The sequence below is a fragment of the Sphingobacterium sp. HSC-15S19 genome, assembly GCF_050433745.1.
GTDB classification, from domain to species: domain Bacteria; phylum Bacteroidota; class Bacteroidia; order Sphingobacteriales; family Sphingobacteriaceae; genus Sphingobacterium; species Sphingobacterium siyangense.
The window spans coordinates 1-115,343 of record NZ_JBNPWQ010000007.1; the positions used below are offsets into that span (position 1 = coordinate 1).

Genomic DNA, 115,343 nt, shown 5'->3' on the forward strand with positions numbered 1-115,343 from the left:
CTGCATTCCTTATTGCCAAAAATGCTGCACCGTTAGTGCCATTTTTGCTGCACTCTAAATTGCCAAAAGTTGTGTATTCTGATTTACCGATTACATTCTCGGTCGTTCCAAGCATCACTACATACCCATTTTGTCCAGATTTTGATATAGTATTCAAAACAAGTGGTGAGTCAATTCCTATAATAGTTTCAAAATCTGTTCGGTAGGCCTTTGCACTGAACCCAATATTTTTTGCAATTTTTGAAAGTTCTAGTAATGTCATCCCTGATTCGGACATTCTAGAGGTATGTTTTAACTCATCAATCGAACATAAATATCCATAATATTTGGCAACGGTTTGAATACATGCAATCCCACATTCTACAGGATTATTGGTTCTAACTAATAGATCATATAATAGTTTCAGGTTTTTCATTTTGCCATTATCTTGCTCTGAAATTGTTTATTTGGTGGGAGATATAAATTAAATATCATTTTCTTATAATATGTCCTTAAATTATTGGCAATGTTTTTGATTTTCAAAGTTTACCACAATATGGGGTTCCATCCCTTTTTTTCAATCCAATATTTAAAAATGGCTTCGCGTTCAGTGATAAAGTCTGTCTTTTTCCAACTAGCAAATTGGTCGAAGCCATAATATTTCTTCATATTTCCTGATGTACTAGAACTAACTTGTCTCGGCACCAGAGTTCTGATTCCCCCAAATATTAGACAAGAAACAGACAGATGGACATCTTCTCCTGTCGTTGTTGTAAATGGCTTAACTCCCCAAAAATAGCTCAGCCAATCGGTTTTAAGGAACCAACTATTACACCCAAAATCAACATATGTGTCTGAATAGCAGTGATTTTCAAGAATTCTACTATTGTTGTCTCCTACAAAATATTTGTTAATAAATTCTTCTTTCAAACCTTTAGGCTGCTCAGGAGTAAAATCCATAGTTGGGATAATTCGCCCTGTTGGTGATATAATACAATTTTTAGAAATACATAAATCCAAACATCTTTGTAGCCAATTTTCGGAAGGAATTACATCATCGTCTAAAATATATACGTATGGAGTTTTTGCATGTAATGCCAAGCTAAACCTTCCGAAATACCCAAGGTCATCTGTATTTACCTGATAATCAACCAATGGGTACTTATGTGTTAAATCGAGGTCGGGATCTAAGTTAAATTTACAATGATATATAAAAATCTTCGTTGGCAGAAGAGTTTGACGAAGAAGTGCCTGAATCTGTTCTTCCACGTTGTTCCGTTTCCAAACAGTAATAATTACCGTGATCATCTATTTAGTTTCATTTATAATTTTGAATTAACAGATTAAGATATTTTGAGAGACCAAAAAAGTACAATAATAATCCTAATTAGATTTTAAGTACACATTTTTAAATTGAGAATATTTAACAATGGATTTTCTTAAGATCTCGTAAATTTCGATTCTGTTAGAAATTTTTTGTTTTATTTAGGTATCTATCTTTAGTACGGATTAGTTTAATATATTGAATATTTCAAGAATTTACCATGATTGTCGGTTTCTATCCCGGTTTTAAAAGAAGAACCATTTACTCTTTCTAACCTGTGGCTCCAAGAGTAGATGACGAATTTTTGCCTCCATTCTTTATAAAAAAAATCTAGAAAAGCTGTGCTATTAAAGGGGACAAAAAAAGCACTTCCCTCAAAGATTACTTTTCGAAATTTCTGTTCTAATGCATTTTGAAAATAAAGACCGTTATGGAAGACAACGTGATTTTCTTTTCTTCGATACAACCAAAGATCAATGAAAGGAAATTTATATGAGTAATTTTCAATCGGCTCTCCTTCTTCGCTCCAGATCTTGAAAAATTCTGTTCCTGTTCTTTCTTCTATTTTGCTTTCGATTTGCAATCTTTTGTCCTCTTTAATAAAATTTTTAAATTTATTAAAATCATTTTCATCTATACCCAGATCTATATCATCATCCCATGGAATGATGCTCCCGTGCTGCACATAGCCAAGTAGTGTTCCACCATGTAATAATAGTTCTATATTTAATTTGGTCGCAATTTCAGATAAAATAGACAATATGTTTTGAGCTAATTGCTTCTGATCAATTGTCCAAGCGTTGTATTTATCGACTTTCAGACTAATCTCCCTCAATCTTCCCGTGTGAACATAGGAGCGATCAAAATCTATATCAAACCATTTTTTATCTTCAAAAAATAAATTAATTTCTTCTTTTAATCCCCGTTCGATTAATTCATCATCTACAGGTTGCTTTATAATATAATCAGGCAAAAGTTTTTTTGCACCTTCTTTACTCAAAAAGTATACGCAACTTCCCCAATAATACCCCAGTATATACTCTTTATCTTTTGGGGTACTATTACTCTTATCAAATGGAAAGAAAACATCCCAATTTTCAGAGAAAGAGTTGACAGCTTTTTCTATGAATTCAAAATCTTGTTTGAGTGAAACGTTATCTTCCATTACGAGACAAAAATCTTCTTCTGACTTGAAGAATTCACTCCAGATGTGTTTGTGTACGTTATGAATGTTTATTTCTTCTTTAGACAGTTGAAACCCATACTTTTTACTCATATAAACATTATCCAATAGCGAATTGCAATTGTCCAATGCTTCTACTATAATAATCTTAAAATTATCATCTGATAACTTTGTTTTTTCTTTAAAAAGATTAAGGGCATTAGGTGTTTCCTTTGGAATTATTCTATAAACTATCATATTTGAAAATATAAACAAAAGTAATTCTCTTATGTTACCAAAATGTTTCCATTGAATTAATATTGCAATTTTATTCAGTTTTTATTCCACGAGCTAGAATAATGTTGTATTTTATCGAAACATCTATTTGCTATTTATTTAATTACAAAAAATTTAGTGTTGGAAAAGAAAAAGTTTCTTATACAAGAAAATATGTGTTCGAAATTTTAGAGCAAGCAGAAGTTGGGCAGAGCCCTACTTTTCTTGCCCCATGCCCTGCAAATGGGGTTTAGAGTATCCTCCGGGGATACTCTATAGCCTCTACAATATCGTAAAGCTCATTTTTGGTATACTGAGTAGTATACTTTAAATCATATTCGATTCCTTAACAATAGGCCAGATAACTATATAAAAATATGAGGAGTTAATAAGGGGACTGCATAAAAAACTCCTGCCTGTCATTGGGAGACTAAAGCAGGAGTTTCATTATAAAACCTAAATATGAAAAAATTCATTAAAGAAGATGAAACGCCTTGGCGTCCTTTCTCTCTTTAATATACAAAAAAGTTGAAAACCTCAGACAGATTTGCCGAATATAACTTCTTACACTAAACAGGCCATATCCATCTTTTTATTAAGAAAATATTTTTTCGCTAAATTAGAGTTATGGCATTATATTACTTTAAACCCAGAAGAGCTTTCGATTTCGATCCACATCCATTTAAACTGGGAACTATCATGGGACTTAAAAGGGGCTATGAAGACAATCATTTCCCACTGAAGATATACGGTATGAAAGAGAAATCTTTTGATGATTACTATAGGTACCATCTAAAATATTATCTATCGGCTGGAGACCGAACAGAGAAGGAGTTCTTTTCCCACCTTTGGTACATCGTTTCTACCAGGATAGATTACTTCAATCACCAGAACCCATTTTCCAAGAAACATCCACTTTACGTTTCCAATATCAAAAAGCTGAGCGGATTTCTGGATTTCCTATCACCAAAGGACAGGTGGAATGTTCGCCCAAATGATATTCTTCTCAAGGAAAAAGATGAACTGATCGCAAAACTACAGGAGGAGAATAAAAAGCTATCCGATTTCACGATAATGCGCAAGATCGAAATATACGATGATTATCATACCACAGTGATCGACCTATTTCAACAGATGCAAAAATTAAAGCTTCCTAACGGCGCCCCCTTGTTACGAAAGGATATGCTCAGTCCCTATTATAAAATTGTGTCCAATTATTTTAGCAATAACAAAAAGAAGATCAGTATAGATACTGCTAAAAATTATTTTGTAGGTAAAGATAATTCACAGAAGGAAGTAAAAATTCCAGAAGATCGGCAACTATTCGTCATCGTTCCTAAAAAGAAGGATTGATCCCATCCTGTTTGATCCCTGAACATGACCATCGCGCCGAGTTGGTCATCCAAACTTCATCGCCAGATCCCAACTTTGTAGCAGTGGCCCCGCGTATAACCGGGGTACATATTGTTCACAAAATTGGTATACCATGCTATTAGACATCCTGACAAAAGAAGACCTGTCGCAGTTCAAGAAAGAACTGCTCGAAGAAATCAGACAGATCCTAACAAACGAAAAAACTGACGCCGAAAGGGAATGCTTCCGCAGCCGTGAGGTAAGAAAGAAACTGAAAATATCTCCGGGTACGCTACAAAACCTGCGGATCACAGGCACGCTCCCATTCAAGAAAATCGGCGGTAGCATTTATTATCGCGCCAGCGATGTGGATAAGATGATGGAAGGAGGAGAAGGTAATGGATAACAATACACAAGACCATGACTTTGAAGTTTACTTTGAGCACATCGCAAAAGATAATAGACTGCTGCCATCACATATCGAACTGGTTATGGCACTTTTTTATTTTCATAAGCAACCCGGCTTTCATGATTTTTTCTATACCAGCCGCAGGAAACTGATGCATTTTTCGCGGATCCGTTCAATCGCTACCTATCATAAATGCCTTTCCGAACTCGTCTTATATGGCTATCTGGAGTACATCCCCTCCTGGCACCCTACCAGGGCCAGCAGATTTAGGTTTATCGCTAACAATAATTCTGACAGCAATGGCTAGATCTAATGAAAACACAAGACGCGTCCGCTTCTCTATGGAAGTGAATCGCAGACTTAAACATCTTTCCCCTAAACTCGGCAGGACAAAACTTCTATTCCTGATAAAGATGTTTAATTATTTCAATAGAATCAAAAAGGATACTGCCGATCTGAATGACGGGGTGCTGAAAAATGAACTTTACAGTGGCGTATACTTTCCTTTCTCCAAAAGCAGGAATCCGGTCTCCCTGAGTTCCTATGTACCCCTTGATAGGAGAGCTAACCGCTCCATAATTAAAATAATTTGTAAAACAGACGGGTTTATCCGGAAAAATTTGTAGACCAAAGCTTTTTTGAAGAGTTTAGTAGGAAATTTTTGAAAAAAGTAATTATAGCTTTCCAATACAAATCTGAAAAATCTGTATTTTTACTTAAATTAGTTTGAAAAATTCGCATAAATACACTTTGTTAGTTTGAAAAATTTGTTCTGACATGTTGATTACTATAATTAATCTCAAAAGTTTGTAAAGATCATGGACAAGGATATCCCATTACACCTACAGGAGATACTGTTTTCTTCCAGCGATTCCAACATAAGCAGAGCCATTGGCAAGCTTGTCAAAGAAGGAAAACTGAAGAAGATTGCACCGAAGATATATACCCCAAATTTGGAGGAAGCTCCGGAGGCTATCGTGCTTCGGAATAGGTTCAAGATCATCGGGCATCTATATCCAGGTGTTTTGCTCAGTCACCGCTCCGCCCTTGAATTTAAACCTACTGATACTGGTGATATCTTTCTAACTTATTCCTATGATAGAAAGGTCAAACTCCCGGGCCTTACGTTGAACTTAATGCAGGGACAAGGGCCACTCCCAGGAGATTTACTTTTTTCCGATGGACTCTATGTCTCAGGACAGGACCGTGCATTATTGGAGAATCTTCAGGAATCCCGTAAAGTTGGAGGGGAGTCCAAAACATGGACAATTCCTCAGATAGAAGAAAAATTGGATCAGATCGTACGGGTTAAAGGCGAACAGGGACTAAATGAATTGCGGGACCGTGCAAGTGAAATCAGTACCAGGCTGGGTATGGATAGGGAGTTCGATAAGCTGAACCGGATGGTCGGCGCAATGCTGTCGACTAAGCCCTCGGGTATCCTGAAATCCCCGGTGGCCATTGCCCGGGCATTTGGGCATCCGTATGATCCGGCACGGTTGGACCTCTTCGAAAAGCTCTTTGTGGAATTGCAGCAGCGTGAGTTTGCGGATATATATGACGCAAACCAAACAACTAGGGCCTTCCGCAATTTTGCCTTCTACGAAGCCTACTTCTCTAACTTTATCGAGGGTACCCGTTTTGAGGTAGAAGAGGCTCTGAAGATCATTGATAGCGGAAAACCCTTGCCCGCAAGGGGAGAAGATTCTCACGATATACTGGGAACTTACCAAATGGTCAGTAATCGTGAGGAAATGCAGGTTGTCCCCAAGAATTCTGATGAGCTCATTCATATCCTTCGCTATCGGCATAAGACCATGCTAACTGCCAGACCTGACAAAAATCCGGGCGAGTTCAAGGACCGCAACAACCGGGCTGGTGATACTGAATTTGTCGACCATGAGCTTGTTGGAGGTACATTGGTACAGGGGTTTGATTTCTACAGAGCATTAAGGCACCCTTTTGCCAAAGCTGCATTCATGATGTTTATGATCAGCGAGGTACATCCCTTTTTGGATGGAAATGGGAGATTGGCGAGAGTGATGATGAATGCTGAGCTGACCAGCCAGGGACAGACCAAGATCATTATACCAACCGTTTTCCGGGACGATTACCTTGGCGCACTCAGACAATTGACACGCAGGCAGGAACCTGATACCTTTATCCGAATGTTGCAAAGAGCACAGTTGTTCAGCGAAACGATTAAGGGAGAAGATCTCTCCGCTATGCACCATGTGCTTGAAGCGAGTAACGCTTTCAAAGAAGACGACGGGTATATTCTTCGAATTGCTACCCCAGACCGAAAGCCATGGGAACAGGATGACGATGGACAGGACAGGGGTAGTAGTCTCAGACGTTAATTTCTCAAATAAGTCTTGAGAAAATTAGTTGAATAGGTGATACAAAATACCACATTTTAGCATTTTGCAAATCCTATTTTGCGCTATCCCCAGATTTGGAAAGAAAGACCGAGTTGCGAAGGTTGTTCTCCCTTTACCCTGCAATGCCCCAATTGAGGCATTGCAGAGTAAAGGCAAGATGGTTTTCGGGGTCCCCGAAAACACAACTTGCGCGTATTAAAACACTTCATTTTTTTGTACTCAGAACGAATCTCAGTTCCAAACAGCGTGATTCGATAGCAGGAGGGCAAGCCTAATAGCATAAAAGCAATATTGCCCAATAGCTTATCTTCCTAGTACCCTATTCGAAAGTTTGTTTATTATGTTCCTTGTTAAGATTCTTTAACTGTTGCTGGCATATCAGATGGGTCTAGAACATCGCTCAGCTGAACAGCATGGATAGCTTCCGTATAGTAATCCACTCGGATAGGGCCCGTCAATTTTCTGGCTGGTAGTGATAATACCTCCTGTAGGATTGATCAGGCTTATCCGGTACTAGGTACAGGCATGTCGGTTCATTGAGCAATTGGCGATAAATAAACTATTATATCTAAATTTCTAAATTCTTACTACAAATATGTAATATGAAAGCGATGTATGAAAACATCACTTTCTTCCTGAATTAAGCAATATTTCTTCGACTATGATTTGCCTTTATTAGAGTAAGCACCTTAGGTGGCCCATAGCGCTGCGATTTTAGCATGACCTGTTGGCGCAGTTTTATTCTCGATCGTTCTTTCCAGTTTTTCCATGTCTATTGCGACCCTATTGTCCAATAACTTCGCATAATGCTGCGTAGTCTTAATGTCCGTATGTCCAAGCATCTTGGAAACAGTTTCGATAGGTACACTATTTGCCAATGTAACAGAAGTGGCGAACGTATGACGTGATTTGTGAAAAGTGAGTTCTTTTGTTATCTCACACACATCCGCTATTTCTTTAAGATAGCTGTTCATTTTCTGATTGCTGAGAACTGGAAGAACCATATCCTTGGCTATGCACGGCGGATAATCACGATACCTTTCAATGATTTCAAGAGCTTTGGGAAGTAGTGGAATATTTGACGACGTTTCGGTTTTTTCTCTGCTGGTGAAGATCCAGAGTTTTCCGTCCACTCCTTCAGAAATATCAATCCATTTTAGTTTCTTTACATCTGCATAGGAAAGTCCAGTGTAACAACAAAAGACAAAGATATCGCGGACATGTGCAAGTCTTGGTATTTTGAAGTTCTTTTCTTCTATCCTCCGAAGTTCCGCATCTGTCAGAAATTCCTTCTCTTTAGCTTTGACCTTGATCTTATAAAAGGCAAATGGATCGTCCGTTATCCATCTGTGCGCGATACATACCTTGATGATCTTGCGAAGGTGCTTCATGTATTTTGCTGCCGACACGGCTGAACAGCCTATCGTGGCACGAAGAAAGAATTCGTAGCCTGTGACAAAAGCATGGTCAATCTTTCTTGTGTCGATATCTGCTAGTCTAAATTCTTTCTCAAGGTATTCACAAACATGCAATAAAGAGGTTTTATATCCTTTGAGTGTATTGGGCTTGAATCCATTGCCGAGCAATGCTTCCATCTGCATATTATGCTCCCTGAAGACATCTAAGAAATTTTTACATTTAGTATCCTTTCCCTGATACTTAAGTTTGATCGATTCCGCTGTGATTTCCTCTGCGGCAGCCGTCATAGCGGTATGGATCGTACTTATTTTAGTTACGAGGGTATCAAGATAGCTGTTCAGGGTCTTGACAGCTTCTGTTGTGCCTTTCACACGGTTGGCTTTAGAATTCCATTTGGACGGATAGCATTCTCGTCCAGTGGAAACTTCTTTTGGGATACCATCTACGGTAATCCGCATGTAGATCGACTTGGGGCCGCTAACATAATTTTTTGGTTTCTTCAGATAGAAAAGCAAGGAATAATTTGTACTCATGACAACATCATTTAAGTGAAACAAAATTAGCCTTGCAACTAAAACAGATCAAGATGTTTGATTTTTAAACATCTTGATTATAAGAATGTTATTGTCATTTCAGTGAGTGAGTAAATGAGCGAAAATGACTCACTGAATGACTCACTTTTTTCTTTGGATTTATTATAGGTTTTGTAGATACTGAAAAACAAAAAAGCCTGCAAATTAAACATTTGCAGGCTTTTGTACGTTTTGACTTTTAGATCTGTAGCCCGTAGGGGAATCGAACCCCTGTTTCAAGAATGAAAATCTTGCGTCCTAACCCCTAGACGAACGGGCCATATCGTTTTCGATGATGCAAATATAGAAGCTTTTTCAAAAAGCACAAAAAAAAAGTGCTGTCTGTGTGCTAATTCATTGAAATTGAGAAAAATTATTTTTTTAAAGGACCTATTCTACAGCGTAAGCGAGCATATATTCATTGAACTTCTCGTAATGTACATCATAAATATGCTTATTTTGATCGCTGTCGAGTTCAAGTTTTAATATACCTTGCGTTTGGTATTCGAATGGTTGTATGGTCATGTTGTTCAAGAAGGAAACCCCTGCATTGCCTTGAAGTTTATAAATTGCTTCTTTGGCGCACCAACAAGCATAAAGCTGCTCATAGCGGCTATCATCCTGCGCGATGAATGCAAGCTCCGCAGGTTTTAAAAACTTATGTTGGATGCGCTCTACTTTTGTTTTGATGATTTCCATGTCGATACCAACCTCTCCTTTTGTACTGATCATAGCTGCTGCATAATCAAATGAGTGCGAAAGTGATATTTTTTGGGGAAAATTGGCGAGATAAGGCTTGCCATTTGCATCCGAAGGACATTCGATATAGCGGGATGTGTTTAATAAGGTTCGCAGGAGAACACGTGTGGCAAGCCAATGTAACCGTCTTTTCCCTTTATTGAAGGACCCCAATTTTGCTTTTTCACGTTCATCCAATTGAAGTTTCGACAGTAAATCGTCGTCCGATTCCTCAATTCGCCAAATTGCAAATTTGGTTTGATTATCAATTTCACGTAGATACACTAGACTCATACCCAAATTTAAAAAACAAATCGCAGATTTTTGTTTTGAAAAATGAAGTAAAATTAGTGGGAGAACTGTATTTTTGAATTTGTATAGCATTGCCTGACGCTTTTGCTATTTTGATACACATGATTTTATCTGATAAAAGAATTCTCGAAGAGATTGAAAATGGCAGTATTGTCATTCAACCATTTGATCGTAAATGTTTGGGAACAAATTCCTACGATGTGCATTTGGGGAAATATTTGGCAACATATGCAGACCGTGTACTTGATGCCAAGAAACACAATGAAATTCAGCATTTTGAAATCCCGGAAGAAGGTTTTGTATTGGAACCCAATACCCTTTATTTAGGCGTTACGCAAGAATACACCGAGACGCATAAGCATGTTCCTTTTTTAGAGGGCAAATCGAGTACTGGTCGCTTAGGGATAGATATCCATGCAACTGCAGGAAAGGGTGACGTCGGTTTCTGTAATACCTGGACCTTGGAAATTTCGGTTGCCCAACCTGTTCGGGTTTACGCGGGAATGCCTATTGGACAATTGATCTATTTTGCCGTAGAAGGCGATATCGAAACATTTTATAATACCAAAGGTAACGCAAAATACAATGGCAAAACCATCCGTCCGGTGGAATCCATGATGTGGAAGAATAATTTCTGATGCGGAATATGGGATGGATTATTTTAGGGGCTCTATTGATTGTTCTTATCAGTGGAGTACTCTATTATTTTGTTCATCCAATGTTTGGTGGAAGTTTCAAAGGAGCTCGACTGGAGCGGATGAAACAGTCACCAAATTTTAAAAATGGTATTTTTCATAATCTCGAAGTAACGCCGTCGTTGAAAAGCGATGTCAATATGGCCTCTTTGCTGTGGGATTTCCTTTTCAACAAAAATCCCCACTTGAAACCGATCAACGTATTGCCTGCTATGGAATGCGATTTAGCACATCTTCCCGCAGATGACGTTCTGATTTGGTTTGGTCACTCCTCCTACCTGATGAAGTTAGATGGGAAATTAATATTGGTTGATCCGGTGTTCAGCCAAAATGCTTCTCCTATCCCAGGTAGCAATAAAGCATTTAAGATGTCTGTCGACTATGCGACGATGGTTTTTCCGAAAATTGACTATTTGTTTATCTCTCATGATCATTACGATCATCTGGACTATGAGACTGTTGTGAAATTGAGGGATAAAGTCGGTCAGGTGATTTGTGGTCTTGGCGTGGGGTCGCATTTTGAGTCTTGGGGATATAAGGCCGATCAGATCATCGAGGGTGATTGGTACGACCAGATAAAACTGGCGCCCGATTTTCAGGTAACCTTCACACCCGCAAGGCACTTTTCTGGGCGAAGATTTACACGGAATAATACCTTGTGGACATCCTTTGTGTTAAAAACTTCCCAGTACACTATTTTCTTGGGTGGAGACAGCGGATATGGTAAGCACTTCAAAAAGATAGGTGACCAATTCGGTCCATTTGATTTAGCAATTTTGGAAAATGGCCAATATAACGATGCCTGGCATTATATCCATTCCTTACCTGACGAATGGGCTGCTGAAACGAAGGATCTGAAAGCTCAAGCTATTTTGCCCGTTCATTCTTCTAAGTTCGCGTTGGCTATGCACGACTGGAAAGAGCCAATGGAGAAATTTTACGAGACAGCGAACAAAGAACAGATCACTCTCCTTACGCCAAAAATAGGGGAAATGATCCATTTTAATAGATTAGATACAGTATACGCGCCTTGGTGGCGTGAAGTCAACTAAAATCTATTTATTCTTTTCCTCAATCCATAAAGACATATATTTTGTGCTTTGCATCGTGTGGTGCAACAATATCTGACTAATAAAGTTTTGTTGGCGGTGCCTGTCAATCTGCGCTTTTAACAAAGATAGATTCGTCATAAAGTCGGCCTGATACTTTCGTTTTTCATAACGCTCGTTGATAATACGGATACCATGTTCTTGGGCCGTTTTCCAAAGATCCTCGTTTTCGTAAAGCTCGACAGTCTTTCGGCAGAAAGTTTCGGGATCGTCTTCGATAAAACCATTCCAGTCCAAATTACCCTTCATGGCTTCTGCTCCAACTGTCGTGGTGACAGATGGTGTGCCGGTTTGCATGGCGTCGATAAACTTTCCTTTTACGCCGGCACCAAATTGAATTGGAGCGACCAGTACTCGGTAGTTTTCCATGGTAAGACGAGCAGATTCCGCCCGTCCCTTGATCAGGAAATTCTCTTTAGAGTTGTTTAACTGGAGTACTTTTTGGGTTGCGTAGGCACCATAAATGTGCAATTCTACTTTGGGAAGCATCTTCCGTAATTGGGGCCAGATTTGTGTTTTTAGATATTGAACCGTATGCCAGTTCGGCTCATGGATAAAATTTCCGATGAATAGTAAGTTCTTACGCTCTTCAAAGGGCTTCCATTGAGTAATTTCAGTAGAACTGATCTCGTGTTCAAGGAAAGGGAGGTAATAGAGGATGTCGGGTGAAATTCGAAATTCTTCGATAAGAATCTTCATTTCGGATTCGGAGATAATCAAAGAGAGGTCACTTCGCAGAATAGAGGCAATTTCCCGTTTAGCGGTGTCTGTAAATAACTCTTGAAAGGAGAAATCACCTTTATTTTTGACGGATGCCTGTCTCGCCTGGCGTAAAAAATGCAAGTCTTCCGTGTCGAGTATGCGGAGTGCATCGGGACAATGCTGTGCGACACGCCAACCATATTGTTCTTCTACCATAAAACGATCAAAAACAACAATATCGGGCTGTAGTTGAGTAATAAAATCGTCGAAGCTATTGCTATTGAGTACGATTGCTTGTTCATGTATCCCGAGAGACTGCAAAGGGGCACTATAAGGTGACTTCGCAGCAGCCGAAGCAAATGTAATGTGATAAGAGCGGGTAGTGAACGTTTCAATTAATTGCATCATGCGAAAACCCGCCGCTGAAGATGTTGGCTCTGGCCACACAAGTCCGATGAACAAAACCTTTTTCTCTTTCATGCAGGAAAATTACTGATTAATGTGAAAAGAATTGACGAAAAATTAACAATTAGTCATTTTCAAACGATTAGCTTTATTTTAGTGTTTATAATATATTTAAAGGTTATTCATCATTAAACGATCATATGGCCAAAACTATTGCTCAACGGATTCGACATTTTTCGCCAAAGACCTATTGGAAGGAATTAATAGCTGTTTTGGTTATCTTATTGGCCTTCGTTTTTTTTAGAAATGAGCGGAAAGAGCTTGCGGCAATTATTCCGCAGTTGCGCGCAGCCAACCTAACCTGGGTTTCAGTTGGAGTTGGAATTACCATCGTCTATATTGTGCTTCAGGGATTGATGTATGTGCAGAGTTTTAAAGCGATCGGTCTTTCTATTAATCTGAGAATCGCCATTGATCTTTTCCTGAAGAGAAATTTACTCAGTGTGTTTCTTCCTGCGGGTGGAATTAGTTCTTTGGCATATACAACAACGGAGTTGCGGAAAAGAAATTTGAATACGACGCAAATTCACCAAGCAGGGGCGCTGTATGGCTATGTCGGACTACTGACGGTCTTTATGATTGGTGTACCTGTTATATTGTATACGATCTGGCATAATAAAAATTTTGGTGATGCCTGGATCTCATTGGTGGTTTTGGGACTGCTCCTGGCTGTTGTATTTTGGCTCGTTTGGTCTTTTCGGACACACAAAGGCATTTATCGCTGGGTCGAATTAAAGTTTCCTGCTGTAGCCTCTAACATCGATGAAATATTTTCGGGAGAAGTCAAGCTAAAATATTTGTTGGGTACCATGTTGGCGTCCATGGTCGTCGAATGTTGCGGTATTGCCCATGCTTTTGTAAGTATGTATGCTCTTGGTTTGGACCACTCCTTCGAGGCTGCGGCTATTGCCTATACTGTTTCGGTCGTATTGATGATTGTGTCTCCTTTTCTACGTGGCCTTGGGGCTGTAGAGCTGACCATGCTGTATATTTTTAAAGCGTACGGCTACTCGCAGGCAGAAGGATTGGGCATTACAATTCTCTATCGGGCATTCGAATTTTGGCTTCCATTACTCTTGGGAATCCTTGTCTTTGCGTGGCGTGGTAAGCAATTGCTGGCACGCATTGGACCGGCGTTGCTTATATTTTTCTTAGGTGTGGTAAATCTTGTTTCCGTATTGACACCACCTTTGGCTGATCGTATGAAACTTGATCGTTTTTATTTACCGCTAGAAGCAATTCATGCTTCTAAATTTATGGTATTGGTTTTGGGCTTAGGACTATTGGTAACTTCGGCATACCTGATTAAAGGTTTCCGTATTGCGTTCTGGATCGCCGTGGTGTTTAGTGCTTTGTCGCTGTTTGGACATGTGTTTAAGGCACTGGACTATGAAGAGGCATCGGTTGCTTTGTTGACGTTGATTTTATTGGCAATGAGCTATAAACAATATCGCATCAAGAGTAATATTCGTTGGGTAAGAATTGGGTTTATCACATTTTTTGTCGCTCTGATAGCGATATGCCTGTTTGATGTGTTGAGTTTTTACTTCATTGATAAGCAACATTTCGGGCTAGACTTTACATGGGGACAATCAATATATCATACGGCACGGAGTTTTCTGTTGTTTGCAGATGATGAATTGATGCCACAAACAGCTTTTGGTCAAGAATTTTTGCGCATCACTCAAGTTTTGGGACTATTTTGTTGGTTCTTATTGATCTACGCACTTGCACGTCCTCGGCTGATTGATGACGAAGATTCGAGTAGCTCCGAAATGGAGCATGCAGAACAATTACTAATTGAGTTTGGACAGTCTCCGATGGACTTCTTTAAATTGGGAAAAGATAAGAGTCTGTTCTTCTCAGAAGTCTCGGAGGGATTTACCGCTTATCGCTTGGCGAATGAATTTGCTATCGTATTGGATGAACCTGTCTGTGAGCAGGGGGATAAGGAAGAGCTGGTTCAAGAATTTGATCAATATTGTTATGCGAATGGTTTAAAGGCCATTTATTACCGTGTTGATGAAAATAGCTTGGTTCATTTTTCATCTCTTCGTAAGCAAAAAATCACCATTGGACAGGAGGCTGTATTAGAATTGGAAACATTCAAGCTAGAAGGAAAAGACCGTAAGTCATTACGTAATGGACTTAATGCAATTCAAAAAAAGGGTTTTACAACGGAGGTGTTGAAAGCTCCGCAGGAAAAAGCAATTATAGACGAGCTAAGATTGATTTCCAATGAATGGTTGAAAGAATTTGATAAAAAGGAAATGGTTTTTTCGCAAGGAATGTTTGATGAAAATGAGCTTATTATGCAAGATATTATTGTATTGAAAAATGAGCAAAATAATATTGTCGCCTTTCTGAATATTATTCCCGATTATGCTAAAGATGAGTGCACTTATGATATGATCCGAAAATCGCTTGACGCACCAGGTGGGAGTATGGATGCATTGATTGTTGAGCTTATTGCATATGCTAAAGCCAAAAAGTATGTCTATCTAAATTTGGGCATGGTGCCAATGACGGGCTTGGGAGCGACAGATAGTCCCGCTGAAAAGATTATGAAGTTTGCCTCAACACGATTGGGAAACTTTAAACATTACCATAGTCTGCGTGATTTTAAAGAGAAGTATGCGACATTTTGGGAAAATAAATACCTTATATTTGATAACGATTTTGATCTCTTACAACTTCCTATAGCACTGGTCAAAGTGATGAAACCGAATGAATAGCTTCATGTAAATCTCATACAGATGAAAAAATTAGCCACTTTATTTATAATTGGTAGCATAGCATTTCATGCTTTTGCTCAACAACGTTTGATTGACATGAAATATTGGAATAATAAAGCTGTACTACCCCTGGTTCTCTATCTGAGTGGAGATGGAGGATTCAATTCGTTCTCAAATAAGCTCTGTGAGCTAATTGCTGGAGCAGGATATACTGTTGCAGCTCTTGATTCAAAAAATTATTTCTGGAAGAAGAAAAGCCCGAAAGAGATAGCAGAAGATATTTCTAATACCTTGAGGACTTTGCTATCCTCACGGCAGAATATGCGTCTTTTCGTCGTTGGATATTCATTTGGAGCAGATGCGGTCCCTTTTATTGTTAATCGTTTGGACCCTGTCGTTAAGAAGAACGTAAAGAGCGTTGTTCTTTTAGAGCCCTCTGTATCTACAGATCTGGAGATCCATATAGCCGATATTCTAGGACGAAGTAATATAAAGCGAAGCCTTGATGTTGTCTCCGAAATAAATCGCATGGATGGAGTCAAAACGGGCATCATTCTCGGTGACGATGAGGCCGATTTTCCTGTACAAAAAATAACACTTAAGAATTTTACAAAAAAATACCTCTCCGGAGGCCATCATTTTAGTGGGAATGCAGACCAGGTAGCGAAGAGTACGGTCGCTCTCTTTTAACTGAGCGGTGTTATTGTCTGCTAGCTTTCTTTTAAGCTGGTTTACAGTAGCGATAGGCCTTTTACCTTGTCAAAATCGGTGAAAGCGCTGAAGCTATTCGGATTTCTTGTCCTACATCAATTTAATTAAATGAAGAAGGTCTTAATTTTGATTTAGAATTTAAATAGACAATTATGGAATTAGGAATAGGAATGTTTGGTGACTCGAGGATAGATCCTGTTACAGGTCAAATCCAGGCAGCGCAAGATAGAATGAAAGAAATTATTGAGGAGATCAAGCTTATGGATCAAGTAGGATTGGATTTCTTTGGAATCGGGGAACATCACAGGGCAGATTATGCGGTTGCAGCACCCGAAATTGTCTTGGCTGCGGCTTCTACAGTTACCAAAAATATTAAATTGGGCAGTGCAGTTTCGGTATTGAGTTCTGCGGATCCTGTTAAATTATTTCAGGATTTCGCGGCAGTCGATCTTTTATCCGATGGACGTGCTGAGCTGATGGCTGGAAGAGGATCCTTCATTGAATCCTTCCCTTTATTTGGTTATGATCTGAAAGATTATTCCGAATTATTTGAAGAGAAACTTGAGCTTTTGTTACGATTGAACAAGCAAAATCCAATTACTTGGCGAGGAAATTTTAGAGCGCCACTAATCAATCAAGAAGTATTCCCACGGCCTAAAAATGGATCACTGCCGATCTGGGTTGCTGTAGGTGGTACAACATCTTCTGTTATCCGTGCAGGAAAACTTGGTTTACCGGTTATGTTTGCTATCATCGGCGGCATGTATGAAAGCTTCGATCATTTATTTGAAATGTATCGTCAAGCATATGAGGATAATGGACATGATATGGCTAATTTCCAGGTTGGGGTGCACATGCATGCGTTCTTTGGCGACAACAACACTCAGGTAGCGGATTATTACTATCCGATTTATTCGGCACAGATGGACCGTATTGGAGCAAGTCGGGGTTGGCCACCATACCAACGTACACAATATGACTTTGGAAGATCTTCAAGGGGGCACCTCATTGTTGGAGATGCTGCTTATGCCGTAGATAAAATTTTGCAAATACAGGAAAAATTCGGATTGACACGTTTCTCTGCACACATGGATGTGGGCGCTCCTGGGCATAAAGAGATGCTGCGTTCTATAGAGATTTTTGGCGAAAAAATAGCGCCTGAAATTCGAAAGGCTCTTCATAAAGATGCCTAAAGAGCGATTATCATTTTTTTAACGCTGAGATATTCGCTACCTTTGTGGCGTAAATCATTTTAGAGAGTAAGATGCTTGGATTAAAGTTGTTGACAGATCCGCGATGGGCAAACATCGCAGAAGGAAATTTAGAAGAAATTTTGACTGATCATGCCTGGTGTGAGCAAAAGGCTGCTTCAAATGCAATATCATTAATCACAAACAACTCAGAATACGAAGATTTAGTGCATGAACTGACAGCAATTGCTATCGAAGAAATGGAGCATTTTAAGATGGTTATTGATATCATCAAAGAACGTGGCTATACCTTGGGACGTGAAAGAAAAGATGATTATGTTGGCCAATTGATGAAATTCTCTAAAAAAGATGGTAGTAGAAATATGGCTTTTATTGACCGTTTATTATTCGCGGCAATGATTGAAGCCCGAAGCTGCGAACGTTTTAGAGTGCTCTCGCAAAATATTCAAGATAAAGATCTTGCGAAGTTTTACCATGATTTAATGGTGTCTGAGGCAAATCATTATACAACATTTTTGAATTTTGCACGCAAATATACCGTAGACGTCGATGTAGAAAAGCGTTGGAAGGAGTGGTTGGAATTTGAAGGGAAGCTGATTCAGTCGTACGGAAATAAAGAAGCCATTCATGGCTAATCGGACCGCGCTCCTACCTATTTTAAAACACATACATAACAGTTGTCCCGTTCTATTTCTTAGAACGGGATTTTTTGTCACTTATTTATTCTTATCTTTGTACCGTGATTGAAAAAAGTAAAATAATAGATATCAGGAGTTTGTCTTTGGATCAGATCAAAGATCAACTTACAGCGTTGGGGGAGCAGGGCTTTCGTGCGAAGCAGATTTATGAATGGCTTTGGGTAAAATCTTGTGTAGATTTTGATCAGATGAGTAATTTGAGTAAGTCCCTTCGTGAGAAGCTGAAAGCGAATTTTACGATCAATGCAGTAACAGTTAAAGAATCTCAGATCAGCTCGGATAAAACAATTAAAAGTAGTTTTTGGCTGTATGATAACAATATCATTGAAGGGGTGTTGATACCCGCTCCGGAACGAATGACAGCCTGTGTCAGCTCACAGGTGGGCTGTAGCTTGACCTGTAAGTTCTGTGCAACAGGCTATATGGACCGTAAGAGGAACCTCAATGCCGATGAGATTTATGATCAAGTCGTTCTGATCAGCAAGCAAGCCGAAGAGAACTACGGGCAGCCACTGACAAATATCGTTTATATGGGGATGGGTGAGCCTTTGTTGAACTATGCCAATATGATGAAGTCGGTTGAACGCATTACGGCCCCCGACGGATTAAATATGGCTGCTAAGCGGATCACTGTTTCCACTGCGGGTATCGCAAAAATGATTAAAAAATTGGGTGATGACCAGGTACGTTTTAATCTAGCACTTTCTTTGCACGCCGCAAATGATAAAAAGCGAAATGAAATTATGCCGATCAATGAGCAGAACTCACTAAAAGCTCTGGCAGAAGCCCTCAAATATTTTTATGCGAAGACAAAAAGTCCAATTACATTTGAATATATTGTCTTTAACAATTTCAATGACGAATTGGAGGATGCAAAAGAACTTGCTAAGTTCTGTAAACACGTTCCTTGTAAGGTCAACCTGATTGAGTATAATCCTATAGCACTGGCCGATTTCTTAAATGCTGAAGCGGATAAAATCGAGGTATTTGCAAATTATCTAAAAAGTCAAGGTATCATCACGAATGTGAGACGTAGCCGTGGTAAAGATATCGATGCCGCCTGTGGACAATTAGCAATCAAGGACGAGAAAAAGGAGGAAGCCGAGGCATAATCTGAAGGATAGTTCCTATCTTTAATAGGGGAATTTACCAGATGAAATCCGAATTAAATAAGCTTTTTAGCGATTTTGTATCCATCTTTTTTCCAAGAGAATGTGGCTGTTGCGGCTGTGTGCTAAAATATCAGGAAAAGTTTATTTGTGTAGCATGCGATTTCCATTTGCCTTATACTAATTTTCACGAATATTCAGATAATGATACCGCAAGACAGCTTTGGGGGAAAGCTCCAGTGGAAGAGGCCTGTTCTTTTTTGTTCATGCAAAAGGATAGCCGTGTAGAGCACCTCATTTATCAGATTAAATACAATAATCAACCTTTTCTTGCGGAATATTTTGGTTATCTATACGGCTTAAAATTAATAGAAGCAAAGGCCTATCAGAATATCGATTGTATTGTTCCTGTGCCATTACACAAGAGTAAACTCCGAAAAAGAGGCTATAATCAATCCACTTACTTTGGAAGAGGTTTGTCCAGAGCGATGGAAATCCCATTGCGTGAAGATATTTTGGTAAGAAAGAAAGCGACAATTAGCCAAACAGGTAAGGGGCGACTCGACCGTTACGAAAATGTAAGTGATATTTTCGATTGTCAGGCCACTGGGGTGCCGGCCAATGTACACATTCTATTGGTGGACGATGTGTTAACAACAGGCGCTACGATTGTTTCCGCGGCATTAGCACTCTTAGATGCTACAGACTGTCGGGTATCTATTGCGACTTTAGCAAGGGCCTAGGCCCAATCTAACCCATAGCGTATGGGCTCATTTAAAAATAATAAAATTCGCAACCCGGAAGAACGCGTTCCGATAATTTGATGCGAGTTCCTATAATTTAAGCTAATATATAGACCCCAAATATAGGTTTGGTAACGCACTCAAAAATGACGAAACCGTCAAAACTAAATCAACCCGGTATTTACGACCTTCGGTTGACATAGTTTAGTAGATAGGCAAACCCGGCCATCCCTATTCCGATGCTGTCGGCAAATAAATCCCACCAATCACCGCTCCGATAAGTAAAAACATAAAGCTGAAGTAATTCTGTCAGTCCAGCGAATAAAAATCCGAGGATAGATACGATAAAAATCGGAAGCCAGCGGGTTGGTTTACCGCTGAATTGCTGGATAATACCATTGTAAAGCAACGTACAGAAAACAAAAAACATCCCGCAATGGACTAATTTGTCCATACCTGGATAGGCGGGAACTGCGTCAAAATTGTTCCCCGGGAGTGTGCATAAAATAATAACTATTATGGCCCAAATAAAACACCATTTATAGTCTAATAAGATTTTAATCATGGCGTTAAATATCCAAAAATTTCCTGATAGAAATAAAAATATTATGAATTTAAAAATTATTATCCTGTAAATCAGTGTTTTAATAAATTTATTTTGTTTCGTATGGTACTATGTATTGCATGGTACCATAAAATACATATATCTTTGTATTGTTATGATAGCTGAAAATACACAAATCCAAATGAGGAAGGGGATACTTGAATATTGTATCCTATCCATAATTTCTCGAGGAGAAATTTATGCCTCCGATATTATCAGCGAACTGAAGAAAGCTCAATTATTGGTTGTGGAAGGAACCTTATATCCGCTTTTAACACGTCTAAAAAACAACGGCCTGTTAAGCTATATATGGAAGGAGTCAACTTCAGGTCCGCCTAGAAAATATTATGAAATTACCCAAGAAGGGTTAGAAGTCCTTTCGCGACTAGATGTTACCTGGAATGAGCTCGTGTTTGCTGTAAACACGTCATTGGTGGGTAGAAACAATGATTCAACTAAACCAGTTAAAGATAATAACGATGAATAAGACAATAATTATCAACATAAATAGTATCGTCTTCCATATTGAAGAGGATGCTTATGAGGTGCTTCGCTCCTACATGATTGATATAAAGAAGCACTTTGGACAATCGGAAGATAGTCGGGAGATTTTAGAGGACATCGAAAATCGTATTTCTGAGATGTTTACCGAAAAGATTCAGGCGGGCAGTAAAGAAGTTCTGAATATGGACGATGTTAATGCTGTGATAGAGCAAATGGGGAGTGTAAGTGATTTTGAATCTGAGGATCAGGATGGTTATGCATCTTTTCAGCGCCAGCCAAATGCAGACGGCTTTAAAGTAGGGAAGAAGCTGATGCGCGACCCTGATGACAAAGTTTTCAGTGGAGTATGTAGTGGACTGGGACATTTTTTTGGCATTGAGGCTAAATGGGTACGTTTACTCTTTGCTTTATTTGTTGTGATCGGTGGATCGGGCGTATTAGTCTATGTCATCCTATGGATCGTCATGCCGCTCGCTGTAACTCGTGCAGATAAGATGGAAATGCGTGGGGAGGCACCGAATATTCAGAACTTCAAACGTTCTTTCGATGAAGAAATGAGCGGGGTGAGGGATTCGTTTTCGAGGGGAATGGACCGTACGGGCGATAGTGTTGCTAAATTATTGCAGGTCTTTGTGAAAGTCATCGGCGTATTCTTTGTTATTATTGTTGGGTTGACGCTCATCGGGTTGATTATTGGACTTATCTTCTTTGCGCTGGCTATTGTGAACGTTATCCCTGACGTCATGGACGATTCTGGTCCTTTTTATCTCATGAATCCAAGCGATGTACCTTTTGCTTTGATAGCGGGTTTCTTGGCCATTTTTATCCCTTTTGCTGGATTGTTCTATTTGCTTCTCCGCGTTCTCTTCGAGAAAAAACCAATGAACAATTATTTGACAACCACTTTATTTTTAGTCTGGTTGGCATCGATAGGCGGTATCATCTACTACGCTACATCGGTAGCAAAGGAATTCAAAGAGTCTAGTACGATTGTTGAAGAGAAGCCACTGCAAAAACAGGCTGTTTATTACTTAAATGAAAATGATATTCGGGTAATCCGCTTAAAAAATGGTGTGAGAAGTGGTATCGGTATTAAAAATGAAAACGTTTCAACCTATTTGAGGCGTAATATCCGTATTCGAATTGAGCGTATTGACTCTTTGCAAGAACCATATGTACGTTATGAATATTCGGCTAAAGGAAATTCCTATAAAGTCGCAACAGACAGAGCAGGTAAAATTAACTATGCGTTGAGGCAAGATAGTACATCATTAACATTTGACAATGCGTTCCAGTTGAATGAAGGTGAACTCTATCGGGATCAAGAAGTCAATATTACCTTGTTTCTCCCAGTAGGCACCAAGTTGATCATTAATGATAATTTGGAAGATAAATTAAGAGATATTTCATTTTACGAATGTCGTGACCGTTATAGTGAAGACCTAAGGGATGTAAAAGACGTCGAGTTTGTAGTCACGTCACTCGGGTTGAAATGTGCATTGCCACCAAAACAGTTAGATGACAGTGACGAAACAGATGCTGAAGGCAATGAAGTAATCGCAAATGATACGTCTGTTGTTATCCGTAGAGATACCATTATCAATGTCAAAAAAGATGGTGTTACCATAGAGACAAAAAAGAAATAACATAAACCAAGTCTTCCGCCTTTAGGCGGAAGACAAATTATTGAAGCTGTAACCTCGAAAATCACTACTGAACCTCGTGTGATAAGCCTATTTAGTAACATCAAAAGTAAATGCTATTATACCTATTTATAAACGAATGAAAAGATATTTTTACCTCTTACTCTTAAATTTTTTAATTGCTTCCTTTGCCTATGCGCAAGTGAAAGTTACAGGCAAAGTACTGGTGGAAAATAATGTGCCTTTGGCTTCTGCAACTGCTTATCTGATGAAGGCAAAGACAACAGTTATTTTGAAAGCAGTTGTTACAGATGAAAATGGAGAGTACCAATTTTCGGATATACAAGCTGGAAGTTATTATGTCGACGTCAAAATGGTTGGGTATACGGCCAATAAGAGCAACGTTTTTGACATCAGTAAATCAGATTACAAAATCCCAACGATCCTGCTGAACACGGACACACGAAAATTGCAGGAGGTCGCCGTAGAGGGTAAGCGGCCGATGGTTGAAAGCAAGCCTGGTAAACTGGTTTTAAATGTCGAAAACTCTCCCTTGGCCGCAGGGAATAATGCCTTAGATATTGTACAGCGCGCCCCTGGAGTGAGTTTAGATAACAATAATAACCTACAGTTGATGGGTCAATCTGGTGTATCAGTGACCATCGATGGTCGGCAGACCTATATGTCGGGTGAGCAGTTGGTGAATTTTTTGAAGAGTACGGATGGCAACCAGATTAAGTCCGTCGAAGTTATCACTACCCGGGCAGCAAAAGATGACGCTGAGGGGGCTGTGGGGACTATAAATATTGTGCTCAAGAAAAATCGGATGGAAGGATTTAACGGAACCTTTAACATGACGGCAGGGCGGGGAGAAAAATTCAGAGGGAATAGCTCCTTATCCTTAAATTATAAAAAGAATAATACGACAGTATTTGGATCGTATGCCTATTCGAATGAGAAAAGTCACCGGAAGCTCCTGCTTGATCGTGTTATTCAGAATAAAGGGGAAAAGACCTATTTTAAACAAAGGTCGGTATTGGATGAAAAAGAACAGAATCATTCCTATCGCTTCGGTGTTGAGCAAAGGACGTCAGCCAGAAATACGTTAACCGTGCAGTTTAATGGTTCGAATAATATCGAATACAATGATAACGATAGTAAGACCAATGTAGGAAAGTCTTTTACAACATTGGATTCGCTTTTGATTTCGACATCGCAATTCAAAGAGCTATTTGATCGGTACTCTGCTAATTTAAACAATGAGTTTAGAATTGATTCTAACGGCAGAAAACTTACCCTTGATCTGGATTGGAGTAAATTCAAAAGCAGTAAAGGCGTGGGGTATAATAACCAATATTTTGATGGTCAGATGGATGCGATTACTCCCGAGGAGATCCAACGGAGTAGAATGCCCATCGGAATCGATATCTATGTCGCCAAACTGGATTATGAACAACCGCTATCTAAGGTCTCCAAGCTTGAGATGGGAGCTAAATATTCTAATGTTACGTCGGATAATGACTTAACCTTTGAAGATTTTTTGAACAATTCCTGGATCAATAATGAAAAGCGGACGAATCATTTTGTGTATAAGGAGCAGATCGCCGCTGGATATATAGACTATAATAATACGATAGGAAAATGGGGGCTGAAGGTCGGTGCGAGAGGAGAATATACATTTTCTGATGGAAACTCATTGACCTTAAATAAGCAGGTGAAGCGGAACTACTTTAAACTTTTTCCGAATGCAAATCTGACATATACCCTCGATGAGAATCATATTCTTTCCTTAGGTTATGCAAGGAAAATCACCCGTCCCAATTACCGACAGTTGAATCCTTTTGATTATTTCATTGATAAATTAACCTTCGAACGTGGTAACCCCTATCTGAATCCGCAATTTTCCAATGAATTCACACTAAACTATACGTTGATGCAACGTTACAATGTGACATTGGGTATTAACGATGTGCGGGATGCGATTGTAGAGAGTATGGGGCAAGATTCAGTGTTGAAACAAACTTGGGTTATACGTGAAAATTTAGGAAAGAATTTGACTGCTTACCTGAATCTGAACATACCGATAACAGTATCCAAGATCTGGAGCATGAATAACAATATTACGGGCATCCATTTTAACTTTGATGGCATGGTGAGTGGTCATCCGCTGAAAAGAAAGTCATTTCTTTTGCAGGCTACATCGATGCACAATTTAAAGTTGGCGAAAAGTCTGTCGGCTAATGTCAATTTGCGATATTTCTCTCCTTTCAAATATAATGTATACGATATGAAGGCCCGATGGGATATGGAAATTGGAGCGACAAAGACATTTAAAGATCAACGTAGTTCTTTGAAACTGGCGGTGAGCGACTTGTTTAATACAGGGAATCAGAATCTGAAAACTAATTTCGGCGATTTTGACTCCAGTATCAGGCAATACCAAGATCGTCGTGTGGTTCGATTGACCTATTCGTATAAATTCGGAAATTTAAAAAATAACTATCGTAAGAAAGATACAAGTAACGAGGAGAAGGAAAGAGCGCAATAGGACTCGATTGTTTTTCTAATATATAACCGTAGGAATGTCATATTCTTACGGTTTTTTGGCATTGTCTGTTTCATATATTTAAGTTATTCGGAGTATTTCATATAGCTTATGAATCAGAAAGCATCTTTTTCTGTGTAGCTGTTGTTATTTAAGAAATGCACCAAGTTATAATTAGTCATTTTTGACCAATTCAGTAGGCAATACAAGGGTTTCAAATTCCGTAATGGGATATTTTGCTTCTATTAACTTAATAAGCAATTCTGTGGCAATTTTTCCCATTTCGAATGCAGGTTGGCGAATTGCGGTCAATTTGGCGGAAAATAGGTCCACAACGTTTGAATTTGTGAATCCTGCAATGGCGATACCTTGTGCAGGCCCGAAAGGCCTTTTTTTTATGACATGAAGATATCCTGTGGTTAATTTATCGCCGGAAATGAAGATAGCATCGAAACCAATGCGGAGAAGTTCCTCGACAGCCGTCTCAATTTCCTCTACATGTAGTCCACCATGTTGACAATATTTTACCAAATTGGGGTCAAAATCGATGTGATTTGCCATAAGGGCCTTTTTATAGCCAACTAATCGATCTTTCGTGATGGACAGTGATTTAGAGTTTGTTAGGTGCGCGATTTTCTTCTTTCCGAGTGTTATGAGGTGCTGAGTTGCGTCATAGGCTCCTTGTTGATTGTTTACGACAACTTTGTAGGTGTCGAACTGCTGTGGGATCCGATCAAAAAAGACTATTGGAAATCCTCTTTCTTTCAATTGATGTAGATAGGAGATGTCTTCAGTTTCTGAAGACAATGCAATCAGTAGTCCATCTATAGACCTAGAAGTTAGGTATTCGACATTCAGTCGTTCCCGTTCGGAAGATTCATGTGTTTGTGAAATAATGATCTGAAAGTTCTTATCATAGGCAATTGATTCTACACCGCTTATGACTTGGGAGAAGAAATTATTAGCTATTTCGCTAACGATAATACCGATTGAGTGACTTCGCCGCTCTTTTAAACTCCTAGCAATAGGATTGGCACGATAGTTTATTTTTTTCGCGTATTCTAATACAACCTTTTTTGTTTCGGGACTTATTTCATAACTATCTCTCAAAGCTCTTGAGATCGTAGAAGTAGATAAATTGAGCGCTTTAGCAATATCTTTGATTGTATAGTTTTCGAATTTCATAATTGGCAAAATAGACTATAATATTAATCAAAAAAAATTACAAAACCTAATTCACGGGCATATGCAAACGTTGCCGGCAACGTTTGCATAACTTTTTAATGATACTTGCATGAACAAGTGAAATATAACTTGTAAACTTGATTGTATGATAACCAGTTAAATTTCGATGCAGTTCCTGCAAGAGTGATTTAATCATTGTAATTTAAAAACCTAAAAATATGAGTAAGGCCTTAGTAATATCTACTGCTATTTGCGCTTCGTTATTCACATTAAATGCACACGCTCAAGCCCGAAAAGTCCAAGGAACGGTCGTTGGTACGGATCAAAAAGGATTGGTTGGTGTGAGTGTAACGGTGCCAGGAACAAGAATTGTTGCTGTGACGGACAAAAGTGGAAAGTTTAGTATCGAAATAGCCGGTAACAATCAAGAACTTCAATTTACCTATGTTGGATTTCAGACAAAAAAAGTAACAGTTCTTGAGAATCAGAAGACACTTAACATTGTTTTGGAAGAACAGTCTAATGCATTGGAAGAGGTAACTGTAAACATCGGTTACGGGACGGTCAAAAAGAAAGATCTGACAGGAGCTGTAACTTCGGTAGGTGCAGAAACCATTTCTAAAGCTCCAGTATCTTCAGCTCTTGAGGCGATTGCGGGAAGAATGGCTGGGATTCAAATTTCTTCTACAGAAGGATCCCCAGATGCAGAAATGAAGGTCCGCGTCCGTGGCGGAGGCTCCGTTACAGGAGATAATGCGCCTTTATATATCGTGGATGGTTTTCCGATGTCTTCGATATCAGATATCGCGCCAGCAGATATTGAATCCATTGATGTGTTAAAAGATGCATCTTCGGCAGCCATATATGGCTCTCGGGGAGCAAATGGGGTTGTTATCGTAACCACCAAAAGTGCAAAGTCAGGAAAAACATCAATTAGTTATAGCGCTTTTGGCGGAATTCGAAATTTGGCAAAAAAGCTCGATGTATTGTCTCCCTACGATTATGTAACCTGGCAGTACGAACAGGCATTGTTGCAAAATAAACTGGATACTTATGTCAAATACTTTGGTAATTTTCAAGATATTGACCTCTATAAAGACGTGCCTTCAAATGATTGGCAAGAGCTTATATTTGGAAGGACCGGTAATACTTTTAACCAAAATTTCAATTTGTCAGGGGGGAGTGATAAGACGAAATATTCAATTTCTCATTCCTTTGTGAGAGATAAAGCGATTATGGAAATGTCTGGCTTTCGGAGACAAAATGTCAATTTTAAACTAAACCATAAACCATCAAAGAATACTTCCATAGATTTGGGTGCGCGATTTTCGGATGTTCGCATTTCAGGTGGAGGCATGAATGAACAGAATGAAGCCTCTTCATCAGATTCCCGTTTAAAATTCGCCATGATTTATCCTCCCTTTCCTGTTGGGGGCCTAACAAATAGTGATGAAACCGATGATGAATTCAATCTGTATAATCCGTTAGAGTCTTTGGTCGATAATGATCAATTGCAACGAAGGAGAACGTATAACCTAAATGCTGCATTTAGCTGGGATATTGTTAAAAACCTACGGTTCAGGACAGAATTTGGCTTTGATGATTATCACAACTATAATGATCGGTTTTATGGTCCAACGACGTATTATGTGCGTAATATTCCCGCTGCTTTAGATCAAAATAAGCCTGCTCTTATCTCATTGAATACGTCGACTCAGGGGATACGCTCCACAAATACATTAAACTATAACTTTCAAGATTTCCTTCCTAAAGGACATAGTTTAAGTGTGCTGGTTGGCCAGGAATATTTGTTTACACAAAAAACATTAAATACCAATACGACACACGGTTTTCCGAACAGCTTTAAACTGGATGATACCCGAAAATTAACGCCGCAAGGTGCATCGAGTACGATAAACAATTACATGTTTGCTGACGAAAAATTACTTTCATTTTTTGGCCGGGTAAATTATGACTTTGACTCGAAGTATTTATTTAATGCAACTTTCCGGGCAGATGGTTCCTCCAAGTTCTCGGCAGACAATTATTGGGGGTATTTCCCATCCATGGCAGCTGCTTGGCGGATCTCATCAGAGCGATTTATGGACAAGACGCAATCTTGGCTTGATGACTTAAAACTTAGAGCAAGCTTGGGTACCTCGGGAAATAATAATATTCCATTAGAGCAGATATATCCAATATTTTCAGTTAAGAACACAGAATGGGTCAATGGGTATAATAATTATTGGGCTACGTCAAAAACGATGTCTAATCCGGATTTGAAATGGGAAACGACCATTTCAAAGAATATAGGTTTGGACTTTACTTTATTCAAGAAAAAGCTATCGGGAACGGTCGATGTGTATAAAAATAAAACAAAAGATCTCTTGATTCTTTTCCCAATTGCCGGATCAGGTTATGATGATCAATATCGAAATTTAGGTGAAACCCAAAATAAAGGGATAGAGCTTACACTAAACTGGTCTGCAATAAATAAGAAGAACTTTGATCTCAATTTTAGTGGCAATATTAGTTTCAATCAAACGAAAGTTAATTCTTTGGGAACCTTGACCTCGATTCCAATGGCTTCGGGTTGGGCTTCAACGGAAATTGGAACGGATTACGTTGTAGAGACTGGTGGGCGGGTTGGAAAAATGTATGGTTACGTGAGTGACGGGCGATATGAAGTTTCTGATTTTACAGGCTATGATGCAGCATCAAAAAAATGGATTTTAAAAGATGGCGTAGCTGATGCCTCTACTGTCGTTGGCACCATAAGACCGGGAACAATGAAATTAAAAGATCTAGTTGGTGATGATCATAAAATCGATGCAAGTGATCAGACGATTATTGGAGATGCAAATCCACTACATACCGGTGGATTTTCAATCAATACACGTATCTATAACTTTGATATGACAGCATTATTTAACTGGAGCTATGGAAACGATATCTACAATGCCAATAAGATTGAATATACATCTACGAGCAAGTATAATAACCGCAATATGCTCACGGTAATGGAAGAAGGGCAACGTTGGACGAACTTACTGCCCGATGGAACGATCAGTAATGACCCTAACCAATTGGCCGATATGAATAAAAATACGAGTCTCTGGTCTCCGCTTACAAGTAAATTTGTATTCAGCGATTGGGCTGTGGAGGATGGCTCCTTTTTGCGCTTGGGAACTGTTACAATAGGTTATACGCTGCCTAAAGCGTTTACTGATAGGTTGAAAATCCGGAACTTTAGAGTATATATTTCCGGATATAATCTCGCGGTTTGGACCAATTATAGTGGCTTTGATCCTGAGGTATCTACACGGAGAAAGACCAACCTCACGCCGGGGGTGGATTATTCGGCTTATCCGAAAAGCAGAACTTTCGTAGCAGGTCTTAATTTAAACTTCTAGTCTTATGAAAAAAACACTATTGCATATAACCTTGGCTTTATTATTTGCAGGAACCGTATCATCTTGTAATAAAATATTGGAAGCACCGTCGAAATCTGCATTGGATGAGTCGGTTATATTTTCTAACCAAGATCTCGCGGAAGGGGCTGTTGCAGGAATTATTCAATCTTTTGGTGAAACAAACTCCTATCGGGGTAGATATTTGGTCTTCTATGGTATCAACACAGATGCAGAGGTCAATAATAGTCTGAAGAATCCTGGCGATGAAAAATCACGATTGTCAAATTATAATACTAACGTGAATAATACCCAAATGAATACCGATAACAATGCCTGGGCTAAATTTTATGAAGGTATTGAGCGGGCTAACTTAGCGATTAGGGGCCTGCGTAGTTATGGGAATATTGAGCAGCGCCCGGAGATGGCTTATATTCTAGGCGAAATCCTGACTTTGAGGGCTGTGGTATATAATGATCTGGTTAAAGCATGGGGCGATGTACCAGCTCGCTTCGAACCATTGAGTACAGCGTCAATCTATATCGAGCGTAGCGATCGTGATGTAATTTACAAGCAGTTGCTGGCCGATCTGGAGGAAGCTCAAAACTATCTGCCTTGGCCGAACCAAAGTGCAAAGACATCCAATGTTGAACATATCAATAAAGCGTTTGCTAAGGGCTTGCGTGCTCGTTTGGCGTTGTCTGCCGGAGGTTATTCTCAACGGGCAGATGGGGTTCGTAAAAGTAATGATCCTGAATTGGAGTCGAAAAAGATGTATGAGCTGGCAAAAAAAGAATGTTTGGATATCATCAATAGTGGCGCCGCAAAGCTTCTCGGTTTTGAAGAAGTTTTTAAGACACTATGCCAAGAGAAAGGACAGGCTGGATTAGAATCACTATGGGAGATCCCTTTTAGTGAAGGCCGTGGCCGTGTCATATTTGACCTCGGTGTCAAACATACCACAACAGATAAGTATACTGGCCAAAATAAGGGCGGGACAAATGGCCCGAATCCCATTATGTTTTACGAATACGAGAAAGAAGACGTGCGCCGTGACGTAAGCTGTGTCCCGTATGAATGGACGGGTGGTGTACAGGTACCAACAAATCTCGGTAAGTGGTATTTTGGGAAATATCGCTATGAGTGGATGTCGAGGGTGGTTACTTCGACCAATGATGATGGTTTGAATTGGATGTATATGCGCTATGCTGATGTTCTTTTAATGGCAGCAGAGGCAATAAATGAATTGGATGGCCCAAATGCTGCGGCACCTTATTTTAAAATGATCCGTGAACGGGCTTATCCAAACAATCCGGAGAAAGTAACGGCTTATATGCAGCAAATCACCACAAGTAAGGATGTTTTCTTTCATGCCCTCGTCAACGAACGTGCATTGGAGTTTACGGGAGAAATGTTGCGTAAGGGTGATTTGATCCGCTGGAATCTTCTAGGGGTCAAGTTGGCTGAAGCTAAACAAAAGTTACAGCAGCTGGAGAATAGACAGGGTAAATATGCGGCATTGCCTGCCAATATCTACTACAAGACAGCAGCTGATGGTGAAAAAGTGGAAATATATGGCTTAAATTTTGGCGACACAGATGCAGTGGGCGCTGCGGCAGGATATACTTCCTCAAAAAAATGGACGATGGCAGCAAGTAGTGATCAGGCAACCTTCTGGGATGCTTTATACCTCCGCGATCCCAATACACAGCAATTTTGGCCTATTTGGCAGTATTTTTTGGATAATAGCAACGGTAAGTTGAATAATAATGGTTTTAGTTTTCAATAGAAAATAAGCATAAGAATGAAAAGAATCAATATATTGCTATATCTCGGTCTTGGGCTTATATTCGCAAATATAAGCTGTTCTGATGATCGTGTAAAAGAACTAACAGAACTGACGACAGACCGTTATTTTTCTCCTACAGGAGTGAGCGCACGAATCGTTAATCAAACAGGAGTTCAATTGACCTGGAAGAAAAATGCCGAAGCGAAAGGTTATACAATAGAACTGTTTGCTAATGGCGAACTCAATTTTGAAGGGAGTCCTGTCAGGATAATTGAAGAGATCACAAATGATCAGATTCCCTATACGATTATTGGATTGGATGGAGCAACAAACTATTCTGCCCGTATCAAGGCTGTAGGAACTGAGGTGGCTGATTCCAAATGGAGTACCATTACCTTTAAGACCAACGAAGAACAGATTATGAAACCTGTTAGCCCGGAGGGAATCCAGGCAACTTCTGTTCTGCTAAATTGGACCGCAGGTGAAGAGGCGACAGCCATCGCGATTAACCCAGGGAATATTATCCATCCCGTGACACCGCAAGAGATTGCTGCAGGGGAAGCAACAGTCACAGGTCTGGTAGGAGAAACAACCTACACCGCGACACTATTGAAAGGAAACAAGATCCGCGGATCAGCGACATTCACGACATTGATTGACTTGGGGGATGCAGTTGTTGTGCAGCCCACAGATGATCTCGTTGCTGTAATCGGAACTGCCAAAGCAGGGGATGTACTCGCATTAATGCCAGGAACCTATTCGCTCACTGCTGATGTACTGATCGATAAAGCGATAGCTATCAAAGGTGCGAAACCCGCCGATCGCCCGTTTGTAAAATCTGCTTATTTTAATTTGGATAAGGGCGCATCACTATCATTAAAAGATCTTATACTTGATGGAGAAAATAAGTCGGGGGGAAACTGTGTCATTACATTGCAGGCAGGTGCTTTCGGAAGTATTCGCCTAGAAGATAGTAAGCTGATGAACTACCCGAAAGGGATTATTTATGGCAGTTTCGATGCTTCGGTAGAGAGCGTAAGCATGAGTAATAATATTTTTGACAATATCGTCGGTAATGGAAATGAGTTTATTGATTTTAGAAAAGCTATTGCGAGGATTTTTGAATTTACAAATAATACAGTTTCCAATGCTGTCTTGAACCGGGAATTTATCCGGATGGACGCAGGTGGATCCGCAGCTTATCCGGCTATTACAAGCATCATCAAAGTGAATAATAATACCTTTTACAATGTCATACAAGATGCTACTAAACGTTTCTTCTATGTGCGTTTAGCGAAGAATGAAATTACATTCGCTAAAAATTTAATTGTGAAGTCACTGGCAATGACCGCTAATCAGTCTGCAACTAATCTGGTCGAACTCAAAAGTAACAATTACTTTGATGCGGTAAACTTCTATAACAGTTCTGCCTCTGGAGTAAAAAATGATGTTAGTGCTAATGGCTATACACTATTGGATCCTGGATTCAAGGATGCCCCCAAAGGAGACTTTACACTAACAAACCAAACATTAAAGGATAATGGTATTGGTGATCCAAGATGGGGTCAATAGTATGTTTTATGTTATTACCGCACGCCTTCTGCTTAATTAAGAAGGCGTGTGTCTTTCTTATAAGTTCAATGAAAAAAATTAGTATACTTGTTTCAGGCTTTGTGATGGTAATTTTCCTTCTTGCTTTACAGCAAGAACAAACCCTCACAATTTATATAATTGGCGATTCAACAGCTGCAAATAAGGACAAACGCACCTTTCCAGAAACTGGTTGGGGAATGGCTTTTGCTAAGCTGTTTGACCAGCAGGTGAAGGTCGATAATCGCGCATTAAATGGGCGGAGTACCAAATCCTTTAAACAAGATATAGGCAAAGACGGGAGCATTGTTAATCATTGGGAACCTATTTTTGAAAACCTCCGTCGCGGAGATTATGTTTTCATCCAGTTTGGACATAATGACGAAAAAGTCGATAAGCCCAATGTAGGCACTTCTTTGGAAGAGTTTGAGCAGAATTTGATCTTTTATATCAAGCAAACGCGAGAAAAGGGAGGAATTCCGATTCTTTTGACACCTATCGCACGACGTAAATTTGAAAATGGCCTGCTCATTAAAACACATGGCGAATATCCGGCTATTATCCGTAAGGTGGCTGCAGATACGCAAACAGCTTATATTGATATGGAGGATAAGACGACAAAACTTGTACAGTCTTATGGCGACGAAGGAAGTAAAAAATTGTTTTTGCATGTAGAAAGCGGAGATCGGAACTATCCGCAGGGAAAGAAAGATGATACACATCTGAATACTTTCGGGGCAAGTGAAGTGGCAAAGCTTGTTGCCGAGGGCATTCGCGAGTTGCAGTTAACTATTCAGAATAATCTGGTGCTGAAGTAACTTTAAGACGGTATAAAATCAGAAAGAATTGTAAACTCAAATCAATTTGATTGACTGGGGAAGGGATTTTCATAGAAAGCCTTCATGATTTCGCCGATACCAACCGCAATGAAAGCGAACTGAAGGTTCTTTCTAGCCAATACAATCAGACACTTTCAGAAAAAAAGCGACATCGATTATTTCGATGTCGCTTTTTGATATCAGCCGTATACTAGAAAATATATTTCGTACTTAAGAAATTTGATTCATTTTCACTCACGATTTCATTTAACAATTTCTTGTTTTCCTCTGTGAATTTTGTAGCCACTAGAGAACGTATAGAGAATGACCGTAAAGCATCAACTACTGACAAGGTTCCTTCAGCACTGTCCTTTCTACCTGTGAAAGGGAAAGTATCTGGGCCGCGTTGGCATTGACAATTGATGTTTACGCGGCTCACTTGATTGACCAGTGGATCAATAAGTGATGAAACAACCGCTGCATTATTACTAAAAATACTTACTTGTTGTCCGTGCGAAGATCCGATTAAGTACTCGATAGGTTCTTCAAGGTCGTCAAAAGGAACAACAGGGATAACTGGACCAAATTGTTCCTCTCTATAAAGTTTCATCTGTGAATTGACAGGGTAAACAATTGCCGGATAGAAGAACGATTCTGCAACTTGACCACCATTCTCATTGACGACTTTTGCACCATATGCTTTTGCATCTTCAATGCATTCAGTTAAATAAGCTGGTTTATTGACTTCTGGAAGTGGCGTCAAAGACACCCCTTTTTCCCAAGGCATTCCATATTTCAATTTGGCGACTTCGGCAGAGAGGCGTTTCAGGAACTCTTGTGCCAAGCTGCGGTGTACATAGATAATTTTTAATGCTGTACAACGTTGACCATTGAAAGAAAGTGATCCCAATACAGTTTCAGAAACTGCGAGGTTCAAATCTGCGTCTTTTGTTATAATTGCTGCATTTTTTGCGTCCAAGCCAAGAATAGCGCGAAGACGATTCACTTTTGGATGCAATTTTTTAAGTTCATCAGCAACGCGGCTTGAACCAATTAACGTCAAGACATTGATCTTTCCCGATTGCATTAGGCTAGGAACAATCTTATTGCCACGACCATAGATTGTATTGACAACACCCTTAGGGAAGCTGGTCCTAAAAGCTTCTAATAAAGGATAATGCAATAAAGTACCATGTTTAGGTGGTTTGAATAACATGGTATTTCCCATGATCAATGCCGGAATCAATGTCGTGAATGTCTCATTCAATGGATAGTTGAATGGACCCATACAAAGAACGACGCCTAATGGAGATCTTCTGATCTGGGCGACGATACCTTGCTCGATCTGAAAACGTGAAGAATCGCGGTCTATATCTTTCAATGCATCGATCGTTGCATAGATGTATTCTACAGTACGATCAAACTCTTTTACCGAGTCTGCATAGGATTTGCCAATTTCCCACATAATAAGCTTGACAACAATGTCCTTTTTGGCAATCATCTTCTGTGTGAAATTTTCAACACAAGTAATACGATCGGCAACGCTCATTGTCGGCCATTCTCCACGGCCATTGTCGTATGCTTTTACAGCAGCTTCCAAGGCTTCCATGGACTCTTTTTCAGTACAAACAGGGAAACTACCGATGCGCTTACGTTTCAAGCCATCCTTAGTCTTCACACAGATTGGTGAAAAAACCTCGTTTACTTGACCCGTCCAAGAAATCATTTCTCCATTGGAAAGGAACTCTCTTTGATCGACCTGTTCGTCTAGTGTAAATTCTGCGGGAATGTCTTTCTCCTCATAGAAAATACTTTCTAAGTTTAAGCTCATTGTTTTTAAAAATGGTTTAGATTGATATTTATAAAGATATTGCTAATATAATACAAATTTTGCAATATATGTTAATTTTTTATTAAAATAAGTTTAGGTACTAGTGTTTTCATTACAAGCCATGCAATTAAATATGCTATGGCGCAGAAAGAAAAGATAATGAAGTATCCTGCCTCTTCTCCTTTAAAGCCCATAAAGACTAGCTGAGTTTCTTTTGCATAATCAAATAACCATCCAGACGTTTTGTTGATGATAAAGGCTCCTACACCCCCAGCGAGTCCCCCAATTCCAGTAACAGTCGCAATGGCACGTTTAGGAAAAGAATCACCGATAGTCGAAAAAATATTAGCAGACCAAGATTGGTGTGCAGCTCCGGCAAAACCGATCAAAATGACAGGTATCCAATAGGAAATATGACCTAGGGGTTGGGCGAAAAGTACAACCAAGGGTACAAAAGCAAATAACAACATGGCTTTCATGCGGCCCTCATAAGCATTCATTCCTTTTTTGTCAACAAAATAGGTTGGTAGCCACCCGCCATAAATAGACAACATGGTAATGGCATATAAAACGAAGATAGCCAATTGCCCTTCGGTATCTGATGATTTGATATCGTATACAGCAGAGAGATAGGCCGGCATCCAAAATAAGAAGAACCACCAAACACCATCAGTCATGAATTTACCAAAGACGAAAGCCCACGTTTGCTTGTATTTTAAACATTCCGATATGGTAGTTCGCGGTTGTTTGGTTACTCCGGTTTGTTCTGTTTCATGATCATCTTGATGAATGTAAGCCAATTCAGCGGCATTTACTTTCGGGTTTTCATGTGGCTTCTTATAAAGAAAAATCCAAAAACCCATCCAGACAAATCCAAGGGCGCCTATAATGATGAAAGACATTTCCCAACCCCAATGTGCTGCGATGACAGGGATGGTTAAGGGTGCTGCCAATGCTCCTATGGTTGCCCCTGAATTGAAAATACTCGTAGACAGCGCCCGGTCTTTTTTGGGAAAATACTCTGCTGTAGCTTTAATCGCGGCTGGAAAGTTACCAGCCTCGCCGACAGCGAGAACAAAGCGGGCAAAAATAAATAGATTGACACTCACACTCATTACTAAACCCACATTGTTAACATGAGAAATTGCCTCTTTTGCGCCTTCGAAACCGACGAACCATTCACCGGCGACGATACCTGAAGTGGCTATACCACAGAATGCATGTAATATCGCGCCAATAGACCAGATTCCGATCGCCCACAAAAAGCCTTTTTTTGTATCCATCCAATCCACAAAGCGACCTGCAAAAAGCATACTGATGGCATAAAAGATCGAAAATAATGCGGTGATGTTGCCATAGTCTGTATTTGTCCAATGAAATTCAGGACTAATAAAGTCTTTCCAGGTTAAGGACAGCACCTGTCGATCCAGGTAATTGATTGTGGTAGCAAAAAATAGTAGCGAGCATATCACCCAACGGTAATTACCCTTTTTCTCCGTGTTAATCATAATGGGTTTAATAGTTTATTTTTTAGTATACGTGTCTGTTGCCTGTTGTCAATTAAGTGTTCTTCAGTATGATCTTTCTGAACTCACGATATAAAGACCTTTACCGTGCCTTTGAGACAAAGTCAAGTGCTTTTTTAGTGTTTTCGAATAAATTGACGGTGTTTTTAGGGTCAATTAACTTACTGCCCATGCCTACTGCGCAAACCCCCGATTTGAACCATGCCTTTAAATTCTCCATTTCGATTTCTACGCCCCCCGTCGGCATAAATTTCTGCCCTTTAAAGAGCTCGCGTATCGACGACATAAAGGCAGGGCCTAGTATATTTGCAGGAAACAATTTGATAAGTGCGGCCTCTTGCTGTTGTGCGGTATAGATTTCTGTGGGGGTCATACAGCCCGGAATCCATAGCTTATGCTGTTCATGTACAAGGGAACCGACTAGCGGATTTACAATAGGAGAAACAATAAAATCTGCTCCAATCTGTAGAAATTGTTGGGCTTCGTCAACTGACTTGATGGTGCCAATACCTAAATAAAGGTCAGGCATGTCGAGGTTTCTTGCAGCAACTAAACTTTCAAAAACAGCCAATGCTTCGGGGCCTCGATTTGTAAATTCAAAAACACGTATACCTGCCTGATATAGGGTTCGCAGAATCGCGATACTTTCGGCTTTATCGTGGTGGAAAAACAAAGGAAGTGTCCCTTGCGCTATAATTTTCTCTAATACAATCTCTTTCAAATTCATGCTATCATTCTATTTTTTATGTCTTCCACTGTACTTGTTGTAGCATCGCTCGCGATGAATAGTTTATCGAATGCGGCAAGTGTTGCAAACGCTAAGGTCTCCTGCGGAGAAAGGTTGGAGTATAAGCCATAAATCAGCCCTGCCATAAAGCAATCTCCACTACCTACCTTATCCAAAATTTCTTCGGCTGTATATTCCGTTGATTTAATCAGGCTGTCTTTGTCAAATAGTGTGGTATAATACTTGATCCCTTTGCTTTGATAGTCAAAACGAAAGGTGTTGGCCACATATTGACAAATCGGATTCACGGAAATGATCTCTTTACTTGTACGATCTGCCTGTGCCAGTAAATCTTCTTCCTGATACCCGGAAGAAGAAGTTAGGAACTTATCATCTAGCTGTGTGCCGAGCATTTGGTGTGCAGCCCAGATATTTCCCATGATTAAATTACAATACTTGGCAATTTCGGGCATAATCTCTTTTGGTGTCTTTCCATATTTCCACAGTTTAGCGCGGTAATTAAGGTCCAATGATACAAAGATTGCCTTCTCTTGTGCTTTTTTAACAGCTTCCAGGCATAGGTCAGCAATATCTTGACTAATTGCAGGACAGATGGCTGAAAAATGAAACCATTTGACATCGGCAAAAATCTCTTCCCAATCAATACTGCCCACTTTGAGGTTTGCAAACGATGAGTTTGCGCGATCATAAATGACCCCCGCATTTTTTAGATCTTTTCCTTTTGGGAGATAGTAAATACCTAATCGTTCGCCAGTCCATTGCATCGCTGATGTGTCTATATTTCTGCGTTTCAGGTAGCTATCAATACCTTCACAGATGGCATTTTGAGGAATTGCAGATAAGTAGGATGATGGTACATTCCACAACGCCAAGGCTGTGGCTACATTCAGCTCGGCCCCGCCGACGTAAAAAGGCAACTGGTGTTGTTCAATCCAATCTTGTTCGATGTCGGGACAGATCCGCAACAACAATTCTCCAAAGCTTAAAACTTTACCCTGCATGTTCATTAAAATTCAAAATATTCTTTTGCGTTATTATAGCTGATATCTGTTATGATTTTCCCTACCCATTCGATATCATGTGGTATCTCTCCCTTTTCAATGTCCTGTCCGAAGATGTCGCACAACAATCTTCTGAAATATTCATGCCTTGGAAATGAAAGGAAGCTTCTAGAATCTGTCAACATACCAACGAGACGGCTCAATAAACCCATATTTGACAGTGTGTTGATTTGTTTTGTCATGCCGTCTTTTTGGTCCAGAAACCACCAAGCCGAGCCAAACTGGATTTTTCCCTTAATTGATCCATCGTTGAAATTCCCGATCATGGTTGCAATAAGTTCATTGTCGGCAGGATTGAGATTATACAAGATGGTCTTGGTTAGCTTATCTTGATTGTCTAATTTATTCAAAAATTTTGACAATGCACGTGCCTGACTAAAATCTCCGATCGAATCCCAACCAGTATCAGGTCCGATCAAACGATGCATACGGGCATTATTGTTGCGTAAAGCTCCTAGGTGGTACTGCTGAACCCAGCCCTTTTCATGGTCCCATTCTGCAAAATAAATCAACATCGCAGATTTGAATTTCAGATTTTCGGTCGGAGAGATTTCCTTTTTTGTACGGATCTTATCAAAGATCGTCACGATTTCCTGTTCAGTATAATCTTCTGCATAAATTTGTTCCAAGCCGTGATCTGATACTTTACATCCGTTGACAGCAAAGAAATCATGTCTTGTTTTTAGCGCATTTAAGTAATCACCGAAGCTACTGATCTGCATGTCGCTGACCGCTTCCAATTTATCGATATATTGATTCAGTGCAATGATATCATCCGAGTTCATTGCTTTATCCGGACGAAAAGCCGGAAGCATCTTGAACGACTCCTTTTCTTTTGCAAATTGTTGGTGAAACTCGAGGCTATCGATAGGATCGTCAGTGGTACAAACCACTTCAACCTTCATCATTTTCAGTAAGCCGCGAACGGAATGGCTGTCTTGTTGTAACAAAGCGCCTGTATCGGCATATATCCTGGCAGCCGTCTTTGGTGACAACAAATCTGTGATGCCAAAATAGCGTTGCAGTTCAAGGTGTGTCCAATGGTGTAATGGGTTGCGCAATGTATAAGGAACAGTTTCTGCCCACTTGATAAATTTTTCCTCATCGGAAGCATCACCTGTAATATAACGCTCATTGACACCATTGGCCCGCATGGCCCGCCATTTGTAATGATCGCCATGTAACCAGACCTGACTAATATTGTCGAATTTTACATTATTAGCGATTTGTTCGGGAATCAAGTGATTATGATAATCAATGATCGGCAAATGCTTTGAATAGCTGTGATACAGCTGTTCTGCTGTTTTTGTGTTTAATAAAAAGTTGTCGTCTAAAAAAGCTTTCATACAATATTCTATTTTTATAAACTCACACCTCTTTTCCAAGGTATGAAATCGTCTTGGTTTAATTGGACAGCCTTAGGTGTTATTTCACCACTAGCTGCTTTGATACAATATTCTAAAATGTCTTCGGCCATGGTTTGAATCGATTTCTCACCGTCTATAATAGGGCCGGTATTGATATCGATAATGTCGGCCATTCTGGTTGCTAGGACATTATTCGTTGCTACTTTGATAACTGGGCAAATAGGGTTGCCTGTAGGCGTACCTAAACCCGTTGTGAATAAGATAAGTGTTGCGCCTGCAGCAGCTTTCCCTGTGGTCGCTTCCACATCATTTCCGGGGGTACAGACCAAATTAAGACCGGGCTTTGTTGCTTCCTCGGTGTAGTCCAAAACATCAACAACAGGGGAGGTTCCTCCCTTTTTCGCGGCACCATTGCTTTTTATCGCATCAGTGATAAGTCCATCACGAATATTGCCTGGAGATGGATTCATATAAAAACCCGAACCAACAGCCTCGGCAGCATTGCTATAGGCGGTCATCAGGTCAATGAATTTATTGGCAGCCTTCGGATCGATGGTGCGGTCTATTAAGTTTTGCTCGGCACCACATAATTCTGGAAATTCAGCCAACAGTACTTTTCCACCAAGGGCAACCAGAAGATCGGCCGTATAACCAACAGCCGGATTGGCCGAAATACCACTGAATCCATCACTACCACCGCATTTTACACCCAAGGTTAATTTGCTCAATGGTACCGGCTGTCTTCCAAGTTTATTAATTTCTGTCAGCCCCACAAAAGTCTGTAGTATCGCCTCTTTCAGCAGTTGCTCCTCACTTTTTGATTGTTGCTGTTCAAATAAGTACAATGGTTTGTCAAATCCTGGATTACGCAGCTTAATGTCGTTGACGAGATCGTTCAGCTGCAAATTTTGGCAGCCCAGACTCAATACCGTAATACCGGCGACATTTGGATGGTCGGCATAAGCGGCAAGTAACTTACTCAAGATGGCAGCATCTTGTCGGATTCCACCACAGCCCCCCTGATGGTTTAAAAATTTGATCCCATCTACGTTTCTGAATACACGATCCGATTGCTCCGTAATTGTGTTTAGTTGCCCGAGTGAGGACAGGTCTAGTGTTTCACCCTTTTCATAAGCTTTTAACAGCTGATGGGTGAAGTTCTTGTATTTTCCAGTGACTGAATAACCAAGCTCATTGTATAATGCCTCTTTGATAACATCAAGATTTCGGTTTTCGCAAAAAACGGTTGGGATAAATAACCAGTAATTCGCGGTGCCAACACGACCGTCCGGACGGAGGTAACCATTGAAAGTTCTTCCTTCAAACTTTGAAACGTCAGGCTTTTCCCAGTGATAATGTGAAGGCCGAAAATGGTAAGGTTCAGCTGCATGTTTGGTGTTGTCGGTATTCATGATGCTTCCCTGTGGGATATCAAATTGTGCTTTTCCCACGAGAACCCCATACATATAGATTTCGTCACCAAAGTGCATATCCTGCATAAAAAATTTATGCTTGGCCGGAATATCTTCCTGTAGAATATATTGTATACCCTCAAAAGAAATTGCATCACCTTTTTTGAGATCTTGTAAGGCGACTAAAACATTGTCTTTGGGATGTATCTTTAATACGTTGTTTTTCATCTGTAGCGCTATTTATACTTTTTTATTGTCAAGAACTGATGAAATTTCGAGTGCCTTTAATGCCCCTTTTTCAATGATCTGTTGCAATTTTTGGTTGACTGTTTCTTCAAAATGAGGGAACTCCGTTAAATTGGTTCCCCATAAATCCGTAGCTGAAAGCACGGTATGGACGAGTGTATCTGGATTGCACCAAGCGGTATGTAATATTGGTGCAGACTCATCCTGAAGCACAACTGTTCGTCCATTAATCAATTGCTCATACTGAGCACCGTTCAGCGTGGATTTTAGTAGATAGAGATAAGCCGCAAATCCAAGTGCGAAGAGTTGTGGAGCTTCGTGGTGTGTTGTATACCATTTTTTTAGCAAGGGAATATTGCGCATTGCCATTTTTGAGCTATAATTTAAAGCAATGGATTCCCATTTATGTTCCAGATGCGGATTGGCAAAGCGATCGATGACTTTGGATGAAAAATCGTTGATGTCCGCGACTGAAATAGTGTCGCTTAAAATGGCGGGACCAATTTCATCCTGCATTAGAAGACGTATAAATTGATTGAATGCAGCATTTTGCATGGCCTCCTTTACAGTTTCGAAGCCCGCAAGAAGGGCAAGGGCACAACTTAAAGTATGCGTTCCATTGAGCAGCCTTAGTTTGATTTCCTTGTACTTTTCAATTGATGGAACCAACATGACATTCGGATCTGCCAATGCAAAGGACAGGCGTTGTTGTATACGTTCAGAAGTCGCTTCTATCGCCCATAAGCGAAAGGGTTCGGCCATAATCATCAATTGATCTTCGTAGCCCAGTAAAGCGCAGGTTTTCGTGTATTCCGCTAGCGGCAATGCTCCGGGAACGATACGATCGACTAGCGTGTTACAAAAATCATTGGCGGTATCAAGCCAGTCCATAAACTCTTCTGGAAGCTCATTCAGCTTAGCCAAGGCTGTGATGATTGATTTCAGTTTAGTTCCATTGTCGGTAATCAATTCGCTAGGGACGACGGTTAAGCCCTTGTTTTTATCCGCATTGAAGTAAACAAATCTCCGATAGAGAATAGCCAAAAGTTTACCCGGGAAAGAAGCCGGTGGTGCGTCACTGATGCGGTCTTCACTCATAACAATGCCGACTTCGGTGGTGTTGGAGAAGACAATTTCAAGATCCGGATTTTCGGCGCTTTTTAATATTTCTGACCAATGTTGGTTGGCCGCCAATACACGGGAAATCGAATTATTGATTTCATATTGTGAAATCTCTTCACCGTCTTCTATACCTTTAATGGATAATGTGTATAGGTTGTCCTGTTGTTCGAAGGCATCAGCACCTCCCGAGCTTGTTGACTTTACAACCAGTATTCTGCCGCAAAACAGGTTTTGTTGATTTGCTTTATGGACAAAATAATCCGGGAGGCCTCTGAGTAATACACCGGTGCCAAATTGAAGAATCTTTTCTGGATATGCGAAGGACGCTGCCGTCGGTTTATTCACCAGGTCAGTGCTCATCGTTTGTATAGTATGTTGTGTCAGTAACATCTGCTCGTTTTATTATTGAATTTTGTATTGTTTTTTCCACTTTGGATACTCCTTTTGGATCAGCTTTTCCGGCCAGTTGCCGAACCAGGCATAGCCATTTCTACGCTCCTCTGAAACCTCCTCAAAGTTGTATTTGATTGTGTCGTCCCGATCTCCAAACAAAGGACGGTTGTCTTCGAGATTATAAAATCGCGCCCAAATCGTGGAAGTCCCATCGGCGACAAGCCGCCGTTGATATTTTCCAGTCAGCTTATCTTGTACACGGTCGAAGCGGTAACCTTCGATATCATGTTGCTCAAACCAGTGTACTGCATCTTCGATGGCTTGCTTAATTTCAGCCGTTGCAGGCTGCAGCATGAGAAAGCGGACGATGGCAACAGATTCACTTGTGCTTAATGCGGCAGGTTCAAACTTTCTTGCCTGAGCGGGCTTTAACGTGTTCTGATCGTATTGCGCAGCCCAGATACTCCTTTTTCCGTCTTGCATGACCTGTGTTTTCAGGATACAGGCTATGCCCTTTTCTACCGCTTTTTGTGCTTTTGACACAAATATGGGATTGATAGCCTCAAATCCGTCTTGCTTATTGGCGACTTTGTAAAGCACCAGTAATGCATTGATCATTGCATTATCGTTGTAGGTTATCTCAGCTCTATAGAGTGATTTATTTGGGTAGTACTGTGGAAATCCGCCATTCTCATATTGAGCCGATAAAATATAGGCAATACCTTTTTCTGCGGCAGTCAAATAAGCCTTATTCTGAGTAAGCTTAAAAGCCTTGACCAATCCAGTTATTTCCCGGGTTGTTGCACTGTTGTCGAGTGTGGCATGATCAATAGCTGTTTTCTTGACCTTTTGCAAGAGCTCTTTTGTTAATGGAAGTCTGTAATCGACCACACTTTTGTCGAACAACTGCTTGGGCCATGCTCCATTTGATAGCTGGTACTGAAGCATCTTTTCGGCCAATGAATCTTTGGTGGGCACGGTCTGTCCAATACAGTAATGATGAAACACTGATACCGCGATGAAACTCAGCATAATTGTCTTTCTCATGGTCTCTAGTTGTTGATCTGTTTGAATAACCATTGCACTAAATCATTCGCTGCAGTAAAGTTTTCATATTCCTTAGGGAGCTTTCTTCCATCGGTATATTCATTATATAACCAAGGATCTCCAATGGCAAATACAGTACCTTTTCCATATTTTGCCGTAGCAATGATGGTATCCCCATGATCTTGAATCAATGCTTGGGCGGGAGCGTTTACCTGTAATGTTGAGATTTCCTTGATATATATTTGGGCCGTATTCGGAAATACGGCATTACCTTTTGGAATAGCAATTGCGCCCGTCTGAAAGTCATTTCCTTTCACCCGGTTGCGACTATCCTCATGGAATGTGATGCCAAATTTTCGTGCGAGGGTATTGAATTTGCTGATTTCGCAGTTACCGCTATCATTTAATAAAAGAACGAGTACTCCGCCCTGTTTAACCCATTGCGTAATTTGTTGGGCGTCGGTTTCATTCATAAAATGCGGATGCTCAGTTTCTTTCTCCGTGTCGGGGTCTACGATGATGTAGACGTTGGATTTTGAGAGATTCTGTACTGTAGGTGCTGTCCGTAATGTGTTTAATTGACCGCCATTTTTTTCAAATACCCTACCCAATAGGGAAAATCCGTTGTTGTCGTCACCATCCCAAAGATAGTGGTAGGGTTTAATTTCCCCCGATGCAGTCTTTTTATATTCGTTATTGAAATAATTGTCCAATGTAACCGTGCGTCTTTTTTTTCCTTTTTGTTCCTTTCCAAATTCAACTTCGGACGCCGCTAGGATAAAAGCACCGACTCCCTTGGGATCATTGGTAATAACGGGTTCACTCATGTAATATTCGAAACTACCATCGCGATATTGTTTTCCGCCTAGACCGGAAACTTGGACAGTCTTTGTGAGATTGACACGGTTTTCTCCAGCAGGGGTGATGAATTCTTTTACAAGCCCTTGGTAGCCCCGATCCAGATTTTGCTGAAATGAAGCCGGGATATAACCTTTGCGTAATGATTTTGCCAATGCAAATACAAACATACTGGAGGCCGAAGATTCCAGGTAATTTCCTTTTCTTGTACCCAGGTCCACAATGTCATACCAAACGCCGGTTTTGCCATCTTGGTACTTGACGACTGCCGATAACGTTCTGTTTAAGATTGCAATGAGTTCTTGTCTACGAGGATGCTCCGCTGGGAAATAGTCCAATACATCAACAAGCGCCATGACATACCAACCCATACCCCTAGCCCAAAAGTGTGGCGATAGGCCTGTTTTGGGGTCCGACCAGCGTTCCTTTTTTGATTCATCCCAGCCATGATACAGCAGGCCTGTTTTCGCGTCACGGGCATTTTTTTCCATGTAGCTAAACTGGTTGGCGATATCGTCAAAGGCGGTAGGAATATTCATCAGGCTAGCGTATTCCGCATAGAAAGGCTGGCCCATATATAAGCCATCTAGCCACATTTGGTAAGGATAAATTTTCTTATGCCAAAATCCACCTTCATGTGTGCGCGGATGCTTTTGAAGCTGTGCATATAATTGGTGGCAGGCCTTCAGATATTTTTCTTTACCGGTTACTTTGTAAAGTGTTAATAGGGTGGTACCATTTTTAATATTGTCAATATTAAAATCCTGCGCATGATAGTTCTTAATTGAATCCGGAATGCTGAGGTAGGCATCCATGCGCGATTGCATATAGTTAAAATAATCGGCATCTGCAGTATTGCGCCATACATCTGTCAGGCCTTCAAAAATAACCCCCATATCGTATGACCATTTTGGAAATTTGTCGGTCCTGTTGAATAATGAATCCGGATAGAGCTGTTCAAGTACAGTGTTGGCCATTTGTTCGGAAAAAGGCTTTTGTTGGCCAAACCCTGAAAATGGAACAAGTGCTGTAAGGTTTAAAAGAATTAAAAATAACTTTCTCATCAGGGGCCTAATTTTTGATTGTTAAGGATTTGTCCGTACTTCCGGCTGTAAACTGACTGACAGTCTTGGCAGTTCTTGTGTTGGATTTCGAAAGATGGATATTACTGCTTTTCTCACCCGCGACCTCGATATATAGTTCAGGAGCTTCTAATGCTTGGATATGATCTAGATTTATCGCAGTGCTATTACTTATGGCGATCAACGGATTATTTTCTGTCGTTTTTAAAGTGATATTTTTCAGATTGACCTGAGAAGCTTCAATGATTTCTATGCCTTTATTGGCCTCCAAGGTTGCATTTTCTATCCAGATCTGCTGAATATGCATTTCGGGGAGACCGCGTAAGAAAATTCCTTTTGATGCTCCTTTCGCTGCGATATTTTTGATATAAAAGTTTTTGAATTGCGGTGTTTCTTCTGTAACCGGAAGCGTGACTGTTTTTACAGCAGACCTCTTTTCTCCTGCCAATGGAACCGGATCTACAGCCGCATAATACATGTCAAATAGAATCGCTTCGCCTGGGATATCAACCATATTGATATTGTTGATGAAGATGTTTTCTACAACTCCTCCACGACCTCTTGTCGTTTTGAAGCGAAGTCCGATATCAGTCCCAATAAACGAGCAATCTTCCACCCAAATATTACGGGCACCACCACTCATCTCGCTTCCGATTACAAATCCGCCATGTGCATGATACACAACGTTATTGCGGATAATTACATTTTCGGTTGGCCTGCCACGGTCACGCCCAGCTTTATCACGTCCAGACTTAATGCATATGCCGTCATCGCCAACATCAAATGTACAGTCTTCTATGAGGACATTTTTGCAAGACTCCACATCTACACCATCGCCATTTTGGCCATACCAGGGGTTACGAACCGAGAGCTTGCGTAAGGTTAGGTCTTCACATAGTAAAGGGTGTATATTCCATGCCGGTGAGTTTTGTATCATTACTCCTTCTAACAATACTTTTTTACAGTCTGTGAATACCAAAAGATTGGGTCTTAAAAAATCCTTGACATCTTTGAAATCATCGATTGTTGTGCCGGGACGAATAACCCCAGCTTTCTTTTCTTGCGAACCTTTCAGCGAACTTGCGGAGGGGTACCAGATCTCATTGGTGGTGTCGACAGTGCCACCCGATGCAACGAGATTTTTCCATTGCGATGCGGTTAGTTTGTTCTTTTTAACCATCCTCCAGGCATCTCCATTGCCATCAATAATGCCATCGCCCGTAATTGCGATATTATATAGGTTCTTGCCCGATATCGGATTTTGATTGCGCCAGGCCGGCTCACCTTCCCAATTAGATTCAACAAGCTTATATTGATCGAAGTCCTTGGTGAAAAGCAGTACGGCATCTCGTTTGAGGTGCAGGTTTACATTGCTCTGCATTTCAATAGGTCCTGTCAACCAAATTCCAGCGGGGATTAGTACAACACCGCCACCAGTTTCGCTACATCTACGGATAGTTTGATTGATTGAAGCCGTATTAAGAAATTGACCGTCACCTTTCGCGCCATAATTGCCGATATTTAACGTGTCTTTCTTAAATTCGACCTGTTGTACGATAGGACGGGCAGGCTCTTGGGCTATACACAGCTGTGGTAGCACGAGAAGCAATGCAAGAGCGGATTTCAATGTACGTGAATAGTGCTTTTTAAACGAATTCATTTTTTACATTTTGGTTTAAAAATGGTTATTTGTAAAAGCAATTGTACATTCTTTGTCCCTAACTTGGATGAAAAACTTATGCAATCGTTACCGGTCATGACTTATCGATCAAATGTAAGCGTTGGTACCCAATCCTTGAATACACGTTGAAAATTAAGGCTATCGGCCTCTCGATCTGTTAATAGGCGACTCCATTTGACACGATTTTGTGACACTGAGCCTGCGCCTTTGTTTTTATATTCTGCGAAATAAGCTGTTTTCTCATTTGACTCTTTGCCCCAGTTGTGCCAACCTTTATCGTCAATAAATTGGGGAAGATTACAATGCATGAAAATTACTTTGGCATAAGGTCGCCAAGGGCGTCCAAGGTAGAACGTCTTTGTGTCTTTATTTCCCGTGATGTTGCAGTTGTTAAAGATATAGCCAAAATCTACCTGTTCGGGCGTAGATGCTGCGGTAATATAGCCCTTGTTTTTGCAGTGCAGTTCACAATTTTCAAACCAGGCCGTGGACCCGCCAAAGATAAAATCTACAGTACCTTCGATATAGCATTGGTAATAAAGCTGTCTTGTTCCCTTCCCGAAAGTGTATAAGGTGTCTTGAAATCCTAAGAAGCGACAATTGAGAAACAAATTACGGTCTCCGGAGATCCATGCCGCCACTGCCTGGCCCACCGGGCCGGATCCATTTTCGAAAGAAAGGTTTATGGCCGTAAAATCGTCCCCATAGCAATAAAAACTTGCTGAGCCAGAAGTACCCATTTCCTCACCAAAACGATTTTTCTTTTGCGCATAATCGTCATAACTGATAATCGTTTTAAATTTATCTTCACCGACTAATGTAACAAACTGCTTGCTCCCCGGGAGGATGATTTTTTCGCGATATGTCCCGTTTTTGATATATATTTTCGTTTCCTTTTTTCGAAAATCTGGGACAGCATGAATGGCATCTTGAATTGTCGTGAAATTTCCCGTACCATCTTTGGCCACGACAAAATCATAGCTCTTTACTTCCGTAGCAAAAAGAAAAAAAGGAATTAAAAAAAAGGAAAGTATGATCGTTCGCATTCCAAATTGTTTAATTGGTCAATGAAATTACCAATATTAAAGCCTTCCTTAAAGGAAATCCACCAAAATAAATGCGCAAACGTTATCGGTCACGTTTGCGTGAACCGATTGAAAAGACAATTCTTGCATGCTACCATGGCATGAAGCGTGCACTTGTATCTTGAAATATTGCGTGTTTTGGATATCTTTGATTGAGCTTGTATAGCCACAAAAGGATGTTCAGAACGATTAAGGGGCTAAATTGTCTATATGGAGTTCAATTGTATTGCATATAAAAAGCAATTTCTCTAAGTTTGTTCAACAAATTTCTCAACATGGACATCCAATCACTCTATCAGATTTATAAACAGTATCCGAATATCACAACGGATACACGTAAAATAGAAAAGGATAGTATTTTTTTCGCCTTAAAAGGTGCTAATTTCAATGGAAATGCTTTCGCCGAGAAAGCGCTTGAAATGGGCGCTAAATATGTTGTTATTGATGAAGAGACCTACCGAAAAGGAGATGCGTATATTCTTGTTGATGATGTTTTAAAAGCACTACAGCAACTCGCAAATTATCACAGACATCAGTTGCACATACCAATTATTGGTGTGACAGGTACAAATGGAAAAACGACTACGAAGGAATTGCTGTATGCCGTTGTTTCACAGAAATATAAAGCATACGCGACGAAAGGAAATTTGAATAATCATATTGGTGTTCCCTTAACATTATTGGCAATAGATGATTCCATTGAGCTGGCAATCATCGAAATGGGGGCAAACCATCTGGAAGAAATTGCTTTTTTGTGTGGGATTGCCGAACCGACACATGGTTTGATTTCTAACGTTGGTAAAGCACATCTAGAAGGTTTTGGATCTTTTGAAGGAGTGAAGAAAACCAAAGGTGAGCTATACGATTGGCTGCAGGACCATCAAGGTGTATTATTTTTGCAGGCCGATAACCCACACCTCAAAGAGATGGCTTCCGCTCGCCAGATCGCTAACATTGTTACTTATGGTTTTTCGGAAGATAATGACGTGATTGGAAAGCTTCTTAAAGCAAATCCCCTTTTGCAGATTGAGTGGCAAAAGAAAGGGGCGGCCGAATCTTATGTAGTTGATACGCAGTTAACAGGCTCTTATAATACCGAAAACTTTCTTGCGGCAATTGCAGTGGGTCTGCATTTTGGCATTTCTTCTGCGGCGATCAATCGAGGTATTGAAGGATACACACCTACCAACAATCGCTCGCAGATTATGAAAACGGCCCACAATACGCTGATCTGCGATTATTATAATGCCAATGCAACAAGCATGGCCGCTGCACTGGATAATATCCGGATTATTGAAGCGGATAAGAAGGCTATTGTATTGGGTGATATGTTTGAATTGGGAGCCGAATCCTTTGAAGAGCATAAAAAAATTGTTGAAAACGTAAGAACTATTCCTGCAGATCGCAAGATTTTTGTCGGCAAAGAATTTTCCGCACATCGGTATGAAGGTGGAGAGTTTTATGAAACTACTGCCGAAGCAAAACAAGCAATCAGCGAAAAACCGATAACTGATGCCACAGTTTTATTGAAAGCTTCACGCGGCATGGCTTTTGAAAATCTGGTCGATTTACTCTAGCCTTTTTAGCTTTGTGTTATGCACAACGAGGGGATAAGTTCGGGGTGCGACCATATTGCGACCATGGTGCTCCCGCATTGAATGTACTTAAAAAGGTGGACTCAACGTGGACTCACGGTGGACTTACCGTGGTCGCAGGGCGAAGATAGTAGGTGTTTACTGTGGCTTCGGTGCCGCTGAATACCAAATTACCCATCAGGCAGATTTGAGTGAAAAGGAAGTGCAAAACAAACAGTTTTGTCATGTAAGGATTAAATAATGAGTAAAATGAGGAAATTCGTTCTATAGAGAAATGATGCTCATTTGGAAAACGTACCTTTGTTCCATATAATGGATAAAAGACGTTTTTTTTTAGAAATAGCCTATTTTGGACAGGCTTATCATGGTTGGCAAATTCAGAATAATGCAATTTCCGTGCAGGAAGTGCTGAATAAAGCGCTTGAAACCCTGTTGCGGGAGCCGATTGAAACAACTGGAGCTGGCCGTACAGATACGGGTGTTCATGCCAAGCAATTGTATGCACATTTCGATGCAGCCCCCGTGGGTATTCTACAAAAAGCTGATCGTTTCATTCATTCGCTCAATGCCTTATTGCCCTTTGATGTGGCCGTGAAGCGCTTGATCGAAGTGGAGCCCGAAGCACATGCTCGCTTCGATGCAACGCAAAGATCATATGAATACCATCTTCATTTTCATAAAGATCCTTTTATCTATCCCTATTCATGTTTTATGCGCGATCGTCCGGATGTTGAAAAGATGAATGAAGCTGCACAATTTTTATTGGGTAAACAAGATTTCGAATGCTTTAGTAAGTCTCATACGCAGGTGTTTACAAATATTTGCGATATTCGTAGAGCTGAGTGGGTATGGCATACTGAGCAGCATCTGGTTTTTCACATAACTGCAGATCGTTTTTTGCGCAATATGGTGCGCGCCATTGTAGGGACATCGTTGGAAATAGGGATAAAAGGTAAGCCGGTTTCATTTATGCAAGATGTTATTCAAAGTAAAAACCGCGGAAAAGCGGGTGTTTCTGTTCCTGCACATGGTTTATATTTAACAGAAGTAGCATATCCTTATATATAGAATTTAATAGACATAGAATTTAACGTGAGTCAAGATAAAATAACTGGTAAAACCTACGATATCAATTTAGTGAAACGCATGAGTCGTTATATGCGGCCCTACCATGTGTCATTTTGGATATCGGTCGTTCTAACGATATTGTTGGCCGCCGTGGCGCCCGCTTTGCCTATGCTAATCCAGCATACATTAGATAACTATATTTTAAATTTCGATACCAATGGGTTATCCCTCATGCTGATAGCGATGTTGGCATTGGTTATCCTGCAGACCTTGATTCGTTATTACCATACCTTAATGACAAATACCCTGGGGCAGTCGGTCATTCGCGATATCCGGATTCAGGTATTTAACCACATTGTTCAACTCAGGCTCAAGTATTTTGATCGTACGGCATTGGGAAAACTGATTACACGTACCATTTCTGATCTGGAGACTCTTTCCAATATTTTCTCTGAGGGCTTGATCCAGATTATCGGTGATTTATTGCAGCTGGTCGTTATTCTGGTTGTGATGTTTTACTCCGATTGGAAGCTAACATTGATTGTTTTAATTCCCATGCCTTTGATGGTGGCAGCAACTTATGTGTTTAAAGAGGCGATGAAATCTGCTTTTATTGATGTGAGGAAATGGGTTTCCAATTTAAATACCTTTTTGCAGGAACACATTACGGGAGTCGGGATTATCCAATATTTTGCACGTGAAAAGCAGGAAATGGATAAGTTTAAAGAAATTAATGCGCAACATCGCAATGCACATATTCGAACCAATTGGTACTTCTCCATCTTTTTCCCTGTTTTGGAAATTATCATGGCTATTGCTTTGGGATTATTGGTATGGTTTGGTTCCAAACAAATTATGGGTGATGTGATCTCTCCGGGTGTAGTTGTGGCCTTCATCATGTATATCAATATGATCTTTAGGCCCATTCGGGAACTTATTGACAAGTTCAATACACTTCAAATGGGTATGGTCAGTGCTGAACGAATTTTTGAAGTCTTGGATACCGATGAAAAGACGCCTAATTTGGGGACTTTGAAACCCGCACATATCAAAGGAGAGATTGCGTTTCGCGATGTTTGGTTTGCTTATAATGAGGAAAATTGGGTTCTGAAAGATGTTAACTTCAATGTTAATCCGGGCGAGACCTTAGCTTTAGTTGGGGCTACCGGTGCCGGAAAATCTTCTACCATCAATATTCTAAGCCGGTTTTATGAAATCAATAAGGGTGAAATTCTATTGGATGGCCGTAATATCCGGGATTATGACCTTGATTATCTGAGAAATACTATTTCGACAGTATTGCAAGATGTATTTCTCTTTTCGGATAGTGTCATCAATAACATTACATTAGGTGATCCTGCGATATCTAGAGAGCAGGTGATCGAAGCGGCAAAGGAAGTCGGTGCGCATGATTTTATTATGCGACTTCCTGGGGGCTATGATTATGATGTGAAAGAGCGGGGAGCAACTTTATCTGCGGGGCAGGCACAATTGATTTCTTTTATACGGGCTTTGGTACACGATCCTCGCATTCTTATTTTGGATGAAGCGACTTCTTCTGTTGATACCGAAACGGAAGAAATGATCCAACATGCAATTGATAACCTCATGAAAGGAAGAACATCGATTGTTATTGCCCACCGCTTGTCCACCATTCAGAAGGCGGACAAGATTATTGTGTTGGATAAAGGCGAAATCAAGGAAATCGGAACGCATCAGGAATTACTATCTTTCGATGGTTATTATAAAAAACTATACGACTTACAGTTTCATTCCGCAGGGATTTAATTAAGCGATAATACTCTCTTTGGGGATAGTTTCTTCGTCTTCGATACGTGTATTTGCTTTAATTTCTGAACCTCGACCGACTAGAACGTTTGCTCCGATTGAGACATTTGGGCCGATGTTGACAAAATCTTCAATAATGGTGTTGCTTTCGATAACGGCGGAACCGGCAATAACGCAGTGGTTGCCTATTTGTACATCTGGAGCGATCGAAGCGCCTGGGAGAATAATGGTGCCTTCACCAATTTCGGCTCTTTTTGATACGTAGGCTTTAGGATGGATGAGGGTCTGGAAGTTCCAGTTTGCGTTTTCTGACACAATCCTTTGGCGAAGACCAGGATTCTTGACTGCGACAAAGAAATTTTCTTCCGTGCCTTTTGATTCATGATGAAGTTGAACCTCATAATCAAATACATCTTCAATTAGTAGCGATTTGTCGATAAGACCACCAATTTCAATCGCTAAATCTTCTGCTACATCTACCGCAGTTTTAGCATGAGCGGTTGCTCCATATATGTATAACATGGTATTTTTTTCGCAAAGATAAAGCTTTCTAAAAAGAAGCCCTTTGATATGATGTAAAAAAATACAACAAAATGTCAGGTTTGATTGTTTTGGTGTTTATAGAGCTGTAGGGTTGGTTGTTTTTTCGGTCGCAATTATATTGCATATGAAAATCAATTTATCTAAGTTTGTTGATATACAAAAATTAAACTATGATTCAACGTATCCAAACTGTTTATTTGCTGATAGCAGGATTAGTCATATTTGGCTTGTTTCTATTTCCCTATGTTAATTATAGCGATTTAGTGGGTTTAGGAAAGAATGTGAAGGTGACTGGTGTGTATAGTGTTGCTGCTGGCCAGTCTGTACATGAGGGGGGATTTGGTTATATTCTCCAGACCGTGGTGACCGTGTTATTGGGAGGACTTCCGCTATTTACGATATTTAAATTTAAAAAGCGTAAAGTTCAACTTTTGCTTATATGGGTGGAGATTGTGGCAATTATCTTATTTGCAATCTGGTTATACTCGTCTGCAAGTACTCATCTTGCCACCGTGAGCCAGTTTTTAGGTGCCGGGAATATCGGGGTAGGTTTCTTTTTGTTGCCAATTTCGATTATTTTCTGTGCGTTAGCGATGGGTGGAGTACGTAAAGATGAAAAGTTGATCCGATCTGCCGATCGATTGCGAGCATAATTTTAAGACAATAAAATAATACGAGTTAAAGCCACGAAGATCGTGGCTTTTTTAAATATAATATGATATGAATGTTTTTTTTAGATATGTTGTTGTCTTGATCCTCTTTCTTGGAGGTGGGCTTGTAAAGGCTCAGTCGGCAGATTCATTGCTGGTTGTTGACGATATTCAATTCGATGTGCGGGAATTTCACTTCGATGAGGGTAAGAATGAACTGGTGATCAATTTGTTTGCGATATCTTATAGTACCGATCCACGAGAATATAAAATGAACACCTTTTCCACGCAAGTGTTGGATCAGAAGAAACAACCCCATTTCTTTTCAACGATTCAGATGGGAAATGTTTTGGTTAAATTTGAAGATAAGCAGAATTATCTGCACTATTTGCTAGAAGAAGATAAGCCTGTGGATATACAGGTCATTGTTAAGGATTGGAAGAAAACGGATAAGCCGGATCTGATTAAACTGGTGTTTGAGAGTAGCACGGAAGAGGGGGAGTTTTTGGAAGTTCCTATTCCATTAAAGAAATAGATTTTGGCTCTTGAGCAAAAAAGCTTCAAAGTTATACTTTGAAGCTTTTTTGATTATTCAATATTATCGATTGTATCTGATCTGCTGTTTGTCCATCATACCCATTTGGTCTTTCATCATTTTGATCTGATCGGCCAATAATTTGTTTTTATCTGCTTTTTTCGCTTCTTGAAGTAGTTTTTCGGCTTCACGCTTGTTGCGTTTTGCCATTGCTACACCTGCCAGGCTTAATTTTGCTAAAGCGATATTATGATCCATATGTAAGCCCAACGCCAATGCCTTCTTAAAATATTTTTCGGATTGCATAGGTGCGCGTTGTGATTCGATCAGTCCGATCAGCATATTGTAGTAACCGTGCTGTTGTGGGATCAATTGCTTTTCGTAGTTGGTGATTTTACGTAGCCATTTTTCAGCTGCGGCCATATTTTGTTTACGCATATACCATTGCGCAATCAGCATATATTCGTGGAAAAATACAGTAACAAAGCCTAAGATCGTGATCAGGATACCTAAGATTCCCCATCCCCAATTTCCAGTCCAGAATAAGGCAACTGTTCCGATCAGCAATGCACTGCAAATAATGATTCTAACGAGATTTGACATAAATCTTTGTTTAAAATATTTGTATTCAATTTAATTCTGCAAATATCCGTTAATTTCATCGTTTAAGCAACTCGTTCAGGTGGTTATTTTGTAAAAATGTGTTTTTCCCCCTGAAGAGGATATGGATAAACAAGATGTGATCGTTTTTTTTGCTGTAGTTCCTTGAAAAGAGCTTATGAGGATAAATTTGCCTTTATATGCAACTTTATCTATGTTTGGGGTATGGAAAAGCAATACGATGATTCTTGGGCTCCTGTGCTAAAGCCTTTGTTTGGTCAACCCTATATGAAACAACTGTCTACTTTTGTGCAAGAAGAGCGTCAGAAAACGAAAGTGTTTCCACCGGCAGATCTGGTGATGAATGCTTTTAAGCTGACGCCATTGGACCAGGTAAAAGTAGTTATCTTAGGGCAGGATCCTTATCATAATGATGGGCAGGCACATGGCTTGTCTTTCTCTGTGCCAGAAGGGATTGCTTTGCCGCCATCCTTAAAAAATATCTTTAAGGAATTGCAAGACGATATACCCGGTTTTGTTGAGCCCCGTGCTGGCGATTTGACCTATTGGGCCAAACAGGGTGTACTGTTGTTAAATGCGACATTGACAGTGCAGGCGCATCTGGCAGGTTCCCATCAAAAGAAAGGTTGGGAGATTTTTACAGATAGTATTATTTATGCCATTTCGGAGCGTTGTGAACATGTCGTATTTCTGTTGTGGGGAAGTTATGCCCAAAAGAAAAGTGTGCTCATCGATGCGAAGAAGCATCTTGTGCTAACGGCGGTTCATCCATCACCGTTGTCTGTCTATCGTGGTTTTTTTGGTAGTAAGCATTTTTCACGTGCAAACCAGTATTTGATGGAACATGATAAAACCCCAATTGATTGGCGCCTGGTTTAAGTTTTGTCTTGAGTTAAATAAACATCATTGCCGGTTATCGTCGCATGGAGCAAATACGTCCAAAAGCGAGATTCCGGTAATGATATTTTTGATTGGGCTTATTCCTTCGCTTAATATTCTAAAGGAATAATTGGCTCTTTTTTGCTGGTTGACATAATCATCATGGTTTGGAATGTCTTTACAAAAGGTATTTTGGAGATTTTTTCCATGATGACGCCTTCATAAGCTTTAATATCTTTTACGTAAACCTTGAGGATGAAATCACAATTGCCTGTAACGTGGTGGCATTCGGTTACCTCGGGTATCATTTTGACAGCAGCAACAAACTCAGGGATAGCGTTATGTGTATGGAAATCGAGTGAGATCTGGATAAACGATTTGATTCCAAGTCCCAGTTTCTCCTCGTCTACAAAAGCATGGTAACTTTTGATGAAGCCAGAGTTTTCCAGTTTTCGCACACGCTCTAAAGTTGGTGCGGGAGATAGTCCGATGCTAGATGCGAGTTGCAAATTAGTTATACGACCATTCTCTTGTAATAGTTTAAGAATTTTTAAATCTGTTTTATCCGGTGCAAAGGGCATATCTTAAGTCTTAATAATCAATAGTATTTGTAAATATACAAAATTATATTTGGAAATTTAAAAATATACAAAATTATTGATGATTAATAGATTTTAACTATATTAGGGTTGTTTAGTTATAATTTTAATCGATGTAAAATCATTTGACTGTCATAATCGATTGAAATGTGCTCATTTTAATGAAATGGAGTGATAAATGTCATTTTTTTATTAAAAATGCCTTCGTAAGGTGCTATTAAATGCTGTTTTATTGGCTTTGAAATTGTAACTTTGCAGTTCGATAGGTGCGGAGGTGAAGCCCTCCCAAATTAGTTAAACCGTGAGAGCGCAATATGAGTACTAAAGACGACGATTTGTTAAAAGAGCTGGAGCTCGAAGAATATAAATACGGGTTCACGACAGATATCGAAATGGAAATTGCAGCCAAAGGCCTTACTGAGGATACGGTTCGTTTTATTTCGGCAAAAAAGAATGAACCTGAATGGCTATTGGAATGGAGATTAAAAGCTTTCCGTCATTTCTTGACGTTAAGAATGCCTACTTGGCAGAATTTCAAAGCTCCTGAAATTGATTTTCAAGAGATTTCCTATTATGCAGCCCCAAAAGCAAAACCACAGCTTAATTCGATGGATGAGGTTGACCCTGAGTTGATTGCTACCTTTGAAAAACTGGGGATTCCTTTGGATGAGCAAAAAGTATTGGCAGGAGTTGTGGCGGTAGATGCTGTCTTTGACTCGGTATCTGTCAAAACAACGTTTCGTGAGAAATTAAAAGAACAAGGTGTTATTTTCTGTTCATTTGGTGAGGCCGTGCAAGAGCATCCTGACCTGGTGAAAAAATATTTGGGTACAGTGGTTCCACAGACGGATAACATTTATGCAGCGTTGAATTCTGCAGTATTTTCGGATGGATCCTTTGTTTATGTTCCAAAAGGTGTTAGATGTCCAATGGAATTATCTACCTACTTCCGTATCAATGCACAGAATACCGGACAATTTGAACGCACGTTGATCATTGCAGATGAGGGAGCTTATGTTTCTTATTTGGAGGGATGTACTGCACCTATGCGTGATGAAAACCAGCTGCATGCTGCGGTAGTAGAATTGATTGCCGAACGCGATGCTGATATTAAATATTCTACCGTGCAAAACTGGTACCCTGGTGATAAAGATGGAAAAGGTGGTATTTATAACTTTGTAACCAAGCGTGGAATCTGTAAAGGTGATAACAGTAAAATCTCCTGGACACAGGTAGAAACTGGTTCTGCAATTACATGGAAATACCCTGGTGTGATTTTAAAGGGTGATAACTCTATTGGCGAGTTTTACTCTGTGGCCATGACACGTAATTATCAGGTAGCTGATACAGGAACGAAGATGGTTCATTTGGGTAAAAACACGAAATCTAAAATTATTTCTAAAGGTATTTCTGCCGGTAAGAGCCACAACAGTTATAGAGGTTTAGTGAAAATCGGCCCAAATGCAGACAACTCACGTAACTTTACCCAATGTGATTCCTTATTGATCGGTGATAAATGTGGGGCACATACATTCCCTTATATCGAAAATAGAAATAAGACAGCCAAATTAGAGCATGAGGCGACTACTTCCAAAATCGGTGAGGACCAAGTATTCTATTTGAATCAACGTGGTATCGATTCTGAGAAAGCTGTTGGTTTAATTGTCAACGGGTATGCAAAGGAAGTATTAAATCAATTGCCGATGGAGTTTGCTGTAGAGGCTCAAAAATTATTGGCAATTTCATTAGAAGGTTCAGTAGGATAGATAAAAAATCATTGGGAATGTAGTTTATGACGCTACATTACACCATACTCAATACGAATAAAATGTTAAGCATTAAAAATTTACATGCGTCTGTAGAAGACAAACAAATATTAAAAGGGTTAAACCTAGAAGTAAAAGCTGGAGAAGTTCATGCGATTATGGGACCAAATGGTGCTGGTAAAAGTACATTGGGTAATGTATTGGCCGGACGTGAATCATATGAAGTAAGTGAAGGTTCTGCACTATTGGACGGTGTAGATTTATTGGATCTTTCACCTGAGGACCGTGCACGTGAAGGGCTGTTTTTGGCTTTTCAATATCCTGTTGAAATTCCGGGCGTATCGAATATCAATTTCTTGAAAACAGCTGTAAATGATATTCGTGAGTATAAAGGCCTTCCTCCAATGGAAGCGAAGGAGTTTTTACAAATGGTAAAAGATAAGCAAAAATTGGTTGAATTTTCGGCTAATTTGGCTAACCGCTCTTTAAATGAAGGATTTTCCGGTGGTGAGAAAAAGCGTAACGAAATTTTTCAATTAGCGATGTTGAATCCGAAATTATCTATTTTGGATGAGACAGATTCTGGTTTGGATATCGATGCCCTTCGTATCGTTGCAAATGGCGTGAATCAATTGCGCTCTAAAGACAATGCTTTTATTGTTATTACACACTACCAACGTTTGTTGGATTATATCGTTCCAGATTTTGTTCACGTATTGTACAATGGCCGTATCGTGAAATCGGGACCTAAAGAATTGGCTTTGGAGCTCGAAGAAAAAGGATACGATTGGTTAAAAGAATATGATACACAAAACGCCTAATCTTTTACCTGAGTAAATAGGATTGGAAGAGAATTTTGGCGATTTGATTAAAAAATAACATGAGTACATTAGTTTCAGAATCATTACTTCAACAAGTGTTGGGAGCTTTCAAAGAGCAAGGCGTTTCAGACGAACCTTCGTTTTTCGTGGAGGCCCGCCAACTTGCATTCGAACGTTTCGAAGCAGCAGGCTTTCCCACCGTTAAGAATGAAGAATGGAAATATACAAACATCCACAGTATTATCAATAAGCCTTATGCGCTTGATGTCGATGTGGATATCGAAGGCTTAGACTTTAGTGCAGGGGAGATTCCTCAGTTGGATGCTTACCGCATTATCTTGGTGAACGGTCAGTATGTGTTGGCGGTAAGTGAATTAGAAAATGTGAAGGGACTGTCGGTTATTCCAATGGATGAAGCCACTTCAGAGCCTGCATTTGAGAGCCATTTTGCTAAATATGCGGACAAGTCAGACAATATTATGGTCGCATTGAATACGGCTGCTTTTACAAATGGTGTTTTTATCCATTTGAAAAAGGGAGTTGTACTTGATAAACCAATACAGATTATTCATGTCGCTACAGGAAAAGAGGATTTCTTTGCACAAACACGTAATTTGATCGTTGTCGAGCCAAATGCAGAACTTGAATTGATCGAAAGCTTTATCACTGCAGAAGGTACCGCAAATAATGTGCACAATAAGGTCTCTGAGATTATCGTCAAAGAGAACGCTAAAGTACAACATTATTATTTGCAGCTCGCAGAATCTGTAAGTCGTTACTTTAATCATACAGAGGTATACCAAGAAAAAGATAGCCTTTATAATAATTACAACTGTAATTTTCCTGGCGCCTCGTTTATCCGTAACAATATCAATGTTCGCTTGGATGCAGCGCATGTGGAGAGCCATTTATATGGAATCAACTTAACTGCAGGTGATCAATTGGTCGATAATCATACCATCGTAGACCACCTTAAGCCACATTGTGAGTCTTATGAATGGTATAAAAATATTACACAGGATAAATCCGTTGCAGTTTTCAATGGAAAAATCTTTGTACGTGAGGATGCTCAAAAAACAAATGCTTTTCAGCAGAACAATAATATGCTGATGTCAGACAATTCGGCGGTTTATACCAAACCGCAATTGGAGATCTTTGCGGATGACGTAAAATGTTCACACGGATGTACCATCGGTCAGTTTGATAATGAGGCCTTATTTTATTTGAGAGCAAGAGGAATTGGTGAAGAATCTGCCCGTATCCTGTTGGTACATGCATTTGCATTTGACGTAACTACACGTTTCTCTAATGAGGTTGTTCGCAAATATGTTGAAGAACTTGTGGAAGAAAGCCTAAGGACAAATTAAATCCATTTAGGATTATATAGCTATAAAAAATGGCGTTTACCGTATCGGTAAACGCCATTTTTTATAGAAACAATTGGATCTGTGGTATCTTTCTGTGGTTTTGTACGACCATGTACTTGTCTTTATATACAATTTACGCTTATAAACCTTGGGTTTTATAGCGTGTTCGCTTTTTTCTTGTTAAGCCTCTATCGATAAATAGATGATAGTGAGTCTAAATCTTACTTATTTTTGTATTAAGGTGGCCTATTGTGCTTATTTTATGATAATGTGCTGACCGTTCAGTATTTACAGCAGATGCTATTGCAACGGCTTTTGTTATAGCAGGACTTATTGTGGTATTGGTTGGGGTATTATATCTTTTCAATGATCCAAATAGGAGGCTGGAAAAAAAGAAAGGGTAGTACTACAAAACAGAAAAAGCTTCCAAATTTTGGAAGCTTTTTTAGAGCGAAAGACGAGATTCGAACTCGCGACCCCAACCTTGGCAAGGTTGTGCTCTACCAACTGAGCTACTTTCGCGTTGATGCTACAAAAGTAAGGCATTTATTCGTATTCTGCAAGAGAAAAAACAAAAAATGTTAACTTAAATTGATCGCATCAACACAATTAATACCGTCTATAGCCGCTGAAATGATGCCTCCGGCATAACCTGCACCCTCACCACAAGGGTAAAGTCCTTTGACCTGAGGGTGTTGTAAATCTTCTTTATTTCTAGGAATCCGAATAGGTGAAGATGTCCGTGATTCTACACCAACTAAAATGGCTTCATTGGTATAATACCCCTTCATCTTTTTGCCAAAGATTGGCAGTGCACCGCGTAATGCTTCATGAACAAAAGCAGGTAGCACTTCGGTGAGATCTGCAGAGGCTGTTCCGGGCTTGTAGGAGTTTTCTGGCAGATCCATCGATACACGCCCTTCGACAAAGTCGACCATACGTTGTGCGGGAGCAACGAGTTTACCGCCACCTACGGCAAAAGCCTTTCGCTCGATCTCTTTCTGAAAATTAAGTAATGCAAAAGGATCCTTATGTGCATTGGCAACGTCCTCAAGGTTAATCTGAATAACGGTACCTGAATTGGCGTGCGGATTATTTCGTTTGGATGGGGACCATCCGTTGACAACGATTTCATCTAAATCTGTTGCACAGGGAGCGATAACGCCACCTGGGCACATGCAGAATGAAAATACCCCACGGTCATTAACCTGCTCAACCAAACTATAATATGCAGGGGGTAAATGCTCGCTTCTAACCTGACAATGGTATTGCGCCTGATCAATGATTGACTGCGGATGTTCGATGCGCACACCCAATGCAAAGGCTTTGGCTTCGATCAGCCAGTTATTACGGTGAAAAAGCTCAAAAATGTCCCGTGCAGAGTGTCCTGTTGCTACGATGACGTGATCGGCCTTAATTTCTTCGCCACTGGCTAACTTGACACCTCGCACATGACCGAAAGATTCTAAAATGTCGTCGACACGTTGATCAAAATGAAATTCGCCGCCAAATTCAATAACACTCTCACGCATTGCTTCAATAATATGCGGTAGTTTATTTGTGCCAATATGTGGCCGTGCATTGACTAGAATATCTGTCGTAGCACCATGGGAGACAAAAAGATTGAGCACTTTGTCTACATCACCTCTTTTATTGGAACGTGTATATAGTTTCCCATCGGAGTAAGTTCCGGCCCCACCTTCACCAAAACAGTAGTTTGATTCGGGATTTACGATGCCTTCCCGATTCAGCTTTGCGAGATCGCGCCTACGGTCTTGGACCTTTTTACCGCGTTCGATTACAATTGGTTTGAGCCCACGCTCAATGCAGCGGATGGCCGCAAATATGCCGGCAGGGCCTGCGCCAATAATAATCACGGGTTTTCCGTCTTTAACGGATTTGAAATTATTCGAATAGATCTCAGGAACAGGCAGTTCATCGATATAGTAGATAACCCTTGCCCGGTAGACCACCTGCTTGCTTCGGGCATCAATTGAACGTTTCCGGATTTTATAACCTTTGATTTGCTGGGGTTGAACGCGTAAAGCTTTTATGCCCTGCTGTATAATGTACTGTTCGTCCTCGATCCTTTCTGGAAGTATCGCAATTTCGATTTCTTTTTGCATAGTATGGGGGCTGGGTTTTTATCCCAAAACCGAGACAAAGTTAATGAATATTGGCTATTTGGAGATTTGGAAATAAAAATATTCTTATCTTAGTAAGAGCTTGGTATATGCTTTGATAGTGTAACCGTATAATTTGAATAGTATTTAATTCTTTGAACAATGAAAATTAAAAGATTTTTGGTCGCCCTATGTGGTTTATTTGCATTAGTATCATTAAACTCCTGTGGCTACAATACGATGGTCTCACAAGATGAGAATGTTAAAGGAAAATGGGCACAAGTTGAAAATGCGTATCAACGTCGTGCGGATCTAGTTCCAAATTTGGTTAATACGGTAAAAGGAGCGGCAAAGCACGAAGAAAGTACATTGACAGCCGTTGTAGAGGCAAGAGCTAAGGCAACTTCGGTAACGATTAATGCCGATGATTTGTCTGAGGAGAATATTGCCAAGTTTCAAAAAGTTCAGGATGAATTCAGCGGTTCGTTGAGTCGTCTTTTAGCGTCGGTTGAAGCTTATCCTGATTTGAAGGCAAATCAGAACTTTTTGGAATTACAGGCACAGTTGGAAGGTACTGAAAATCGTATTTCAACAGAACGTAGATCTTACAATGAAGCGGTACAGCAATACAATACCACCGTACGTAGCTTCCCGAATAATTTAATGGCGGGTATGTTCGGATTTAAGGCGAAAGGTACATTTACTGCAGCCCCGGGTTCGGATAAAGCGCCAACGGTATCATTCTAATAGTAAATTGTTAGTAATGAACAGGACGATGGATGATGCGGCTTTCGTAGAAGCACATCATCCATTTTTTTATCGTGTTTTAACTAGTTTTAGATACTTTGAGTCTGGAATAACCGTCTGGTAATCTGGTTTTGAAGTGCAAACGTATACAGACTATGGCATTAAATTCTGAAGAACAAGAGAAGATCGTTCACGCCATTAATGTGGCTGAAAACGAGACTTCCGGTGAGATTCGTGTAGTGGTAGAAAATCATTGCCCCGACGAGGTACATGATCGTGCAACACATTATTTTTCCAAATTGGGCATGCATAAGACCACGTTGAAAAACGGTGTTCTTATCTATATCGCGCTTGAGGATCATAAATTTTCCATTATTGGCGATAAGGGAATCCACCAACGTGTAGAAAGTGATTTTTGGAACAGTACCAAAGATCTTATGGTGGCGGAGTTTCGGGTGGATCGCATTGTTGAGGGCTTGGTCAAAGGGATCGAGCATGCGGGTAAACAATTGGCAAAATTCTTTCCGCGTGAACACGATGACATCAATGAGCTTCCAAATGATATTGTTTTTGGAGACCGTTAATTGTTAAGTGACCAGCAAGAACCCCGAGCTGCTATCGCCTGTCTCGCAAATAGATTGATAAAAATTGTGATAAACCCGACTTCGGGATTCACGGAACGCCATTAGGAGCATCAAGATTGCTTAAGGCAAATAAAAATGAATAAAAGAGAATAATAGGATGAAATTTGTATCGAGATTATTTTCTCGGATTCGAATCCCTGCTATGGCTATGTTGCTTTGTCTGCTGTCGATAGCCACAGTATTGGGTCAAGATTTCCCAGAAACATCAAACAGACTTGTCAATGATTATACAAACACATTGACAGCAAGTCAGAAGCAATTATTGGAGCAGAAGCTATTGGCATTTGAGGATTCCGCATCTACGCAAATTGCTGTGGTTATGATGAATTCAACCGGCGGCTATGACATTTCTGATTATGCAGTCCGTTTAGCGAAAAAATGGGGTATTGGGAATAAAAAGTATAATAATGGTATTCTGTTGTTGGTAGCCCTGGGAGATCGTGCGGTAACTATTCAAACAGGTTATGGTATAGAGGGGGCTGTCCCCGATGCCATTGCATATCGTATTATTGAAAATGATATCAAACCGGCTTTTCGTCAGGGGGATTACTACAAAGGAGTCGACGATGCGACCAGTTCCTTAATTTCCTACACAAAAGGCGAATACAAAGCTGATCCAAAACAACCGAAAGGAAAGGGGTCAGGTTCGGTGATGTTTGTCATTATTATTGTGATATTCTTGATTGTTATTTTCTCCAATCGCGGCGGCCGCGGTGGCGGTGGTGGCGGTCGTGTGATGAATGGACGTGGCGCTTCTGATATCTTTTGGTGGACATTGCTGAATGGTCTTGGCGGCGGTGGCGGCCGAGGTGGTGGCGGTGGCTTCGGCGGCGGCTCAGGTGGCGGTTTTGGCGGTTTCGGTGGCGGTGATTTTGGCGGTGGCGGTGCTTCAGGACGTTGGTAACATCTTTGCTAAATAATGTTAAATAGAACGACAGTGAAACGGAAATGTTTTACATTTATGGGAAGTATATAATTATGAAAAAGGGAATATTAATGGGTTTAAGCTTTTTACCAGCCTTGTTAATGGCACAAGAAAGCTATACGGTTACAGGAAAGGTAAACACGACGTCAGACAAAGCGAAAGTGTTTATGCAATATGCTGCCAATGGAACTCGCCAGACAGATTCAGCAACGGTTGTAAAAGGTGAGTTTAAGTTCAACGGACAGGTGGCTTCGCCAACGAAGGGTATGATGATCTATTCACCGGAAGGCTTATCTTTTGCTGAACTTAGAAATAGTCAAAAGCAGCCTGAAACAGCACAGCTATATCTTTCTAAAGGAGTTATCAAAGTCGATGCAACCAAAGGGTTCAAAGATGCAACCGTCTCGGGTACAGCGCTCAATGATGATCTGACGCAGTACAAGGCTTTTGTGAAACCTCATACAGATGCGTTCGAGGCGTTGAACCAACAATATTATGCGGCTTCGGAGACTCAAAAACAGGATCCTAAATTCATCGAAGGTTTGCAAAAACAGGCTGGTGAGATTTCCGAAAAAATGGAAAAAGCAGATGCTGAATTTATTAACAAAAACCCAAAAAGCTGGTACACGTTGGATTTGTTGTCTGAGAATGTCAGCGGTGAGAACGTCAATGAATATGTGACTTCTTTTGAGAAATTGTCTCCTGAATTGAAAAATTCTGAAAAAGGTAAGGAATTGGCTGAGCGTATCCAGAAATTGAAAGCAGTTGCTGTTGGTTCGGTAGCGCCTGATTTCACATTGCCAGACACAACAGGAAAGAATATTTCCCTATCTTCTTTAAGAGGTAAATATGTTTTATTGGATTTTTGGGCAAGCTGGTGTGGTCCTTGTCGCCACGAAAATCCGAATGTCGTTGCGGCTTTCAATAAATTCAAAGACAAAGGATTTACCGTGTTTGGTGTTTCTTTAGACAATCCGGGTAAAAAAGATGCTTGGGTGAAAGCTATTCATGATGATAATTTACAACAATGGCCACACGTTTCGGACCTACAGGGTTGGAAATCGGCTCCGGTCAAGTTGTACGAAGTACGTGGTATTCCGCAAAACTTCTTAATCGATCCTTCAGGTAAAATTGTAGCATCAAATTTAAGAGGTGAGGCTTTGGAGGCTAAGTTAGCTGAATTGCTAAAATAAATCGGTATATAACTGCCATTAGGCATTTGAATAACCCCTAATTGTTATACTCAGGTGAGCTGGGTCTACAATTAGGGGTTTCTATTTAATAATAGCTGTCCTGATCAACCTGCGCTTTCATCGTTACTGCGCTAGCGGCTGTGATAACGTGGAGGGAATTCACTAACTTCGCCTGCTGCTATAGCGAATGATCACTTGGAACTACTATATCCTCGTGTACAATCCAACTAGGGAATGATGAATCCTGAGTTTTAAACAAGTTGAGCAATGGGATTTCTAAAGCAATTGTGGCAATAAAAATTATATAGATGAAGAAAACAGTAATTTTGGGCATATTCTTGGGGACGGTTCTTGCTTCCTGCAGTGGCGATCAGGGTAAGGGGATTCCCGTTGTCAACCTAGAGGCATTGCATGCCATTCCTTTGGATCATGCTATTGATCAATTGGCTAAAGACACGACTTTTATCGATGTCACGCTGCCGCCTAATGCCAGAATCGATCAGTTATCGCAACAGGAGCTGGGCCAACTAAAAGCTGCTGCATATCGTTTTTATCAGCATGTTACACTGGAAAATAATCAATACCGTGTTGATCTCAAAGATCCTAAGGTATTGCACTTATCGGAACAGGTTGTGAAGGCCTACGAACAGGCGATCAGCAACACGAATCATTTTGCTGACTCGATGGCGAAAGCAGGCCAAGCCATTCAGTTACCTCCGGTATCTGAAGAGTACCTCAATAATTTGCTTAAATAACAACTGTGCCGGATATGGTACTATTGTGGCTTTAGGTAACATGATAGTTTAGGTGTCAGGCCTTTGCCTAAAGGGTTTGGACAATCTAGCAACGAAAGGCATAAAAAAAGAGTATACATCACATGTATACTCTTTTTTTATTGTTAGTTAAGAATAACTTATATCACTTACAAAGAAAGGATTTCAATGATACGAAGTAGGTCTTCATTCATTTTTACGTTATGCTTGATGGCACTCTTAAAAGGAGTGAATCTTACTTCACTGCAAATTAGACCGGCCATTTCACCCCTGCGACCTTGTAGTAAAGCCTCTACGGATGCCACTCCAAGTCTGCTGGCTAACACGCGATCCATGCATGTTGGGCTTCCGCCGCGTTGGATATGTCCTAAAATTGATAATCTAACATCGTAATGCGGAAAATTTTCCTTGATTTTTTCCGAAACAACCATGCCGCCTTCTTTGTCACCTTCAGCAACAATAATAATGCGGGATGATTTATTTTTACGGGATTTGTCAAGTCTTTTCATGATCGCATCATAGTCTACCTCGAACTCAGGAACCAGAACTGCTTCGGCACCGGTACTGATACCAGAGCGAACGGCGATAAGTCCAGAGTCGCGGCCCATCACTTCGATCACAAAAAGTCTATCATGAGACTCGGCGGTGTCGCGAATTTTGTCTACGGCTTGGATAACTGTATTAATGGCTGTATCATAACCAATCGTAAAGTCTGTGCCGGCCAAATCGTTATCAATTGTGCCCGGAAGACCGATGATCGGAAAATCGAATTCTTCTATAAACTTGGACGCACCGGTAAATGTACCGTCGCCACCGATGACAACCATGGCATCAATACCGTGGCTGCGTAAATTTTCATAAGCCTGTTTACGTCCTTCAATAGTTTTGAAGGCCTCGCTACGGGCTGTTTTTAGGATAGTACCACCACGTTGTATGATATTGGCTACAGATTTAGCATCCATGGGGATAATCTCACCATTAACTAGACCATCATAACCTCTGCGTACGCCAAATACTTCAAGATTATTGTAGATACCCGCTCTAACAACAGCACGGATACCAGCATTCATTCCTGGAGCATCTCCTCCAGATGTCAAAACAGCAATTTTTTTAATGTTACTCATACGTACTCAAACTTAGCTATTTTTAAGCGTATATACAATTATATTTCCGTTATTAGAAGTCGCCAATATCGCTATTAAGAACAAGCAATCGCTTTATTAACTGCAATTCATCTAAGTGTGAGCTAAAGATAATGCAAATTTAATAATTGCTTGTTCTCTGCTGTTAATCTCGACGGATACCTTCTGCTGTATACAGGCTATTTTTTTGCCTTAAATGCATCAATTCCGCTCTGTAAAAACGCTTTATATTGTTCAATATTTCTATTTGCACCAGACTGAGGTACCAATACCTTTCCAGTGGCGTCTACAATAACATATAACGGTTGTGAATTGCTATTGAACGTCGATGCTTGGAAATCACTGTTTTTATTTCCTATCGTTTTAATCTTTTTGCCACTGTATTTTGATACGAATTGTTCGTTTGCAGGTAATTCTGTTTTATCATCGACAAACAATTCGGCCATAACAAATTCTTCCTTCAATAGTTTGGCAACCGCAGGATCAGTCCAGACATTTGCTTCCATCTCCCGACAGTTAACACAGTTCCAACCTGTAAAATCTATCAATACAGGTTTATTCAGTTCTTTTGCTGTTTCCAAGGCCTGATCATAATCATAATATGGATCAAATCCTTTTGGTGTACCGCGTTCGTGAAAAATCTCCGCGTATTTTTTGACTTTACCATCACTGTGTGCGGGAGCGGCTGCTATTCCTGCCGACAGGTCAAAGTCCTGTGTTGCCGAGGGTGGCAAGAAAGCTGAAATTGATTTTAGGGGAGCTCCCCATAGCCCCGGTACCATATAGATAACGAAGGAGAATACAATGATAGCGAGAATAGTTCTCGGTACGGAGAGGAATTTTAATTCACTGTCATGTGAAAATTTAATCTTTCCAATAAGATATAAGCCCATCATACTAAAGATGGCAATCCATAGCGATAAGAACACCTCCCGATCCAGCCAATTCCAATGGTAGGCCAAATCTACATTTGATAAGAATTTCAGTGCCAGTGCAAGCTCTAAGAAGCCGAGTACAACCTTCACCGAATTTAACCAGCCACCAGATTTTGGCAGGGATTTTAACATCGAAGGGAACATCGCAAATAAGCCAAAAGGAATTGCAAGTGCTATAGAAAAGCCAAGCATACCGATTGCGGGACCTAGGCGTTCTCCTTTTGAGGCCGCTTCGACCAATAAGGTGCCAATAATGGGGCCAGTACAGGAGAAGGAGACCAGTGAAAGGCTGAATGCCATAAAGAAAAGCCCTACGAGACCGCCTTTGTCGGATTTGGCATCCATTTTATTGACAAAAGAACTCGGTAACGTGATTTCAAAAGCACCAAAAAAGGATGCGGCGAAAACAACTAATAAGAGGAAGAATAGGAAGTTAAATACCCCATTTGTGGATAAAGCATTCAATGCATCCGAACCAAAGGAAATGGTAATAATCATTCCTAAAGCGACATAGATCACAATAATAAAGAGACCGTAGAGGAGTGCCTTGCTGATACCGCTTGCGCGGCTTCCAGCCTGTTTTGTAAAATAACTTACGGTAAGTGGGAGCATTGGAAATATACATGGCATGAGTAGCGCTGCGAAGCCGCCAACTAATCCTGCGATAAAGATACTCCAAAGTGATTTTTTACTTGATTCTTGCCCGGAGGGAGCGTTTGCCTTAACAGGAGCTATTTTGCTGCTGTCCTGACTAACCATTGTGTCAGGTGAAGCTGTAAAATTTAGATCCTCAGGTACCGCTTCAACAGCGGTAGCTGTATCCGGTGATGATTCAAATTGAAGTCCTTCTGTACTTGTTAAACTATCTTGTGCGGAGGCAAAAGTTGCTGTCGTTAAAGAAAGACTGAAAAAAGCAATTAAAAGTAGAATGAATGTGTTTTTTAACATGCGTATGAATTTCTGATGTTATGGTCAAAAATAAAAAAAGGCGATGAGAATCGCCTTATTAATTTATCCGTGTAGAATCATTTTTACTATTTGATTGTCACAGCAAAAGCATATTCGTCTGGAGGAAGACATTGTGATGCATCACATGCTTGCCATTCAACAGTGCCTTTAACGGTGGCAGTTCCTTTGTTTAAAGTTACTTTTTGTTGGAAAATTACCTCGTTTGTAAAATAACCAACATCCATCTTAAATACATCCTCGTGTTTTACTTTTGGTTTCGGCTCTGCAGTTTTACCTACCAATGTATAATCTGCCGCTTTAGCAAAGTTGAAAGAAGTTGGAATTGGGCCACCATCTTTCACATTTTGTGAATATATGTGCCATCCATTTTGGATTGTAGCTTTTACATAAACTACAGCTTCTTTGTTATTTAACTTTTTGCTCGCCACAGTCCATTTTACCGGTTTGTGAATCTGAGCGAATGCTCCCGTAACTGCAAAAATTACCACAGTCATTAACAGTATTAACTTTTTCATCAGAATTTAATTTGTTCTTTCCTTTTTCACTACAATGATTGCAGTGTGTTCTTGTTCTTTGATACTTCGGGTGAATAAAGGTTTAATCACGCTGTTGACAAATTTAGAACAAAGGTTTGACAATCCTAAAATGGGTTATCCTTTTTTTGTAAAGATTAAGTAATAAGATGTGTAATTTCTTTGATATCAAATTCGCGCAAGGTGTCTTCCAAAAGAACCAGTAGCTTCCCGTCATTAGACACCTGTTGAATAATGCCAGTTTTTTTGATGCCGTCGACTAGGAATGGTCTTTCTTCACCTCTCCAAAACAATAACGCGTTGTAGCGGTTTAACTGATATTGAGCCCCCTCCTTATACAGGTTCAGGTACTCCTGTTGGATCACTTGGAATAACTCCTGTGCCAGTTCCTTGATGTTGTAATCCTGTCGATCGGTCAGGCAGGCGAGCGAGGTTATTGTTGTTGCTGTGTCAAAATTAATTTGATTAATATTTACACCAATGCCAATAATTGCGTGGTCTATTTTACTGCCTTTTAATTTATTTTCTATTAAAATGCCTGTTATTTTCTTTGAATTGACGTAAATATCATTGGGCCATTTCACGGCTACAGGCTGCTCGGTTTTGCTTTTCAGCCAATTGACGGTTGCAATGGCGATTGTGGCGGAAAGCGCAAATTGTTCCGCTATGGGCAGGAAATGAGGCTTTAAGAGGATCGATGTTGTTAGATTTTTCCCTGGTTCACTGACCCAGGAGCTTCCACGCTGCCCCTTGCCCTGAAATTGTTCTTCTGCTAAAATGGCAGTCCCCTCAGCTAGTGGCTTGAAATTTGACAATAATTCCCTGAGATAATCGTTTGTAGAGGCGACTTTGTCAAGATATATTGTATTTTGACCGATGATAAGTCCCGAAATATTGTTATTTTGCAAACTGAAAGTATTAAATAAATATTAAGTCAAAACTATCACATTTTTTAATGAGTAAAAATAAAAGTTCAGAATTGTCCCAACGTCTATCAGAAATTATCGTTTATGGTATGCAAGAAAAGAAAGCAAACGAGATCGTTCGCTTGGATTTAAGAGATCTTCACAGTTCTGTTTCCGATTATTTTGTGATTTGTCATGCCGATTCTAACATTCAGGTGAATGCGATAGCAAAGAGTGTCGAAGAAGAAGTCTATAAGGCATTTGGTCAAGAACCCCAATATAAAGAAGGACAATCCAATGGTGAATGGTTGATTTTGGATTTTGTGGATGTGGTTGTACATATCTTTAAGACCGAAAAAAGAGCGCATTATGGTATCGAGGATTTATGGGGAGATGCAGAAGTACAGCATTTCCAAAGCGCTTAATTGTCCTCAACGAAAAAATTTATAAAGAAAATATAATTACGATATAATGAAAAAAATCCCGAGTAGTAAGGTAAGCCCGAAACCGCCAAAATTCAATTTTGTGTGGCTTATGATTGCCATGTTTTTAGGTTTTTTTGCCTTACAGTACGTTTTTGGAGAAAGCCCAGCTAAGGAAGTTAGCTATAGTGATTTTGAGACACGTATGTTGAATACAGGCGCTGTAGAGCGTCTCGTCGCCTATAAAAAGAATGATCTTGTCGAAGTGGAGGTCTATCTAAAAAAGGGCTGGAAAGATAACCCAAGTTTTAAAGACGCTACAAAAGCTGCTGATCCGCTTCCAAGTCTATCAGGACAGGAAGACAAGGGTCCACAATATATTTTTAAGGATGCCTCTCCCGATGTTTTAGAAAAGAAATTAGCTGCATCGCAAGCGGAATTAACGCCAGGTACACCAAAGGTCCAGTTGACTTATGATGATCGTTCCAACCCTTGGGCAAGCTGGTTTATCACGTTTATGTTGCCGTTGTTGGTATTGGCTGCAATCTGGATCTTCTTGATGCGTCGTATGGGCGGTGGTGCTGGCGGCGGTGGCGGTGCGATCTTTAATATAGGTAAATCCAAGGCGACGTTGTTTGATAAAGAATCGCAGATCAATATCACATTTAATGATGTTGCTGGTCTTGAAGAAGCGAAACAAGAAGTTATGGAGATTGTGGATTTCTTAAAAAATCCACGTAAGTATACCAATCTAGGGGGTAAAATTCCGAAAGGCGCTTTGCTTGTAGGGCCTCCAGGAACAGGTAAGACTTTATTGGCTAAAGCTGTAGCCGGAGAGGCTCAAGTGCCATTTTTCTCGCTATCCGGATCTGACTTTGTCGAAATGTTTGTGGGTGTAGGTGCATCGCGTGTTCGCGATTTGTTTAAGCAAGCGAAAGAGAAAGCGCCATGTATCATTTTTATCGATGAGATTGACGCTATAGGTCGTGCTCGTGGTAAAAACTCGATGATGGGCGGTAATGACGAGCGTGAAAATACATTGAACCAATTATTGGTGGAGATGGATGGTTTCGGTACGGATTCAGGCGTTATTATTTTAGCGGCTACTAACCGTATCGATGTACTGGATACAGCATTGTTGCGTCCAGGACGTTTTGACCGTCAAATTTCTATTGATAAACCGGATTTGATTGGCCGTGAGCAAATTTTCAAAGTGCATCTAAAGCCGTTGAAATTATCGGCTGAGGTCGATGCAAAAAAATTATCGGCGCAGACACCTGGTTTTGCGGGAGCTGAAATTGCCAACGTGTGTAACGAAGCAGCCCTTATTGCTGCCCGTAAAAATAAACCCGAGATTGATATGCAGGATTTTCAGGATGCCGTTGATCGTGTGATCGGTGGTCTTGAGAAGAAAAACAAAATCATCTCTCCGGAAGAGAAACGTATTGTTGCTTATCATGAGGCTGGGCACGCTATTGCGGGCTGGTTTTTAGAGCACGCCGATCCTTTGGTAAAAGTGTCTATTGTACCACGTGGTGTCGCTGCTTTGGGTTATGCACAGTATCTTCCCCGTGAGCAGTTCCTATATACGACAGAACAGCTTATAGACAGTTTATGTATGACTATGGGTGGTCGTGTCGCTGAAGATATTACTTTTGGAAGAATTTCAACAGGTGCTCAAAATGACTTAGAGCGTATCACGCAACTTTCTTATGCGATGATTGCAATCTACGGTATGAATGATAAAGTTGGAAATGTTTCCTTCCGAGATAGTTCTGAGGCATCTTTCCAAAAGCCGTATTCTGACAAAACGGCAGAGCTGATTGATGCAGAGGTACGTAACTTAATTAATGACGTCTATGCACGTACCAAACAGTTATTGCTGGATAAACGTGAGGGTTTGATTAAAATAGCAGAAAAGCTATTGGAAAAAGAGATTCTTTTTCAGTCGGACTTGGAAGAGATATTAGGTAAACGTCCATTTGAAACCAAGACTACTTACGAGGAGTTTGTGAATGGTGCTGATGGTGGTGGAGTTCCACAGACAGATTTACCGTTGGATGTTCATCCGGACGAAGCGCGATCTAACGAAGGGCAGAGTTCAGAAACACCCTCCAATAATTTGAATTAATTTGAATGCTGCAGCGCTAGAGTGATCTAGCGCTGCATTTATATATATTTGCGCCATGAACGTGAAGAACGCAACAGCGAAAGAGATAATGTTAAAACGGGTACGTCAGGCATTACTACAGAAAAACGATAATCCACATCCCAATTTCAAAGAAACGCCGCTTTATAAAGAAGAGGATGAGTTGGTGGATATTGTTTTTGTTCGCGAATTGACTGCTGCGGGAGGCAAGTTTCTGTATTGTGATGGCGAGATCGGTCTGATTGAAAATCTGATTTTATTGACCGAGGAGAATAATATCAAAAATATATACGCTTGGGAACAAGGTGTTCAAAATTTACTCAGTCCATATGGTTTCCCTTTTTTAAAAACAGCGGAGGATTTTGAATCAGCAAATGCGAGCATTACCTCATGTGAAGCATTGGTTGCACGTAATGGAAGTGTTATGGTGAGTAATGCAAATGCTTCAGGACGCAGGTTGAGTATATATCCTCCAATTCATATTGTCATTGCCAAAGCTTCGCAATTGGTTTGGGATCTAAAGGATGCTTTAGCCTATATGCAGAAGCGTTACGGTCAGGAAATACCGACAATGATTTCGACAATTACCGGCCCCTCCAGGACGGCTGATATTGAGAAAAGATTGGTTTTGGGTGCACACGGACCAAAAGAACTTTACGTTTTACTTTTAGAGGATCGATTCTAGGAATTACTATGCTATTATATTATCTAACAGAAATGCCTATTGCGAGTATTATTTTCTTTTTTACGCTCGCTACCAGTATCTATACGTTTTCACATGAACAACTTTACGGTAAACTGATGTTGCATCCGTATAGTATCGCACGTAATCGAAAATGGTATACCATCCTTACCAGTGGCTTTGTGCATAAAGATTGGGGGCATCTGCTGTTTAATATGCTTACCTTCTATTATTTTGCATTTGGTTTGGAGCGCATACTTGCAGAAGCAAGTCCATACGGTCATATTTTATTTGCCGTAATCTATGTCGGTAGTTTGATCTTGAGCGATATTCCAACAATCATCCAGCAAAAAAATAACCCCGGTTACTATAGTTTAGGCGCTTCAGGTGCGATTTGTGCGGTTCTGTTTAGCTACATTCTTTTCGATCCGAAAATTACCATTGGTGTGATGATGATTATACCGATGCCGGCTTATCTGTTTGCATTTTTGTTTTTAGGTTACTGTGTGTGGGCGTCAAAAAAAGCGCAAGATGGTATAAATCACGATGCTCATTTCTTTGGCGCATTGTCGGGTCTGATCTTGACGATTATCTGTTTCCCTTGGGTTATTAAGCATTGTTTGGCTCAGTTTTAAAATTTTCCACCCCAGGTTTCCCGATCTAAATTTCTATACTGGATCGCTTCGGCGAGATGATGATTTTCGATCATTTTACTTTGCTCCATATCAGCGATTGTTCGAGCAACTTTGAGTATTCTATCGTATGCTCTTGCAGATAGGCTCAGACGTTCAATAGCCGTTTTAAGTAACTTCCTTCCGGGCTCATCAATCTGACATATTTCTCGGGTCAATTGTGTACTCATCTGGGCATTACAATGGATGTCTGGGAAGGATTTAAAACGTTCTTTCTGGATTTCGCGTGTCTGAATGACCCGACGGCGTACCGTGCGGCTATCATCTATAGAACGTGTTGTATTCAATTCATCAAATAGCACGGGGGTGACTTCGATGTGGAGGTCTATACGGTCTAAAAGTGGTCCTGATATTTTGCTTAGATAACGCTGAACGGTGTTAGTGCCGCAGATGCATTCTTTCTCGGGGTGATTGAAATAACCACAGGGGCAGGGATTCATGGCAGCAATGAGCATAAAACTTGCGGGGTACTCGACGGTAAGTTTAGCTCTTGATATCGTAATTTGACGCGATTCAAGTGGCTGACGCATGACTTCGAGGACGCTCCGTTTGAATTCTGGCAATTCGTCAAGGAATAATACGCCATGGTGGGATAAAGAAATTTCACCCGGCAATGGATTTGAGCCGCCCCCTACCATGGCCACATCGGATATTGTATGATGTGGAGAACGAAAGGGCCGTGCAGTGACGAGGGAGTCTTTCGCCTTTAGATTTCCAGACACAGAGTGTATTTTGGTCGTTTCCAGCGATTCGGTCATATTGAGTGGGGGAAGGATCGTTGGTAGTCTTTTTGCCAACATGGTTTTTCCTGCTCCTGGTGGACCTATTAAAATAAGGTTATGTCCACCAGATGCTGCGATTTCCAGCGCTCGTTTGATATTCTCCTGTCCTTGTACATCAGAGAAATCGACGTCATAAATGGCCGTATCATCCTGAAAAAATGTTTGTATGTTAACTTTTGTAGGCTCGATTGTTACAGTATGATTGAGAAATTCCACTACTTGGGTCAGATTTTCTACACCAATAACATCGATTTCAGTGACGATAGCTGCCTCTTTTGCATTGGCTTTAGGTAATATTATTCCTTTAAACCCTTCTTTGCGCGCCTGTAATGCAATTGGTAGAACACCACGTATGGGCTTAATACTTCCGTCTAATGATAGCTCGCCTAAAATAAGATAGTCTTCCAGACGGATATTTGTGATTTGGCCGGAAGATGCTAATATGCCTATTGCAATTGATAGGTCGTAACTTGAACCTTCTTTACGAATATCTGCGGGTGCCAAGTTGACAACGATCTTTTGGCGTGGCATGTGAAGTTGACAGGAATTAATGGCACTTTCGATACGTCTTAAGCTTTCTTTAACGGCATTGTCAGGCAGGCCAACGATATAATAATGGAGGCCAGTAGATACGATTACCTCGACGGTAATAGTGCAGGCATTTATCCCATAGACGGCGCTGCAATAGGTTTTATTTAGCATAATTTTCATAATCGACTGATTTAAAGATACTAAAAAATTGAGTAAGTTAATAATTGTCGGGTGAAATATTGATGGAGGATCCAAGATTACCGAAAAAAATGATTATATTGTTAATATAGTTCCTTATTAATAACGGATAAAAAGCATTGTTTGGCAAACGATTTGCTTTGTTAATTGTATTATTAACGAGGACTAGATTCTTCGTAATAGATTTAGAACTTTAAAAGAAAAAGAAATGAATGACACAAGTAAAGTAGCTTTGGCGTTATTAGCCGGTCTTGCCGCGGGTGCAGCTTTGGGAGTTTTATTTGCTCCAGACAAAGGGTCGGATACAAGAGATAAAATAAATGATTCATTAAGCGATTTGAGTGATGCTATTCGGGAAAGAGCAGAGGAGCAATTTGATCAGTTGAATGATTTCAAAGAGAAGATTGTTTCTACGTTAAAAGGGAAGTTAAATCAGGCAGAAGAAGTGCTGGATGATGATATCATCGAACATGCATAGTTCGCAGATTATTCAAAAGAATAATTGGTGTAGAGTACATATTATCAGGCTATTTCGCGAGATAGCTGTTTTTACGATAGCTGCGCGCTCTTCATGGGTATAGAGTAGTGCTGTGTTGCGGTTATAAGATACAGCGTTTTCGTTTTTTTAGTTATGGGCTGAAATAGCCTGAATAAATTTTAGATGCATGGAAGAAGAAAAATTTTCACTAAGTGGTACGTTTCAAAAGACCAAGGAGTATATTGACTCCCAATTTAAACTTGTTAAATTAAAAACAATTGAACGATCATCTCGTTTAATTGCAAGCTTAGTGGTAGATGCAACTAAGCTTATTTTTACTTTATTTGTTCTGTTTTTCTTATGCTTAGCACTAGGTTTTTGGCTGGGAGAGTTATTGGGTAGTTATTCATTAGGTTTTTTGGCAACAGCAGGTATCTTCTTAGTGATCATTATCCTAATCCGCGTTTTTGAGCCTATGCTGGAATCAAAATTTATGGATCTCTCCATTCGACGTTTTTTGGCTAAATGGAACGATGAAATTGAGGAAGAAGAGGAAGAACTGCATAAAGAAAAACTTGATAGAGAAAGGGCTACAAATGAACAATAAACAGACCAAAATACGTAATTTACAGGAACTTAAAGCTGAAATATTGCGCTTAAAGACATTAAAGAATGAGCAGGAGCTATATCTAAAGGCTCAATTTACATTGCTTAACAATAAAATAGAGGCCCCCATCCGTTTTTTTAATTCCTTAAAAAATAATATCCCGGGTGCGAATATTATACAGCAGATGTTTGCCAAAAGTAATAATCCAGATTCTGATTGGTTAACGAAGATCTTACGTATTGGGGTTCCCTTTGTTATGAATAGGTTGTTCCTAAAAAATACGGGCGTTTTAAAGAAAGCGCTGATGTTGCTGTTATCAGAGCGTGCTGTCGGCCAGATCAATCAAGATAAAATCACCGGCCTCATCGGTAAATTAACGAGCTTTATTCGTCCCAAGAAAAAGAAGAAAAATAAAGCTGCGGAAGCTGAAAATGCAGTGATCAAGGATGAGGTTAACGAGTACGGAATTCCTTCCTATAGCGAGACCTACTAATGCGATCGCGTTGGATTTATTCAAAAGCATTTGCTTCTTTCTTCAAAAAATCCGCATAAGCTAGTTGAATGCCTTCCCGAAGGTTAACTCGATGTTTCCAGCCCAGCGCATGTAGTTTTGAGACATCCATGAGTTTTCGCGGTGTTCCGTCAGGTTTGGAACTGTCGAAGGAAATAGTTCCCTGGTAACCAATGACGTCTTTAATCAATTCGGCAAGTTCCTTAATGCTTAAATCTTCGCCAATGCCAATGTTGACAAATTGTTTCTCGTCGTAATTATTCATTAAGAAAACGCAGGCATCTGCCAGGTCATCGGAAAAAAGAAATTCCCGTAAGGGGGTCCCTGTTCCCCAGATCATAACTTCAGGGAGCTGATTGATTTTAGCTTCATGAAATCTTCTGATCAAGGCCGGTAAGACATGTGAATTTTGCGGATGGTAATTGTCGTTAATTCCGTAAAGATTTGTTGGCATAACGGAGATATAATTGCATCCATACTGATCCCTGAAAGCTTCCGCCATTTTTATTCCCGCGATTTTAGCAATTGCGTAAGGCTCATTTGTAGGCTCCAGAGTACCCGTGAGTAGCATGTCTTCATTCAAAGGCTGCGGAGCCATTTTTGGATAGATACAGCTTGAGCCTAAGAACATTAATTTTTTAACCTTATTATCGTAGGAAGATTTGATGACGTTATTCTGTATAGCCATATTCTCGTAGATAAAATCAGCGCGATAGGTGTTGTTCGCCATGATCCCGCCAACTTTGGCTGCGGCTAAGAAAACATAGTCCGGTTTTTCCTGATCGAAAAAATCAGCCACTGCTTGCTGATTGCGCAGATCTAATTCGGAAGATGTGCGTGTGACAATGTTGTTGTACCCAAGCTCCGATAGTTTGCGATGAATTGCCGATCCGACCATTCCACGATGGCCTGCTATATAAATTTTAGCGTCTTTCTCCACGATAAGTTATTGATTCCTGCAAACTTAGATAAATTGCTTTTTATATGCAATATAATTCGCCCGTGTGGATGCAATTTATGCATTCCTGTGTCTGCTACAGGACTTCAGATTGTTCTGTAATTACCGGTATTCGTGCTGTCTCTCAGATTTATTTTTTTTAGCGGGAATATAAGGTTATTTTTGCGGGATATTTATTAAAAAATGGGAAAGGACAAACTACGTAAATTTGCTGAAGTTGCTACTTTTGAAAATGTAATCCAACTCGACGCAGGCAAAGAATATAAAGGAAAATGGGCTGAGAAGCAATTTGGTAACAATAATCCAGTTGTTTTGGAGCTTGCTTGTGGTAAAGGTGAGTATACTGTTAATCTAGCGAGATTGTTTCCGGAGAAAAATTTCATCGGTATCGATTTTAAAGGTAATCGTATTTGGCGAGGAGCCAAAACAGCTTTGGAGGATGGAATTCGGAATGTTGCTTTTCTTCGGATACAAATTGAGACTATCCTTGAACATTTTGCTGAAAATGAAATTGATGAGATCTGGATTACCTTTCCGGATCCGCAACCGCAAGATAGCCGAGAAAAGAAACGATTGACCGGGCCAAAGTTTTTGGAACGTTATAAAATCATTATGAAGCCTGAAGGAATGATGAATCTGAAAACAGACAATGACGGTTTTTATGCTTACACACTAGAGCAGATCGATTTACAGGGTTTGAAAAAATATAAGGAAACGACAGATCTTTACCATTCAGACTTGGTTGATAACGTTTTATCCATTAAAACATATTACGAACGGAAGTATTTGGCGCATGACAAGAACATTAACTATGTGAAGTGGAGTTTCGAGAAGGCTTAAGCCTTAACGCTTCTATTGTAATAAAGAGCCCAACGAAAGTTTGGGCTCTTTTTGTTTTCTTCAGTATTGCGGATACTGAAGCTTTGATCACCCACTTTTTACCCCAGTTGGCAGCTGTGTCTACGGTTATTTACTCTTGTCGTAGTTTTACATGAAAGTTACCGTATACTTCCAGTATAGTTACGGTATTGTTTTAGCATGGATATAGTAGTTATGTAAAATACTAAATAGCTACTTAAAGGGGGGAGTAAATTTACTTAAAACATCCTAGAATCCTCCTTTCGGGCCCTTTCCGACGGTCTTATAATTCCTAAAAGACTAAGTAATTCTTGTTTTTTTTATTTTAATATGGGCTTTTAAATAATTTCGATTTATTTCGTTTTTTAAATATTATTAATTATTTTCGATTTGTAAATATAAAATAACCAAAGAAAGATCGCTTAAAAGCGTGCCTAATGCATGATAATCCCTTCAGGGTGAACTTCAAAGCATTTTATTAAAACGGTAATAGTATGATAAAAGGAAATGCTATTCGAAACAATTGTTAACAAAAAGAAAACATTAAGTTAAAACAAACTTTTTGTTAAGAATATATTTTTGTGCCAAATTGAAAATTAACAATTTACACCAATAACTATGTTTAGTATTAACCCTATCCAAATTAATCTAAGGCACTCCTCCTCGAAAGTGCTATTTGTGGCATTAGCAATTGCCTGTAATATGGATTTTACAGCAATGGCGGCTCCACTAGGATCTGATCAAGCTGTGCATGCAGTTAAGCAGACCAAGATTAGAGTAAAAGGGCAAGTTGTCGATAATCAGACGAAAGAACCTTTGGCATCCGTATCAATCCTTGCAGCGGGTGTAGTTAAAGGAGCGACGGACAGAAATGGTAATTTCGATATTGAAGTAGAATCAGGGACAGCAATCCGTTTTCAGCTAATCGGTTACGAAGCTGAAACGCAAAGTTTTTCGTCAGCCCAATTGAATGCTAAAATTTTTTTAAGTGCGAGATCGGAGGCGCTCAATGAAGTCGTTGTGACAGCACTAGGCATACAGCGAGAAGAGAAGGCATTAGGCTATTCCATAAGCACGGTCAAAGGCGAGGAATTGACGAATGCAATTTCAAACAATTGGACGGATGCTCTAACAGGAAAAGTCGCTGGTTTGAATTTGGTAAAGTCGGGTGCGGGGCCATTGGGATCCAATCAGATTATTTTAAGAGGGGAAACATCTTTTACGGGCGATAATTCCGCATTGATTGTTGTGGATGGTGTTGTCATGGGAGGAGGGACGCGGATGACCGGTAATGGTAGTTCCAATTATTTGGATAGTGATTCTCCTGTAGATTTTGGAACATCATTGGCGGATATTAATCCGGATGATATCGAGTCCGTTTCAGTATTGAAAGGACCAGGCGCTTCAGCGCTCTATGGTTCCCGTGGCGCACATGGCGCTGTGATTATTACCACAAAAAAGGGAAAAGGGGCTAAAAATAAAATTGGTGTATCCGTTAATTCGAATACGGCAATTGGGACAATTAACAGATGGCCCGATTATCAATACGAATATGGTCAAGGTGCGATTGATCAGGATCTTTATTATTCCTACGGACAGTCAGAGGATGGTGCAAGTACTTTAAGTACGTCTTCTGCTTGGGGACCCAAATTTGATGGACAGTATTTTTACCAGTACGATCCTAATTTCTATCGTTTGACACCTCCAGAGCGGACATTATGGAGACCCTATGAAAATAACCGAAAGGATCTTTTCCAAACGGAGCTCACGTCTACTAATTCGATCAGTATTTCTGGTGCTACTGAAAAGACCAGTTCACGGTTTTCATATACCAACGTAACGAACAAATGGATTATTCCCAACATGGGTTATAATCGGAATACCATCGCTATGCAGTTCAATAACAAGGTGACGGATAAACTGAGCCTCTCAACAAAAATTAATTTTAATAATAGAGGATCAGACAATTTACCAAATAGCGGTTATAACAATCAAAGTTACATGTACTTTGTACGGGGCATTGTGCCGAATGTGAATGCAGCTTGGCTAGAGCAGAATTGGATTCCAGGAAAGGAAGGAATTGAACAGATGACTCCGTTTTCAAACCTGTTGGATAATCCAAGAACCATATCTTATGATATGATCAATGCGCAGGATAAAAACAATATTATTGGAAATTTACAGGCCGATTATAAATTCAATAAGGAGTTGAATTTGATGGTGCGGACAGGAATCGATTGGAGCTATGATAAACGCAAACAATCCAGGCCATTTGATACCTATAAATATGCTTATGGCTATTACCGGGAGCAGTCCATCAATAACCAGGAAATTACTTCCGACTTTTTATTGCAATATAACAATCAACGGAACAATCTTCACAAATTTGGCGCATCGGTTGGAGGTTCATTGATGCACAATAAGTATATTAAAGATGATGCTTACGCTAATAGTCTTATTTATCCAAACCAATATAATTTTGCCAATGCGAGGGAAAAAATCGTTTATTTACCTTACCGCGAGGAATATGCAGCCAATAGCTTATATGCCTTACTAAATTATAGTTATAAGGATATGATTTTTGTCGATGCAACGAATCGTATCGACTGGGCGAGTACATTAGCATCTCCGAAACGGAATGAAGTTAAACCATTTATATACCCTTCGCTTAATACAAGTTTTGTTATTTCCCAATTGCTAAACCTGCCAAAAGCGATAAATTTTTGGAAAGTCAGAGCATCGATTGCTCAAGTCGGAGGTGGAGGAAAACGGGCTTATCTAAACTCTTATGGTTACCGTAGTGTTGAGGGGACCACTGGAGGGCTTACAAATCCAACCACCGTTCCAGATGAAAATCTGACGTTCGAAAGTACGCGTTCTTATGAAGTAGGAACAGATTTTAGAATGTTCAGAGATCGACTTAAATTAGATCTTACTCTGTATTCAAACTCGACATTTGATCAGATTATTGAGTCTCCGCTGGATCCCTCAAGCGGTTTCAGAAATCAGATTACGAATGCTGGAGAGGTACGGAATAGGGGGATAGAGATTGCGCTTTCTGGCGATATTATCAAGAAGAAAGATGGCTTAAATTGGAATATGTATGGAAATTTTACGAGCTATGATTCGAAAGTTATTTCCATACCTGCAGATCTGCAAGGAGAATTAGTGCTATCCACGTTGTTTGGAAGTAGAGGAACAATTGTGGCCATACCTGGTAAACGATTTGGTGATATCTATGGACTCGGATATGAGCGAAATCAGGATGGTCAAATTATTTATGAAAATGGACTTCCTGTATTGTCCCAACAGAACATGTATATCGGTAATCCAAATGCAACGACCAAATTTGGTTGGGGGAGTGAATTTAAATACAAAGGATTTAGATTTAATTTCTTATTTGATGGTCAATTCGGCGGAGTGGGATATTCGTTGACGCATGCCGTATTGATGGAAGAGGGAAAATTAAAAAAGACAATTCCGGGACGATATAATGGTATTATCGGCGATGGTGTTGTGAAGAATAGTGATGGAAGCTACAGCAAGAATACAGTTGTTGCGTCTGCTGGAGATTATTATGCTAAACATTTTAACCGGGATAATATAGAATCAAATACGTTTTCCACGGACTTTATAAAGCTTCGTGAGGTCAGATTTGACTATACATTACCGAAGTCTTTTGTTGAACGCTTGAAAATTGAGCGCGCATCAATTGGGGTGTACGGAAGAGATCTGTTTGTCATGACCAAATGGCCTTCATTTGACCCAGAGTTTGGATCGCTAAATGCAAGCGGTATTGAGAAGGGCGCAGAGATTGCCCAGTTCCCTTCAACCCGCACAATGGGTGTCAATTTATCATTCTCATTTTAAATCCAGCGTATTATGAAAAAGAATATAAGAAAAGCTTTTATTTTGTTGGCAGCCTGTGGGATGCTACAGAGCTGTACAAAAGACTTTGTCGCAATAAATACAAATCCAAATGCAATTTCTGCGGCAGCGCCACAAAGTCTCATCGCGCCAGCTTTACTCAATGTGTTAAACACAAATTTATCACGGAATATGCGCATCAACAACGAGCTTATGCAAGTGACTGTAACGGTGAATGATGCATTGGAGATTCAACGGTATGAAATCAGACCGTCAGAAGCGGAATCTACCTGGTCCGGATGGTACGTACAGTTGACGAATATACGCGACATTTATCAGAAGGCAGGGGAAGGGCAGCAGAAGGGTTACCAGACATACCAGGGTATTTCGCTTATATTGGATGCTTGGGTGAGCTCGTTAATAACTGATATGTATGGTGATGTACCTTATACAGACAGCAATAAAGGGTATAGTGATAGTAATTTAACTCCTGTATTTGATAAACAGTCCGATATTTATGCGGATATCTTTAGAAAATTAGAAGAGGCCAATACGCTTTTGAAAGGTAAGGTTGCTGTCGAATCGACCAATTTAGCGATGGATCCCATATTTAATTCAGATCCTGCAAAATGGCAGAAATTTGGTAATTCTTTATATCTCCGATTATTGCTACGTATAGCACATAAGTCAGAAACCAATGCCGTTGCAAAGATCAAAGAAATATTAGAAACGAATGCCGCTGAATATCCGGTGATGCAAAGCAATGCAGAAACGGCTGCTTTATACTACACCAATGTACAGCCTTATATGAATCCTTATTTTAATAGCCGTGACATAGATTTTAATGGAAACAAAGGCTATTCAGAGTTTTTTATCAATAATCTGCTGGACCTTTCAGACCCACGATTAAAAATTTGGGCCACTGAAGCCACATTAGGAGTATATGGCGGTATGCAGTCCGGATACCAGAGAGGAAATGTCCCCGAGCAACAATCAACGCTTTTAACAAGTCTAAAAGCCGACTCGCATATGGGGAATATCATGAATTACGCCGAGTTGCAATTTATTATTGCTGAATGTGGTATGAGAGGGTATGCTCAGGTCGATGCGCCTGGAGCCTATTTAAAGGGGGTGAACGCGGCTATGGAATACTGGGGGCTAACAGCGCCAGCATCTTACCTAAGCAGTGCAAAGGTTCAATTGCTGCCCACAGATAGTGATCATGCGAAATTGAAAAAGGTGCATTTGCAAAAATACTATGCGATGCTATTTACGGATTTCCAACAGTGGTACGAATATCGTAGAACCCAATTATTGGATTTATACAAAGGTCCGGGCTTGTTGAATCAAGGGAAAATGCCAGTACGTTTAAATTATCCAACAATTGTACAATCTTTAAACAAAGTAAATTATCAAGATGCTGTGAGTCGTATGGGGGGAGACGGGATAAATGAAAAAATGTGGTGGCAACCTTCAATCAACTAATCAATGAAAAAGTTAAAATCAATACTATGCAGTATGTTGGCGATGTCAGCATTGCTGTCCGGCTGTATCAAAGACAACGTCAATGAATCGATAGGGACGCTAAATCCTGAAATATCGTTGTATGCGCTACGCAGTCTATATAAAAATGCCGATTTACAGCTTAATGCGTCTTCGCTACAAGGGGCAGAACATATCAAAGTAGTGGTCGTTTCGCATGCGGAAAATAAGAATTTACCAGAAAATACACTTGCTGTACAGAATATTTGGCGAAATCAACGCCGTGGAATATTAGTTCAGGTACCCAATGCGTCTGAATTTAAATTTGGAGATTCGGTTCAGATCAATATTAGCGGTTCAAAACTGATTAAAAAAGATGGCTTATTAGTTCTTTCAGTCGATAATAATCAACAGCTTAAAGTCTACTCATCTGGTAATACTATTGCCCCATTACCTGTTGCTGTTTCCAGTCTAAAGTCGAAGTTTGATGAGTTTGAATCAACCTATATCGATATTACAGCCGATGTTGAACCTGAACCCGCAGCTGGGACAGCGTTGAAAGGAGATAAAATCTTAATGGATGGTGATAAAAATGAGATTATATTGCATACACAAGATAATGCGACATTTGCTGGGGAGTCCATCGCTCCAAGTGCATCATTCAGAGGAATTGCATTCAAGGAGGGCGAAAAGCTACAAGTTAGGATGCAGAGTTATGCTGATATGGCTTATGCCAGCGGTAAGTTATATGCAGGTTGGCCTGAAACTTTTGATGCTGTAGATGCGAGTGTGAAAGGTAGCTATGATATGAAGGATAAAAATGCGGTCTCCTTTCCAACGGGGCAATGGAACCTGTATCAGGCTATTCTAGGAACAACTGCTGGTCGTGATCGTATCGTTTCTGGAAAAAATGCCATCCGTATGCAGCAGAACTTAAGTGTTGATGGTTATGTGCAAATGAATTTTGATGTGCCGAATGGGGCCTCAAAAGTAACGCTTTGGTATGGTTCGTATTACACCGATCGTTCGTGTACGTTCAAGTTGGAATACTCGACCGACGGAGGAACGACATGGAAGCAAACAGGCGAGCCTATTTCGGACGCGCATACAACGACAGAGAGCATGAATTCAAAACAGGCTGTATTCTTAATGAATATTCAGGGGCCGGTTCGTTTTAGAGTTACCAAACTTGGATTAGGGACAAGTAACAATGTGATTAATAACGGAAGGTTGGGATTGGACGATATTGCTATTTATAAAAGTTATTAATTTGAAAAATTGATTTTCAAATGGCCCCATTGGATTGTGTAATCCAATGGGGCTTTTTTATCATCAGCTATTATCTCAACTCATCAAAAAAAATCGTTATCTTCATTATATAACTATAAACGAAGACTTATGAACTTAACAGATTTAGTTACAGGTGGAGTAGGCTCTAAAGCGATAGAGACTATTTCAAAAATTACTGGTATCAGCGAATCCAAGGCAAAATGGATTGTAGCAGCGGCAGTTCCTTTGATGATTGCAGCATTGAATTACAATGCCAAAAACAAGGGGCAGGCGGAAAATATTGATAAGGCTATTGACCAGCATAGCAATAGCGGGATACTCGATAAAATTGGAGATTTCTTTGGACAGGGTGGAGCAGAACAGGGCGGTGAGCAAAATGTTTCTGAAGACGGCAATAAAATTGTCAACCATATGTTCGGCCAAAATACCGAAGTCGTGACACAGCATATAGCAGATAAAGCAGGCTTGAGTTCTTCTCAGGTCACCGGAGTATTGGCTACACTTGCTCCGATAGTAATGGGGTATCTAGGACAACAAAAGCAGGCTTCAAGCGGCGGTGGGATTGGTGATCTGATCGGCTCTGTGCTTGGTGGTGGAACACAACAAAATGCAGGTGGCGGTATGTTGGGTGGTATATTAGGCTCTTTCTTAGGCGGTAGCCAAGAAGAACAAGCGCAAGCAACTGAGCAGCCGGCATCGGGAGGTAGTGTTACCGACATGTTGGGTGGATTGGCAGGCAGTTTTTTTGATAAAAATAACGATGGGCAGGCAAAGGGCAATATTCTTGATTCAATCGCCGGTATGTTTGGCAAGTAAGCTGTGTTCGGTTATTATTTTTCTTGATAAAAAGCTAGTATGGGATGAAGCTAAGATGGTGCAGATCCTAAACAGGAAGCGGTCGGAAGTTCTACACTTCCGACCGCTTTCTGTTTGTTCAATTTGTATTAATCTTCGGCCGATACTTTCGGTGGAAAATTTTTATGTTTTCTTTTGCTGATTTTGTCAATATTGACGGGTTGAGGTACCTTGACATAATATCCTGTTCCGTCATATTCACGTTTATTGGGATTTTCCTTACATGCTGGCGAACAGCATCCATCCATCTCCCAGCCGCACTCATCACATTGTGTGAAATGTTCATTACAAGTTGGGTTGGCGCAGTTGATCATTTTAGTGGTTTGCTTGCCACAGTTAAAACAAGTTGATACCACGGATGGGTTGACAGAATTTACATCGACAGTAACACGATTGTCAAAGACGTAGCATTGACCTTCAAAATCTTCACCACCTGCTTCCTTTCCGTATTTGATAATGCCGCCATGTAATTGATAAACATCCTCGAAGCCTTCTTTTAACAAGAGAGCAGATGCCTTCTCACATTTGATACCGCCTGTGCAGTACGTTAATATTTTTTTTCCTTTATATTGTTCGAGCTCTTTGATTTTCTCCGGAAACTCGCGGAAATTGTCAATATCTAGGGTAACAGCATTTTTAAAATGACCAACATTGTGCTCGTAATTTGAGCGTACATCCAATACAACCACATCCTCTTGGTCTTTCATGGCTAAGAAATCCTTCGGTTCAAGGTGCACACCGGTTTGACGGTTGGGGTCAATTTCTTTTGGATCTCTCAAACCAGAGTGAACAATTTCGGCTTTGTAGCGGCAATGCATTTTAATGAATGATGGTTCATCTACATCGTCAATTTTGAACTCTGTTTTATTGAAACGACCATCGGCATAAATGGCATCCATATAGCTTTTACAGGATTCTACAGTACCCGAAACAGTTCCATTAAGACCTTCATCAGCTACAATGATACGGCCGACTAAGTTCAGTGATTTACAAAATTCTAAATGATCTGATGCGAATTTTTCGGCATCCTCGATAGGGCTGTAACAATAGTACAGCAAAGTTTGATATTGTGTCATGATATTCATTGATACCGCTGCAAACGGCGTTTAATGCTAAAAATAAATTTAGTGCAAAGCTACGAAAAATAATAAGTGGAATAAAATGACCCTCGTCACCTTTTCTTCAAAGGTTCGAGGAGGTATTCCAAGCCATTCAGCTTTATTTCATAGAGTGTTGCTAACTGCTGGCCTAGTTTTCCCTTTGGAAAGCCTTTTTGGTTATACCACACGAGATAGGGCTCAGGAAGATTACATAAGGTGTATCCCTGGTATTTGCCAAATGGCATCTTGACTGTAACAAGTTCGGTTAAAATTTCAGGATTCAACATTAGTCTTGAGGTTTTCCATAATTGAGACGGTACCAAACTGCTTTTAGCGCAATGATGCCATGATTGAATAAATTGGGAATGGCTCCATAGTAGCGTTTGAATATCGCAAAACGCTCTTTCAAGGATTCCTGATGTCTTTGTTTTGACATCCCGCCAACAAGATACCGGGCAACATATTGCTGTGCATTGACCGTTTTTTTTGCCTTTTTGGCACAACGGATAACCCAGTCAATATCAGCGCATAATTTATAATTGAGATCGTATGGCTCGGCGATTTCCCGCTTGATGTAGATCGCCTGATGACAGATATTCATACCGTAGCGAAAGCTTTTCCAGTCGAAATGAGCCGGAACCTTGTGCCGCCGTTCACCAATAATATTCCTGTTGTCGTCCACGAGGATTGTTTCGCCGTAAAGAATATCTGCGTTATCGCTCAGTTTGGCGAGGTTCTCAATGCTATTCAGATCATAGATCTCGTCTCCAGAATTTAAAAAAAGAACATAATCGCCTGTTGCTAAGGCTAAACCCTTATTCATGGCATCATAGATACCCTTATCCTTTTCGGAGAGGATGACGGCGATTTTATCCTTGTATTTTTGGATGATCTCTAACGTTCCGTCGGTTGATTGTCCATCAATGACAATATACTCTATATGATCATAGCTCTGATTGACAACAGATTTCAGGGTGTGTTCTATGTCACGCACATTGTTGTAAACGACAGTTATAATCGAAAATTTGGGATGAGCAGACATGTTGTTTATATATTGAATTTATTCATTTTCTTCTTCAGGAATCGGATGCCACGGTTGAATAAAGATCCTTTCCGATGTGCATAGAAATACTTGATGGCCTCATAAGCTTGCTTGTTTTCTGAAATTTCCGTCGGAAAATACCGTACAGGGCTTTCTGCTAGTGTAACCTGATAAGTTGCTTCCGCAGCTGTATGTGTACCCGAACCATCGTTGCCAATATTCTGTGTCATCGAATTCCTTGGATACAAAACTAACCCATTTTTTTTGAATACAGAAGCATACCAGCGTATCGCCCAAGAGTTGATCTTTCCGGCCTTAAATTCCTGCACTTGTTTCCAGAAGTTTTCTTTTCCCTCGATACTGAATTGATGTATCTGCTCGGCCGTAAAATCCGATACAAGTTCATCAATATTCGGATTGAAATGTTGCCAGGCGCGGTCCCAGGTTGCCCAGCCCCAACTATTGGCGACCCGAAAAAAGAAGGTCTCAGGCAGTTTATTTAAATCTTTTAGTGGATAACCATAACCGCTGATCTCCATCACCTGATCTTGATCTTTATAGCGCTCCAGTGCTTGATTGAAATAATCTAGGGCAAATACAGCAGTTTCCAGATCGTCCTCCAAAACAATAATCTTTCCATGTGCATTAACCACTTTTGTAACTCCGTCGATCACATTGGCCGCCAAACCCCAATTTTCTGCTCGTTCGACAATAATAACTTCTTTAAAGTTCCAGGACTGGTTGATAATCTTTCGGACTTCAATAACAGCTTGAACAGATTTTTCGTTTTTTGCAGCATCCGAATAAATGTAAAGCGTAGTCTGGTCTGCAAGCTTGTTCTGTTCTAAAGCTGAGAGTGTTCTTATTGTATGATCAGGACGATTGTACACAAAAAGTATGACTGGAGCAATACTGTTCATTTATCAATAGATTTTGTTGTATGCTTTTTTGTTGCTTAGACGAGTACGATAAACTGCTCCCGATTTGCCCAGCAATCTAAAAGCAATGTTTAAGTAGCTTTTTGCTTCAAAAATATGACCTTTAAAAATTGAAGCACCCATTTTCTTCAGACTCGCCAATACGGCCATCGAAAAAGATCTTACAAAGGTATAATTGATATTGCAATACTCTGTCAAATGATAGACAAATTCGCTTTTCAGAAAGGTTTTTCGGTCTGTTTTACGCTGTTGTCTATCGTGATAGGCCTTGGCCCTGTCTGCGAGAATGATATTTAACCCGTAGTACTTGATGCGATTGGCATAATCCTTATCTTCTCCATAATGGAAAAAGATCGGCGCGAAACCACCGACTTTTCTGATCACTGGGTTGGGGATAAACCAAAATGCTGCGTTGACGAAAGAGCAAATGCGATGCGAATTTTCGCTAGTAGCATTTTTTGTATATAAAGCAAAACCATGGTCCAGTGTTGTTTCGGTTCCATCGTAGTGAATAGGCGAGATAATTCCGATATTGTCTGCGTTTACTTTCACTAAGTTGGCGATGCAGTCCCGATCCAGCCAGGCATCCTGGTTGACTAAAAATGCATAATCATATTCTTCCTTCAAAACAATGTCAAGTCCGATGTTGTTGGCCTTTCCAAAACCCAGATTTTCGGAACTTTCTATTAGTCTTATTGTCGGATACGTTTCTTTTATGATCTGTGTGGTATTGTCTCCCGAATTGTTGTCGACAACTAAAATATCTGTGGGGTAGCTCGAATCCAATAGACTGGGTAAGCACTTGTGGATCCAAGGCTCAAAATTATAAGAGACGATTATGGTGAGAATCTTGGCCATCTATTTTTTTCGGATAACTGTTAGGAAATAGTGGAATAATTCCAACAAAATGCTGGGTTTAAAGATTCTATTGACAATGATATATGCACATACAGCCACTCCAATTGTACTTGCAAACCGTAGATAGAGGTTGGCGATAGCTGCGGTGGCATAGTGAGCTGCAATACAACTGGCAGCTGCCAATAATGCATAAGCAAAAATATCTGCCAGAAGATAACGAAATGAATAATTCATATAAGGTTTAGCGGAAGCATACCAAACGAATATCCAGAGGGCATTTAATGCTGAGGTTAATCCAATGAGTAGTTCAAGACCTAATGATTTGCCGAAGAATAGAATAGCGATTTGGAGCAGACCAAACACGATGATATTCCGCATATAAACTTCGGGTTTTCCCTTGCTAATGATGAGGTTGGAAAAAACATTGCTTACAGAATCAAATGCAGCGCCAATACAAAATATTTGAAGAAATATGGCACTTTGTGCCCATTTATCGGTGATCGCAATAGTAATGAAATCTTGTGCTACAGTTGTTAAACCAAATAACATCGGAAAGGCTAAAAAGGCCGTAAAGGAAATTAGTTTTCGAAAAACCCGAATTTGTCTATCCTTATCATCTTCTATTTCCTTTAAAATGGGCTGTGTCACATTATTGACCATATTGGTCAATATATTCTGTGCCATGATGCTCCAACGATTAGGATTCACGGTATATCCCAGTTCTTCAGCGGTATAATGCCGGCCTAAGATCGCTGCGTATATATTCTTGTTGATGTTGATGAAAATATTGGTGACTAGTATTTTACTGCTAAATCCTAAAATGTCGCGAATAGGTCGGAAATCGAACTGGAAAGTAGGTCTGAATTTGGAAAAATACCAGAATCCAAGCATATTGAAACCACTATAGGAGACAATTTGGATCGCGTATGCCCAATAGGCGTAGTCCTTATAGGCTAAATAAACCCCGACTATATTTGATGCAATAAGCGCAAAGGTGCCTGTGATGACTCTTTCTTTGATTTTTAAATTCCGGAAGAGGTAAGCATTGTGCGCAATACCAAAGCTACCTAGCCAAAAGGATAAAAAAGTAAATCTGCTAAGTTCTACAAGTACTGGTTGATTATAGTATAAGGCGATAAGAGGAGCCGCAAAAAATAAAACAATATAAATAAATGTTCCAATTCCTACACTTGTCCAGAATACCGCGTTATAATCTTTATGTTCAACTTCTTTTTTATTGACAATTCCATACACAAATCCACTTTCTTGAAAAGCGGAGGCGAGAACAGAAAAGATGGTGATCATAGCGACTAAACCATAGTCTTCTGCTGTTAGCTTACGGTTTAGTAAGATGCCGAAGCCGAAGCCCAAAAACTGCTGGATGATACTGGCCATACCTCCCCATAGCAGTCCTTTTGTTGTTTTTGATTTTAAAGAGTCATTTTTCGTTTGCGATGACATGCTAAATTAAATGAGCGGCAATATTAAAGTATTGCAATTGTATTCGCAAATTCTTTTAGGGAAACATCAGTTGGATTGACATCGGTAATCAAATAAGAAATATCACGTAACGGCACAACTTTCATTTTTTGAACTGAATTTAGTTTCTCAGCAATACTTAAAATAGCCACTTTTTTTGAGCATTTAATCATCGCACGTTTGATTTGTACCACCTCCCAGTCTGAATCGGTCACCCCATCTTCTACTGAAAGAGAATTTGTTCCCAACAAACAAAGATCGACCTTAAGATCTGCCAATTCATTAGCGACTTGGGCTCCGGAAACGATGTTTGTATTGCGTGAAAGTTTTCCGCCAACTAAAATGACTTCAAGGTTTGGCTTTTCGGCCAATTCTAGTGCAACTAATGGACTTATAGTAAAAAATGTACACTGAAGATGATCGGGTATTGTTCTCGCTAATTCAATTAAGGTTGTCCCGCCTCCGACTAAAACAGTCATTCCATTGGAGATTAAAGTGCTTGCTTTCTTGGCAATTTCTTTTTTTGCCTCCTTGGCATATACGTTTCCATCCTGAAATGGGAATTGAAAAGATTTTGATAATGCCCCACCATAGACTTTTAGAACTTTTCCATTCTCCGCGAGTTCGTTTAAGTCACGTCTAATTGTATCTTCAGACACATTCAGTTGAACACTTAGATCTGACGATAAAACTTTGTTATGTAGGTTAATCTGATGTATAATGAATGCTTGTCTTTCTTCCTTTAACATTGGTCTTTGGTTTTTAATCGGAATTTAAAAATAATTAAAAAAATCAGTCTAAATGTAGTGAAAATTATTCTTCCTTTTTGTCAATTTTTGTTATGCCAGCTTTGAATCTCGGTTTGAAGCCCGTGGGTTTACTGGCAGCGGGTTCCTGTGTTTCTGTGCTGTTGTTTTCAGGTTCAGCCTTTACGCTGTTATCTAGCTTAATTTCGTCTTTCGTATCGGGCAGCTGTACCTGTTCAGAAGTTTCCATTTTGGTTACGCCAGCTTTGAACCTCGGTTTGAAGCCTATGGGTTTACTGGCAGCGGATTCCTGTGTTTCTGTACTGCTGTTTTCAGGTTCGGTCTTTACGCTGGTATCTAACTTAATTTCGTCTTTCGTATCGGGCAGCTGTGCCTGTTCAGAAGTTTCCGTTTTGGTTATGCCAGCTTTGAATCTCGGTTTGAAGCCCGTGGGTTTACTGGCAGCGGGTTCCTGTGTTTCTGTGCTGTTGTTTTCAGGTTCAGCCTTTACGCTGTTATCTAGCTTAATTTCGTCTTTCGTATCGGGCAGCTGTACCTGTTCAGAAGTTTCCGTTTTGGTTACTCCAGCTTTGAACCTTGGTTTGAAGCCCGTCGGTTTTGGAGCAGAGTTTGTTGTCTCGTCGGTCTTTTCGTCGGATGCAGATGTGCTTGCGGCCACATCAGGAGCTTTGGTTACACCAGCTTTGAACCTCGGTTTGAAGCCTATGGGTTTACTGGCAGCGGATTCCTGTGTTTCTGTACTGCTGTTTTCAGGTTCGGTCTTTACGCTGGTATCTAACTTAATTTCGTCTTTCGTATCGGGCAGCTGTGCTTGTTCAGAAGATTCCGTTTTGGTTACTCCAGCTTTGAACCTTGGTTTGAAGCCCGTCGGTTTTGGAGCAGAGTTTGTTGTCTCGTCGGTCTTTTCGTCGGATGCAGATGTGCTTGCGGCCACATCAGGAGCTTTGGTTACACCAGCTTTGAACCTCGGTTTAAATCCTGTGGGTTTACTGGCAGCGGGTTCCTGTGTCTCTGTGCTGTTGTTTTCAGGTTCAGCCTTTACGCTGGTATCTAACTTAATTTCGTCTTTCGTATCGGGCAGCTGTGCTTGTTCAGAAGTTTCCGTTTTGGTTACTCCAGCTTTGAACCTCGGTTTGAAGCCCGTCGGTTTTGGAGCGGCTGTTGTTGCTTCGTCGGTTTTTTCTTCGGATACAGATGTGCTTGCGGCCACATCAGGAGCTTTGGTTACACCAGCTTTGAACCTCGGTTTAAATCCTGTGGGTATTGAATCAGGAGTGGATTCCGCTAAATCAGTTATTTCCTTTTTGGATGTTGCCTTGACTTCATCTTCTACGGCTGTAGGAGGTGCCTTGAATCGCGGTTTAAAGCCTGCTGGTTTTGCCGTATGAATACTGGAGGTCTCGGATGCTGTATCAGCGATAACCTGCTTTACAATAGGTTTTGCAATGACAGTTTCCTCCTCTGCTAGATGGAAACTTTTTCGGAGCTTGTTGAACCAAAACTTTTTACTGTGGTCAAAACTCTTTTCCCCCATAGCAGAATAATGTGCTTTGAACTCTTCAAATAAAGGTCCATCTGCAGCTTGTAAAGCTTTTAAATCAATTTTCTTTTTTATGAAAAATTCTTCAAAAGTCATCCTGTTATGAGTTTAATATAGTCTATTACAAATGTAGTAATTTTTCTGACGCAGCTGGGAGGCCTAAAATAAAAAAGAGCGACTAGCGCTCTTTTTTATTGTTTTATAGGTTCAATAGCTTAAGCCATGTTATGGTAAACTGCTTGAACATCGTCATCTTCTTCGATTTTATCGATCATCTTCAACACATCAGCAGCTTGTTCTTCTGTAATATCTGAATGCGATAAAGCAATACGTTCCAATTTCGCAGATGTTACTTCAATTCCCTTTTCTTCGAGTAATTTTTGCATATTACCAAAGTCTTCGAAGGAAGTTTGAACGACAGCAATATCATTGCCTTCTTCATCAGCTTCTACGTACAATTCTTCTAAGCCTCCATCGATCAACTCTAATTCAAGCTCTTCTAGGTCCAGTTCGTCTGTTGCAGCAAAACGGAAAATGGATTTACGATTGAAAATAAAATCCAATGATCCTGTTTTTCCCAATGAACCACCTGCTTTTGCAAAATAGCTACGGATGTTTCCTACGGTGCGGTTGGTATTATCTGTTGCAGTTTCAATTAAAACAGGTACACCATGCGGGCCATAGCCTTCGTACACATATTCTTCGTAACCTTTTGAATCTTTTTCTGAAGCACGTTTGATTGCGGCTTCGATACGATCCTTGGGCATATTTACTGCCTTGGCATTGTGTATTGCTGTACGAAGTCTCGAGTTAGTTTCAGGGTGAGGGCCGCTTTCTTTAACCGCCATGGCGATTTCTTTACCTAAACGTGTAAATTGAACGGCCATTTTGGCCCAGCGTTTGAATTTCCGCTCTTTTCTGAATTCGAAAGCTCTTCCCATTGTTATATTTTGTTTTTAAGATTTTCAATCATGTCGACTGTCATCTTCTGGATGTCAAATTCCGGCGTCCAGTTCCAGTCTTTTCTTGCATAAGAATCATCTAGACTAGCAGGCCATGAATCGGCAATCTGTTGTCTTGGATCGTTCTCGATGTAAGAGATTGCAAAATTAGGAAGAATTTTTTTAATTTCTTGTGCAAGTTCTTTTGGAGTAAATGTAATACCACCAAGGTTATAACTGTGGCGAATGCTTAAGCTTTCTTTCGGTGCATCCATTAATTCGAGTGTACCACGGATGGCATCCTCCATATATAACATGGGTAATGCTGTGTTTTCAGATAAGAAACAGGCGTATGTCCCGGTTTTCAATGCTTCATAAAAAATATCGACTGCATAATCTGTCGTTCCACCTCCTGGTTCAGTTTTCCAGGAAATGATACCCGGATAACGGACACTACGAATATCCAGGCCACGGTGTTCTTGATACCATTCGATGAGACGCTCACCTGCAAGCTTGCTGATGCCATAAATCGTGTTGGGATCCATGACGCAATATTGTTCGGTATTTGTTTTCGGAGAGTGTGGCCCAAAAACAGCAATAGAGCTTGGCCAGAATATCTTGGAGACTTTATAGTTCACGGCTAGATCAAGAACATTCAATAAACCATTCATATTCAATTCCCAAGCCTTTTCAGGGTATTTCTCGCCTGTAGCCGAAAGCATGGCAGCTAGTAGATATACTTGAGTAGGTTTATATTGTTGAAATAATGTCTCGAGTCCATTTTTGTCAAGAACATTAGCGATTTCGAAATTCTCGTCAGGGCTTTTAATCTGCGGTTCTCTAATGTCAGTGGTTACAACATTCTCTGCACCAAATTTTTTGCGCAAGGCAATAGCTAATTCTGTGCCGATCTGGCCATTTGCACCAATGATAATAATGCTTTCTTTCATTTGTAAGTTTTATTTTATGAAGCTCCCGCTTTCACTATATTGAGGATCTATACTCAAGAATATAAATGAATCGCTTCGCTCGTTTCTTCCTATCGATATAATAGGATCTAGCCTGACATAATTTACGTTTCATCATGTAATGAAAAATGAAATTTCAACCATGGCGGTTTATGATGCAAATATAAAGGCTTTTCAGTATCTATCAACTTTGTGGCCTTTTAGGAAGTAGGGAAAAAATGCTAATTTTTAGACTCTTGGGACTGTTTTTATGAGATTTTAAACTGTTTCAATCGTTTGTTCTTTTTTTTTGAATAAGCAGCGAAAATTTTTATTTTTTTTGAATTGCTTTAATCCTGATTTTTAGCAATAGTTATGAGATGCACGGATTCCTTTTTTAGCAATTATGGAGGAAAAATTCTTAATGTTGTGATATTTTTAGCAGAGGGAGTAATATTTTGTTATTTTAATAGTGGAATTAGGGAATATTTTTTAAATTTGAAGAATTCATTCTTCGAGAATCAACTAAAAACAAAATCAAATAACAATTTTATATACACAATTTAAACACAGACAAAAATGAAAGTGGCAGTAGTCGGCGCAACAGGCCTTGTAGGTACTGAGATGCTAACCGTGTTGGCGGCGCGAAATTTCCCAGTAACAGAATTAATTCCAGTAGCTTCAGAGCGTAGTAAGGGTAAGGAAATTGAATTCAAGGGAAAGAAGTATAAGGTGGTTACACCATCTGAGGCTATTGCTTTGAAACCTGATGTTGCGTTATTTTCTGCGGGTGGTGATACCTCGAAAGAATTCGCCCCTAAATTTGCTGAAGCTGGAATTACAGTGATCGACAATTCTTCGGCATGGCGTATGGACCCAACGAAAAAGTTGGTTGTTCCAGAAGTAAATGGCGATGTGTTATCTGCTGAAGACAAAATTATTGCAAACCCGAATTGTTCAACCATACAAATGGTGGTGGCTTTAAAGCCATTACATGATAAATATAAAATCAAACGTGTTGTAGTTTCTACCTACCAATCTGTAACAGGTACTGGTGTTAAGGCCGTTAACCAGTTAATGGATGAGCGTGCTGGAAAAGATGGTGAAAAAGCTTATCCTTATCAGATTGATTTGAACGTTATTCCGCATATTGATGTTTTCCAAGAAAATGGATACACGAAAGAGGAAATGAAGATGATTTTGGAAACAAATAAAATCATGCGTGATGACTCTATTAAAGTAACTGCAACGACAGTGCGTATTCCGGTTATGGGAGGACACTCTGAATCATTGAATATCGAATTTGAAAACGACTTTGATTTGAATGATGTACGTGCAGCTTTAGCGGCGCAAAGTGGCTGTATTGTTGTTGATGACCCTGCGTCACTACAATATCCAATGCCAAAGGATGCGCACGGCAGAGATGAGGTTTTTGTAGGACGTATCCGTCGTGATGAATCTCAACCAAATACCCTTAACATGTGGGTAGTAGCAGATAACTTACGTAAAGGCGCTGCAACAAATGCAGTTCAGGTAGCGGAGTTATTGGCCGAAAAAGGATTGATCTAACTCAAGTAGATTCCATAATAAATATTGAGCCCCCATGAACGAATTCGTTCATGGGGGCTCTTTTTGTCCTATCATCAAATCACAATTTATATACTTATGATTTGGCCCTTGATAAGGGGGCTAGAAATTATGGCGTCAACGTTGTGGGTTGGATAGAAAATTCAATCTTGTCATTCAACGGCGCATAGGCTTCTTTGCTTTGCTCTTCCAGCCGATCTGGAAATAGAATGCCGAAAAGATGATCCGTTTCGTGCTGAAAAATAACCGCAGTAAAACCCTCGATATTTTCTTCGATAACTTTACCTTCTTTATTGATGTATTGTAAGCGGATAGCATAACTCCGTAATACATCCTCTTTACGATTAGGGATAGAAAGACAGCCTTCGGCGCCTTTACGTTTCAGTTTGGAGCGCCATAGAATTTTAGGATTTACATAAAATTCAAATGGTTGATCTGGTTTGTCAAATCGCTGTACCCAGATTAGATTTTTATTTATACCGATTTGTGGCGCTGCGATGCCCACACCGGGGTGATTGGGATCACGTACAGTCGCGAACATTCTTTTGGAAAGTGACTCAATCAATGGGTCGTTGTATTTGACATCACTGCTTGTAGCTTTTAAAACTTTCAGATCTTTATCGTCTGTTGTTTGCAATACGCGAAGAATTGCATTTTCATCTCCTGATAAAATGATTTTCTTGTCGGCAGCACTGAACTCCTGTCCTGCATTAAGGTTGACTGGTCTTTCATTCTTTGACTTATGAAATGCTTTTTCTCCGGCCATAATTTTTGTTTCTAAATTGTTCTCAACTGGTGGGACTGGGCAACGGTAGCCATTGCTATAAGCGCAATACGGATTATAGGCTTTGTTAAAGTCTATCTCAACATTGTTTCCTTTAATGTCGTCTGTTGATAAATCAATATACCGGCCCCCACTATAGCTTTCCTGACCATTTGTTAAATCTAAAAATGGTAAAAATAAATGGTTTTTGTATGCAGGATTTTGAAATAATGCGACACTCTGGTAGATATTCAACGTATGTTCTTTTCCATGAAGAGTAAATGTTATGATGGCGTAACGTTTGTACTCGTTGCTTGTGCCATCGTAGGTTGGCATGCGGAATACCGGTTCGTTAAATAAAACTTCAATTTTGGCGTTGACTTTATAGCCCGCATCTACGGGAAAGTAATCCAAAAACGCTACTTGATCTGATTTCAATGGACCGTATTGTTCTTTCGCCAATTCAGAGGCTTTTTTTTCACGAAGAGCAGTAATTTGTTGCTCATATTTACTTTGAGCATGCGTATTTAAGCATAAGGCCAAAAGGAAACTGGCAATAAGTGTTTTTTTCATTTGTTTAAATATTTATTCTTCCGATTTCGTACAGCCAAATGCTGCATCGCCTTTGGTGTTGCCTTGATCAGTGTGCCTATAGGGCAATTCTATTGGCCCGCTATGATCAGATCGAATTCGGTGATCTATTGCCTCAAAAAGCAAGTTGGCTTGTCGTTGTGAAATAGTCTATCAAAGTTATAGTTTTTTTTGGTTAAAAGATCAAAATTAAAAGATCAAAAACGAGAAGAGGATGTATTAGAAAGCGGAGTCCAATTGAAATATTAAATCTTCCTGTGTAATACTCAGGACTACTTTGTATTTTTGTGAAAAATATATATCCATGAGATTGATGGCCTTTGATTACGGTACAAAACGAATAGGGGTTTCGGTGACCGATCCAATGCAAATTATTGCTACAGCATTGACGACAGTACATCCGCAGGATATCTGGACATACTTAGCTGATTATTTACAGACAGAACAGGTGGAAACCTTTGTTGTAGGCAAGCCACGGCAGCTGGATGGGACAGACTCTGAATCCGCACAGCATGTTGTCGGTTTTATTCGGAAACTGAAGAAGACTTACCCCACGATTGCTGTCGCCGAAATAGATGAGCGTTTTACTTCTAAAATGGCTTCTGCAGCGATTGCACAAAGTGGGAAAAAAAAGAAGGACCGTCAACAAAAAGGACTGATTGATACCGTGTCTGCAACGATCATTTTGCAAAGCTACATGGATAGCCGTAATTTTTAGATACACATCGACTGATAAGTCAAACAAAAATGAATAAAAAATAGAAGGATGAAGAGCATATTATTTTTTACCGAGGATACGGATTTCAAATTAAAAGAAAAAGGAAAGATTCGTCAATGGATTGCTGATGCCATCAAATCCGAAGGATTTAAACGTGTGGGCGAATTGAGCTTTATCCTTTGCTCGGATGCCTACTTACTAGAGATCAATAAGCAGTATTTAAATCACGATACCTATACTGATATCGTTACCTTTGATTCTTCCGAATATGATGACACCATCGCTGGCGATATTTTTATCAGCGTGGAACGTATTCAGGAGAATGCTGAGAAATTTAAGGTTGATGTGCGTGATGAGCTTCATCGGGTTATCATTCATGGTGTAATGCACCTGTGCGGCTATCCGGATAAAAAGCCGACAGATAAAGCCAAGATGACCGCCAAGGAAGATGAGTATCTAGGTAAAAGAAACTTTTAATATACTCCATCGTACGCTTATTAAGGCCAACAGTTCGGTGAACCGATAGGGGGTATATTTTACTCGGGGGAGAGGTCGCATAAAAAAAGCGCTTTACAATTTGTAAAGCGCTTTTTTTATGTTGTTTCTTACGACTAGAATCTTTCAAATTGAGAGAAGAAGAAGTTTCCTTCGATAGCAGCATTCTCATCTGAATCCGATCCATGGATAGCGTTTGCGTCAATAGATTTAGCATATTTGTTGCGGATTGTACCTTCAGCTGCATCAGCAGGATTAGTCGCGCCGATCAACGTACGGAAATCTTCAACAGCATTATCTTTTTCCAAGATTGCAGCAACGATAGGACCTGAAGTCATAAATTTTACCAACTCACCATAGAAAGGACGCTCTTTGTGTACTGCATAAAATGCACCAGCTGTCTCTTGAGAAAGTTGGATGTATTTCATTGCAATGATTTTAAAACCACCAGCAATGATATCGTTTAAGATTGCACCGATGTGACCGTTCGCTACTGCGTCAGGTTTGATCATCGTAAAAGTTCTGTTAGTTGCCATTATTTTAATTTTTTTGCAAAATTAGATAAATTGCTTTTCATATGCAATATCATTACGCTTCATATAGACACAATTATTGATAAGCCAACTGGCTGATGCAACCCTTATCGCTAAATCTTATACGCCTCGAAAATATGTTTATATTGAAATAGACGTTTCGCATGCTCCTAATCAGCTGTTTTTTCTAGATATGTAACAAGGCTTTGTGTCCGGCGTTTATAGAAAAGTAAAAAAACAATTGATCTAAGTTCAATACGAATATGTAACTTTGTGATATTATGGCATTAAATCTAACAGTAGACATCGATAAAGATTCAGGCTTTTGCTTTGGAGTGGTATACGCTATTGATATGGCGGAGGAGATCTTGGAGGAAGAGGGATATCTTTATTGTTTGGGAGATATTGTTCATAATGATGAGGAAGTTGCTCGATTGAAAGCAAAAGGCTTACGTATTATCGATCATGCCGCTCTGCCAACGTTAAGCAATGAAAAGGTATTGATCCGTGCCCACGGTGAAGCCCCAGAGACTTATCGTGTTGCTTTGGAAAATAACATAACCTTGATAGATGCCTCTTGTCCAGTGGTGCTCAAACTGCAGAACCGTATAAAAACTTCGTTCGATCAAGAGGAGAAAATTCTAATCTTTGGTAAGCATGGACATGCTGAAGTGATCGGTTTGCAGGGGCAGACAAATAATGAAGCCTTAGTTTTTCAGGATATTACCGAATTGGATCAGGTCGAATTGCCCGCCTCATTTACTCTATATAGCCAAACAACAAAAAGTGTAGATAAATTTTATGCGATCAAAGATGAACTGATCAAGCGCGGGTATGAAGTAAAGGCCAATGATACCATCTGTCGACAAGTTTCCAATCGATACGAAGATCTTGGCGCTTTTGCCAGACAATACGATAAAATCGTCTTTGTATCGGGCAAGAAATCCTCCAATGGAAAGGTGCTGTTTGAAGTTTGTCAAAACGCCAATCCCGCTAGTTATTTTATTTCTGATCCAGCAGAATTAGATGCTTCGGTCTTTGCTGAAAACGATCGTATTGGTATCTGTGGCGCTACTTCTACGCCAATGTGGTTGATGAAAGACGTAAAAGCAAGTTTAGAAGCATTATAAGCACAATTACCCGTCACAGATATTTCATAATTCCGCGGTTTAGATCCCGAGTGCATTCTTTTTTGCGTAGCTTTGTAAGCTATGAGCAATAAAGGCAAAAAAGGTATTCTTTTAGTACAATTGGGTACACCTGATAGTCCCACTACTCCAGATGTAAAAAAGTATTTAACGGAGTTCTTAATGGATCCACGCGTCATTGATATTCCTTATTTTCAACGAACCTTATTGGTAAAGGGAATCATTGCACGTACCCGTGCTCCCAAATCTGCAAAAGTATACGAAACGATCTGGGATAAAGAAACGGGATCACCTTTGATGCATTACAGTATTTTGCAACGTGATCTGCTTCAAGAAGCATTGGGGGAAGAATACCATGTCGAATTAGCGATGCGTTACCAAAACCCATCGATTGAGGCTGCATTGAAAAATATGGAAGGTTTATTTTTGGAGTCCATTCGCGTAATCCCTTTATTTCCACAGTACGCTTCAGCAACATCGGGCTCGGTTATTGATCGTGTCATGGAGCTAATCCGCAAATGGAATTATCTACCGGAAATCAGTTTCGTAAGCAATTTCTGTACTGACGATTTGATGGCAGAAACTTATGCAGATCATGCCCGCAGGCACGATTTGGAAAGTTTTGACCATTTTGTCTTTAGCTATCATGGCCTTCCTGTGCGGCAGCTCGGTAAAGTGGATCCGACAGGTCAACTTAAATGTCCCGAAGCAGGCTGTGATTCCTGTAAAACGACAGCCAATTCATACTGCTATCTCTCGCAATGTTATGCAACTACACGGACGATAGCTGCAAAGCTTGGTTTAAAAAAAGAACAATATTCGCTTTGCTTTCAATCTCGGTTAGGTAAAGAGCCCTGGATACAGCCGTATACCTCGGATTTGTTGCACGACCTTGCCGCGAAAGGTTATAAGAAGTTATTAATTTTCAGTCCTGCTTTTGTAGCGGATTGTATCGAGACCATTGATGAAATTGGCGTGGAATATGCTAATGAATTTAAGCACTTAGGTGGAGAAGAGGTTTGTTTGGTAGAAAGTCTTAATGATGATCCCAAATGGATCGAGTCTTTAAAACAATTGGCACTCAATGCCAAAAACTAAAATAGGTAAATGATGTTGTTCGTAAACGCGTGTGTATTACTCATATTGGATTTTTATATTTTCTTTGCCCTTCGCGCAACGAAGATCAAATTTCCCAAAACAAAAGTATTTTCCATCCTCTGGTGGTCTTATTCTGTTTTACTGCTATTGGGAGTTTTTATCTCAGCACAATATAGTATTCCTTTAATCGTACGGTCGGTTATTTTAGTCGCCTTTTTTCTGACTGCCGCATCAAAGATATTTTTCTTTTTGATTTTGTTGATTGATGATATCCGACGCGGTGGTGTGTGGTTAAAACGGCTGTTTACAAAAAAGAGATCTATTGAGGATTTAGTTGAAGATGCCGGAGACCCTTTACCGGAGAATCCGGTGAAAGGGATTAGCCGATCCGAGTTTTTGACCAAAGCTGGTATTCTAGTTGGTGCCTCACCCTTGATACCATTGAGCTGGGGTATTATTTCAGGAGCCTATGACTATCGTGTAAGGAGAGTGCCCTTGTATTTGCCAAATTTGCCTAAAGCATTCCATGGAATGACCATCGCGCAGATTTCAGATGTGCACTCGGGATCTTTCTACAATAAAAAGGCTGTCAACGGTGGTATTGATATGCTTTTAAAGGAAAAAGCTGATGTGACTTTTTTTACCGGTGATATTGTGAATGCCCAAGCTTCTGAAATGCGCGGCTATCAAGATATTTTTGCTCGTGTGAAATCTGATTTAGGTGTGTTTTCTACATTAGGTAACCACGACTATGGTGACTATTATTATGGTAAAGAAGATTCTCCTGCAAAACGCAAGAACCTCAAGGATGTGATCGATGTTCATAAAATCATGGGCTGGGATCTGTTAATGGATGAAAATCGTAAGATTAAGGTTGACGGTGAAGAGCTTTGTATTGTCGGGGTTCAGAATTGGGGGACAGGTCGTTTTCCGAAACATGGTGATATCAAGAAAGCGTTAATGGGTACCGAAGAGCAACCTGTTAAGTTGCTGTTATCTCACGACCCCTCGCATTGGCGGGCTCAGGTATTGGATACCGACGTGGATGTGATGTTTGCCGGACATACCCACGGTATGCAATTTGGCGTAAGATCCGAGATGTTGCAATGGAGTCCAGTACAATATATCTATAAGGAATGGGCAGGGCTATATCGTGAACAACAGAACAAACGATTATATGTGAATGTCGGCTATGGTTTTTTGGGTTATCCAGGACGCGTTGGAATTCTGCCTGAAATTACCATATTCGAATTGCTAAAAGCGCAAGACCCAAAGTTTAAAGCCTAAAAAATCTCCTTTGACTTTTGAGTTAATATAGCTATAATTGTGTATTCTGTACACCAGTTATACATAACATGCAATCAACTTTAAACTTTGGGGACTCTCCCCACACACGTGTTAATATTCTTACCGGGGAAAAGGTACTTGTGTCTCCGCATCGTAGTAAAAGACCATGGCAAGGGCAAGTGGAGGATCTCCCCGGGGATAATAGACCCGAATATGATCCACAATGCTATTTGTGTCCGACAAATAAACGAGCAGATGGTGATGTCAATCCAGATTATAAAGAAAGTTTTGTCTTCGTGAACGATTTCTCGGCTTTATTAAAAGATACAAGCCAACAGGAATTTAATGAGGATGAATTATTTGTCGCAGAGACCGAAAGAGGGATCTGTAAGGTAATTGCATTCACACCACGCCACGATCTTACACTACCCGAAATGGATCAGGCCGCAATCAAATCGGTGGTTGATCTTTGGCAAAAGGAATTTGTCGAACTCTCCAAGGTTGACTGGATTAAATACATTCAAATTTTCGAAAATAAAGGCGCGATTATGGGCTGTAGTAACCCACATCCCCACGGACAGATCTGGTCACAAAATCATTTGCCAGTAGAAATCCAAAAAGAATGCGTTCAGCAACAGCAATATTTCAACAAATATCAACGTACAATCCTGTCAGACTATGTTAAAGCGGAGTTGAGAAAAGAGGAACGCATTATTGACGAAAATGATTCTTTTGTTTCTCTAGTCCCTTTTTGGGCTGCCTGGCCTTACGAAACGATGATTGTCAGCAAACGATCTATCCAAAACATTGCCGGGTTTGACGAGAAGGAGAAGACGGATTTTGCCGCTATCCTCAAGTTATTGACGACGCGATATGACAATCTCTTCAAAACATCCTTTCCCTATTCTGCAGGAATGCATCAGGCCCCGGTAAATGATGGTGATCATCCAGAGTGGCATTGGCATATGCACTTCTATCCACCATTGTTACGTTCTGCTACCGTTAAAAAGTTTATGGTAGGTTATGAGATGCTAGCAAATCCACAACGTGATATCACACCGGAAGTTGCCGCAGAACAGTTGCGAAATTGTTCGACAGTACATTATAAAGCTAAATAAGATGATAACAAAAGATACAATTGTAAACAAATTTAAAGAACTCTACCAGGAGGAACCTCTTGTCGTTACTTCCCCCGGACGGATTAATATTATTGGAGAACATACGGATTATAACGATGGATTTGTATTGCCTGCTGCAATTGACAAGGCAATATACGTTGCTGTAAGTAAGCGATCGGATGATAACATTGTGCTTTATGCGGAAGATTATAAAGAACATCATGAGGTAAAACTAGCGGATATTGCAATCTCAGAAAAACATTGGCCAAACTATATTCTCGGTGTAGTTGATCAGTATCAGAAACGTGGGGCAACGCTAGGTGGATTCAACCTGTATATCGATGGCGATGTACCATTGGGGGCCGGATTATCGTCTTCAGCGGCCGTTGAGTGTGCCGTTACCTTGGCGCTCAGCGAACTGTTCGATTTACAGGTCGAACGACTTGATATTCCACAGATTGCACAAAAGGCCGAACATACCTATGCTGGTGTGATGTGCGGTATTATGGATCAGTTTGCTTCAGCCTTTGGTAAAGAGAAAAATGTCATCAAACTGGATTGCCGTACTTTGGGTTTCGAGTATGTGCCACTTGATCTTAAGGGTTATGAAGTTGTGTTATTGAATACAAACGTAAAACACTCATTAGCTTCTACAGCTTACAATACACGTCGTGAACAATGCGAACAGGCGTCTGCATGGGTACAGGAAAAATACCCGGAAGTCAAGAACCTACGTGATGTAACAGTGGCGATGCTGGATGAGTTGGTAAAGGACAAAGATGCCGATATTTATGCGAAAGCTAGTTTTGTGGTCCGTGAGAATGAACGTGTAGAGAAATCTTGTGATGCACTACGTTCAGGAGATGTTGTTCAGCTTGGACAGTATATTTTTCAGAGCCACGAGGGATTAAGTAAAGTGTATGAAGTCAGTTGTCCGGAACTGGATTATTTAGTGGATTATGTCAAGCAATTTCCTGAGGTGATCGGTGCCCGAATGATGGGCGGCGGTTTCGGTGGCTGTACGATCAATATCGTCAAAGAAGGTGTATTACCTTCAATTTTACCAACACTCGAAAAAGAATACAAACAGAAATTTGATAAAGAACTTTCGGTTATTCAGGTCAGGATTGCCGATGGTACCCGCGTACTTTGATAAAAAAGTAGGTACAGTAAGGGGAATAGCATGTTCATGCTATTCCCCTTATTTTTTTCTTTTTTGATAACGACTTACTACACAAGTCCTAGTTAAGCTGGTCTAATGCCTGTTTTAAGTCGGCGATTAGATCATCGGCATGTTCGATTCCAACAGAGATGCGCAACATGCCTAGCGTGATTCCGGAAGCTTCTTTCTGTTCCTTCGTATGATGACCGCCCCACATACTCGCGGGGTGTACAATAAGCGATTCGACCCCTCCCAAACTGGCCGCGTTGATAAATATATGCAGCCCATTGATGAGTTTCTGTGCATTTAAAAATGCCTCTTCTTCATCTTTACCGTTGACATCGATGCAAAGCATACCGGAGAAACCGTTCATTTGTTGGGCCGCGAGCTCATGTTGTGGGTGATTGGGTAATCCAGGATAACTGACTTTTTTTATTTTTGGATGTTGATCCAGAAATTCGGCTAGCTTCAGCGCATTTGTATTGATCTGTTTGACGCGTAGACTTAATGTTTTCAATCCCCGTAATAGTAACCAGGAATCAAGCGGTGCAAGTGATGCTCCCAAAGCGACGGATCGTTTCCATACGCTGGCGATATAGTGCTGCGTACCGCAGACGATACCCGCGGTGAGGTCGCTGTGTCCGCCCAAATATTTCGTGGCGCTGTGGACAACGACGTCTATTCCAAAATCTGTCGGTGTTTGGTTGATAGGGGAGGCAAATGTATTATCGACCATACTCTGGATTCCATGTTTTCTGGCAAGCTCTCCGAGTGCTTTTAAATCGCTAATGTTGAGGTTTGGATTCGATGGAGTCTCTATATAAATCAGTTTGGTATTTGTTTGAATAGCCTTTTCAAAAGCTGAAACATCTGTTTGATCCACAGCCGTAACCGTGATGCCATAATCTGTTAGGAACTCTTTAAAGAAAATAGCTGTTCCGGAATAATGTGCATGTTGGGCGACAATATGATCGCCCGATTTAACGATGGCCAATATGGCTGTACTGATCGCTGCCATACCTGTTGCAAATACAAGTGCATCCTCCGTTTTTTCCAATTTTGCTAGGATGGACGCTACTTGGCTATTCGTTGGGTTGCCATGGCGATGATAAAAATAAGGGTGTTTCGGTTCGGTAGCAGCCTTGATGTATTCCGTTGGGTCAGGATCTGCAATGTATGTGGATGTCTGATAGATTGGAGTAGTTACTGCAGATGTCTGGTTGAATTGCTGTCCTTCATGGACGAGTATCGTTTCGGTATTGGTAGCCATACTAATAATATTGATTGATGCTTGTATCGCCTTAAGAATCCATAACTCGATCTTGTCGAATCTGTGATCGTAAGGAACCCTTAGCTCGTTTGAAAGCACTGTTGGTGCTAACAGCTCGAAGAAGGTTTGTCTTGTATATCAAATATAAATAAAATCTACTCAATATGTAGATTTTATTTATATCGGATGCATCAATATATCTTACAACATTTCTCTCAGCAGGCTCAATGCATACCCAATGGTATTCACATTGTTTAATGCTAAACGAAGCTGGCCTTTGACTTCTTTGAGGTTGCTGATCTCCGGATGGCTTTGTACAAAGGACAGTACTCGGCCGAATTGATCAGATTCAAAGTAGCTCGACTTGGGGTTATTGACAAAATAACCTTTCAGTGTATGCTTTTTATAGGCTATTTTTTCGAATCCGATCGTTTTGCCAAACCACTGTAAACGGAGTGTATTGAATAATTCAAAGACTTCTCGTGGGATAGGGCCAAAGCGATCTTCAAGTTCTTTTTCAAACGCTGCCAATTGCTGCTCGTTTTCCAATTTAGAGAGTTCCGTATACAGATTATATCGTTCAGTGATATTGGTTACATATTCATCCGGGATCAATACCTCGAGGTCGGTGTCAATCTGTGTAAAGGACACATATTTTCGTTCTTTCTCATCAGCGAATACTGCTGAAAACTCATCCTCTTTCAGTTCCTGAATAGCTTCGTCCAAGATTTTATGATACATCTCGAAACCGATCTCGGCAATAAATCCGGACTGTTCGCCACCTAATAGGTTTCCCGAGCCACGTATATCCAAATCGCGCATGGCAACATTAAATCCAGAGCCGAGTTCAGAGAATTCTTCTATCGCAGAAAGTCGTTTATAGGCTTCCGACGTTAAAGTCGACAATGGTGGACTCAGTAGATAACAGAAGGCCTTTTTATTAGAGCGACCGACCCGACCCCGCATTTGGTGCAGGTCACTCAGTCCGAACATATGTGCATGATTAATAATAATCGTATTCGCGTTTGGAATATCAAGACCCGCTTCAATAATTGTTGTTGCGATTAAGACATCGAAATCGTGATTGATAAACTTAAGCATCACATCCTCGAGCTCATCACCCTCCAATTGGCCATGTGCAACACCGACCCGTGCTCCTGGAACCAGCTTGCGAATCAAATTGCCCAGCTGCGGAAGATCTGCGACCCGATTATGGATAAAGAATACCTGTCCACCACGATCAAGTTCGTAACTGACGGCCTCTCCGATCAGTGTTTCATTGAAAACGTGGAGTTCGGTCTGTACAGGCTGCCGGTTGGGTGGTGGGGTCGAGATGATACTCAGATCGCGGGCGCCCATCAATGAAAAGTGCAATGTTCTTGGAATTGGCGTTGCTGTCAATGTCAGTGAGTCTACATTCGCACGCATGACCTTCAATTTTTCCTTTACTGCAACCCCAAACTTTTGTTCCTCATCGATAATCATTAGACCAAGATCTTTGAACTTGACATCTTTGCTAACAAGGCGATGGGTGCCAATGATAATGTCTATTTTTCCTTCAGCGAGCCTGGCTAAGGTATCTTTGATCTGTTTGCTCGTTTTGAAACGATTAATATAGTCGATCGTGCATGGAAGGCCCTTTAGGCGCTCCGAAAATGTCCGGTAGTGCTGTAATGCAAGAATGGTCGTCGGTACCAGGACAGCAACTTGTTTACTGTCTGCTACAGCTTTGAAGGCTGCACGGATGGCAACCTCCGTTTTTCCGAAGCCAACATCCCCACAGATCAATCGGTCCATCGGATGCGGCGATTCCATATCCTTTTTTACATCGGCAGTAGCCTTTTCCTGATCGGGTGTATCCTCATAGATAAAGGAGGCCTCCAGTTCATTCTGTAAGTAGCTATCCGGTGAGAACGCATTTCCATGCTGGGCCTTTCGTTTGGCATAAAGCATGATCAGGTCGCGCGCAATATCCTTAACTTTTTTCTTGGTCGTCTTTTTGAGTTTGTCCCAAGCATCGGTACCCAGTTTATTCATTTTGGGAACAGTACCCTCTTTTCCGGAATATTTGGAGATACGGTTTAAGGAGTTGATGTTTACATACAAAAGGTCGTTGTCTGCATAGATCAGGCGGATCATTTCCTGAGATTTACCGTTGACGTCCACTTTTTCCAACCCTCCATAGCGACCAACACCGTGGTCAATATGGGTAATGAAGTCACCAGGTTTAAGATCCCGTAGATCTTTGAGCGTAATTGCCTGCGAGCGCTCGTAAGCCTTCTTACGTTTATATTTATAATAGCGGTCAAATATCTGGTGATCCGTGTAACAGGCCAACTTTAAACTGTCGTCTCTAAAACCTTCGCGTAAAGCTTTATGAATTGGAATAAAGGTCGCTGATTTATCGAGATCTTCTAGAATCGTATAGATACGTTCGACCTGTTTGGTTGAATCTGAAAAGATCAGATTCTGGATCCGCTGGCCCTCATTCTCCTTGAAATTATGGATTAAGAGATTAAAATCCTTATTGAACGAAGGTTGCGGGTGGATATCGAACTTGAGTGTTACCTCAGCTTTATAAAAGAACTGTTTGCCGAATTCGATGATAGGGAACTCAAAGAATAAGGCATTGAGATTCTTCTCATCTGTAAACTCATAGGCTGGATTATGCCATTCGGGATTATCCTTTTTCTGCTTATCTGTTAGCCCCGCCCATAATTTTTCCGCTTTTTTTAACCCATCTTTTACAATATCTAACGTAAATTGAGCGTCTTTGATCCAGATCGTAGCGTCCTGATCTACATATTCCAATAAGGAAATGTGTTGGGATGTCAGGAATTTCGCTTGGACATTCGGTACAATGGTTACTTTATGGATTTTTTTGACAGACAGCTGGGACTCAATGTCAAATGTACGTATGCTTTCGATGTCATCGCCAAAGAATTCAATACGGTATGGGAGGTCATTCGAAAAAGAGAAGATATCTACAATGCCACCGCGTATCGCAAATTGCCCCGGTTCATACACAAAGTCTACACGTTCGAAATCATATTCGATCAAAAATTCGTTGATGAAATCAATACTTAGAGCGGTGTTTTCTGTTATTTCCAACGTATTTTTATCCAGATCGTTGCGATTGATCACTTTCTCAGCAATAGCCTCCGGATAAGTCACAACCATTTTCGGTAATTCCGAAGTATGGTTGAGTGAACTTAAAGTCTCCGCACGTTGTAATACATTGGCAGAGTCAGTTTGTGTAAAATCAAAAGCTTTGCGATAAGACGAAGGAAAAAAAAGAACTTGCTTATCCAACAGGCTTTCCAGATCACTTAAAAAATAAGAAGCGTCTTCATGAGTTGGTAAAATAAAGACCATTGGACGTTCCTGTAAGTTGTAAGAAGATACGGCTATGAACGCATCCGAAGATCCAATAAGCCCTTTCAGCTGAATCTTTGGGTTTTTGGATTGTATAGCCTTGGTAAGCGACTGGACAGATTCGCTTTGGCTGTATTTTTCTAATATTTCTTGAATTCCCACGAGCAAAAATTTCGAATAATTGCGAATTTAACGAAATAGTATCAAGTATTGGGTATGAAGTACTAAATTTTTTGGTAAAAAAATGGCTGAATCCCTCATTAAGAAAGGCATGACTTTGGAGAACTCAAAAGCTATAACAGATTGATCTGTGCAGGAGTTTATTTCGCGAGGTAAAAGGTGTAGGCAAAAGCGAGCAACACCAATAATGTGGCCAAGTAAATTAATTTATATTGCTCGTAAGCTGTAACATGAAAGGATCCGATTTTAACGCGGTTTTTGCTATTTCTCATGACTAATTTAGGTCGAGGTCAATCTTCTGTTCACTAATATAGCTTTTAAGTGTTGTATTACCAAAAGCATCCAGTGTATTTTGAAAATCTTCCCGGTAGTCAAACTGAAAGTCCTCATGAAGTTTACTGTATTTACCCACCGCATGCTTTATACGCCCTGTTATATATTTATGCAATTTGTGGGCGGCAGACTGATAGGAGGAGTCGAAAAGCCTGTCGTAATCAGCAATGGTTCTCTTCAGGATATAGCATCTAAATTCTACTTCACTGATTTTGTCCTTGGTGACTTTTTCGTGTTCATTCACTAAACCGCTTGCTTGTTTCACCAGCTTGCTAAGTGCAATAAAATGACTGTGTTGTGGCGTATTGCCAATTTGACTTAAACCAATATCGAACAATTGCGCCAGTTGCTTTCGTAGTTTTTCAATACGTTCCTCTAAATCGTCCGCATTTTCCAGTAATTGGAAATGCAATTGTTTGATCAGCATTTTGTCCTTGCTTATCAGGCGTACAAGGAGTTTGTCTTTTTCCTTCTGAGGTAGGTCAAGTACAGCTTTCTTTAATTCGGCATCTTGATGTAAGGACATAATCTATGTTTTAGTATAAAAAGAGTTGTTGAGCGAAAAGTCAGGCACACTGCAAGTGTGCCTGAATAAATTTCTCGTTTTATAAGCCGGAATTTAAGCAGGCAATAGCTGCCGCCCATATTTACCGCCGCTTGCTATTAATACAATATTCTGAACTTAATTGTATTGTCGATCTGTTTGAGTTGTTTCAATAGATCTTTATCATATTCACCTTGTATATCGGTTACCGCATAGCCAATATCACTTTTGGTCATTAGAAATTGGGCAACGATATTGATGTTATTTTGGGCATAGACCTTATTGATCTGCGCCATAATTCCGGGAACGTTTTGGTGGATATGCAATAATCTCGTTACCTGTTTTACTTTTGGTAAAATCAGATTTGGGAAGTTGCGACTTAAATAAGTATCACCA

At 40.2% G+C, this 115,343-nt stretch carries 98 protein-coding genes and 2 tRNA genes (1 of these 100 running past the window's edge); 53 read left to right on the forward strand and 47 right to left on the reverse strand.

All coding sequences use genetic code 11. The annotated features are described in order from the left end of the window. The 3 genes from L1283_RS07000 to L1283_RS07010 form a co-directional block, all read right to left on the reverse strand. The coding region (locus tag L1283_RS07000) for a cysteine peptidase family C39 domain-containing protein (protein ID WP_429625983.1) at positions 1-415 on the reverse strand (415 nt) is incomplete at its 3' end. Between the two features lie 110 nt (positions 416-525). Continuing rightward, entirely contained in the window at positions 526-1,287 is a 762-nt protein-coding gene (locus tag L1283_RS07005) for a glycosyltransferase family 2 protein (RefSeq protein WP_291096801.1), read from the reverse strand. 206 nt (positions 1,288-1,493) lie between these two features. Beyond that, positions 1,494-2,723 carry a LicD family protein gene (locus L1283_RS07010; protein WP_291096799.1) on the reverse strand — a complete coding sequence of 410 codons (1,230 nt, stop codon included), beginning with the start codon at positions 2,721-2,723 and terminating at the stop codon, positions 1,494-1,496. A 645-nt stretch (positions 2,724-3,368) separates the two neighbouring features. On the opposite strand from L1283_RS07010, the gene L1283_RS07015 reads away from it, so the two are divergent. The 4 genes from L1283_RS07015 (at position 3,369) to L1283_RS07030 (ending at position 6,863) form a co-directional block, all read left to right on the forward strand. Next, positions 3,369-4,094 (forward strand): TMF family protein, encoded by a 726-nt coding sequence (locus tag L1283_RS07015; RefSeq protein WP_159332612.1) that lies wholly within the window; start codon positions 3,369-3,371, stop codon positions 4,092-4,094. 133 nt (positions 4,095-4,227) lie between these two features. Beyond that, a complete protein-coding gene (locus L1283_RS07020; protein WP_145328040.1) occupies positions 4,228-4,500 on the forward strand; it encodes a helix-turn-helix domain-containing protein in 273 nt (90 codons plus the stop codon). Then, positions 4,493-4,810, forward strand: a complete 318-nt coding sequence (locus L1283_RS07025; protein WP_115045974.1) for a hypothetical protein — start codon at positions 4,493-4,495, stop codon at positions 4,808-4,810. Before L1283_RS07020 ends, L1283_RS07025 begins: the two co-directional genes overlap by 8 nt. Positions 4,811-5,321: 511 nt before the next feature. Next, entirely contained in the window at positions 5,322-6,863 is a 1,542-nt protein-coding gene (locus L1283_RS07030; RefSeq protein WP_070565846.1) for a Fic family protein, read from the forward strand. Positions 6,864-7,573: 710 nt separating this feature from the next. Here the strand turns inward: L1283_RS07030 and L1283_RS07035 are convergent. The 3 genes from L1283_RS07035 to L1283_RS07045 all read right to left on the reverse strand — a co-directional run bounded on the left by L1283_RS07035 (position 7,574) and on the right by L1283_RS07045 (position 9,907). Continuing rightward, a complete protein-coding gene (locus tag L1283_RS07035; RefSeq protein WP_145328039.1) occupies positions 7,574-8,836 on the reverse strand; it encodes a site-specific integrase in 1,263 nt (420 codons plus the stop codon). A gap of 247 nt (positions 8,837-9,083) precedes the next feature. Continuing rightward, a tRNA-Glu gene (locus L1283_RS07040) sits at positions 9,084-9,155 on the reverse strand. A gap of 110 nt (positions 9,156-9,265) precedes the next feature. Beyond that, positions 9,266-9,907, reverse strand: a complete 642-nt coding sequence (locus L1283_RS07045; RefSeq protein WP_070561499.1) for a 4'-phosphopantetheinyl transferase family protein — start codon at positions 9,905-9,907, stop codon at positions 9,266-9,268. Between the two features lie 119 nt (positions 9,908-10,026). Between L1283_RS07045 and dcd the strand changes: the two genes are divergently transcribed. Together dcd and L1283_RS07055 are read left to right on the forward strand one after the other, a co-directional pair. Continuing rightward, positions 10,027-10,563, forward strand: a complete 537-nt coding sequence (gene dcd, locus L1283_RS07050; RefSeq protein WP_046673098.1) for a dCTP deaminase — start codon at positions 10,027-10,029, stop codon at positions 10,561-10,563. A gap of 8 nt (positions 10,564-10,571) precedes the next feature. Beyond that, entirely contained in the window at positions 10,572-11,672 is a 1,101-nt protein-coding gene (locus L1283_RS07055) for an MBL fold metallo-hydrolase (RefSeq protein ID WP_286851128.1), read from the forward strand. 3 nt (positions 11,673-11,675) lie between these two features. Here L1283_RS07055 and L1283_RS07060 read toward each other — a convergent pair whose 3' ends face one another. Further along, complete coding sequence (locus tag L1283_RS07060; RefSeq protein ID WP_286851127.1) at positions 11,676-12,911, reverse strand: glycosyltransferase; 1,236 nt, start codon at positions 12,909-12,911, stop codon at positions 11,676-11,678. A gap of 125 nt (positions 12,912-13,036) precedes the next feature. Here L1283_RS07060 and L1283_RS07065 point away from each other — a divergent pair, with 125 nt between their 5' ends. The 6 genes from L1283_RS07065 to L1283_RS07090 all read left to right on the forward strand — a co-directional run bounded on the left by L1283_RS07065 (position 13,037) and on the right by L1283_RS07090 (position 20,103). Beyond that, positions 13,037-15,631 (forward strand): phosphatidylglycerol lysyltransferase domain-containing protein, encoded by a 2,595-nt coding sequence (locus tag L1283_RS07065; protein WP_429625984.1) that lies wholly within the window; start codon positions 13,037-13,039, stop codon positions 15,629-15,631. A 21-nt stretch (positions 15,632-15,652) separates the two neighbouring features. Next, positions 15,653-16,321: an AcvB/VirJ family lysyl-phosphatidylglycerol hydrolase gene (locus tag L1283_RS07070; protein ID WP_286734232.1), complete on the forward strand. Its 669-nt coding sequence runs from the start codon at positions 15,653-15,655 to the stop codon at positions 16,319-16,321. 173 nt (positions 16,322-16,494) lie between these two features. Next, complete coding sequence (locus L1283_RS07075) at positions 16,495-17,535, forward strand: Atu2307/SP_0267 family LLM class monooxygenase (protein WP_286849714.1); 1,041 nt, start codon at positions 16,495-16,497, stop codon at positions 17,533-17,535. A gap of 71 nt (positions 17,536-17,606) precedes the next feature. Next, positions 17,607-18,188, forward strand: coding sequence for a tRNA-(ms[2]io[6]A)-hydroxylase (locus tag L1283_RS07080; protein ID WP_070561487.1), 582 nt, complete (start codon positions 17,607-17,609; stop codon positions 18,186-18,188). 74 nt (positions 18,189-18,262) lie between these two features. After that, complete coding sequence (rlmN, locus tag L1283_RS07085) at positions 18,263-19,363, forward strand: 23S rRNA (adenine(2503)-C(2))-methyltransferase RlmN (protein ID WP_376747253.1); 1,101 nt, start codon at positions 18,263-18,265, stop codon at positions 19,361-19,363. Between the two features lie 41 nt (positions 19,364-19,404). Then, on the forward strand, positions 19,405-20,103 hold the full coding sequence (locus tag L1283_RS07090) for a ComF family protein (protein ID WP_286734236.1): 699 nt from the start codon (positions 19,405-19,407) through the stop codon (positions 20,101-20,103). Between the two features lie 181 nt (positions 20,104-20,284). Here the strand turns inward: L1283_RS07090 and L1283_RS07095 are convergent, their stop codons facing one another. Further along, positions 20,285-20,668 (reverse strand): VanZ family protein, encoded by a 384-nt coding sequence (locus L1283_RS07095; protein WP_286734238.1) that lies wholly within the window; start codon positions 20,666-20,668, stop codon positions 20,285-20,287. 154 nt (positions 20,669-20,822) lie between these two features. Here L1283_RS07095 and L1283_RS07100 point away from each other — a divergent pair, with 154 nt between their 5' ends. The 3 genes from L1283_RS07100 (at position 20,823) to L1283_RS07110 (ending at position 25,402) form a co-directional block, all read left to right on the forward strand. Continuing rightward, complete coding sequence (locus tag L1283_RS07100; protein ID WP_046673104.1) at positions 20,823-21,194, forward strand: PadR family transcriptional regulator; 372 nt, start codon at positions 20,823-20,825, stop codon at positions 21,192-21,194. After that, entirely contained in the window at positions 21,187-22,857 is a 1,671-nt protein-coding gene (locus L1283_RS07105) for a PspC domain-containing protein (RefSeq protein ID WP_286849715.1), read from the forward strand. Before L1283_RS07100 ends, L1283_RS07105 begins: the two co-directional genes overlap by 8 nt. A 136-nt stretch (positions 22,858-22,993) precedes the next feature. Continuing rightward, positions 22,994-25,402, forward strand: a complete 2,409-nt coding sequence (locus L1283_RS07110; protein ID WP_286849716.1) for a TonB-dependent receptor domain-containing protein — start codon at positions 22,994-22,996, stop codon at positions 25,400-25,402. 171 nt (positions 25,403-25,573) lie between these two features. Here L1283_RS07110 and L1283_RS07115 read toward each other — a convergent pair whose 3' ends face one another. Further along, positions 25,574-26,584, reverse strand: a complete 1,011-nt coding sequence (locus L1283_RS07115; protein ID WP_286734242.1) for a LacI family DNA-binding transcriptional regulator — start codon at positions 26,582-26,584, stop codon at positions 25,574-25,576. Between the two features lie 218 nt (positions 26,585-26,802). Between L1283_RS07115 and L1283_RS07120 the strand changes: the two genes are divergently transcribed. The 4 genes from L1283_RS07120 (at position 26,803) to L1283_RS07135 (ending at position 34,191) form a co-directional block, all read left to right on the forward strand. Then, positions 26,803-29,997, forward strand: coding sequence for a SusC/RagA family TonB-linked outer membrane protein (locus L1283_RS07120; RefSeq protein ID WP_312352266.1), 3,195 nt, complete (start codon positions 26,803-26,805; stop codon positions 29,995-29,997). A gap of 4 nt (positions 29,998-30,001) precedes the next feature. Beyond that, the gene (locus L1283_RS07125; protein WP_088163293.1) at positions 30,002-31,783 is read left to right on the forward strand and encodes a RagB/SusD family nutrient uptake outer membrane protein; all 1,782 of its coding nucleotides are present in this window, start codon (positions 30,002-30,004) and stop codon (positions 31,781-31,783) included. A 15-nt stretch (positions 31,784-31,798) separates the two neighbouring features. Beyond that, the gene (locus tag L1283_RS07130) at positions 31,799-33,355 is read left to right on the forward strand and encodes a DUF5123 domain-containing protein (RefSeq protein WP_429625985.1); all 1,557 of its coding nucleotides are present in this window, start codon (positions 31,799-31,801) and stop codon (positions 33,353-33,355) included. 68 nt (positions 33,356-33,423) lie between these two features. Beyond that, the gene (locus tag L1283_RS07135) at positions 33,424-34,191 is read left to right on the forward strand and encodes a rhamnogalacturonan acetylesterase (RefSeq protein WP_088163291.1); all 768 of its coding nucleotides are present in this window, start codon (positions 33,424-33,426) and stop codon (positions 34,189-34,191) included. 211 nt (positions 34,192-34,402) lie between these two features. On the opposite strand, the gene L1283_RS07140 is transcribed toward L1283_RS07135, so the two are convergent. The 11 genes from L1283_RS07140 to L1283_RS07190 all read right to left on the reverse strand — a co-directional run bounded on the left by L1283_RS07140 (position 34,403) and on the right by L1283_RS07190 (position 49,611). Beyond that, entirely contained in the window at positions 34,403-36,022 is a 1,620-nt protein-coding gene (locus L1283_RS07140) for an NADP-dependent glyceraldehyde-3-phosphate dehydrogenase (RefSeq protein WP_075990278.1), read from the reverse strand. 71 nt (positions 36,023-36,093) lie between these two features. Then, complete coding sequence (locus L1283_RS07145; protein ID WP_376747254.1) at positions 36,094-37,530, reverse strand: MFS transporter; 1,437 nt, start codon at positions 37,528-37,530, stop codon at positions 36,094-36,096. Positions 37,531-37,630: 100 nt separating this feature from the next. Beyond that, entirely contained in the window at positions 37,631-38,275 is a 645-nt protein-coding gene (locus L1283_RS07150; RefSeq protein WP_286849721.1) for a bifunctional 4-hydroxy-2-oxoglutarate aldolase/2-dehydro-3-deoxy-phosphogluconate aldolase, read from the reverse strand. Then, a complete protein-coding gene (locus L1283_RS07155; RefSeq protein ID WP_232475639.1) occupies positions 38,272-39,297 on the reverse strand; it encodes a sugar kinase in 1,026 nt (341 codons plus the stop codon). The genes L1283_RS07150 and L1283_RS07155 overlap by 4 nt, the downstream gene beginning before the upstream one ends. A gap of 5 nt (positions 39,298-39,302) precedes the next feature. Then, a complete protein-coding gene (gene uxaC / locus L1283_RS07160; RefSeq protein WP_088163289.1) occupies positions 39,303-40,703 on the reverse strand; it encodes a glucuronate isomerase in 1,401 nt (466 codons plus the stop codon). Between the two features lie 14 nt (positions 40,704-40,717). Continuing rightward, entirely contained in the window at positions 40,718-42,364 is a 1,647-nt protein-coding gene (locus L1283_RS07165; protein ID WP_145328781.1) for a UxaA family hydrolase, read from the reverse strand. 12 nt (positions 42,365-42,376) lie between these two features. Then, entirely contained in the window at positions 42,377-43,894 is a 1,518-nt protein-coding gene (locus L1283_RS07170) for a tagaturonate reductase (RefSeq protein WP_088163287.1), read from the reverse strand. Between the two features lie 12 nt (positions 43,895-43,906). Then, entirely contained in the window at positions 43,907-44,944 is a 1,038-nt protein-coding gene (gene pelA / locus L1283_RS07175) for a pectate lyase (protein ID WP_286849722.1), read from the reverse strand. 5 nt (positions 44,945-44,949) lie between these two features. Beyond that, positions 44,950-46,866, reverse strand: a complete 1,917-nt coding sequence (locus L1283_RS07180) for a glycoside hydrolase family 88 protein (RefSeq protein ID WP_286849723.1) — start codon at positions 46,864-46,866, stop codon at positions 44,950-44,952. Positions 46,867-46,873: 7 nt separating this feature from the next. Further along, positions 46,874-48,544, reverse strand: a complete 1,671-nt coding sequence (locus L1283_RS07185; protein ID WP_286849724.1) for a glycoside hydrolase family 28 protein — start codon at positions 48,542-48,544, stop codon at positions 46,874-46,876. Positions 48,545-48,645: 101 nt separating this feature from the next. Next, on the reverse strand, positions 48,646-49,611 hold the full coding sequence (locus tag L1283_RS07190) for a pectinesterase family protein (protein ID WP_286849725.1): 966 nt from the start codon (positions 49,609-49,611) through the stop codon (positions 48,646-48,648). A gap of 314 nt (positions 49,612-49,925) precedes the next feature. Between L1283_RS07190 and L1283_RS07195 the strand changes: the two genes are divergently transcribed. The 3 genes from L1283_RS07195 to L1283_RS07205 all read left to right on the forward strand — a co-directional run bounded on the left by L1283_RS07195 (position 49,926) and on the right by L1283_RS07205 (position 54,101). Beyond that, complete coding sequence (locus tag L1283_RS07195) at positions 49,926-51,227, forward strand: UDP-N-acetylmuramoyl-tripeptide--D-alanyl-D-alanine ligase (RefSeq protein ID WP_286849726.1); 1,302 nt, start codon at positions 49,926-49,928, stop codon at positions 51,225-51,227. Positions 51,228-51,557: 330 nt separating this feature from the next. Next, complete coding sequence (gene truA / locus L1283_RS07200; protein ID WP_201669754.1) at positions 51,558-52,313, forward strand: tRNA pseudouridine(38-40) synthase TruA; 756 nt, start codon at positions 51,558-51,560, stop codon at positions 52,311-52,313. A 24-nt stretch (positions 52,314-52,337) separates the two neighbouring features. Continuing rightward, positions 52,338-54,101 (forward strand): ABC transporter ATP-binding protein, encoded by a 1,764-nt coding sequence (locus L1283_RS07205; RefSeq protein ID WP_075990267.1) that lies wholly within the window; start codon positions 52,338-52,340, stop codon positions 54,099-54,101. Here L1283_RS07205 and L1283_RS07210 read toward each other — a convergent pair whose 3' ends face one another. Beyond that, on the reverse strand, positions 54,102-54,623 hold the full coding sequence (locus L1283_RS07210; protein WP_075990266.1) for a hypothetical protein: 522 nt from the start codon (positions 54,621-54,623) through the stop codon (positions 54,102-54,104). A 191-nt stretch (positions 54,624-54,814) separates the two neighbouring features. Here L1283_RS07210 and L1283_RS07215 point away from each other — a divergent pair, with 191 nt between their 5' ends. Then, on the forward strand, positions 54,815-55,297 hold the full coding sequence (locus tag L1283_RS07215) for a DUF4293 domain-containing protein (RefSeq protein ID WP_075990265.1): 483 nt from the start codon (positions 54,815-54,817) through the stop codon (positions 55,295-55,297). Between the two features lie 67 nt (positions 55,298-55,364). Further along, positions 55,365-55,829, forward strand: a complete 465-nt coding sequence (locus L1283_RS07220) for a hypothetical protein (protein WP_429625986.1) — start codon at positions 55,365-55,367, stop codon at positions 55,827-55,829. Positions 55,830-55,892: 63 nt separating this feature from the next. Here L1283_RS07220 and L1283_RS07225 read toward each other — a convergent pair whose 3' ends face one another. Continuing rightward, the gene (locus tag L1283_RS07225) at positions 55,893-56,432 is read right to left on the reverse strand and encodes a hypothetical protein (RefSeq protein WP_075990263.1); all 540 of its coding nucleotides are present in this window, start codon (positions 56,430-56,432) and stop codon (positions 55,893-55,895) included. A 222-nt stretch (positions 56,433-56,654) separates the two neighbouring features. Between L1283_RS07225 and ung the strand changes: the two genes are divergently transcribed. Then, positions 56,655-57,329, forward strand: a complete 675-nt coding sequence (ung, locus tag L1283_RS07230; RefSeq protein WP_286734263.1) for a uracil-DNA glycosylase — start codon at positions 56,655-56,657, stop codon at positions 57,327-57,329. Between the two features lie 110 nt (positions 57,330-57,439). Here the strand turns inward: ung and L1283_RS07235 are convergent, their stop codons facing one another. Next, complete coding sequence (locus L1283_RS07235) at positions 57,440-57,910, reverse strand: Lrp/AsnC family transcriptional regulator (RefSeq protein ID WP_046673117.1); 471 nt, start codon at positions 57,908-57,910, stop codon at positions 57,440-57,442. Positions 57,911-58,242: 332 nt separating this feature from the next. Here L1283_RS07235 and sufB point away from each other — a divergent pair, with 332 nt between their 5' ends. From sufB to sufD, 3 genes are all read left to right on the forward strand, one after another. Further along, positions 58,243-59,694 carry a Fe-S cluster assembly protein SufB gene (sufB, locus tag L1283_RS07240; protein ID WP_075990262.1) on the forward strand — a complete coding sequence of 484 codons (1,452 nt, stop codon included), beginning with the start codon at positions 58,243-58,245 and terminating at the stop codon, positions 59,692-59,694. A gap of 62 nt (positions 59,695-59,756) precedes the next feature. Further along, positions 59,757-60,515: a Fe-S cluster assembly ATPase SufC gene (gene sufC / locus L1283_RS07245; RefSeq protein WP_046673119.1), complete on the forward strand. Its 759-nt coding sequence runs from the start codon at positions 59,757-59,759 to the stop codon at positions 60,513-60,515. Between the two features lie 59 nt (positions 60,516-60,574). Next, the gene (gene sufD, locus L1283_RS07250; protein WP_075990261.1) at positions 60,575-61,882 is read left to right on the forward strand and encodes a Fe-S cluster assembly protein SufD; all 1,308 of its coding nucleotides are present in this window, start codon (positions 60,575-60,577) and stop codon (positions 61,880-61,882) included. A gap of 449 nt (positions 61,883-62,331) precedes the next feature. Here the strand turns inward: sufD and L1283_RS07255 are convergent. Together L1283_RS07255 and L1283_RS07260 are read right to left on the reverse strand one after the other, a co-directional pair. Continuing rightward, positions 62,332-62,404 (reverse strand) — tRNA-Gly (locus L1283_RS07255). Between the two features lie 59 nt (positions 62,405-62,463). After that, positions 62,464-64,008 (reverse strand): NAD(P)/FAD-dependent oxidoreductase, encoded by a 1,545-nt coding sequence (locus L1283_RS07260; protein ID WP_286734267.1) that lies wholly within the window; start codon positions 64,006-64,008, stop codon positions 62,464-62,466. A 165-nt stretch (positions 64,009-64,173) separates the two neighbouring features. Here L1283_RS07260 and L1283_RS07265 point away from each other — a divergent pair, with 165 nt between their 5' ends. The 5 genes from L1283_RS07265 (at position 64,174) to L1283_RS07285 (ending at position 68,269) form a co-directional block, all read left to right on the forward strand. Continuing rightward, positions 64,174-64,752 (forward strand): LemA family protein, encoded by a 579-nt coding sequence (locus tag L1283_RS07265; protein ID WP_046673163.1) that lies wholly within the window; start codon positions 64,174-64,176, stop codon positions 64,750-64,752. A 155-nt stretch (positions 64,753-64,907) separates the two neighbouring features. Then, a complete protein-coding gene (locus L1283_RS07270; protein ID WP_075990259.1) occupies positions 64,908-65,336 on the forward strand; it encodes a TPM domain-containing protein in 429 nt (142 codons plus the stop codon). 202 nt (positions 65,337-65,538) lie between these two features. Then, positions 65,539-66,300 carry a TPM domain-containing protein gene (locus tag L1283_RS07275; protein WP_088163278.1) on the forward strand — a complete coding sequence of 254 codons (762 nt, stop codon included), beginning with the start codon at positions 65,539-65,541 and terminating at the stop codon, positions 66,298-66,300. Between the two features lie 74 nt (positions 66,301-66,374). Next, positions 66,375-67,514, forward strand: coding sequence for a TlpA disulfide reductase family protein (locus L1283_RS07280; RefSeq protein WP_145328772.1), 1,140 nt, complete (start codon positions 66,375-66,377; stop codon positions 67,512-67,514). A 308-nt stretch (positions 67,515-67,822) separates the two neighbouring features. Further along, positions 67,823-68,269, forward strand: a complete 447-nt coding sequence (locus tag L1283_RS07285; protein WP_088163276.1) for a hypothetical protein — start codon at positions 67,823-67,825, stop codon at positions 68,267-68,269. Between the two features lie 167 nt (positions 68,270-68,436). On the opposite strand, the gene pfkA is transcribed toward L1283_RS07285, so the two are convergent. The 4 genes from pfkA to L1283_RS07305 form a co-directional block, all read right to left on the reverse strand. Beyond that, on the reverse strand, positions 68,437-69,411 hold the full coding sequence (gene pfkA, locus L1283_RS07290; RefSeq protein WP_075990255.1) for a 6-phosphofructokinase: 975 nt from the start codon (positions 69,409-69,411) through the stop codon (positions 68,437-68,439). Between the two features lie 197 nt (positions 69,412-69,608). Further along, entirely contained in the window at positions 69,609-71,312 is a 1,704-nt protein-coding gene (locus tag L1283_RS07295) for a protein-disulfide reductase DsbD family protein (protein ID WP_070561449.1), read from the reverse strand. Positions 71,313-71,398: 86 nt separating this feature from the next. Next, entirely contained in the window at positions 71,399-71,848 is a 450-nt protein-coding gene (locus tag L1283_RS07300) for a protein-disulfide reductase DsbD domain-containing protein (protein ID WP_070561447.1), read from the reverse strand. Positions 71,849-72,003: 155 nt separating this feature from the next. Continuing rightward, positions 72,004-72,774: a biotin--[acetyl-CoA-carboxylase] ligase gene (locus L1283_RS07305; RefSeq protein ID WP_083295773.1), complete on the reverse strand. Its 771-nt coding sequence runs from the start codon at positions 72,772-72,774 to the stop codon at positions 72,004-72,006. A gap of 47 nt (positions 72,775-72,821) precedes the next feature. Between L1283_RS07305 and rsfS the strand changes: the two genes are divergently transcribed. Genes rsfS through L1283_RS07325 form a run of 4 tightly spaced genes read left to right on the forward strand, consistent with a single transcriptional unit; the run spans position 72,822 to position 76,659 of the window. After that, positions 72,822-73,196, forward strand: coding sequence for a ribosome silencing factor (rsfS, locus tag L1283_RS07310; RefSeq protein WP_046673130.1), 375 nt, complete (start codon positions 72,822-72,824; stop codon positions 73,194-73,196). Positions 73,197-73,242: 46 nt separating this feature from the next. Further along, positions 73,243-75,324, forward strand: coding sequence for an ATP-dependent zinc metalloprotease FtsH (gene ftsH, locus L1283_RS07315; RefSeq protein WP_112375078.1), 2,082 nt, complete (start codon positions 73,243-73,245; stop codon positions 75,322-75,324). 55 nt (positions 75,325-75,379) lie between these two features. Then, the gene (locus L1283_RS07320; protein WP_070561445.1) at positions 75,380-76,027 is read left to right on the forward strand and encodes a LutC/YkgG family protein; all 648 of its coding nucleotides are present in this window, start codon (positions 75,380-75,382) and stop codon (positions 76,025-76,027) included. 8 nt (positions 76,028-76,035) lie between these two features. Further along, a complete protein-coding gene (locus tag L1283_RS07325; protein ID WP_070561442.1) occupies positions 76,036-76,659 on the forward strand; it encodes a rhomboid family intramembrane serine protease in 624 nt (207 codons plus the stop codon). Here L1283_RS07325 and L1283_RS07330 read toward each other — a convergent pair. Beyond that, on the reverse strand, positions 76,656-78,200 hold the full coding sequence (locus L1283_RS07330; protein WP_070561518.1) for a YifB family Mg chelatase-like AAA ATPase: 1,545 nt from the start codon (positions 78,198-78,200) through the stop codon (positions 76,656-76,658). The genes L1283_RS07325 and L1283_RS07330 overlap by 4 nt on opposite strands. Positions 78,201-78,435: 235 nt before the next feature. Here L1283_RS07330 and L1283_RS07335 point away from each other — a divergent pair, with 235 nt between their 5' ends. The 3 genes from L1283_RS07335 to L1283_RS07345 all read left to right on the forward strand — a co-directional run bounded on the left by L1283_RS07335 (position 78,436) and on the right by L1283_RS07345 (position 79,805). Further along, positions 78,436-78,705 (forward strand): YtxH domain-containing protein, encoded by a 270-nt coding sequence (locus tag L1283_RS07335; protein WP_070561440.1) that lies wholly within the window; start codon positions 78,436-78,438, stop codon positions 78,703-78,705. 187 nt (positions 78,706-78,892) lie between these two features. Beyond that, positions 78,893-79,312: a hypothetical protein gene (locus L1283_RS07340; protein ID WP_070561438.1), complete on the forward strand. Its 420-nt coding sequence runs from the start codon at positions 78,893-78,895 to the stop codon at positions 79,310-79,312. Beyond that, positions 79,302-79,805, forward strand: a complete 504-nt coding sequence (locus L1283_RS07345; RefSeq protein WP_070561436.1) for a hypothetical protein — start codon at positions 79,302-79,304, stop codon at positions 79,803-79,805. Before L1283_RS07340 ends, L1283_RS07345 begins: the two co-directional genes overlap by 11 nt. A gap of 16 nt (positions 79,806-79,821) precedes the next feature. On the opposite strand, the gene fcl is transcribed toward L1283_RS07345, so the two are convergent. Continuing rightward, entirely contained in the window at positions 79,822-80,763 is a 942-nt protein-coding gene (gene fcl, locus L1283_RS07350) for a GDP-L-fucose synthase (RefSeq protein WP_070561434.1), read from the reverse strand. A 201-nt stretch (positions 80,764-80,964) separates the two neighbouring features. On the opposite strand from fcl, the gene trmB reads away from it, so the two are divergent. From trmB to L1283_RS07375, 5 genes are all read left to right on the forward strand, one after another. Next, positions 80,965-81,621, forward strand: coding sequence for a tRNA (guanosine(46)-N7)-methyltransferase TrmB (trmB, locus tag L1283_RS07355; RefSeq protein WP_070561432.1), 657 nt, complete (start codon positions 80,965-80,967; stop codon positions 81,619-81,621). Between the two features lie 636 nt (positions 81,622-82,257). Further along, positions 82,258-85,509 (forward strand): SusC/RagA family TonB-linked outer membrane protein, encoded by a 3,252-nt coding sequence (locus L1283_RS07360; protein WP_312352269.1) that lies wholly within the window; start codon positions 82,258-82,260, stop codon positions 85,507-85,509. Positions 85,510-85,521: 12 nt separating this feature from the next. Further along, entirely contained in the window at positions 85,522-86,991 is a 1,470-nt protein-coding gene (locus L1283_RS07365; RefSeq protein WP_286849731.1) for a SusD/RagB family nutrient-binding outer membrane lipoprotein, read from the forward strand. A 3-nt stretch (positions 86,992-86,994) separates the two neighbouring features. Next, positions 86,995-88,257 (forward strand): DUF5689 domain-containing protein, encoded by a 1,263-nt coding sequence (locus tag L1283_RS07370; protein WP_139144882.1) that lies wholly within the window; start codon positions 86,995-86,997, stop codon positions 88,255-88,257. Between the two features lie 129 nt (positions 88,258-88,386). After that, complete coding sequence (locus tag L1283_RS07375; RefSeq protein WP_070561423.1) at positions 88,387-89,094, forward strand: DUF937 domain-containing protein; 708 nt, start codon at positions 88,387-88,389, stop codon at positions 89,092-89,094. A gap of 128 nt (positions 89,095-89,222) precedes the next feature. On the opposite strand, the gene L1283_RS07380 is transcribed toward L1283_RS07375, so the two are convergent. The 10 genes from L1283_RS07380 to L1283_RS07425 all read right to left on the reverse strand — a co-directional run bounded on the left by L1283_RS07380 (position 89,223) and on the right by L1283_RS07425 (position 98,748). Further along, positions 89,223-90,209, reverse strand: coding sequence for a rhodanese-related sulfurtransferase (locus tag L1283_RS07380; protein ID WP_070561516.1), 987 nt, complete (start codon positions 90,207-90,209; stop codon positions 89,223-89,225). A gap of 95 nt (positions 90,210-90,304) precedes the next feature. Further along, on the reverse strand, positions 90,305-90,520 hold the full coding sequence (locus L1283_RS07385; RefSeq protein WP_046673143.1) for a DUF3820 family protein: 216 nt from the start codon (positions 90,518-90,520) through the stop codon (positions 90,305-90,307). Further along, the gene (locus L1283_RS07390; protein WP_286849733.1) at positions 90,520-91,275 is read right to left on the reverse strand and encodes a glycosyltransferase family 2 protein; all 756 of its coding nucleotides are present in this window, start codon (positions 91,273-91,275) and stop codon (positions 90,520-90,522) included. Before L1283_RS07390 ends, L1283_RS07385 begins: the two co-directional genes overlap by 1 nt. 5 nt (positions 91,276-91,280) lie before the next feature. Next, complete coding sequence (locus L1283_RS07395; protein ID WP_286734285.1) at positions 91,281-92,195, reverse strand: glycosyltransferase; 915 nt, start codon at positions 92,193-92,195, stop codon at positions 91,281-91,283. A 3-nt stretch (positions 92,196-92,198) separates the two neighbouring features. Then, positions 92,199-93,071, reverse strand: coding sequence for a glycosyltransferase family 2 protein (locus L1283_RS07400; RefSeq protein ID WP_075990239.1), 873 nt, complete (start codon positions 93,069-93,071; stop codon positions 92,199-92,201). Next, on the reverse strand, positions 93,072-94,532 hold the full coding sequence (locus L1283_RS07405) for a lipopolysaccharide biosynthesis protein (RefSeq protein ID WP_075990238.1): 1,461 nt from the start codon (positions 94,530-94,532) through the stop codon (positions 93,072-93,074). It abuts the gene before it with no gap. Positions 94,533-94,555: 23 nt separating this feature from the next. After that, positions 94,556-95,299, reverse strand: a complete 744-nt coding sequence (locus L1283_RS07410; RefSeq protein WP_046673148.1) for a DeoR/GlpR family DNA-binding transcription regulator — start codon at positions 95,297-95,299, stop codon at positions 94,556-94,558. Between the two features lie 64 nt (positions 95,300-95,363). Continuing rightward, the gene (locus L1283_RS07415; RefSeq protein WP_429625987.1) at positions 95,364-96,953 is read right to left on the reverse strand and encodes a hypothetical protein; all 1,590 of its coding nucleotides are present in this window, start codon (positions 96,951-96,953) and stop codon (positions 95,364-95,366) included. Positions 96,954-97,072: 119 nt separating this feature from the next. Further along, the gene (locus tag L1283_RS07420; protein ID WP_286851801.1) at positions 97,073-97,798 is read right to left on the reverse strand and encodes a YebC/PmpR family DNA-binding transcriptional regulator; all 726 of its coding nucleotides are present in this window, start codon (positions 97,796-97,798) and stop codon (positions 97,073-97,075) included. A gap of 2 nt (positions 97,799-97,800) precedes the next feature. Beyond that, positions 97,801-98,748: an NAD-dependent epimerase/dehydratase family protein gene (locus L1283_RS07425; RefSeq protein WP_145330317.1), complete on the reverse strand. Its 948-nt coding sequence runs from the start codon at positions 98,746-98,748 to the stop codon at positions 97,801-97,803. A 576-nt stretch (positions 98,749-99,324) separates the two neighbouring features. On the opposite strand from L1283_RS07425, the gene L1283_RS07430 reads away from it, so the two are divergent. Then, positions 99,325-100,314 (forward strand): aspartate-semialdehyde dehydrogenase, encoded by a 990-nt coding sequence (locus L1283_RS07430; protein ID WP_088163260.1) that lies wholly within the window; start codon positions 99,325-99,327, stop codon positions 100,312-100,314. A gap of 127 nt (positions 100,315-100,441) precedes the next feature. Here L1283_RS07430 and def read toward each other — a convergent pair whose 3' ends face one another. Beyond that, positions 100,442-101,668 carry a peptide deformylase gene (def, locus tag L1283_RS07435; protein ID WP_286851799.1) on the reverse strand — a complete coding sequence of 409 codons (1,227 nt, stop codon included), beginning with the start codon at positions 101,666-101,668 and terminating at the stop codon, positions 100,442-100,444. Between the two features lie 322 nt (positions 101,669-101,990). On the opposite strand from def, the gene ruvX reads away from it, so the two are divergent. Both ruvX and ybeY read left to right on the forward strand, forming a co-directional pair. Further along, a complete protein-coding gene (gene ruvX / locus L1283_RS07440) occupies positions 101,991-102,404 on the forward strand; it encodes a Holliday junction resolvase RuvX (protein ID WP_286851798.1) in 414 nt (137 codons plus the stop codon). Between the two features lie 48 nt (positions 102,405-102,452). After that, positions 102,453-102,881, forward strand: a complete 429-nt coding sequence (ybeY, locus tag L1283_RS07445) for an rRNA maturation RNase YbeY (protein WP_088163257.1) — start codon at positions 102,453-102,455, stop codon at positions 102,879-102,881. Between the two features lie 134 nt (positions 102,882-103,015). On the opposite strand, the gene L1283_RS07450 is transcribed toward ybeY, so the two are convergent. Next, positions 103,016-103,435, reverse strand: coding sequence for a nucleoside-diphosphate kinase (locus L1283_RS07450; RefSeq protein ID WP_075994543.1), 420 nt, complete (start codon positions 103,433-103,435; stop codon positions 103,016-103,018). A gap of 278 nt (positions 103,436-103,713) precedes the next feature. Here L1283_RS07450 and L1283_RS07455 point away from each other — a divergent pair, with 278 nt between their 5' ends. The 5 genes from L1283_RS07455 to galK all read left to right on the forward strand — a co-directional run bounded on the left by L1283_RS07455 (position 103,714) and on the right by galK (position 109,236). Beyond that, entirely contained in the window at positions 103,714-104,562 is an 849-nt protein-coding gene (locus tag L1283_RS07455) for a 4-hydroxy-3-methylbut-2-enyl diphosphate reductase (protein ID WP_088163256.1), read from the forward strand. Positions 104,563-104,643: 81 nt separating this feature from the next. After that, positions 104,644-105,678 (forward strand): ferrochelatase, encoded by a 1,035-nt coding sequence (hemH, locus tag L1283_RS07460; RefSeq protein ID WP_088163255.1) that lies wholly within the window; start codon positions 104,644-104,646, stop codon positions 105,676-105,678. Positions 105,679-105,690: 12 nt separating this feature from the next. Beyond that, the gene (locus L1283_RS07465; protein WP_205401250.1) at positions 105,691-106,965 is read left to right on the forward strand and encodes a metallophosphoesterase; all 1,275 of its coding nucleotides are present in this window, start codon (positions 105,691-105,693) and stop codon (positions 106,963-106,965) included. Between the two features lie 68 nt (positions 106,966-107,033). Next, positions 107,034-108,083 carry a UDP-glucose--hexose-1-phosphate uridylyltransferase gene (locus tag L1283_RS07470; RefSeq protein ID WP_075994539.1) on the forward strand — a complete coding sequence of 350 codons (1,050 nt, stop codon included), beginning with the start codon at positions 107,034-107,036 and terminating at the stop codon, positions 108,081-108,083. A gap of 1 nt (position 108,084) precedes the next feature. Beyond that, positions 108,085-109,236, forward strand: a complete 1,152-nt coding sequence (galK, locus tag L1283_RS07475; protein WP_088163253.1) for a galactokinase — start codon at positions 108,085-108,087, stop codon at positions 109,234-109,236. An 88-nt stretch (positions 109,237-109,324) separates the two neighbouring features. On the opposite strand, the gene L1283_RS07480 is transcribed toward galK, so the two are convergent. From L1283_RS07480 to L1283_RS07495, 4 genes are all read right to left on the reverse strand, one after another. Then, positions 109,325-110,515, reverse strand: coding sequence for a trans-sulfuration enzyme family protein (locus L1283_RS07480; RefSeq protein WP_075994537.1), 1,191 nt, complete (start codon positions 110,513-110,515; stop codon positions 109,325-109,327). Between the two features lie 201 nt (positions 110,516-110,716). Further along, complete coding sequence (mfd, locus tag L1283_RS07485) at positions 110,717-114,052, reverse strand: transcription-repair coupling factor (protein ID WP_088163252.1); 3,336 nt, start codon at positions 114,050-114,052, stop codon at positions 110,717-110,719. A gap of 292 nt (positions 114,053-114,344) precedes the next feature. Then, positions 114,345-114,929, reverse strand: a complete 585-nt coding sequence (locus L1283_RS07490; protein WP_075994535.1) for a hypothetical protein — start codon at positions 114,927-114,929, stop codon at positions 114,345-114,347. A gap of 137 nt (positions 114,930-115,066) precedes the next feature. Further along, a protein-coding gene (locus tag L1283_RS07495) for an HAD-IB family phosphatase (RefSeq protein ID WP_088163251.1) crosses the window boundary here: on the reverse strand, positions 115,067-115,343 show its 3' end. 1,016 nt of this gene lie beyond the right edge of the window; 277 of the gene's 1,293 nt are visible here — the last part of the coding sequence; the start codon falls outside the window, past its right edge; the stop codon is at positions 115,067-115,069.

What these genes read in the sequence shown, in the direction of transcription:
- L1283_RS07455 (WP_088163256.1), top strand. Translation starts at nt 103,714, where the DNA reads ATGGCATTAAATCTAACAGTAGACATCGATAAAGATTCAGGCTTTTGC.
- L1283_RS07120 (WP_312352266.1), top strand. Translation starts at nt 26,803, where the DNA reads ATGAGTAAGGCCTTAGTAATATCTACTGCTATTTGCGCTTCGTTATTC.
- L1283_RS07130 (WP_429625985.1), top strand. Translation starts at nt 31,799, where the DNA reads ATGAAAAGAATCAATATATTGCTATATCTCGGTCTTGGGCTTATATTC.
- L1283_RS07100 (WP_046673104.1), top strand. Translation starts at nt 20,823, where the DNA reads ATGATAGCTGAAAATACACAAATCCAAATGAGGAAGGGGATACTTGAA.
- L1283_RS07335 (WP_070561440.1), top strand. Translation starts at nt 78,436, where the DNA reads ATGAATGACACAAGTAAAGTAGCTTTGGCGTTATTAGCCGGTCTTGCC.
- L1283_RS07375 (WP_070561423.1), top strand. Translation starts at nt 88,387, where the DNA reads ATGAACTTAACAGATTTAGTTACAGGTGGAGTAGGCTCTAAAGCGATA.
- sufC (WP_046673119.1), top strand. Translation starts at nt 59,757, where the DNA reads ATGTTAAGCATTAAAAATTTACATGCGTCTGTAGAAGACAAACAAATA.
- L1283_RS07430 (WP_088163260.1), top strand. Translation starts at nt 99,325, where the DNA reads ATGAAAGTGGCAGTAGTCGGCGCAACAGGCCTTGTAGGTACTGAGATG.
- L1283_RS07360 (WP_312352269.1), top strand. Translation starts at nt 82,258, where the DNA reads ATGTTTAGTATTAACCCTATCCAAATTAATCTAAGGCACTCCTCCTCG.
- L1283_RS07280 (WP_145328772.1), top strand. Translation starts at nt 66,375, where the DNA reads ATGAAAAAGGGAATATTAATGGGTTTAAGCTTTTTACCAGCCTTGTTA.
- L1283_RS07065 (WP_429625984.1), top strand. Translation starts at nt 13,037, where the DNA reads ATGGCCAAAACTATTGCTCAACGGATTCGACATTTTTCGCCAAAGACC.
- L1283_RS07025 (WP_115045974.1), top strand. Translation starts at nt 4,493, where the DNA reads ATGGATAACAATACACAAGACCATGACTTTGAAGTTTACTTTGAGCAC.
- uxaC (WP_088163289.1), bottom strand. Translation starts at nt 40,703, where the DNA reads ATGAAAGCTTTTTTAGACGACAACTTTTTATTAAACACAAAAACAGCA.
- L1283_RS07365 (WP_286849731.1), top strand. Translation starts at nt 85,522, where the DNA reads ATGAAAAAGAATATAAGAAAAGCTTTTATTTTGTTGGCAGCCTGTGGG.
- L1283_RS07465 (WP_205401250.1), top strand. Translation starts at nt 105,691, where the DNA reads ATGTTGTTCGTAAACGCGTGTGTATTACTCATATTGGATTTTTATATT.
- L1283_RS07490 (WP_075994535.1), bottom strand. Translation starts at nt 114,929, where the DNA reads ATGTCCTTACATCAAGATGCCGAATTAAAGAAAGCTGTACTTGACCTA.
- L1283_RS07380 (WP_070561516.1), bottom strand. Translation starts at nt 90,209, where the DNA reads ATGACACAATATCAAACTTTGCTGTACTATTGTTACAGCCCTATCGAG.
- L1283_RS07070 (WP_286734232.1), top strand. Translation starts at nt 15,653, where the DNA reads ATGAAAAAATTAGCCACTTTATTTATAATTGGTAGCATAGCATTTCAT.
- ftsH (WP_112375078.1), top strand. Translation starts at nt 73,243, where the DNA reads ATGAAAAAAATCCCGAGTAGTAAGGTAAGCCCGAAACCGCCAAAATTC.
- L1283_RS07450 (WP_075994543.1), bottom strand. Translation starts at nt 103,435, where the DNA reads ATGGCAACTAACAGAACTTTTACGATGATCAAACCTGACGCAGTAGCG.
- pelA (WP_286849722.1), bottom strand. Translation starts at nt 44,944, where the DNA reads ATGAGAAAGACAATTATGCTGAGTTTCATCGCGGTATCAGTGTTTCAT.
- L1283_RS07170 (WP_088163287.1), bottom strand. Translation starts at nt 43,894, where the DNA reads ATGTTACTGACACAACATACTATACAAACGATGAGCACTGACCTGGTG.
- galK (WP_088163253.1), top strand. Translation starts at nt 108,085, where the DNA reads ATGATAACAAAAGATACAATTGTAAACAAATTTAAAGAACTCTACCAG.
- sufD (WP_075990261.1), top strand. Translation starts at nt 60,575, where the DNA reads ATGAGTACATTAGTTTCAGAATCATTACTTCAACAAGTGTTGGGAGCT.
- L1283_RS07105 (WP_286849715.1), top strand. Translation starts at nt 21,187, where the DNA reads ATGAATAAGACAATAATTATCAACATAAATAGTATCGTCTTCCATATT.
- L1283_RS07055 (WP_286851128.1), top strand. Translation starts at nt 10,572, where the DNA reads ATGGGATGGATTATTTTAGGGGCTCTATTGATTGTTCTTATCAGTGGA.
- L1283_RS07020 (WP_145328040.1), top strand. Translation starts at nt 4,228, where the DNA reads ATGCTATTAGACATCCTGACAAAAGAAGACCTGTCGCAGTTCAAGAAA.
- L1283_RS07220 (WP_429625986.1), top strand. Translation starts at nt 55,365, where the DNA reads ATGAATGTTTTTTTTAGATATGTTGTTGTCTTGATCCTCTTTCTTGGA.
- L1283_RS07275 (WP_088163278.1), top strand. Translation starts at nt 65,539, where the DNA reads ATGGCTATGTTGCTTTGTCTGCTGTCGATAGCCACAGTATTGGGTCAA.
- sufB (WP_075990262.1), top strand. Translation starts at nt 58,243, where the DNA reads ATGAGTACTAAAGACGACGATTTGTTAAAAGAGCTGGAGCTCGAAGAA.
- L1283_RS07235 (WP_046673117.1), bottom strand. Translation starts at nt 57,910, where the DNA reads ATGCCCTTTGCACCGGATAAAACAGATTTAAAAATTCTTAAACTATTA.
- L1283_RS07060 (WP_286851127.1), bottom strand. Translation starts at nt 12,911, where the DNA reads ATGAAAGAGAAAAAGGTTTTGTTCATCGGACTTGTGTGGCCAGAGCCA.
- L1283_RS07225 (WP_075990263.1), bottom strand. Translation starts at nt 56,432, where the DNA reads ATGTCAAATCTCGTTAGAATCATTATTTGCAGTGCATTGCTGATCGGA.
- dcd (WP_046673098.1), top strand. Translation starts at nt 10,027, where the DNA reads ATGATTTTATCTGATAAAAGAATTCTCGAAGAGATTGAAAATGGCAGT.
- L1283_RS07415 (WP_429625987.1), bottom strand. Translation starts at nt 96,953, where the DNA reads ATGACTTTTGAAGAATTTTTCATAAAAAAGAAAATTGATTTAAAAGCT.
- L1283_RS07075 (WP_286849714.1), top strand. Translation starts at nt 16,495, where the DNA reads ATGGAATTAGGAATAGGAATGTTTGGTGACTCGAGGATAGATCCTGTT.
- L1283_RS07010 (WP_291096799.1), bottom strand. Translation starts at nt 2,723, where the DNA reads ATGATAGTTTATAGAATAATTCCAAAGGAAACACCTAATGCCCTTAAT.
- L1283_RS07285 (WP_088163276.1), top strand. Translation starts at nt 67,823, where the DNA reads ATGAAGAAAACAGTAATTTTGGGCATATTCTTGGGGACGGTTCTTGCT.
- L1283_RS07195 (WP_286849726.1), top strand. Translation starts at nt 49,926, where the DNA reads ATGGACATCCAATCACTCTATCAGATTTATAAACAGTATCCGAATATC.
- L1283_RS07210 (WP_075990266.1), bottom strand. Translation starts at nt 54,623, where the DNA reads ATGTTATACATATATGGAGCAACCGCTCATGCTAAAACTGCGGTAGAT.
- L1283_RS07320 (WP_070561445.1), top strand. Translation starts at nt 75,380, where the DNA reads ATGAACGTGAAGAACGCAACAGCGAAAGAGATAATGTTAAAACGGGTA.
- L1283_RS07420 (WP_286851801.1), bottom strand. Translation starts at nt 97,798, where the DNA reads ATGGGAAGAGCTTTCGAATTCAGAAAAGAGCGGAAATTCAAACGCTGG.
- L1283_RS07190 (WP_286849725.1), bottom strand. Translation starts at nt 49,611, where the DNA reads ATGCGAACGATCATACTTTCCTTTTTTTTAATTCCTTTTTTTCTTTTT.
- hemH (WP_088163255.1), top strand. Translation starts at nt 104,644, where the DNA reads ATGAGCAATAAAGGCAAAAAAGGTATTCTTTTAGTACAATTGGGTACA.
- L1283_RS07165 (WP_145328781.1), bottom strand. Translation starts at nt 42,364, where the DNA reads ATGAAAAACAACGTATTAAAGATACATCCCAAAGACAATGTTTTAGTC.
- L1283_RS07125 (WP_088163293.1), top strand. Translation starts at nt 30,002, where the DNA reads ATGAAAAAAACACTATTGCATATAACCTTGGCTTTATTATTTGCAGGA.
- L1283_RS07035 (WP_145328039.1), bottom strand. Translation starts at nt 8,836, where the DNA reads ATGAGTACAAATTATTCCTTGCTTTTCTATCTGAAGAAACCAAAAAAT.
- truA (WP_201669754.1), top strand. Translation starts at nt 51,558, where the DNA reads ATGGATAAAAGACGTTTTTTTTTAGAAATAGCCTATTTTGGACAGGCT.
- L1283_RS07340 (WP_070561438.1), top strand. Translation starts at nt 78,893, where the DNA reads ATGGAAGAAGAAAAATTTTCACTAAGTGGTACGTTTCAAAAGACCAAG.
- L1283_RS07090 (WP_286734236.1), top strand. Translation starts at nt 19,405, where the DNA reads ATGAAATCCGAATTAAATAAGCTTTTTAGCGATTTTGTATCCATCTTT.
- trmB (WP_070561432.1), top strand. Translation starts at nt 80,965, where the DNA reads ATGGGAAAGGACAAACTACGTAAATTTGCTGAAGTTGCTACTTTTGAA.
- L1283_RS07140 (WP_075990278.1), bottom strand. Translation starts at nt 36,022, where the DNA reads ATGAGCTTAAACTTAGAAAGTATTTTCTATGAGGAGAAAGACATTCCC.
- L1283_RS07180 (WP_286849723.1), bottom strand. Translation starts at nt 46,866, where the DNA reads ATGAGAAAGTTATTTTTAATTCTTTTAAACCTTACAGCACTTGTTCCA.
- L1283_RS07155 (WP_232475639.1), bottom strand. Translation starts at nt 39,297, where the DNA reads ATGCAGGGTAAAGTTTTAAGCTTTGGAGAATTGTTGTTGCGGATCTGT.
- L1283_RS07145 (WP_376747254.1), bottom strand. Translation starts at nt 37,530, where the DNA reads ATGATTAACACGGAGAAAAAGGGTAATTACCGTTGGGTGATATGCTCG.
- L1283_RS07295 (WP_070561449.1), bottom strand. Translation starts at nt 71,312, where the DNA reads ATGTTAAAAAACACATTCATTCTACTTTTAATTGCTTTTTTCAGTCTT.
- L1283_RS07345 (WP_070561436.1), top strand. Translation starts at nt 79,302, where the DNA reads ATGAACAATAAACAGACCAAAATACGTAATTTACAGGAACTTAAAGCT.
- L1283_RS07045 (WP_070561499.1), bottom strand. Translation starts at nt 9,907, where the DNA reads ATGAGTCTAGTGTATCTACGTGAAATTGATAATCAAACCAAATTTGCA.
- L1283_RS07425 (WP_145330317.1), bottom strand. Translation starts at nt 98,748, where the DNA reads ATGAAAGAAAGCATTATTATCATTGGTGCAAATGGCCAGATCGGCACA.
- L1283_RS07390 (WP_286849733.1), bottom strand. Translation starts at nt 91,275, where the DNA reads ATGTCTGCTCATCCCAAATTTTCGATTATAACTGTCGTTTACAACAAT.
- L1283_RS07150 (WP_286849721.1), bottom strand. Translation starts at nt 38,275, where the DNA reads ATGAATTTGAAAGAGATTGTATTAGAGAAAATTATAGCGCAAGGGACA.
- rsfS (WP_046673130.1), top strand. Translation starts at nt 72,822, where the DNA reads ATGAGTAAAAATAAAAGTTCAGAATTGTCCCAACGTCTATCAGAAATT.
- L1283_RS07015 (WP_159332612.1), top strand. Translation starts at nt 3,369, where the DNA reads ATGGCATTATATTACTTTAAACCCAGAAGAGCTTTCGATTTCGATCCA.
- L1283_RS07260 (WP_286734267.1), bottom strand. Translation starts at nt 64,008, where the DNA reads ATGCAAAAAGAAATCGAAATTGCGATACTTCCAGAAAGGATCGAGGAC.
- L1283_RS07110 (WP_286849716.1), top strand. Translation starts at nt 22,994, where the DNA reads ATGAAAAGATATTTTTACCTCTTACTCTTAAATTTTTTAATTGCTTCC.
- L1283_RS07270 (WP_075990259.1), top strand. Translation starts at nt 64,908, where the DNA reads ATGGCATTAAATTCTGAAGAACAAGAGAAGATCGTTCACGCCATTAAT.
- L1283_RS07395 (WP_286734285.1), bottom strand. Translation starts at nt 92,195, where the DNA reads ATGAACAGTATTGCTCCAGTCATACTTTTTGTGTACAATCGTCCTGAT.
- ybeY (WP_088163257.1), top strand. Translation starts at nt 102,453, where the DNA reads ATGAAGAGCATATTATTTTTTACCGAGGATACGGATTTCAAATTAAAA.
- L1283_RS07410 (WP_046673148.1), bottom strand. Translation starts at nt 95,299, where the DNA reads ATGTTAAAGGAAGAAAGACAAGCATTCATTATACATCAGATTAACCTA.
- L1283_RS07470 (WP_075994539.1), top strand. Translation starts at nt 107,034, where the DNA reads ATGCAATCAACTTTAAACTTTGGGGACTCTCCCCACACACGTGTTAAT.
- L1283_RS07330 (WP_070561518.1), bottom strand. Translation starts at nt 78,200, where the DNA reads ATGCTAAATAAAACCTATTGCAGCGCCGTCTATGGGATAAATGCCTGC.
- L1283_RS07480 (WP_075994537.1), bottom strand. Translation starts at nt 110,515, where the DNA reads ATGGCTACCAATACCGAAACGATACTCGTCCATGAAGGACAGCAATTC.
- L1283_RS07185 (WP_286849724.1), bottom strand. Translation starts at nt 48,544, where the DNA reads ATGAATTCGTTTAAAAAGCACTATTCACGTACATTGAAATCCGCTCTT.
- ruvX (WP_286851798.1), top strand. Translation starts at nt 101,991, where the DNA reads ATGAGATTGATGGCCTTTGATTACGGTACAAAACGAATAGGGGTTTCG.
- L1283_RS07095 (WP_286734238.1), bottom strand. Translation starts at nt 20,668, where the DNA reads ATGATTAAAATCTTATTAGACTATAAATGGTGTTTTATTTGGGCCATA.
- L1283_RS07080 (WP_070561487.1), top strand. Translation starts at nt 17,607, where the DNA reads ATGCTTGGATTAAAGTTGTTGACAGATCCGCGATGGGCAAACATCGCA.
- L1283_RS07135 (WP_088163291.1), top strand. Translation starts at nt 33,424, where the DNA reads ATGAAAAAAATTAGTATACTTGTTTCAGGCTTTGTGATGGTAATTTTC.
- L1283_RS07005 (WP_291096801.1), bottom strand. Translation starts at nt 1,287, where the DNA reads ATGATCACGGTAATTATTACTGTTTGGAAACGGAACAACGTGGAAGAA.
- L1283_RS07030 (WP_070565846.1), top strand. Translation starts at nt 5,322, where the DNA reads ATGGACAAGGATATCCCATTACACCTACAGGAGATACTGTTTTCTTCC.
- ung (WP_286734263.1), top strand. Translation starts at nt 56,655, where the DNA reads ATGGAAAAGCAATACGATGATTCTTGGGCTCCTGTGCTAAAGCCTTTG.
- L1283_RS07400 (WP_075990239.1), bottom strand. Translation starts at nt 93,071, where the DNA reads ATGGCCAAGATTCTCACCATAATCGTCTCTTATAATTTTGAGCCTTGG.
- L1283_RS07325 (WP_070561442.1), top strand. Translation starts at nt 76,036, where the DNA reads ATGCTATTATATTATCTAACAGAAATGCCTATTGCGAGTATTATTTTC.
- L1283_RS07405 (WP_075990238.1), bottom strand. Translation starts at nt 94,532, where the DNA reads ATGTCATCGCAAACGAAAAATGACTCTTTAAAATCAAAAACAACAAAA.
- L1283_RS07385 (WP_046673143.1), bottom strand. Translation starts at nt 90,520, where the DNA reads ATGTTGAATCCTGAAATTTTAACCGAACTTGTTACAGTCAAGATGCCA.
- L1283_RS07115 (WP_286734242.1), bottom strand. Translation starts at nt 26,584, where the DNA reads ATGAAATTCGAAAACTATACAATCAAAGATATTGCTAAAGCGCTCAAT.
- L1283_RS07215 (WP_075990265.1), top strand. Translation starts at nt 54,815, where the DNA reads ATGATTCAACGTATCCAAACTGTTTATTTGCTGATAGCAGGATTAGTC.
- pfkA (WP_075990255.1), bottom strand. Translation starts at nt 69,411, where the DNA reads ATGAGTAACATTAAAAAAATTGCTGTTTTGACATCTGGAGGAGATGCT.
- L1283_RS07370 (WP_139144882.1), top strand. Translation starts at nt 86,995, where the DNA reads ATGAAAAAGTTAAAATCAATACTATGCAGTATGTTGGCGATGTCAGCA.
- L1283_RS07300 (WP_070561447.1), bottom strand. Translation starts at nt 71,848, where the DNA reads ATGAAAAAGTTAATACTGTTAATGACTGTGGTAATTTTTGCAGTTACG.
- def (WP_286851799.1), bottom strand. Translation starts at nt 101,668, where the DNA reads ATGAAAAAAACACTTATTGCCAGTTTCCTTTTGGCCTTATGCTTAAAT.